The sequence below is a fragment of the Qipengyuania soli genome (genome assembly GCF_015529805.1).
GTDB classification, from domain to species: domain Bacteria; phylum Pseudomonadota; class Alphaproteobacteria; order Sphingomonadales; family Sphingomonadaceae; genus Qipengyuania; species Qipengyuania soli.
This window is the reverse complement of the sequence record NZ_CP064654.1, coordinates 2,755,468-2,870,810: the sequence shown is the minus strand read 5'-3', so window position 1 is coordinate 2,870,810 and position 115,343 is coordinate 2,755,468. Positions and strand designations below refer to the sequence as shown.

101 protein-coding genes and 2 tRNA genes (2 of these 103 only partly in view) are annotated in these 115,343 nt (G+C 64.2%); 62 read left to right on the top strand and 41 right to left on the bottom strand.

Translation table 11 applies throughout. The features are described from left to right. From IRL76_RS14300 to IRL76_RS14250, 11 genes are all read left to right on the top strand, one after another. A protein-coding gene (locus IRL76_RS14300) for a zinc-ribbon domain-containing protein (RefSeq protein ID WP_200981980.1) crosses the window boundary here: on the top strand, positions 1-62 show its 3' portion. It extends 805 nt beyond the left edge of the window; only the last 62 of its 867 coding nucleotides appear in the window; its start codon lies beyond the left edge, outside the window; its stop codon occupies positions 60-62. A 91-nt stretch (positions 63-153) separates the two neighbouring features. Then, positions 154-240 (top strand) — tRNA-Leu (locus tag IRL76_RS14295). Positions 241-348: 108 nt separating this feature from the next. Then, positions 349-1,518: an isovaleryl-CoA dehydrogenase gene (locus IRL76_RS14290; protein ID WP_200981979.1), complete on the top strand. Its 1,170-nt coding sequence runs from the start codon at positions 349-351 to the stop codon at positions 1,516-1,518. Next, a complete protein-coding gene (locus IRL76_RS14285) occupies positions 1,515-2,465 on the top strand; it encodes an NAD-dependent epimerase/dehydratase family protein (RefSeq protein ID WP_200981978.1) in 951 nt (316 codons plus the stop codon). Before IRL76_RS14290 ends, IRL76_RS14285 begins: the two co-directional genes overlap by 4 nt. Then, positions 2,462-4,069, top strand: a complete 1,608-nt coding sequence (locus IRL76_RS14280) for a carboxyl transferase domain-containing protein (RefSeq protein WP_200981977.1) — start codon at positions 2,462-2,464, stop codon at positions 4,067-4,069. Before IRL76_RS14285 ends, IRL76_RS14280 begins: the two co-directional genes overlap by 4 nt. Before the next feature lie 74 nt (positions 4,070-4,143). After that, the gene (locus IRL76_RS14275) at positions 4,144-4,719 is read left to right on the top strand and encodes a hypothetical protein (protein ID WP_200981976.1); all 576 of its coding nucleotides are present in this window, start codon (positions 4,144-4,146) and stop codon (positions 4,717-4,719) included. Between the two features lie 96 nt (positions 4,720-4,815). Continuing rightward, positions 4,816-5,436 carry a lysophospholipid acyltransferase family protein gene (locus IRL76_RS14270; protein ID WP_200981975.1) on the top strand — a complete coding sequence of 207 codons (621 nt, stop codon included), beginning with the start codon at positions 4,816-4,818 and terminating at the stop codon, positions 5,434-5,436. Beyond that, a complete protein-coding gene (locus tag IRL76_RS14265) occupies positions 5,433-6,230 on the top strand; it encodes a DUF1295 domain-containing protein (protein WP_200981974.1) in 798 nt (265 codons plus the stop codon). Before IRL76_RS14270 ends, IRL76_RS14265 begins: the two co-directional genes overlap by 4 nt. A gap of 80 nt (positions 6,231-6,310) precedes the next feature. Then, a complete protein-coding gene (locus IRL76_RS14260; protein ID WP_246449846.1) occupies positions 6,311-6,937 on the top strand; it encodes a hypothetical protein in 627 nt (208 codons plus the stop codon). A gap of 82 nt (positions 6,938-7,019) precedes the next feature. After that, the gene (locus IRL76_RS14255; protein WP_200981973.1) at positions 7,020-7,454 is read left to right on the top strand and encodes a hypothetical protein; all 435 of its coding nucleotides are present in this window, start codon (positions 7,020-7,022) and stop codon (positions 7,452-7,454) included. After that, a complete protein-coding gene (locus IRL76_RS14250) occupies positions 7,451-9,403 on the top strand; it encodes a hypothetical protein (RefSeq protein ID WP_200981972.1) in 1,953 nt (650 codons plus the stop codon). Before IRL76_RS14255 ends, IRL76_RS14250 begins: the two co-directional genes overlap by 4 nt. Here IRL76_RS14250 and IRL76_RS14245 read toward each other — a convergent pair. From IRL76_RS14245 to IRL76_RS14235, 3 genes are all read right to left on the bottom strand, one after another. Next, complete coding sequence (locus IRL76_RS14245) at positions 9,400-10,425, bottom strand: AI-2E family transporter (RefSeq protein WP_343072292.1); 1,026 nt, start codon at positions 10,423-10,425, stop codon at positions 9,400-9,402. The two genes, IRL76_RS14250 and IRL76_RS14245, sit on opposite strands and share 4 nt — an antisense overlap. A gap of 68 nt (positions 10,426-10,493) precedes the next feature. Further along, positions 10,494-13,019: a DNA topoisomerase (ATP-hydrolyzing) subunit B gene (gene gyrB, locus IRL76_RS14240; RefSeq protein ID WP_200981970.1), complete on the bottom strand. Its 2,526-nt coding sequence runs from the start codon at positions 13,017-13,019 to the stop codon at positions 10,494-10,496. A gap of 82 nt (positions 13,020-13,101) precedes the next feature. Next, the gene (locus tag IRL76_RS14235; RefSeq protein ID WP_200981969.1) at positions 13,102-13,899 is read right to left on the bottom strand and encodes a PIG-L family deacetylase; all 798 of its coding nucleotides are present in this window, start codon (positions 13,897-13,899) and stop codon (positions 13,102-13,104) included. 105 nt (positions 13,900-14,004) lie between these two features. Between IRL76_RS14235 and IRL76_RS14230 the strand changes: the two genes are divergently transcribed. From IRL76_RS14230 to IRL76_RS14200, 7 genes are all read left to right on the top strand, one after another. Beyond that, complete coding sequence (locus IRL76_RS14230) at positions 14,005-15,387, top strand: L-serine ammonia-lyase (protein ID WP_200981968.1); 1,383 nt, start codon at positions 14,005-14,007, stop codon at positions 15,385-15,387. Positions 15,388-15,409: 22 nt separating this feature from the next. Further along, a complete protein-coding gene (locus tag IRL76_RS14225) occupies positions 15,410-16,816 on the top strand; it encodes a M20/M25/M40 family metallo-hydrolase (protein WP_200981967.1) in 1,407 nt (468 codons plus the stop codon). Between the two features lie 63 nt (positions 16,817-16,879). Then, positions 16,880-17,311 (top strand): hypothetical protein, encoded by a 432-nt coding sequence (locus IRL76_RS14220; RefSeq protein ID WP_200981966.1) that lies wholly within the window; start codon positions 16,880-16,882, stop codon positions 17,309-17,311. Next, positions 17,308-18,234, top strand: a complete 927-nt coding sequence (locus tag IRL76_RS14215; RefSeq protein ID WP_246449843.1) for a cation diffusion facilitator family transporter — start codon at positions 17,308-17,310, stop codon at positions 18,232-18,234. Before IRL76_RS14220 ends, IRL76_RS14215 begins: the two co-directional genes overlap by 4 nt. 39 nt (positions 18,235-18,273) lie before the next feature. Further along, entirely contained in the window at positions 18,274-19,830 is a 1,557-nt protein-coding gene (locus tag IRL76_RS14210) for a class I adenylate-forming enzyme family protein (protein WP_200981965.1), read from the top strand. A gap of 101 nt (positions 19,831-19,931) precedes the next feature. Then, positions 19,932-21,968 carry a TIR domain-containing protein gene (locus IRL76_RS14205; RefSeq protein ID WP_281388120.1) on the top strand — a complete coding sequence of 679 codons (2,037 nt, stop codon included), beginning with the start codon at positions 19,932-19,934 and terminating at the stop codon, positions 21,966-21,968. A 29-nt stretch (positions 21,969-21,997) separates the two neighbouring features. Further along, positions 21,998-22,516: a hypothetical protein gene (locus IRL76_RS14200; protein ID WP_200981963.1), complete on the top strand. Its 519-nt coding sequence runs from the start codon at positions 21,998-22,000 to the stop codon at positions 22,514-22,516. Positions 22,517-22,812: 296 nt separating this feature from the next. Here IRL76_RS14200 and IRL76_RS14195 read toward each other — a convergent pair whose 3' ends face one another. Next, the gene (locus tag IRL76_RS14195; protein WP_200981962.1) at positions 22,813-24,033 is read right to left on the bottom strand and encodes a TCR/Tet family MFS transporter; all 1,221 of its coding nucleotides are present in this window, start codon (positions 24,031-24,033) and stop codon (positions 22,813-22,815) included. Between the two features lie 112 nt (positions 24,034-24,145). Between IRL76_RS14195 and guaA the strand changes: the two genes are divergently transcribed. The 3 genes from guaA to IRL76_RS14180 all read left to right on the top strand — a co-directional run bounded on the left by guaA (position 24,146) and on the right by IRL76_RS14180 (position 27,818). Beyond that, positions 24,146-25,720 carry a glutamine-hydrolyzing GMP synthase gene (gene guaA, locus IRL76_RS14190; RefSeq protein WP_200981961.1) on the top strand — a complete coding sequence of 525 codons (1,575 nt, stop codon included), beginning with the start codon at positions 24,146-24,148 and terminating at the stop codon, positions 25,718-25,720. Continuing rightward, positions 25,717-26,520 (top strand): kinase, encoded by an 804-nt coding sequence (locus IRL76_RS14185; protein ID WP_200981960.1) that lies wholly within the window; start codon positions 25,717-25,719, stop codon positions 26,518-26,520. Before guaA ends, IRL76_RS14185 begins: the two co-directional genes overlap by 4 nt. A 62-nt stretch (positions 26,521-26,582) precedes the next feature. Continuing rightward, positions 26,583-27,818: an MFS transporter gene (locus IRL76_RS14180; protein ID WP_200981959.1), complete on the top strand. Its 1,236-nt coding sequence runs from the start codon at positions 26,583-26,585 to the stop codon at positions 27,816-27,818. Positions 27,819-27,828: 10 nt separating this feature from the next. Here the strand turns inward: IRL76_RS14180 and IRL76_RS14175 are convergent, their stop codons facing one another. Continuing rightward, positions 27,829-29,079: a cytochrome P450 gene (locus tag IRL76_RS14175; protein WP_200981958.1), complete on the bottom strand. Its 1,251-nt coding sequence runs from the start codon at positions 29,077-29,079 to the stop codon at positions 27,829-27,831. A gap of 88 nt (positions 29,080-29,167) precedes the next feature. On the opposite strand from IRL76_RS14175, the gene IRL76_RS14170 reads away from it, so the two are divergent. Then, complete coding sequence (locus IRL76_RS14170) at positions 29,168-29,878, top strand: endonuclease III domain-containing protein (protein WP_200981957.1); 711 nt, start codon at positions 29,168-29,170, stop codon at positions 29,876-29,878. Here the strand turns inward: IRL76_RS14170 and IRL76_RS14165 are convergent. Then, the gene (locus IRL76_RS14165) at positions 29,862-30,830 is read right to left on the bottom strand and encodes an oxidoreductase (RefSeq protein WP_200981956.1); all 969 of its coding nucleotides are present in this window, start codon (positions 30,828-30,830) and stop codon (positions 29,862-29,864) included. The genes IRL76_RS14170 and IRL76_RS14165 overlap by 17 nt on opposite strands. Positions 30,831-30,970: 140 nt before the next feature. Between IRL76_RS14165 and IRL76_RS14160 the strand changes: the two genes are divergently transcribed. Then, positions 30,971-31,423: a CHRD domain-containing protein gene (locus IRL76_RS14160; protein WP_200981955.1), complete on the top strand. Its 453-nt coding sequence runs from the start codon at positions 30,971-30,973 to the stop codon at positions 31,421-31,423. Between the two features lie 73 nt (positions 31,424-31,496). Here IRL76_RS14160 and IRL76_RS14155 read toward each other — a convergent pair whose 3' ends face one another. The 3 genes from IRL76_RS14155 to IRL76_RS14145 form a co-directional block, all read right to left on the bottom strand. Continuing rightward, the gene (locus IRL76_RS14155) at positions 31,497-31,913 is read right to left on the bottom strand and encodes a hypothetical protein (RefSeq protein WP_200981954.1); all 417 of its coding nucleotides are present in this window, start codon (positions 31,911-31,913) and stop codon (positions 31,497-31,499) included. A 75-nt stretch (positions 31,914-31,988) separates the two neighbouring features. After that, a complete protein-coding gene (gene tldD / locus IRL76_RS14150; RefSeq protein ID WP_200981953.1) occupies positions 31,989-33,413 on the bottom strand; it encodes a metalloprotease TldD in 1,425 nt (474 codons plus the stop codon). Positions 33,414-33,464: 51 nt separating this feature from the next. Continuing rightward, positions 33,465-33,725: a zinc-finger domain-containing protein gene (locus IRL76_RS14145; protein WP_200981952.1), complete on the bottom strand. Its 261-nt coding sequence runs from the start codon at positions 33,723-33,725 to the stop codon at positions 33,465-33,467. Positions 33,726-33,780: 55 nt separating this feature from the next. Here IRL76_RS14145 and IRL76_RS14140 point away from each other — a divergent pair, with 55 nt between their 5' ends. After that, positions 33,781-34,719, top strand: coding sequence for an ABC transporter ATP-binding protein (locus IRL76_RS14140; protein ID WP_200981951.1), 939 nt, complete (start codon positions 33,781-33,783; stop codon positions 34,717-34,719). 15 nt (positions 34,720-34,734) lie between these two features. Here IRL76_RS14140 and IRL76_RS14135 read toward each other — a convergent pair whose 3' ends face one another. Then, the gene (locus IRL76_RS14135; RefSeq protein WP_200981950.1) at positions 34,735-34,920 is read right to left on the bottom strand and encodes a hypothetical protein; all 186 of its coding nucleotides are present in this window, start codon (positions 34,918-34,920) and stop codon (positions 34,735-34,737) included. A gap of 132 nt (positions 34,921-35,052) precedes the next feature. Between IRL76_RS14135 and nadB the strand changes: the two genes are divergently transcribed. Then, positions 35,053-36,639, top strand: coding sequence for an L-aspartate oxidase (nadB, locus tag IRL76_RS14130; RefSeq protein ID WP_200981949.1), 1,587 nt, complete (start codon positions 35,053-35,055; stop codon positions 36,637-36,639). Positions 36,640-36,642: 3 nt separating this feature from the next. Here nadB and IRL76_RS14125 read toward each other — a convergent pair whose 3' ends face one another. Both IRL76_RS14125 and IRL76_RS14120 read right to left on the bottom strand, forming a co-directional pair. Further along, positions 36,643-37,008: a PilZ domain-containing protein gene (locus tag IRL76_RS14125; RefSeq protein ID WP_200981948.1), complete on the bottom strand. Its 366-nt coding sequence runs from the start codon at positions 37,006-37,008 to the stop codon at positions 36,643-36,645. Between the two features lie 118 nt (positions 37,009-37,126). Beyond that, positions 37,127-37,459, bottom strand: coding sequence for a PilZ domain-containing protein (locus IRL76_RS14120; RefSeq protein ID WP_200981947.1), 333 nt, complete (start codon positions 37,457-37,459; stop codon positions 37,127-37,129). Positions 37,460-37,725: 266 nt separating this feature from the next. Here IRL76_RS14120 and IRL76_RS14115 point away from each other — a divergent pair, with 266 nt between their 5' ends. The 4 genes from IRL76_RS14115 (at position 37,726) to IRL76_RS14100 (ending at position 43,612) form a co-directional block, all read left to right on the top strand. Continuing rightward, entirely contained in the window at positions 37,726-38,616 is an 891-nt protein-coding gene (locus IRL76_RS14115; protein ID WP_246449840.1) for an alpha/beta fold hydrolase, read from the top strand. A 77-nt stretch (positions 38,617-38,693) separates the two neighbouring features. Further along, the gene (locus IRL76_RS14110) at positions 38,694-40,061 is read left to right on the top strand and encodes a peptide MFS transporter (RefSeq protein ID WP_200981945.1); all 1,368 of its coding nucleotides are present in this window, start codon (positions 38,694-38,696) and stop codon (positions 40,059-40,061) included. A gap of 396 nt (positions 40,062-40,457) precedes the next feature. After that, positions 40,458-40,955 (top strand): energy transducer TonB, encoded by a 498-nt coding sequence (locus IRL76_RS14105; protein ID WP_200981944.1) that lies wholly within the window; start codon positions 40,458-40,460, stop codon positions 40,953-40,955. A 602-nt stretch (positions 40,956-41,557) separates the two neighbouring features. Further along, positions 41,558-43,612 (top strand): ribonucleoside-diphosphate reductase subunit alpha, encoded by a 2,055-nt coding sequence (locus IRL76_RS14100; RefSeq protein ID WP_200981943.1) that lies wholly within the window; start codon positions 41,558-41,560, stop codon positions 43,610-43,612. Positions 43,613-43,690: 78 nt separating this feature from the next. Here IRL76_RS14100 and IRL76_RS14095 read toward each other — a convergent pair whose 3' ends face one another. Together IRL76_RS14095 and IRL76_RS14090 are read right to left on the bottom strand one after the other, a co-directional pair. Beyond that, complete coding sequence (locus tag IRL76_RS14095) at positions 43,691-43,966, bottom strand: DUF2171 domain-containing protein (RefSeq protein ID WP_200981942.1); 276 nt, start codon at positions 43,964-43,966, stop codon at positions 43,691-43,693. 91 nt (positions 43,967-44,057) lie between these two features. Continuing rightward, positions 44,058-45,281 (bottom strand): GGDEF domain-containing protein, encoded by a 1,224-nt coding sequence (locus IRL76_RS14090; RefSeq protein ID WP_200981941.1) that lies wholly within the window; start codon positions 45,279-45,281, stop codon positions 44,058-44,060. Between the two features lie 161 nt (positions 45,282-45,442). Here IRL76_RS14090 and IRL76_RS14085 point away from each other — a divergent pair, with 161 nt between their 5' ends. The 3 genes from IRL76_RS14085 to IRL76_RS14075 all read left to right on the top strand — a co-directional run bounded on the left by IRL76_RS14085 (position 45,443) and on the right by IRL76_RS14075 (position 47,920). Then, positions 45,443-45,832, top strand: coding sequence for a PepSY domain-containing protein (locus IRL76_RS14085; RefSeq protein ID WP_200981940.1), 390 nt, complete (start codon positions 45,443-45,445; stop codon positions 45,830-45,832). 288 nt (positions 45,833-46,120) lie between these two features. Next, entirely contained in the window at positions 46,121-47,182 is a 1,062-nt protein-coding gene (locus tag IRL76_RS14080) for a ribonucleotide-diphosphate reductase subunit beta (protein WP_200981939.1), read from the top strand. An 81-nt stretch (positions 47,183-47,263) separates the two neighbouring features. Next, positions 47,264-47,920, top strand: a complete 657-nt coding sequence (locus tag IRL76_RS14075) for an MT-A70 family methyltransferase (RefSeq protein WP_200981938.1) — start codon at positions 47,264-47,266, stop codon at positions 47,918-47,920. On the opposite strand, the gene IRL76_RS14070 is transcribed toward IRL76_RS14075, so the two are convergent. Further along, on the bottom strand, positions 47,921-48,514 hold the full coding sequence (locus IRL76_RS14070) for a BglII/BstYI family type II restriction endonuclease (protein WP_200981937.1): 594 nt from the start codon (positions 48,512-48,514) through the stop codon (positions 47,921-47,923). A 138-nt stretch (positions 48,515-48,652) separates the two neighbouring features. On the opposite strand from IRL76_RS14070, the gene IRL76_RS14065 reads away from it, so the two are divergent. Both IRL76_RS14065 and IRL76_RS14060 read left to right on the top strand, forming a co-directional pair. Continuing rightward, positions 48,653-48,907 (top strand): HP1242/YdcH family protein, encoded by a 255-nt coding sequence (locus IRL76_RS14065; RefSeq protein WP_200981936.1) that lies wholly within the window; start codon positions 48,653-48,655, stop codon positions 48,905-48,907. A 221-nt stretch (positions 48,908-49,128) separates the two neighbouring features. Next, the gene (locus IRL76_RS14060) at positions 49,129-49,407 is read left to right on the top strand and encodes a YjhX family toxin (RefSeq protein WP_200981935.1); all 279 of its coding nucleotides are present in this window, start codon (positions 49,129-49,131) and stop codon (positions 49,405-49,407) included. Between the two features lie 43 nt (positions 49,408-49,450). Here IRL76_RS14060 and IRL76_RS14055 read toward each other — a convergent pair whose 3' ends face one another. Beyond that, positions 49,451-49,819, bottom strand: a complete 369-nt coding sequence (locus tag IRL76_RS14055; protein WP_200981934.1) for a thermonuclease family protein — start codon at positions 49,817-49,819, stop codon at positions 49,451-49,453. A gap of 76 nt (positions 49,820-49,895) precedes the next feature. On the opposite strand from IRL76_RS14055, the gene IRL76_RS14050 reads away from it, so the two are divergent. Then, positions 49,896-50,234 carry a DUF1294 domain-containing protein gene (locus IRL76_RS14050; RefSeq protein ID WP_200981933.1) on the top strand — a complete coding sequence of 113 codons (339 nt, stop codon included), beginning with the start codon at positions 49,896-49,898 and terminating at the stop codon, positions 50,232-50,234. On the opposite strand, the gene IRL76_RS14045 is transcribed toward IRL76_RS14050, so the two are convergent. Then, positions 50,231-51,076, bottom strand: coding sequence for an SDR family NAD(P)-dependent oxidoreductase (locus tag IRL76_RS14045; RefSeq protein WP_200981932.1), 846 nt, complete (start codon positions 51,074-51,076; stop codon positions 50,231-50,233). The genes IRL76_RS14050 and IRL76_RS14045 overlap by 4 nt on opposite strands. A gap of 107 nt (positions 51,077-51,183) precedes the next feature. On the opposite strand from IRL76_RS14045, the gene IRL76_RS14040 reads away from it, so the two are divergent. The 7 genes from IRL76_RS14040 (at position 51,184) to IRL76_RS14010 (ending at position 55,855) form a co-directional block, all read left to right on the top strand. Continuing rightward, positions 51,184-51,360: a hypothetical protein gene (locus IRL76_RS14040; protein ID WP_200981931.1), complete on the top strand. Its 177-nt coding sequence runs from the start codon at positions 51,184-51,186 to the stop codon at positions 51,358-51,360. 71 nt (positions 51,361-51,431) lie between these two features. After that, positions 51,432-52,343 carry a sulfotransferase domain-containing protein gene (locus IRL76_RS14035; RefSeq protein WP_200981930.1) on the top strand — a complete coding sequence of 304 codons (912 nt, stop codon included), beginning with the start codon at positions 51,432-51,434 and terminating at the stop codon, positions 52,341-52,343. A gap of 52 nt (positions 52,344-52,395) precedes the next feature. Continuing rightward, a complete protein-coding gene (gene argB / locus IRL76_RS14030; RefSeq protein WP_200981929.1) occupies positions 52,396-53,295 on the top strand; it encodes an acetylglutamate kinase in 900 nt (299 codons plus the stop codon). Between the two features lie 82 nt (positions 53,296-53,377). Further along, complete coding sequence (locus IRL76_RS14025; protein ID WP_200981928.1) at positions 53,378-53,668, top strand: YggT family protein; 291 nt, start codon at positions 53,378-53,380, stop codon at positions 53,666-53,668. Beyond that, positions 53,668-54,564: a bifunctional methylenetetrahydrofolate dehydrogenase/methenyltetrahydrofolate cyclohydrolase FolD gene (gene folD, locus IRL76_RS14020; protein WP_200981927.1), complete on the top strand. Its 897-nt coding sequence runs from the start codon at positions 53,668-53,670 to the stop codon at positions 54,562-54,564. Before IRL76_RS14025 ends, folD begins: the two co-directional genes overlap by 1 nt. After that, positions 54,561-55,235 (top strand): Cif family virulence factor, encoded by a 675-nt coding sequence (locus tag IRL76_RS14015; RefSeq protein WP_200981926.1) that lies wholly within the window; start codon positions 54,561-54,563, stop codon positions 55,233-55,235. Before folD ends, IRL76_RS14015 begins: the two co-directional genes overlap by 4 nt. Further along, positions 55,232-55,855: a MarC family protein gene (locus IRL76_RS14010; RefSeq protein WP_200981925.1), complete on the top strand. Its 624-nt coding sequence runs from the start codon at positions 55,232-55,234 to the stop codon at positions 55,853-55,855. The genes IRL76_RS14015 and IRL76_RS14010 overlap by 4 nt, the downstream gene beginning before the upstream one ends. A gap of 3 nt (positions 55,856-55,858) precedes the next feature. Here IRL76_RS14010 and IRL76_RS14005 read toward each other — a convergent pair whose 3' ends face one another. After that, positions 55,859-56,470: an LON peptidase substrate-binding domain-containing protein gene (locus IRL76_RS14005; RefSeq protein WP_246449836.1), complete on the bottom strand. Its 612-nt coding sequence runs from the start codon at positions 56,468-56,470 to the stop codon at positions 55,859-55,861. 7 nt (positions 56,471-56,477) lie between these two features. Beyond that, positions 56,478-57,389 carry a tetratricopeptide repeat protein gene (locus IRL76_RS14000; RefSeq protein ID WP_200981923.1) on the bottom strand — a complete coding sequence of 304 codons (912 nt, stop codon included), beginning with the start codon at positions 57,387-57,389 and terminating at the stop codon, positions 56,478-56,480. A gap of 195 nt (positions 57,390-57,584) precedes the next feature. Between IRL76_RS14000 and IRL76_RS13995 the strand changes: the two genes are divergently transcribed. Further along, positions 57,585-57,659 (top strand) — tRNA-Gly (locus IRL76_RS13995). A gap of 93 nt (positions 57,660-57,752) precedes the next feature. Beyond that, positions 57,753-59,903, top strand: coding sequence for a TonB-dependent receptor (locus tag IRL76_RS13990; RefSeq protein WP_200981922.1), 2,151 nt, complete (start codon positions 57,753-57,755; stop codon positions 59,901-59,903). On the opposite strand, the gene IRL76_RS13985 is transcribed toward IRL76_RS13990, so the two are convergent. The 7 genes from IRL76_RS13985 to IRL76_RS13955 form a co-directional block, all read right to left on the bottom strand. After that, the gene (locus IRL76_RS13985) at positions 59,900-60,358 is read right to left on the bottom strand and encodes a DoxX family protein (protein ID WP_200981921.1); all 459 of its coding nucleotides are present in this window, start codon (positions 60,356-60,358) and stop codon (positions 59,900-59,902) included. The genes IRL76_RS13990 and IRL76_RS13985 overlap by 4 nt on opposite strands. Before the next feature lie 52 nt (positions 60,359-60,410). Next, positions 60,411-61,586, bottom strand: coding sequence for a saccharopine dehydrogenase family protein (locus tag IRL76_RS13980; protein ID WP_200981920.1), 1,176 nt, complete (start codon positions 61,584-61,586; stop codon positions 60,411-60,413). A gap of 339 nt (positions 61,587-61,925) precedes the next feature. Further along, positions 61,926-62,708, bottom strand: a complete 783-nt coding sequence (locus IRL76_RS13975; RefSeq protein ID WP_200981919.1) for a thioesterase family protein — start codon at positions 62,706-62,708, stop codon at positions 61,926-61,928. Next, on the bottom strand, positions 62,705-63,259 hold the full coding sequence (dcd, locus tag IRL76_RS13970) for a dCTP deaminase (protein WP_173212812.1): 555 nt from the start codon (positions 63,257-63,259) through the stop codon (positions 62,705-62,707). Before dcd ends, IRL76_RS13975 begins: the two co-directional genes overlap by 4 nt. Positions 63,260-63,623: 364 nt before the next feature. Then, positions 63,624-66,758, bottom strand: a complete 3,135-nt coding sequence (gene putA, locus IRL76_RS13965; protein ID WP_200981918.1) for a bifunctional proline dehydrogenase/L-glutamate gamma-semialdehyde dehydrogenase PutA — start codon at positions 66,756-66,758, stop codon at positions 63,624-63,626. A gap of 60 nt (positions 66,759-66,818) precedes the next feature. Beyond that, positions 66,819-68,327, bottom strand: a complete 1,509-nt coding sequence (gene glpD / locus IRL76_RS13960; RefSeq protein ID WP_200981917.1) for a glycerol-3-phosphate dehydrogenase — start codon at positions 68,325-68,327, stop codon at positions 66,819-66,821. After that, the gene (locus IRL76_RS13955; protein WP_200981916.1) at positions 68,324-69,196 is read right to left on the bottom strand and encodes a phosphorylase family protein; all 873 of its coding nucleotides are present in this window, start codon (positions 69,194-69,196) and stop codon (positions 68,324-68,326) included. Before IRL76_RS13955 ends, glpD begins: the two co-directional genes overlap by 4 nt. A gap of 228 nt (positions 69,197-69,424) precedes the next feature. Between IRL76_RS13955 and IRL76_RS13950 the strand changes: the two genes are divergently transcribed. Then, a complete protein-coding gene (locus IRL76_RS13950) occupies positions 69,425-72,205 on the top strand; it encodes a phosphoenolpyruvate carboxylase (RefSeq protein ID WP_200981915.1) in 2,781 nt (926 codons plus the stop codon). 52 nt (positions 72,206-72,257) lie between these two features. Continuing rightward, the gene (locus tag IRL76_RS13945) at positions 72,258-73,595 is read left to right on the top strand and encodes a patatin-like phospholipase family protein (protein ID WP_200981914.1); all 1,338 of its coding nucleotides are present in this window, start codon (positions 72,258-72,260) and stop codon (positions 73,593-73,595) included. Between the two features lie 9 nt (positions 73,596-73,604). Here IRL76_RS13945 and IRL76_RS13940 read toward each other — a convergent pair whose 3' ends face one another. The 6 genes from IRL76_RS13940 to IRL76_RS13915 all read right to left on the bottom strand — a co-directional run bounded on the left by IRL76_RS13940 (position 73,605) and on the right by IRL76_RS13915 (position 80,802). Next, positions 73,605-77,462 (bottom strand): SdrD B-like domain-containing protein, encoded by a 3,858-nt coding sequence (locus tag IRL76_RS13940; RefSeq protein WP_200981913.1) that lies wholly within the window; start codon positions 77,460-77,462, stop codon positions 73,605-73,607. Beyond that, positions 77,459-78,361, bottom strand: coding sequence for a fimbrial biogenesis chaperone (locus IRL76_RS13935; protein ID WP_246449833.1), 903 nt, complete (start codon positions 78,359-78,361; stop codon positions 77,459-77,461). The genes IRL76_RS13940 and IRL76_RS13935 overlap by 4 nt, the downstream gene beginning before the upstream one ends. 99 nt (positions 78,362-78,460) lie before the next feature. After that, entirely contained in the window at positions 78,461-78,982 is a 522-nt protein-coding gene (locus IRL76_RS13930; protein ID WP_200981911.1) for a DUF4402 domain-containing protein, read from the bottom strand. A gap of 70 nt (positions 78,983-79,052) precedes the next feature. After that, positions 79,053-79,535: a DUF4402 domain-containing protein gene (locus IRL76_RS13925; RefSeq protein WP_200981910.1), complete on the bottom strand. Its 483-nt coding sequence runs from the start codon at positions 79,533-79,535 to the stop codon at positions 79,053-79,055. A gap of 138 nt (positions 79,536-79,673) precedes the next feature. Next, complete coding sequence (locus IRL76_RS13920) at positions 79,674-80,225, bottom strand: DUF4402 domain-containing protein (RefSeq protein WP_200981909.1); 552 nt, start codon at positions 80,223-80,225, stop codon at positions 79,674-79,676. Position 80,226: 1 nt separating this feature from the next. Next, positions 80,227-80,802, bottom strand: coding sequence for a DUF4402 domain-containing protein (locus IRL76_RS13915; RefSeq protein WP_200981908.1), 576 nt, complete (start codon positions 80,800-80,802; stop codon positions 80,227-80,229). Positions 80,803-81,038: 236 nt separating this feature from the next. On the opposite strand from IRL76_RS13915, the gene IRL76_RS13910 reads away from it, so the two are divergent. The 4 genes from IRL76_RS13910 to IRL76_RS13895 are packed head-to-tail and all read left to right on the top strand — an operon-like array spanning position 81,039 to position 85,299. Next, positions 81,039-82,484: a sensor histidine kinase gene (locus IRL76_RS13910; RefSeq protein WP_246449830.1), complete on the top strand. Its 1,446-nt coding sequence runs from the start codon at positions 81,039-81,041 to the stop codon at positions 82,482-82,484. Between the two features lie 60 nt (positions 82,485-82,544). Beyond that, positions 82,545-83,003, top strand: coding sequence for a hypothetical protein (locus tag IRL76_RS13905; RefSeq protein ID WP_200981906.1), 459 nt, complete (start codon positions 82,545-82,547; stop codon positions 83,001-83,003). Continuing rightward, a complete protein-coding gene (locus IRL76_RS13900; protein WP_200981905.1) occupies positions 83,000-83,767 on the top strand; it encodes an ATP-binding cassette domain-containing protein in 768 nt (255 codons plus the stop codon). Before IRL76_RS13905 ends, IRL76_RS13900 begins: the two co-directional genes overlap by 4 nt. After that, on the top strand, positions 83,764-85,299 hold the full coding sequence (locus IRL76_RS13895) for an ABC transporter permease/substrate-binding protein (protein WP_200981904.1): 1,536 nt from the start codon (positions 83,764-83,766) through the stop codon (positions 85,297-85,299). The genes IRL76_RS13900 and IRL76_RS13895 overlap by 4 nt, the downstream gene beginning before the upstream one ends. Here IRL76_RS13895 and IRL76_RS13890 read toward each other — a convergent pair. From IRL76_RS13890 to lgt, 3 genes are read right to left on the bottom strand one after another with little or no spacing between them, the layout of a single operon-like run. After that, positions 85,296-85,706, bottom strand: a complete 411-nt coding sequence (locus tag IRL76_RS13890) for a DUF2147 domain-containing protein (protein ID WP_200981903.1) — start codon at positions 85,704-85,706, stop codon at positions 85,296-85,298. The two genes, IRL76_RS13895 and IRL76_RS13890, sit on opposite strands and share 4 nt — an antisense overlap. Further along, on the bottom strand, positions 85,703-86,788 hold the full coding sequence (locus tag IRL76_RS13885; protein ID WP_216629299.1) for a class I SAM-dependent methyltransferase: 1,086 nt from the start codon (positions 86,786-86,788) through the stop codon (positions 85,703-85,705). Before IRL76_RS13885 ends, IRL76_RS13890 begins: the two co-directional genes overlap by 4 nt. Beyond that, positions 86,785-87,660 (bottom strand): prolipoprotein diacylglyceryl transferase, encoded by an 876-nt coding sequence (lgt, locus tag IRL76_RS13880; protein WP_200981902.1) that lies wholly within the window; start codon positions 87,658-87,660, stop codon positions 86,785-86,787. Before lgt ends, IRL76_RS13885 begins: the two co-directional genes overlap by 4 nt. Before the next feature lie 165 nt (positions 87,661-87,825). Between lgt and IRL76_RS14635 the strand changes: the two genes are divergently transcribed. Both IRL76_RS14635 and IRL76_RS13870 read left to right on the top strand, forming a co-directional pair. Continuing rightward, positions 87,826-89,520 carry a class I adenylate-forming enzyme family protein gene (locus tag IRL76_RS14635; RefSeq protein ID WP_200981901.1) on the top strand — a complete coding sequence of 565 codons (1,695 nt, stop codon included), beginning with the start codon at positions 87,826-87,828 and terminating at the stop codon, positions 89,518-89,520. Beyond that, positions 89,517-92,276: a [protein-PII] uridylyltransferase gene (locus tag IRL76_RS13870; protein ID WP_200981900.1), complete on the top strand. Its 2,760-nt coding sequence runs from the start codon at positions 89,517-89,519 to the stop codon at positions 92,274-92,276. Before IRL76_RS14635 ends, IRL76_RS13870 begins: the two co-directional genes overlap by 4 nt. Positions 92,277-92,286: 10 nt before the next feature. On the opposite strand, the gene IRL76_RS13865 is transcribed toward IRL76_RS13870, so the two are convergent. Continuing rightward, positions 92,287-92,949 carry a YggS family pyridoxal phosphate-dependent enzyme gene (locus IRL76_RS13865; RefSeq protein ID WP_200981899.1) on the bottom strand — a complete coding sequence of 221 codons (663 nt, stop codon included), beginning with the start codon at positions 92,947-92,949 and terminating at the stop codon, positions 92,287-92,289. Between IRL76_RS13865 and IRL76_RS13860 the strand changes: the two genes are divergently transcribed. The 3 genes from IRL76_RS13860 to IRL76_RS13850 all read left to right on the top strand — a co-directional run bounded on the left by IRL76_RS13860 (position 92,948) and on the right by IRL76_RS13850 (position 97,468). After that, a complete protein-coding gene (locus IRL76_RS13860) occupies positions 92,948-93,484 on the top strand; it encodes a thiamine phosphate synthase (RefSeq protein WP_200981898.1) in 537 nt (178 codons plus the stop codon). The two genes, IRL76_RS13865 and IRL76_RS13860, sit on opposite strands and share 2 nt — an antisense overlap. 71 nt (positions 93,485-93,555) lie before the next feature. After that, on the top strand, positions 93,556-95,898 hold the full coding sequence (locus IRL76_RS13855; RefSeq protein WP_200981897.1) for a DNA translocase FtsK: 2,343 nt from the start codon (positions 93,556-93,558) through the stop codon (positions 95,896-95,898). A 34-nt stretch (positions 95,899-95,932) separates the two neighbouring features. Then, entirely contained in the window at positions 95,933-97,468 is a 1,536-nt protein-coding gene (locus IRL76_RS13850; RefSeq protein ID WP_200981896.1) for a TIGR00341 family protein, read from the top strand. A 70-nt stretch (positions 97,469-97,538) separates the two neighbouring features. On the opposite strand, the gene IRL76_RS14675 is transcribed toward IRL76_RS13850, so the two are convergent. The 3 genes from IRL76_RS14675 to IRL76_RS13835 all read right to left on the bottom strand — a co-directional run bounded on the left by IRL76_RS14675 (position 97,539) and on the right by IRL76_RS13835 (position 104,021). After that, complete coding sequence (locus IRL76_RS14675; RefSeq protein WP_200981895.1) at positions 97,539-100,418, bottom strand: TonB-dependent receptor domain-containing protein; 2,880 nt, start codon at positions 100,416-100,418, stop codon at positions 97,539-97,541. Between the two features lie 268 nt (positions 100,419-100,686). Beyond that, positions 100,687-103,377 (bottom strand): TonB-dependent receptor plug domain-containing protein, encoded by a 2,691-nt coding sequence (locus IRL76_RS13840; protein WP_200981894.1) that lies wholly within the window; start codon positions 103,375-103,377, stop codon positions 100,687-100,689. Between the two features lie 179 nt (positions 103,378-103,556). After that, positions 103,557-104,021, bottom strand: coding sequence for an Lrp/AsnC family transcriptional regulator (locus IRL76_RS13835; protein ID WP_200981893.1), 465 nt, complete (start codon positions 104,019-104,021; stop codon positions 103,557-103,559). Positions 104,022-104,146: 125 nt separating this feature from the next. Here IRL76_RS13835 and ald point away from each other — a divergent pair, with 125 nt between their 5' ends. The 3 genes from ald to IRL76_RS13820 all read left to right on the top strand — a co-directional run bounded on the left by ald (position 104,147) and on the right by IRL76_RS13820 (position 108,868). Then, positions 104,147-105,262, top strand: coding sequence for an alanine dehydrogenase (ald, locus tag IRL76_RS13830; protein WP_200981892.1), 1,116 nt, complete (start codon positions 104,147-104,149; stop codon positions 105,260-105,262). A 110-nt stretch (positions 105,263-105,372) separates the two neighbouring features. Next, entirely contained in the window at positions 105,373-107,091 is a 1,719-nt protein-coding gene (locus tag IRL76_RS13825; protein ID WP_200981891.1) for a sensor domain-containing diguanylate cyclase, read from the top strand. A 67-nt stretch (positions 107,092-107,158) separates the two neighbouring features. After that, a complete protein-coding gene (locus IRL76_RS13820; RefSeq protein WP_200981890.1) occupies positions 107,159-108,868 on the top strand; it encodes a sensor domain-containing diguanylate cyclase in 1,710 nt (569 codons plus the stop codon). Here IRL76_RS13820 and IRL76_RS13815 read toward each other — a convergent pair. Further along, complete coding sequence (locus tag IRL76_RS13815) at positions 108,865-109,260, bottom strand: acyl-CoA thioesterase (protein ID WP_200981889.1); 396 nt, start codon at positions 109,258-109,260, stop codon at positions 108,865-108,867. The two genes, IRL76_RS13820 and IRL76_RS13815, sit on opposite strands and share 4 nt — an antisense overlap. A 1-nt stretch (position 109,261) precedes the next feature. Then, a complete protein-coding gene (locus IRL76_RS13810; protein WP_200984341.1) occupies positions 109,262-111,358 on the bottom strand; it encodes a S9 family peptidase in 2,097 nt (698 codons plus the stop codon). Between the two features lie 136 nt (positions 111,359-111,494). Here IRL76_RS13810 and IRL76_RS13805 point away from each other — a divergent pair, with 136 nt between their 5' ends. The 4 genes from IRL76_RS13805 to IRL76_RS13790 all read left to right on the top strand — a co-directional run. Beyond that, positions 111,495-113,297: an aminopeptidase P family protein gene (locus tag IRL76_RS13805; RefSeq protein WP_200981888.1), complete on the top strand. Its 1,803-nt coding sequence runs from the start codon at positions 111,495-111,497 to the stop codon at positions 113,295-113,297. 60 nt (positions 113,298-113,357) lie between these two features. After that, entirely contained in the window at positions 113,358-113,750 is a 393-nt protein-coding gene (locus tag IRL76_RS13800; protein ID WP_200981887.1) for a VOC family protein, read from the top strand. A 199-nt stretch (positions 113,751-113,949) separates the two neighbouring features. After that, on the top strand, positions 113,950-114,660 hold the full coding sequence (locus IRL76_RS13795; protein ID WP_200981886.1) for an EF-hand domain-containing protein: 711 nt from the start codon (positions 113,950-113,952) through the stop codon (positions 114,658-114,660). Between the two features lie 49 nt (positions 114,661-114,709). After that, positions 114,710-115,343: the 5' portion of a response regulator gene (locus tag IRL76_RS13790; protein WP_200981885.1), read on the top strand. The gene runs 101 nt beyond the window's last position; 634 of the gene's 735 nt are visible here — the first part of the coding sequence; the start codon lies at positions 114,710-114,712; the stop codon falls past the right edge of the window.

The window sequence follows — 115,343 nt, the reverse complement described above, 5'->3', positions numbered from 1 at the left end:
TGACCGACGTGCCCAAATCGGCCGTCTATGCCGATATCGGCTGGGCCCCGCGCGGAATGTAAGAAAGGTCCTTGCGGGCCTCACGCCTCGCTGCTAGTGGCGCGCTCCTACCGACGGGAGCCCGCCTTCATGGCATCCCGAGCAGGACTGTGTGCGGTCGTGGCGGAATTGGTAGACGCGCAACGTTGAGGTCGTTGTGGGCGAAAGCCCGTGGAAGTTCGAGTCTTCTCGACCGCACCAGACAGTCCTGAATTCCTTCCTGTCTCACAGTCTTACGATTTGCCCCGCGCGACGCGCTCGGCTATCGGCGCGCGCAACGATATTACGCGAGCACGCCGAGGAGAGACCATGCGCGCGACCCCCGATTTCGACTTCCAGCTGGGCGATGCCGCGAACATGATTCGCGAAACCGTCGGCCGCTTCGCCGACGAACAGATCGCCCCCCTTGCCGAACGCGCCGACCGCGAGGACTGGTTTCCGCGCGAAGAGCTATGGACCGCCATGGGCGAGCTCGGCCTGCATGGCATGACCGTGGAGGATGAATGGGGTGGCCTCGGCCTCGGATACCTCGAACACGTCATCGCGGTCGAGGAAGTCAGCCGCGCATCGGCCAGCATCGGCCTTTCCTACGGCGCGCACTCCAACCTCTGCGTCAACCAGATCCGGCGCTGGGGCAATGACGAGCAGAAGGCGAAGTACCTGCCCAAGCTGATCAGCGGCGAACACGTCGGCTCGCTGGCCATGAGCGAGGCAAGTGCCGGTTCGGACGTGGTCTCGATGAAGCTCAAGGCAGAGGCGGTCCAGAGCGGCTATGTTCTCAACGGCACCAAGTTCTGGATCACCAATGCCCCCTACGCGGACACACTTGTCGTCTACGCCAAGACCGATGGCCATGCGGGCTCGCGCGGCATTACTGCCTTCCTGATCGAGAAGGACGACCCCGGTTTCTCGATCGGGCAGAAGATCGACAAGATGGGGATGCGCGGCAGCCCGACGGCCGAGCTGGTGTTCGACGACTGCTTCGTGCCCGAGGACCGCGTGATGGGGCCTTTGAACGGCGGCGTCGGCGTGCTGATGAGCGGATTGGATTACGAGCGCGTGGTGCTTGCCGGATTGCAGCTCGGCATCATGCAGGCCTGCCTCGACACGGTCATCCCTTACCTTCGCGAACGCAAGCAGTTCGGCAAGCCCATCGGCGCCTTCCAGCTGATGCAGGCCAAGGTCGCCGACATGTATGTCGCCCTCCAATCGGCGCGCGCCTACACCTATGCCGTCGCGAAGAGCTGCGACGCGGGACAGACCACCCGCTTTGACGCCGCGGGCGCGATCCTGCTCAGCAGCGAAAACGCCTTCCGCGTCGCGGGCGAGGCGGTCCAGGCACTGGGCGGCGCAGGCTACACCAAGGACTGGCCCGTCGAACGCTACCTTCGCGATGCCAAGCTGCTCGACATCGGCGCGGGTACCAACGAGATCAGGCGCATGCTAATCGGGCGAGAGTTGATCGGGGCGGCGGGATGAAGCTTCTCCTGACCGGCTCTTCTGGTTGGTTGGGCCGCTACCTTGCACCGCAACTCCGTGCGGCTGGTCATGAGGTGGTCGGCCTGGATGTAGCGCCGGGCGCCCACACGCAAATCGTTGGCTCGGTGGCTGACGCTGCGCTGGTGGAGAGCGTCGTTGCTGACGGGATCGAAGCCATCATCCACTCCGGCGCGCTGCACAAGCCCGATATTGTCCGCTATCCAAAGCAAGTCTTTATCGACACCAATGTCACCGGCACGCTCAACCTACTCGAAGCGGCAGTAGCGGCTGGGCATGATAGGTTCGTGTTCACCTCAACCACTTCGCACATGGTCTCGCAGCGCGTCCGCGACGGCGCGCAGGCGGAAGCTTTCTGGATGGACGAGCGCTTCTACGACGGCCCGCCGCGCAATATCTACGGCGTGACCAAGGCTGCGGCGGAAGGCCTGTGCCGGCTTTTCGCTGCCGAGCGCGGACTGGATGTAGCGATCCTTCGCACGGGGCGCTTCTTCCCCGAGGATGACGATACGCACCATGCCCTGTCGGGCGAGAACCTGAAGGCCAACGAATTTCTCAACCGTCGATTGAGCGCAAGCGACGCGGCAAGGGCCCATGTTGTTGCGCTGAGCGGGATCGCTGGCTTGGGATGCGAAACCTTTGTCCTCTCCGCCCCCATACCCTTCACCCGCGGGGAAGCGGGTGAAATGGTGCGCGACGCGCGTGCCGTGATCGCTCGCCACTTTCCCGATGCCGATGAACTGTATGCGGCGCGCGGCTGGAAGCTGCCGGAGGTCATCGATCGGGTCTATGATCCGTCCAAGGCCGAGCGTCTGCTGGGTTTTCGCTGCCGCACCGATTTTGCCAGCGTGCTCGACGCAATGCGCACGGGCCGACCTTTACCATTCGACCACGATCCAAGTTATCTGCCGCCCAAGGAGTTGGCATGACCGCCCCCACACTCACCACCAAACTTGACCGCGAGAGTGCCGAGGCCAAGGCGCGGTTTGCGCATAACAAGGGGCTCGCCGATGAGCTCCGCGCCAAGGTTGCCGAGGCGGCGCTGGGCGGGCCGGAGAAGCACCGCGAACGGCACGTCAGCCGCGGCAAGCTGCTGCCGCGCGAGCGGGTGGAGCGATTGCTCGATCCGGGCTCGCCCTTCCTCGAGATCGGCCAGCTCGCGGCGAACGGTATGTACGAGGGCGACGTGTCGGGCGCCTCGATGATCTGCGGCATCGGGCGCGTCTCCGGCCGGCAGGTGATGATCGTCGCCAACGATCCGACCGTGAAGGGCGGCAGCTATTACCCGATGACGGTCAAGAAGCATCTCCGCGCGCAGGAGATCGCGCAGGAGAACCGCCTGCCGTGTGTCTATCTCGTCGACAGCGGCGGGGCGAACCTGCCCTACCAGGCCGAGGTCTTCCCCGACCGCGAGCATTTCGGGCGCATCTTCTTCAACCAGGCGAACATGAGCGCGCTGGGCATCCCGCAGATCGCCTGCGTCATGGGCAGCTGCACTGCGGGCGGCGCCTATGTGCCCGCAATGTCGGACGAGACGGTCATCGTGCGCGAGCAGGGGACGATCTTCCTCGCCGGCCCGCCGCTTGTGAAGGCGGCGACGGGCGAGGAAATCAGCGCCGAGGACCTGGGTGGCGGCGACCTGCACGCGCGCAAGTCCGGCGTGGTCGACCACCTCGCCGAGAACGACGAGCACGCGCTGACCATCGTGCGCGACATCGTCAGCCATCTCGGCGCAAACCATGCCGCGGCGAAGGACGTGGCGCTGAAAGATCCGCGCCCGCCGAAATTCGATGCCGACGATCTCTACGCGCTGATCCCCGACGATGTCCGCGCGCCCTATGACGTCCACGAGGTGATCGCCCGGATCGTCGACGGCAGCGAGTTCCATGAGTTCAAACCGCTCTACGGCAGCACGCTCGTCTGCGGCTTCGCGCACATCTGGGGCATGCCGGTCGCGATCCTCGCCAACAACGGGGTGCTGTTTTCCGAAAGCGCGCAGAAGGGCGCGCATTTCATCGAGCTGGCCTGCCAGCGGCGCATTCCGCTGCTGTTCCTGCAGAACATCTCCGGCTTCATGGTCGGCGGGAAATACGAGGCCGAGGGCATCGCCAAGCACGGCGCGAAGCTCGTCACCGCGGTCGCGACGGCGACGGTGCCCAAGGTCACCGTGGTCATCGGCGGCAGCTTCGGCGCGGGCAATTACGGCATGTGCGGGCGCGCCTATTCCCCGCGTTTCCTGTTCACTTGGCCCAATGCGCGCATTTCGGTGATGGGCGGCGAACAGGCCGCATCGGTGCTTGCCACAGTCCACCGCGACGCCGACAGCTGGACCCCCGAACAGGCCGAGGAGTTCAAGGCCCCGATCCGCCAGAAGTACGAGGACGAGGGCAATCCCTACTACGCCACCGCTCGCCTGTGGGACGACGGCGTCATCGACCCGGTGCAGACGCGCGACGTGCTGGGCCTCGCTTTCTCCGCCGCGCTGGAGGCACCCATCGCCGAACGGCCGCAATTCGGCGTATTCCGCATGTAACCCTTGGAACGCGCGGCGGTCCCGCACGTATCGTTTTCATACGAGGGGCTTGGACGGGGTTCAGGAGAACTCCCATGGAAGGCCAAACCACTACAATTTTGGTCGTCGCACTTGTCGTGCTTGCCGGTCTCATCGCCGGCTGGCTTCTGATGCAGCGGCGGCGCACCGATCACCTGCGCAACCAGTTCGGCGAGGAATACGACCGCGTAGTCGAAACGCATGGCAATGCCCGCAAGGCAGAAGCCGACCTCGAGGCGCGCGAAAAGCGCGTCGCCGAATTCAACATCCGCCCGCTGACCCCTGCCGAACATGATCGCTTTGCCGGTCAGTGGCATGACGCCAAGGCGCTGTTCGTCAACGATCCGACGGCTGCGGTCGACAAGTCGGACGATCTCATCACCGAGGTGATGAAGACGCGCGGCTATCCCGTCACCGATTTCGAACACCGTCATGCCGACCTCACCGTCGAGCACGGCGATGTCGCCAAGCACTACCTCGCCGGTCATGAGCTGAGCGAACGCGCCGAAGCCGGCGAGGCTTCGACCGAGGACCTGCGCCTGGCGATGACGCATTTCGAGAACCTCTTCGACCGCCTCGTCGACGACGTTGCCGCCGAACATCTCGATGCGAAGGTCGTCGAGGACGCGTAATCGACGCTTCCCCCGATCGATTTCTACAGAAGGCGGGCCCCGGCGGGCTCGCCATTTGTTTTTTTGGTGCTAGGCATCCGGGCAGGGGAAGAGAGAATGCCGACCGATCCAAACCGCAAGCCTTCGCTGCTGAGCCGCATCGTGCGCCGGTTGCTCGTCGCGCTCTATCGCTGGAAGGGCTGGAAGCTGGAGGGCGGCAGGCCGGATTGCGACAAGTTCATCATCCTCGGCGCACCGCACACTTCGAACTGGGATTTCATCTTCTTCCTCGGCGCGACCAACGAGCTCGGCATCCGCCCCAGCTTCATGGGCAAGATGAGCCTGTTCAAATGGCCCGCGACCAATTTCATGCTCGACATGGGTGGCATCCCGGTCGACCGGTCGAAGCGCGCCAACTACGTCGAGCAGGTGGCGGACGCCTTTGCCCGCGCGAAAGATCTTGCCCTCGTCATCGCGCCCGAAGGTTCACGCACCTTCAAGGGCGACTGGAAGAGCGGCTTCTACCACATCGCCATGGCCGCGGGCGTACCGATCGTGCCGGCATGGGTGAACAACCAGACCATGCGCGGCGGCCTGGGCGATCCGATCATGCCGACGGGCGACTACCCGGCCGACTTGGCGAGGATCATCGCCTTCTATCGCGCGAAACGACCCGACTGCGATCGTTTCGCCATTATCGAGAACAAGCTGATTGCCGAACGGGGGAACGAGGCATGATTCTGGAAGCACTCATTGCGAACGCGGCCATCCTGCTCGGCGTGACTCTCATCTTGTGGGTGGTTGCAGTCCAGATCGACGACGTGTCATTCATCGACAGCTTCTGGGGTGGCGGGATGGCGCTGATGGCTTTTGCCAGCTGGATGCAGCTCGCCGAGCCGGGTCCACTGGCCACTTTGCTGATGGCGATGGCTGTCGCCTGGGGAGCGCGGCTGTGTATCTACCTCTTCTTCCGTTGGCGCCATGAAGGCGAGGACAAGCGCTACGAGAGAATGCTGCGCAAGGACCGCGAAAAGGGGAATTTTGCCGTGGCAGCCCTGACCCGGATATTTCTCGGTCAGGCCATACTGCTCTTCATGGTGTCGAGCCCGGCGCAATACGGCATTCTCGAAGCGGGATCCGCGGAACCGGTCAGCGGGCTCGCGCTCGTGGGACTCGCCGTCTGGGCCATCGGCATCTTCTTCGAGTGGGTCGGCGACTGGCAGCTGGCCCGATTCAAGGCCGATCCGGCGAACAAGGGCCAGGTCATGGACCGCGGCCTGTGGCGCTACACCCGCCACCCCAATTACTTCGGGGATGCCCTCGCCTGGTGGGGCATATGGATTGCCAGTGCTTCCGCCGGATGGTGGGTTGCCGCCGCGACCTTCATCGGCCCGCTCTTCCTGACCTTCACGCTGACAAGGTGGTCGGGGGCCCCGCTTCTGGAAGGTGGAATGAAGAAATCACGCCCCGGTTACGAGGAATACAAGCGCCGGACTTCGGACTTCTTCCCGCGCCCGCCGCGCAAGTTGTAAGAAAAAGCGTAATCAAGGGGCTTTAACCTCCCCGCCGAAACCCTAAATGGGTCAGCAGGCCGAGACGGGAGTGTTCTGCCTTGAGCGATGAGGATCTCGACGAACTGCGCCAGCGATTTGCGCGCGAAGCCATGGCGCTCATGGAGCGCCGAGGCGAGGAAGTGACGCGCGCCAAGCTCGCCGCCGAACTGGGCGTTACCCGCACGCGGGTGGAAAGCGTGTTTCCCGAAGAACGGGACCTGCTGGAGGCCGTGACCGGCGAATGGTTCGCGCCCAAACTCGCCGTGATGGACGAGGTCATGGCAACCGACCTGCCGCCACGCCGCAAGATGTACGAATTCTTCGTCCGCCGCTTCCAGTTGCTGCGCGAGAACTACAGGACCGACCCCGCCAGCTTCATGCTCTATGTCGAGATGGGCGAGCGCTATTTCGAATATGCGCAGGGCTATATCGACCTCGCCGACCACTACCTTTGCGAGTTGATCGTCGAAGCACAGGCTGAAGGGCATTTCGAGGGCCTGGAGATCAACATGGTTCTGTCGCTGATCAACCAGTCGATCGTGTCCTATATCCAGCCCTACCTCATCGCGATGATTGGCGAGCGGCTGACCGAGGACAAGCTGGCCTACCTCATCGACGCTCTGTTCGACGGGCTCAGCGCGACCGACCGCGGGGCAAAGGGCACCAAGGGCCTGCGCGCCGCCTGAACCCTTTTGGGGGAAATTCCGTTTTCCTACATGCTCGAGCGTGATTAACCGATTTGGCTCCTTTTGATTCGGGAGCCAACCAATGTCACCACACCGCGTCCCAATCGAAGCCCCCGGTGGCTTCGCACCCGTCATGGCAATCGGACAGGAAGACGGGGCGGGCAAGATCGCCCTCGTTTCGAATGCCGCGCCCCTACCGACCGTATCTCTCGCTCCCGCTGCACCCTCCCCGCTTGAAGGCTCGACAGGAATTTCGACAGTCGTCGGGCCCTTCGTCCCGGCCGCATTGGCTCCCGTCTATCTGACTCTCTCGGGCGATTGGCAGGGCTTGATCAGGGTCATGCGATCCACCGATGGCGGAACCACCCTCCACCCACTTACCATCGGCGGGGTCTCATGGGCCGCATACACTGGCAATGCATGCGAGCCAGTCTGGGCGGAAAGCGATAGTTCCGCCGCCCTCTACCTCGAACTCGCGCCGAGAAGCGGAACCATTATCTATCGGGTGTCGCAATGAGCGCGCTCGGCCTATCCGCGCTGGGACTTGCCAGCCGCACCGCACAGCTCCAACCGGCACTCTACGCCGAACTGGCTAACCGTAGCCCGGCATTCGACGTGCTCACTTTGGAGAGTGGCGGATACACCGAGGCTGGCAAGGGTGCAGCGCGCTATGTCGCCGATGCGCTTGCGGACGCGGCTCTGGTGGCTGCTCATCCGCGTTTCGCCTTCACCACTGCCAACAGCCGTCATTTCAGGCTGCTGCCGGATGCCGGCGCCTTGTCGGTCGAGCAAGGCGGAGCAACAGGCGGCGGGGCTGTCGACGATCGCGATGCCATACAGGCAGCGATCGATTACGCAGAATCCATCGAAGCTCGCGAAGTCCGCTTCGAGGCGGCTCGCTACCGGGTCGAATGCCCCTTGCGAAGTTCGCCTGCACTCGCGACCCGCGCAGAAGATGGGCACCCGCTCGTCGTCCGCAAATCGCTCTCCCTGCGCGGCTGCGCCGCCACACGGACCGTGCTCGACTTCCGTGCGCATGGTGGTGGCGATCCCGACACGGATTGGCAGGTTGTGGCGAAGTCCTCGACCGACGCTACGCCCGCCGTCTGGCGCGGCGGTGGTCTCTACATCCAAGGCGATTCTATACGACCTGAACCTGCCGCACGCCGGATCGCCCGGCTCGAGCTCGACAGGCTAGTGTTCAATGGCAACCGCAGCCGCACCGGGACCTACACCTACCCGGCCGATCCCGTCACTGGCGACGGGTGGGACATCACCGACAAGGGTTTCTGGCTACAGGACGTGTATGTCGGCGAAGTGATCTGCCGGGACACGGATTTCATCGGATGGCGCGGGGAAATCTTCTACGCCGTGGGTGCCGACGACGCGATCGAGCAGCTCACGCTGACCCGTTGCCGCATGCTGACGGGCAACGGCAACGGCCTCAATCTCGGATGCGACCCGGTTGTGACGGCAGAGGACTGCGAGTTTGGCGACTGCAAGATCGCACAGGAAGACACGGGCAAGCGCCGCGGGCACTTCCGCAATTGCCTTTGGCGGGATTGCGAATATGTCTGGATCGGAGGCGGTTCGACGAACGGGCGTCTCTATAGCTACAAGTACCCGACCCGCGACGAGCTCGCTCCTGTCCCTTCTACCCAGCTGCAGGATTGCCGGTTCGAGGATTGCGGCCTGGTCTGGGTCAATAGCTGGGTTTCAGGCCGGATCCGGACGGTCGACACCACCGTCGCGCTCAGCACGACCCATGGCCAGGCGCTGCGCGACGTGGACCTTGAGATCGATGCATGGCTCGACCGCGGGTCCGGCATCCACGCCTTCGCCCTTTATGGCCCCGCTTCGCTGACCGATCCGGTCGAGGGAGCACCGGCCGGGATCTATCGCCAGCCGCCCAAGAGCATCCGCGCCGAGGTGCGCCACTTCCGTTCTGCCCTGGCGCAGGAAGCGGGGCGCGAATGGCTGGGCATACTGTGGACCGGTTACCTCGATCGATCCTGCCGCATCCAGGCTGAAGGCGAGTTCGGCAATGCCCGGTCACCCAATGGCATGGACGATCCGCTGTCCTTCCCCTTTGTCCGGTTCGACGGCGGCAATGCGACCACGGCCTATACCGCGCATGGCTTCTACAAGGTGGCGACGCTCTCGGCGGCAGGCGTGCTCAAGCCGGCAGGTCCCGCCATGGCCGTGTCAGTCGCCAGCGAGGTCGATCTGCCAATGACGCTGCCCGGTAATCCGCGCGGAGGTGCAGCCTACGGCTATGCCGACGGGCAGGTGCTGCGCATCGTGAAGCAGTACGATACCGGCAGCGTGACCTTTACCAAAGGCGCAAGCGCCAACATGGCCATGCTTGCAACCCGGGTCCTCGACAGGGCGTTCGACTGGGTCGAATTCAGCTACAACCGCACTCTCGCGCGCTGGGAGGAATGCGGCTTCGGGGCCTACGGTTAGGCTCCTTCCATGCCCTCGACCGGGGATCCTTCGCGCTGTTCGCGCAGGATCCCCCAGGAAGCGAGGAACAGGCCTGCGACAAGCGGGCCCACGACAATCCCCGACAGGCCCAGCAGCGCAATCCCGCCCAGTGTGGTAACGAGAATGAGCCAGTCGGGGATTCCGGTATCGCGCCCGACCAGCATGGGGCGAAGGACATTGTCGGCCATGCCAATGACCGCGACGCCCGAAACGATGACCACGACGCCCTGCCAGATTGCTCCAGTGGCGAGGAGGTAGATCGCCGCGGGCACCCAGACGATCGCCGGTCCCACCGCCGGAAGAAGCGATGCGATCGCCATGATGACCCCGAGCAGGAAAATGGAAGGGATGCCGACGATCGAGAAGGTAATCGCACCCAGTGCGCCCTGCACCAGCCCGACGACGACCGAACCCTTGATGGTCGCGCGCACTATTCCGAGGAAGCGTTCTGCCAGCCGGTCCGCGATTGCCCGCTCGAACGGCAGGGCGCCGAGGACCGCCTCCGCAATACGGCGCCCATCGCGTAGCATGAAATAGCTGACGTAGAGCGCGATGCCGAAGGCGAGGACGTAACCGAAGACGCTGCCGCCGATCGCCAGCGCCTGTGCCGCGATGAGGCCGAGACTGGCCTGCACGAATTCCTGGGCACGCGCCTGCAGCGCCGCAAGGTCACCCCATCCGGAAGCATCCATCGACGCGCGAACGTTCGCCGGCAGGAGGCCCTGCACCTGTTCGAACCAGTCGGAAACGTTGATCCGTCCTTCCTGGAACGCGACCACAAGTCCCGCTGCCTCTTCGACCACGGCGCTGCCGATGATGAAGGCGGGGAGGACCACTGCGACCGCGATGACCAGCAGGGTCGCCAGAGCCGCCTGGTTTTCACGCGCCGGATTGCGGGCGAGGAACCAGCGGAACAGCGGCTGGAACATGATCGCCGCCAGGACTGCCCACAGCATCGGCTGCGCGAATGGCAGCACCACGACCAGAAGGGCCAGTGTCACCAAAGCGAGGAAAAGGAGAAACCCGCCTCGCTCGAGTGACCTGTCCTGCATGCCCCGCCCCTGCCGTATCAGACGTCGAGATTGGCGACGTTGAGCGCGTTCGACTGGATGAACTCGCGGCGCGGTTCGACCACATCGCCCATCAGGCGGGTGAAGATCTCGTCGGTGACGTCGGCATCCTCGACCTTGACCTGCAGAAGGGCGCGGTTGTCGGGATCGAGCGTGGTCTCCCAAAGCTGCTCGGCGTTCATTTCGCCAAGACCCTTGTAGCGCTGGATCTTCTGGCCCTTGCGTCCGGCGGCCATAACTGCCTCGAGCAACTGCGTCGGCAGGGTGATGGCCCCGTCGAGCTGGACCGGAGCCTCGACCTCGGCTTCGTCGCCGTCCTCGCTTTCCTCGATCGCGTCTTCCGGACCGCCGCGGGTCAGGCGGACGGGGCCGGAATAGACGTCAGCGAACTCGGCGGCGAGCTTGTGCAGCTTGCGCGCCTCGGCACTGTCGAGGAAGCCCGGCTCGATCTCGTGCACGTCGGTCACCCCGCGCCAGGCGCGGAAGAAACGGACGAGGCCATCGGCGCCGATCTCCGCGCTCCAGCGGGCTTCGGGATCGCCCATCTGGAGGTGCGCCGCCGCGCGCGACAGCGCTGCGGAGCGGTCGCCACCCGCCGGGTCGAGCGCGCCTGACAGCGCCATCGCCTCGATCAGCGAAGGCGCATACTTGCGCGGTGCGAAGCCGAGGAGGTTGCGCATGCGCAGGCCGTGGCGGACCAGCCCTTCAAGCTCGGTCCCGCTACGCGCACCGCCCTGCGTTTCGAGGATACGGCCCTGCAGCCCCGCCCCGATCAGGTACTCGTCATAGGCCGCCTGGTCCTTGAGATAGACCTCCGACTTGCCGCGGGCGACCTTGTAGAGCGGCGGCTGGGCGATGAAGAGGTGCCCGGCCTTGACGATCTCGGGCATCTGGCGGTGGAAGAAGGTCAGCAGCAGCGTGCGGATATGCGCGCCGTCGACGTCGGCGTCGGTCATGATGACGATCTTGTGGTAGCGCAGCTTTTCGAGGTTGAATTCGTCGCGCAGGCCCGTGCCCATTGCCTGGATCAGCGTGCCGACTTCCTTCGACGAAATGATCCGGTCGAAGCGCGCGCGCTCGACGTTGAGGATCTTGCCCTTGAGCGGCAGGATCGCCTGCGTCTTGCGGTCGCGACCCTGCTTGGCCGAACCACCTGCCGAATCACCCTCGACCAGGAAGAGTTCGCACTTGGTCGCGTCGCGTTCCTGACAGTCGGCGAGCTTGCCGGGGAGCGAAGCGATGCTCATAGCGCCCTTGCGGCTCATCTCGCGAGCGCGGCGGGCGGCTTCGCGCGCGGCGGCGGCGTCGATCACCTTCTGGATGATCGCCTTGGCCTCGTTCGGATTTTCCTCGAGCCATTCGCCCATCTTCTCGCCCATCAGGCTTTCGAGCGGTTGGCGGACTTCCGAGGAAACCAGCTTGTCCTTGGTCTGCGACGAGAACTTGGGGTCGGGCAGCTTGACCGAAACGATCGCGGTCAGGCCTTCGCGCATGTCTTCGCCCGAAAGCGAGACCTTCTCCTTCTTCATCATCCCCGACGCGGTGGCGTAATTGTTCAACGTGCGGGTCAGCGCGGCGCGGAAGGCGGCGAGATGGGTGCCGCCATCACGCTGCGGGATGTTGTTCGTGAAGCAGAGCACGTTCTCGTAGTAGGAATCGTTCCATTCGAGAGCGACGTCGATGCCGATGCCGTCCTTTTCGGCCGAAACCGCGATGGGGTGGGAGACCAGCGCCTGCTTGTTGCGGTCGAGCCACTTCACGAAGGCCGCGATACCGCCTTCGTAGAAGAGGTTGTGCTCGGCCACTTCCTCGTGCCGCCTGTCGCGCAGCAGGATGCGCACGCCGGAGTTGAGGAAGGCGAGTTCGCGATAGCGGTGCTCGAGCTTGTCGAAGTCGAACTCGATCACGTTCTTGAAGGTCTCTTCCGAGGCCTTGAAGGTGACCCGGGTGCCCTTCTTGAAGCCGTTGGGGTCGGAATTGCCCTCGACCTTGGGCGCATCGCCAACGACGCGCAGGCTCTCGACCGCATCGCCGTGCTCGAAGCGCATCCAGTGCTCCTTGCCGTCACGCCAGATGGTCAGTTCGAGCCATTCGGACAGCGCGTTGACGACCGAAACACCCACGCCGTGGAGGCCGCCCGACACCTTGTAGGCATTGTCGTCGCTGGTGTTCTCGAACTTACCGCCGGCGTGCAGCTGGGTCATGATGACTTCGGCCGCCGAGACGCCTTCTTCCTTGTGCATGTCGACCGGGATGCCGCGCCCGTTGTCTTCCACACTGACCGAGCCGTCGGGGTTCAGTTCGATGAGGACGAGGTCGCAATGCCCCGCCAGCGCCTCGTCGATCGCGTTGTCGGAAACCTCGAAAACCATGTGGTGGAGGCCGCTGCCGTCATCGGTGTCGCCGATATACATGCCGGGCCGCTTGCGAACCGCGTCGAGGCCCTTGAGGACCTTGATCGAATCTGCGCCATACTCGCCATTCTGGCGCTGTTTTTCAGGGGGATTTTGGGTGTTCTCGTCCATGCCGAGTATATAGGCTTCGAAGGCGTGAATCCCAAGCTTTCCCGCCCCTCAACCGGGCGTTTTCCACGACTGGCGGATGGCCTTATTCGCCAGTCGGAACGCTCTCCGCGCCTCCGCGGTCGAATGCCCGACGAGAATGCACCGAACCCTGCCACACGGTGGCATGGAACAGGTCGGGCATTTGCGCCCTTTCCTCGGCCGAAAACTGCGTTGCATGGCATTGCGTGGCGGCCCGGGCGCTGGCCAGGTCCTGCGCGTTGTAGGCATAGGATACCGGCAGGCGCGAAGGGTCTGTCACGGCCCAGTCCTGCATTTGCGGGATCGGCGGCAGGCTGCCAGCGGGTATGCCGGGATAGAAGAGCTCTGCACCGCTTGCGGGAGATGCCTGCATCAGCTGCGTGACGATGGCACTGACGATGCGATGGTCGCCATGGCCGTATCCGCCGTCGGGGCCCCAGGTCAGGATCACGTCATAGGGATGTTCGCGCAATATGGTGCCGAGATCATTGGCCAGCTTGCGCGCCGGACTTTCGAAATCCTGCGGTCGGTCGGTAAGGGTGCCGTCGCCATGATCGAGGAAGAGGACGGTCCGCACTCCGAGGGCCTCCGCCGAACAATTCGCCTCGGCCTTGCGCACTTCGGCCAGTGCCGCGCCCTTTTCCATGCCGGAGACGCCCGGCCCCTGGTCGCCGCTGGTAGCGTAGATGAATGTCACATTCGCGCCCTCGCGCGCGGCACGGGCGATGGCCGGCGCCATGACCAGCTCGTCGTCGGGATGGGCGAGGATGACGGCGACCTCGCGCGGCGCGCCACGCTCCTCTTCCGCGTTGGCGGAATGCGAAAGGGTCAGCGCAGCGAGCACGGCGATGCGATATTTCATTCGTCTCTCCCCAGCGTGAGGTATCGCGCAGTCAGGAGACGGGCGCAAACCGTTTCGCTTGTAACCGGTTGACGCATGAGGGCGGGCGGCGCATCGCGCTTGGCCATGCTGTCAGTGCTCGACATCTTCCGGATCGGGATCGGCCCCTCATCCTCGCATACCGTCGGGCCCATGCGCATTGGCGGGATGTTCGTGCGCTCGCTGACACGTGGCGGCAGACTGGATCGCGTGGCGCGGGTCACCGTGGAATTGCAGGGCTCGCTGGCACTGACGGGCGTCGGGCACGGCACTGTCGATGCGAGCGTGCTGGGCCTTGCCGGTTTCGTGCCGGAGGAAACCTGCCCGGACGATGCCGCTGCCGCCCTGCTCCGTATCCGCGATGCCGGGACCCTGGCGCTGGGCGGCGAGCATCCGATCGGCTTCGACATTGCCCAAGACATCGATCTTGCGGGCCACATCCTTCCCGAACTGCATCCCAACGGCATGAAGCTGGTTGCCAGCGATGCCGGTGGCGAGGTGTTGCTCAAGCGGACCTACTACTCCACCGGCGGCGGCTTCGTCGCCTCGGAAGCCCAGTTGAAGCGCAAGCCGGAAGGCGACCGGGTCGCCACCGGCACCAGCGTCCCGCACGATTTCGGCTCGGCGGAAGAACTCCTGGCGATCTGCGCTGGGACGGGCCTGTCCATCGCCGACATCGTCCTGGCGAACGAAGATGCCATGCGCCCGCGCGAAGCGACCCTTGCGGGCATCGACCGTATCGCAGAGGCGATGGACCAGTGCATCGATCGCGGCCTGCACCAGCGCGGCACCCTGCCCGGCGGCCTCAAGGTCGCCCGCCGCGCGCCCGACCTGTGGGACAAGCTCTCGGCCAATCCGCAGTCGAACGAGCGCGAGCAATTGTTCGACTGGCTCAACTGCTTTGCCATGGCGGTGAACGAGGAGAATGCCGCAGGCGGTCGCGTCGTCACCGCGCCGACCAATGGCGCTGCAGGCATCATCCCGGCCGTCATCCGCTTCTATTGCGAGGATGAGGGCGCACGCTGCACCGACAAGCGCCGCACCTTCCTCCTCACTGCCGGAGCCATCGGCCTGCTCTACAAGCAACGCGCCAGCATCTCGGGCGCCGAGATGGGCTGCCAGGGCGAAGTCGGCGTTGCCTGCTCGATGGCGGCTGGCGGGCTTGCGGCCCTGTGGGGGGCAAGCCCGGCGCAAGTTGCCTGCGCGGCGGAGATCGGCATGGAGCACAACCTCGGCCTGACCTGCGATCCCGTCGGCGGGCTGGTGCAGGTCCCCTGCATCGAGCGCAACGCCATCGGCGCGGTTAAGGCGGTCAACGCCGCCCGCCTCGCCCTCCACCGGACCGAGGCCGAAACCTGCGTCAGCCTCGACCAGGTGATCGAGACCATGCGCCAGACCGGACTCGACATGTCCTCCAAATACAAGGAAACCAGCCAGGGGGGACTCGCGGTCAACGTGATCGAATGCTGAGGCCCCGTTGGGGAGAAGGCAGATGATCGGACGTATCCTCGCATCGGTGGCAGCGCTGGCGCTTGCGGCACCGGGCACGGCTCAGGCTCAGGACCTGCGCCCGGACCAGCAGGCCTTCACGCAGATGATGAAGGGGCTGGTGGAGATCGACACCTCGCTTCCCAACGGCAGCTGCACCCGCGCCGCGGCCTACATGGCCGACCGGATGAAGGCGGCAGGCTTCACCGATGACGAACTGACCCTCTTCGCGACCGAGGCGAACCCCGAGGAAGGAGGCCTCGTCGCCGTGCTTCCCGGCTCCTCGAAGAAGGACAAGCCGATCCTCCTCATCGCGCACATCGACGTCGTCGCCGCCAAGCGCGCCGACTGGGAGCGCGATCCCTTCGTCATGGTCGAAGAGGACGGTTACTACTATGCCCGTGGTATCTCCGACACCAAGGCGCTGGCCGCGATCTGGGCGGATACGCTGATGAAGTATCGCGCGGCGGGCAATAAGCCGCGCCGCACCCTCAAGATGGCGCTGACCTGCGGCGAGGAAACCAATGGTGCCTTCAACGGGGCAGAGTGGCTGGCGGCCAACAAGCGCGATCTCATCGATGCCGAATATGCGCTCAATGAAGGCGGCGGCGGGGCAACCGACGGCAAGGGCAACGTCGTCGAGCAGGCGGTGCAGGTGGGCGAGAAGACCTTCGCTACCTTCCTCCTCGAAACGCGCAATCCGGGCGGACACAGCTCGGTCCCGCGGCCCGACAATGCGATCTACGACCTCGCCCATGCGCTGGTGAAGCTGTCGGCGCATGAATTCCCGCTGGAGTTCACCGACACCACGCGCGCCTATTTCCGCGATGCGGGTGCCGGGCGCGGTGACGACATGGGCAAGGCCATGGTCGCGCTCGCCAACGACCCGACCGACAAGGCGGCCGAGGCGATCGTGAACACCGATGCCTTCCTCCATTCGAACCTGCGCACGACCTGCGTCGCTACCATGCTCGAGGCGGGGCATGCGCGGAACGCGTTGGCCCAGCGTGCCGGAGCTTACGTCAACTGCCGCATCTTCCCCGGACACAGCATCGAATCCATTCGCGACGAACTTGCAGCGGTGGTCGACAACCCTGCGGTCAGTTTCACCATCCTTCCACCCAAGCGCCCCTCGCCCCCCAACCCGCCTCTCGACCCCAAGGTCATCGGGCCGATGAAGACGCTGGTGGCGAAGTACTGGCCCGGCGTGCCGCTGGTGATGCAGATGGCCAATGGCTACACCGATGCGACCTTCCTCGGCGCGGTCGGCATCCCGACCTATGGCGTCCCGGGAATGTGGGGCGATCCCGACGGCAACGGTGTTCACGGGCTCAACGAGCGCATGGAAGTACGCTCGGTCATGGTCGGGCGCGACTACCTCCAGGAACTGGTCGCCAAGCTGGCAAACTGAGAGGCCACCGGAACCTCCGGCCCTGTCGCGCGGTTAGCACGGCAGGTCGAAGAGGATGTTCCGATGCGCCTCAACAGTTTGCTGCTGCCCATAATTTCTTCGGTCGTGCTCTCGGGCTGTGCGGATATTCCGCGCGATCCGGGTGAAACGCTCGACCGGGTCCGTGAGCGCGGGACGATCAGGCTTGGCGAGATCGAAGGCGCGGAACCCGACCCCGATTCCGAGCGCACGCTCGACCGGCTGGCGCAGAATACGGGCGCAAGGATCGTCCGCATCAAGGGCCATGGCGAGGAATTGCTCGAAGGCCTCGAAGAGGACCGCGTCGACCTCGTCTACGGCAGGTTCGCCGATGATTCCCCCTGGGCCACCGCGGTCTATTTCGGGACGCCGCCAGGAGGGCCCGACAAGCCGCCGAAATCCATGCGCGTCGCGCGCTTCGCCTTCCGCCTCGGCGAGAACGGCTGGATCACGAAGGTCGAGGAGGCAGCGAAGTGAGCGGCATTCCCCAACCCATCCGGCACGATTTCGAACACGGCAAGAAACTCGAATGGTGGACTATTTTCTGGACCGGCACAGTCATCGTGGTGATGTATTTCACCATGGGCGCGAGCCAGGCGATGCAGAGCGCGCTGATCGAGGATTTTCTCAGCCTGATTCCCGCCATCACCTGGCTGGTCGCCGCGCGGTTCGAACCCCGCGCGCCGACGGAGAAGTATCCCTACGGCTTCGTCCGGGTGAACAGCCTCGCCTTCCTTGTCTCGGCGGTGGCGTTGGCCCTCGTAGGAACCTTCGTATTCTACGAGAGCGCCAGCACATTGCTGATGGGTGAGCACCCGACTGTCCCACCCGTCAGTATCCTTGGGCAAGATATCTGGCTCGGCTGGCTGATGATCGCCGCGCTGGTCTATTCGATCTTTCCCCCCGTCATCCTGGGCCACAAGAAACAGCCAGTCGCGCAGCGGCTGCGCGACAAGGTGCTGCATACCGACGCCTTGATGCAGAAGGCCGACTGGCAAACGGGGCTTGCAGGCATTCTCGGAATCGTCGGCATCGGGCTCGGCTACTGGTGGGCGGACAGCGCGGCGGCGCTGTTCATCGCCGTGTCGATCCTCAAGGACGGCATCGACAACGTTCGCATCGCGAGCGCGGAACTGCTCGACGGGGCGCCGCGACAGCTCGAAGGAAAGGACATTTCGGGCGAGGCGAAGCGGCTCGAGAAGCGGTTGCTGGACTTGTGGCCCGATTGCGAAGTGCGCATCCGGGAGTCGGGCCGATACCTCTTTGCCAGCGTCGAAGGCATGACAACGCCGGACCAACTCCCCCCGGCAAAGGAGCTGATGGGTGGCGATCCGGCATGGCGATTGGGAAGGCTAACCTTTTCACCCGACAAGAAGGATGAGCCGGCCAGTGCAAGCTGACCACTCGACAGGTCCGGATTCGCAGTTAGTCTGCTGCTCATGGGAGAGACACAGACCGCCGCCTTGCTTGCCGAGCCCTTCGGCAACTTCCCCGCAATCATCGCGCTGAACGCGTCCGCACTTGGCGACCAGATCGCCATGCGCGACGACGAGGGCCAACTTACCTGGGCCGAACTCGGCGAGAGGGTGGAGCGCATCGCGGCCCGCCTTCTCGAAGATGGCCTGCAGCGCGGGCAATCGGTCGCCATCCTTGGCTATTCCTCGATCCCCTATGCGCTCGTCTTCCTCGCCGCCGTGCGCGCCGGGGGCGTCGCCGCGCCGCTGACCACCAGCGCCAGTCCCGAACAGCTGGCCGGCATGGCGAAGGATTCGGGCGCCAGGCACATCTTTATCGACCGGGCGAAGCTGAATGAACTTGGCGACGACTGCTTCCCGCAGCTGACCCGCATCGTCCTCGATGAGGAGCTCGACGGCTGGATGGCACCCGCTGGAACCAAAGCGCCGGCTTTCGAGCCGCAACCGGGCGACCCGTTCAACATCATCTACTCCTCCGGCACGACGGGTATTCCCAAGGGCATCGTTCATTCGCACCAGATGCGTTGGCGCCAGTTTGCTGCGACCGCGTCGAGCTGGCTCGAGAGCGGGCTTCCGGTGCGCAGCCTTGCCTCGACCCCGCTTTATTCGAACACCACCATGGTGGCCTTCCTCCCGCCACTGCTCGCTGGCGGGACGGTGCGCGTGATGCGCAAGTTCGATGTGGGCCGTTGGCTCGAGTACGCGCAGGCCGACGCGACCACGGTGACCATGCTGGTCCCCGTGCAGTACCGCCGCCTGATGCAGGAACCTCGCTTCGACGAGTTCGACCTGTCTCCGCTGCAGGTGAAGTACTGTACCTCCGCCCCGTTTCCCGCGGACCTCAAGCGCGAAGTGCTCGACCGGATGCCGGGTACGCTGATCGAAATCTATTCGATGACCGAGGGCGGGGTCGTCTGCCTGCTCGAAGCGCACAAGTTCACCGACAAGCTTCACACCGTCGGTCGCCCCGCACCGGGCAGCGAGTTGAAAGTGCTCGATGACGAAGACCAGCCGGTCCCGCCGGGCACGCCGGGCAATCTCATCGGGCGCAGCCAGACCATGATGATGGGCTACAAGAACCAGCCCGATAAGACGCGCGAGGGATACTGGACCGATCCGGAAACTGGCGACGTGTGGCAGCGCATGGGCGACATTGGCCGGGTAGACGAGGAAGGTTTCGTCGAACTCGTCGGGCGCGCCAAGGACATGATCATCTCCGGCGGGTTCAACATCTTCCCCGTCGACCTCGAGGATGAACTTTCGAAGGAGGATGACGTGGTCGAAGCAGCGGTCATCGGCGTCCCGAGCGAGCGCTGGGGCGAAACCCCGGTCGGCTTCGTGACGCTGCGGGCCGGCGCGCGCGATTGCGAGGAAATACGTGCAGCGGTCAATGCGCGGCTGGGCAAGACCCAGCGCCTCGCCCTGCTCCATCCGATCGAGGAAATGCCGCGCAGCCATATCGGCAAGCTGCTCAAGACCGAATTGCGCGAAGAAGCCGCGCGGCGCGGATTGCCCGCCTGACGCGCCCCATTTGCAATTGCCTGACTTAACGCGAATAATCGCCGGAGGAGGCCAACAGGCCCGGCGAGTCGCGCTACATTGGCAGCAATGGAGGCGCAGCAGTGGGGGAGCGCCGTTACAGGGCATTCCTTAGTTACAGCCATCGGGACAGGCAGGTGGCGGAGTGGCTGCATAAGCGGCTCGAAAACTATCGCCTGCCGCCCGGACTCGTCGACCATTCGCGCAGCGCCTTGCGCCCGATCTTCAAGGATCGCGAGGAACTGCCTGCCTCGGACAATCTCGGCGAGGCTATCGAGGGTGCAATAGCGCGCAGCGAAGCGCTGATCGTGCTGTGCTCTCCCTCCGCCGCCGTCTCCCCCTGGATCGCCAAGGAAATCGACTGCTTCAAGCGCCTGCATGGCGACAGCCGGGTATTCCTGGCGCTGGTCGATGGCGAGCCGCCCTACAACATCCCGCCGCCGCTGCTGGTTCACTACAACGACGGCCAGCCGACCGAGGACCGGACCGAACCCATCGCGGCGGACCTGCGCCCCGAGGGTGATGGCAGGCGGCTGGGCGTCGAGAAGCTGGTAGCCGGCATTGCCGGGGTCGAACTCGACGATCTGGTCGATCGGCAGACGCGACAGCGCAACCGGCGAATGGCCGCCATTTCCGCTCTGTCGCTGGTCGGCATGGTCATCGCCATCGGCCTTGCGCTCTACGCCCAAAAGCAACGCGATGCCGCGCGCGAGGAACGGGCGCAGGCGAACGGGCTGGTCGAGTACATGCTCACCGACCTGCGCAAGCAGTTGGAGCCCGTCGGTCGGCTCGACCTGCTCGATGGCGTCGGCGCGAAGGCGATGGACTATTACGCGGCGCAGAATCTCGACAGCCTCAATGCCGACGAACTGGGACGGCGTGCCCGCGCGGTGCAGCTGGTCGCGGAGATCCACAATTTGCGCGGGGACAACGAAAAGGCCCTGCCCGCCTTCCGCGAGGCCGCCCGCACCACCAGCGAACTGCTGGCGCGCAATCCTGACGACCCCCAGCGCATGTATGACCACGGCCAGAGCATGTTCTGGGTAGGCTACATCGCCTGGCAACGCGGCCAGATGGACGAGGCGAAGCGCGCGATGGAAGGCTATGCCGACATCTCGAAACGGCTGGCCGCCAAGGATCGCAAGAACCTCGACTGGCAGATGGAGGAGGCATATTCCTACTCCAACCTTGGCACGCTGGAAAGCGATGCCGGACGCTTCTCCAAGGCCCTGCCGCTCTTCCAGCGCAGCGTGGCCATCATCAGCAAGGTCGCCAAGCAAGAGGGGCGACCGGCCGCACGGCTGATCGAACTGGGCGAGGGCCTCAGCTGGGTCGCGACCGAGCAGAACTACCTCGGGGACTTTGCCGCTTCGACTGCCACGCGGCGGCAGGAAATCGCACTCTACAACGAGGTGATGAAGGCCGAGCCGGACAATTACGACGCGATGCGCTCACGCGTTTTTGCGCGCAGCGAGATGGGCTGGCTGCTGGGCCAGATGGAGCGGCGCAGCGAGGCGCGGACCTTCCTTGAAGCGGCCGTCGCCGATGCAAGGGTGCTCCTCGAGCAGGACCCCGAAAACACAATGACGAAGGAGATGTCCAATGCTGCCTTCGAGAACCTCGCCCAGCTCGACTGGCGCGAAGGGAAGACTGCGGACGCCACGCGCAACTTCGACCGTGCGGGGGCCCTCATCGCCGACCTCAGGCGCCGCGATCCGGCCAACAAGGACTGGAACCTGCAACGCCCGGCTTCGCTCGAACTGACGCGCGCGCTGACCGATCGCAGCGGTGGGTCGCCCGAGGAACTGTCCGCCACCGCCGGCGGCTGGCTCAGGAAGCTCGACCGCAAGGACCCATCCCTGCAATGGCAGGTCATCGCCGCGCACGTGGTCGATGCCCTCGCTAAGACGCGCCGCGGCGACACGGCCGGGGCTGCCGCTGCCTATGCGCGCGCCATTGCGGTCGAGAGCGAAGGCGAAGGGCTGAACGTCAATGCCCTCGCCTTGAGGGCCGTTGCCGCCGAGAGGCTCGGCCAGGCAGACCTCGCTGCGCAGCTTCGCGCCACCTTGCGCGAGCGACGCGCCGATCCGGCGATCGACGACAGAATCCCGAGGAGCTGAAACACGAGTACCTGAAAGAGGAGAAGAAAATGACGCTTCAAGTCGTGGTCAATGTGATGGCGGACAACCTCCGCTGGAACCCGAGCAAGGGCTGGTACGCGGCCACCTTCATTTTCCAGCAGGTCGCTCCGCTCAGCCCCATCGTCGTCGACAAATTCGGCAACATCAATCTGCCCAAGGCGAAGGTTACCGAGCCCATCGAAGTGACCTACAACTGGTGTTCGACCGCGGTCGAAATCGACGGGGACCTTTACCCGGCGATAGTGGCTGATCCGCCGGGCGAAAGCTTCTGGGTATTGCCCGGCAATGCCAAGCCGAATTCCACCGACAAGGGCTCGCCCAATGGCGGCGACCTCAGCGTTCCGAACGGGACGGGCCCGGACAAGCTTATCCTGAACAACGCGAACCAACCCAACAAGGTCTACACCTATTGCTTCGCAGTGAAGGTCGGAATCGATGGCGGGCAGTGGCTGGTGGCCGATCCGAAGATCGTCAACACCGGCACCTCGCGGCTCTATTCCTATCAGAGCCCGAACCAGGCGAACTGAGGACGAGGCGGCGTTCGAGGCGCGGCGCCGACACTAGGGGGGAGGGGGAGAGGAGGTGTCGGCGGCCGCGTCTCTACTCGCTGCCATATCGCCTCGATCGGACGGCGGGCCATGAAGGCGGGCCGTGGGGCCGAGGAAGGCCAGTCGGGGCGGCGCTTGGGGTCGCGGGCCCGGCTGTTCTTTGTCCGGAGGCAGACTGGGAGATTGTCAGTGCCGCCGGATATGGGCTTGTAATAATATTCCGCAGTTGCGAACAAAAGTGAGAAAACGCGTAGATGTGTTGCGTTTCGCGCAACTCAGATTTCGACGCGCGATCCTCTCGATGCATAGAGGAACAGAGCGAGCACCAGGGTGGCAATGCCGGCAGAAGCGACCAAAGGCATTGCAGGGAAAGCAAGAATCGCATCGCTGCCGGTAAAACGCGCGAACAGGATCGTGTAGAAAGGCGGGCCGACTATCGCTGCAAGGCTGCCGACAGCCTGCGTCGCGCCCTGCAATTCGCCCTGACTTGTCGCATCGACCGCGCGCGAATTGAGTGCATTGATCGAAGGCATGACGAGCCCCTGGAGCCCTCCCGCCGCAATGGCGAGGAACACCACCCAGTCGGCCCACGCGATGGAATACATGAAGGCCGCAAGGCAGACCGAAGCCACGCCCAGCGCGACCGCGCCGCGTTCGCCCACCCGGGGCACGATCACGCGGATGCCGACGCCTTGGACTAGCGCGCTGGTGATGCCGACCATCATCAGCGAAAGGCCGATCTTCCATTCGGTCCAGCCATAGGCGGCGATGGCGAAATAGGCCCAGATCGAGGGGTAGACGAGGTGCGCGAGTTGCCAGAGCGCCAGGGCCGCGACCAGCCACAGGACGCGCGGGCTCTGGCCGGACAATGCCTTGAGTGCAGAAAATGCATTCGCGCGCGCCAGCCGGAACGGGCGACGCTTGTCCTCTGGCAGGCTCTCTTCGAGGAAGAAATAACCGAAGACCACATTGAGCAAGGCCAGCCCGCCGGCCGCGTAAAAGGGGATGCGCGTCCCGAATTCGCCGAGGAAACCGCCAATCGCCGGTCCCAGGATGAAGCCGAAGCCGAAGGCCATGCCGATCGTCCCGAAGCTTTGCGCACGCTTCTCGGGGGGAGTGATGTCGGCGAGATAGGCATAGGCGGCAGAAAAACTCGCCCCGGTGATCCCGGCGACGACGCGCCCCGCCACCAGCCACCACAGGTTCGGCGCGAGGCCCATGACGATGTAGTCGATGCCGAATGCCAGCAGGCAGGCAAGCAGCACCGGGCGTCGCCCGAAGCGGTCGGACAGATTGCCCATGATCGGGGCGAAGACGAACTGCATCGCGGCATAGCCCGCACCGAGCCAGCCGGCCCAGAGCGCCGCCTTGTCGACCGGCAGGTTGCCGAGATCCATGATCAGCGAGGGCAGGACCGGCATGACAATGCCGAAACCGATCATGTCGATCAGAACTACCGCAAAGAGGAAGGCAAGCGCGCTGCGGTGTTCCTTCATTCGCTTGAATACCCCAAACGCGTTTCCTTGGCGCAACGCCTATCCGCCCATCGCGGACAAGGCAAACGCCGATGCTGGACAGCCTATCGCCACAGCGCCTATCGGCCCCGTCATGGACGACGCGCACCTTCCCGATTCCATCCTCATCGTCGACTTCGGCAGCCAGGTCACTCAGCTTATCGCCCGCCGTGTGCGCGAAGCCGGGGTCTATTCCGAAATCGCGCCCTTCACCCAGGCCGAGGAAGCCTTCCGCCGGATGAAGCCGAAGGGCATCATCCTTTCGGGCTCCCCCGCAGGTGTGCCGGAGGAAGGATCTCCCCGTGCGCCGGAGATGCTGTTCGAGGCGGGCGTGCCCATCCTCGGCATCTGTTACGGCCAGCAGGTGATGAGCCACCAGCTTGGCGGCGAAGTCCGGCCCGGCCATGAAACGGGCGAAGGCGGCGAGTTCGGCCGCGCCTTCCTCACCGTGACCAAGGACTGCGCGCTGTTCGACGGGTTGTGGCAGGTCGGCGAACGCCACCAGGTGTGGATGAGCCACGGCGACAAGGTAACGAAATTCGCCCCCGGCTTCGAAATCGTCGCCATTTCCGACGGTGCGCCCTTCGCGGTTATCGCCGACGAGGAACGCAAGTTCTACGGCACCCAGTTCCATCCCGAGGTCGTCCACACGCCCGACGGCGGCAAGCTGATCGCCAACTTCGTGCGCCACGTCTGCGGGCTGGCCGGCGACTGGACCATGGCCGCCTATCGCGAAACCAAGGTGCGCGAGATCCGCGAGCAGGTCGGCAGCGGCAAGGTCATCTGCGGCCTCAGCGGCGGGGTCGACAGCTCGGTCGCCGCTATCCTCATCCACGAAGCGATCGGCGACCAGCTGACCTGCGTCTTCGTCGACCACGGCCTGCTGCGCCTGAACGAGCGTGAGCAGGTCGAAACGATGTTCCGCGACCACTACAACATCCCGCTGGTGGTGGTGGACGCCGAGCAACTGTTCATGAGCGGCCTCGAAGGCGTCACCGACCCCGAGGCGAAGCGCAAGTTCATCGGCAAGACCTTCATCGACGTGTTCGAGGCCGAGGCACAGAAGATCGGCGGCGCGGATTTCCTCGCACAGGGCACGCTCTATCCCGACGTCATCGAAAGCGTCAGCTTCACCGGCGGTCCCTCGGTCACGATCAAGAGCCACCACAATGTCGGCGGCCTGCCCGAGCGGATGAACATGAAGCTGGTCGAACCCTTGCGCGAACTGTTCAAGGACGAGGTCCGCGAACTGGGCCGCGAGCTCGGCCTGCCCGACATGTTCGTCGGCCGCCACCCCTTCCCCGGCCCCGGCCTTGCCATCCGCATTCCGGGCGAAGTGACCAAGGAACGCTGCGACATCCTGCGCAAGGCCGATGCGATCTACCTCGACGAGATCCGCAAGGCGGGACTTTACGATGCGATCTGGCAGGCCTTTGCCGTGCTGCTGCCGGTCAAGACCGTCGGCGTGATGGGCGACTATCGCACCTATGACAGCGTCTGCGGCTTGCGCGCAGTGACATCGACCGACGGCATGACGGCGGATGTCTATCCCTTCGATGCCGCCTTCCTCACCGGCTGCGCCACGCGCATCGTCAACGAGGTGCAGGGCATCAACCGGGTGGTCTACGACTACACCAGCAAGCCACCGGGCACGATCGAGTGGGAGTGACGCAGGAAGGCCGGTCCGGAGCATTTGCGGACTGGCTTTCCGCCGACGCAGCGCTTTGCGACGCCATCGCGGATCGGCGCCGGCGCGCGGGGAAAGCGATCCTCGTGGGGATCGCCGGTGCGCAAGGCTCGGGCAAGACGACGCTCGTCCTCCGGCTGGCCGAGCGGCTGGAGCATCGCGGGTTGAGGACAGCAGTTTTGTCGCTCGACGACTTCTACCTTCCGAGGGCCGAGCGTCTCGATCTTGCAAGGCGGGTCCATCCCCTGTGCGTTACCCGTGGGGTGCCGGGAACCCACGAAGTGAGCCTGTTGAACGCGGTGCTCGATGCGCTCCTCCATGGGACCGCGCCCGCCACGGTTCCCACCTTCGACAAGGCCGCCGACGATCGCGGCGAGCCGCGCAGGCTGACACCGCCCTTCGATCTCGTCCTGCTCGAAGGCTGGTGCATCGGCGCGGAGCCCCAGCCTCGCGAGGCGCTGGCCGACCCCGTCAATGATCTGGAACGCGAAGAGGACGCCGACGGTCACTGGCGGCGCTGGGTGAACGGCCAGCTGGCGGACGACTACGCGGCACTGTTCGCCCGGATCGACCTGCGCATCTTTCTCAAGGCACCCGATTTCGCCGTGGTCGAAGGCTGGCGCGCAGAGCAGGAAGCGAAGCTGGTCGGCAGCACCATGGACAGGGCCGATCTGCACCGCTTCGTCGCGCATTATCAGCGGATAACGCAGGCCATGCTCGCAAGTCCCCCGGCGGACCTGGTCGTCGAGCTGGATGCCGTGCGCAGGCCGACGCTGAATTAATCCGTGTCGCCAGCAATCTTCGCCGTGATATGCATGGCGGGGGACGATTGGGGAGACGGGGCATGACAATAGCAGCACAACCATCACGCATATCCGGCATCCGCCTGTTCTGGGTCGTGGCGTTGCTCGCCCTGTCAGTGCTGCTGAACTATGTCGACCGTGGCGCGATCGGGGTGGCGGCGCCGCTGATGATCGAGGAACTGAAGTTCAGCGCGACCGAGTTCGGGACCGCCGTTTCCGCCTTCTTCTGGGTCTATGCGCCGCTCTGCCTGTTCGTCGGCTGGCTGTGCGACCGCTTCTGTGTCTATCGCATGTTCGCCGCGGGCATTGCGCTTTGGGCGGTGGCCACGCTGCTGACCGGCTTCGTCAACGGGCTGGTCCTGCTGATCGTGCTGCGGCTCCTGCTCGGGCTTGGCGAGAGCATCGCCTTTCCCGGGAGCTCCAAGATCTTCGCCGCAGAGGTGCCCGCCCACCATCGCGGCAGTGCCAATGCGCTGATCGGTGCGGCCCTCGCCTTCGGCCCGGCTGTCGGCGTGCTGACTGGAGGCGCCATTCTTGAGGCGCTCGGCTGGCGGCCTATCTTCTGGATTTTCGGCCTCGTCACGCTCGTCTGGCTGATGCCTTGGCACCTTGCCTCTGCCCCCTTGCGCTCCGACAGCGTCACGACGCCGGTCGTCGATCCCGTGCCGATGCGCCGCCTGTTCGCCATCCCGACCCTGTGGCTGATGGGGATTGCGCACTTCATGTCGAACTATGGCTTCTACTTCCTCCTCGCCTGGCTGCCGCTCTACCTGACGAAGACGCTCGGTTATTCGATATCGCAGATGACCCTGCTGACGACGCTCAGCTTCACTTCGCAGGGGATCGCAGCGCTGGTCGCGGGGCGCGTGTCGGACATGGCGGTCACCCGGGGAGCGGACGAGGCTCGCGTGCGGCGCTGGTCGATGGTGATCGGCCAAGCCATGCTCGGCACGGCAGTGGCGGGAATCTGGTACGCGGGCGATGCCTGGGCGCTCGGGGCGTGGCTGGTTGTCGCAGGCATCGGCACCGGCATCGTCTCGGTCAACTTGTTCGCTGTTGCGCAGATCTTCGCCGGACCGCGCGCGGCAGGCGGCTGGGTCGGCATCCAGAACGCCATCGGAAATGCTTCGGGCATCGTCGGCCCGATCATCACCGGGGTGATCGTGGACCAGCTCGGCTCCTACGGCCTCGCCTTCGCGATCGCATCGGGCGTCGCGGTCTTCGGCGCAGCGTGGTGGTGGCTGGTCGTTCCTCCGATCCGCACGGTCGAGGTCTGACCGCGCAACCTCAGTAGTGTTCCAATTGCACCGGCAAGCTCTTGTAGCCGTGGACGAAGCACGCCGGCACGCGCACCGGATCGCCAACGACGTTTACGCGCAGCCTGCGCTTGCCCATCTCTTCCAGCAGGGTGTGGAGCTGGAGTTCGGCGACGCGCGCACCCACGCAGCGATGGATGCCATAGCCGAATGACAGGTGGCGGCGGGCGTTGTGGCGATCGACCTTGATCGCCTCGCCATCCTCGAAGATTTCCTCGTCGCGATTGGCCGACAGGTACCACAGCACCACCTTGTCGCCCGCCTTCATCTGCGGCCCGAACATGTCGGTGTCCTCCACCACCGTGCGCCGCATGTGCGACAGTGGCGTCTGCCAGCGAAGGATTTCCTGCACGGCATTGGGGATCAGCGAAGGGTCGGCTTCCAGCTTGGCGCGTTCCTCGGGGTACTGGCTCAGGCCATAGGCATAGGCCGACATCGAATTGCGCGTCGTGTCGTTGCCGCCGACGATCAGCAGAATGAGATTGCCGATGAATTCCTCGGGCGGCATGTTCTTCATCGCGTCCGATTGCATCATCACGCTGATGAGATCCTTGCCCGGATTGGCGATCCGCTGCTGCCACAGGGCGGCAAATGCCATGCCCATTTCCTGCATCTTGGCGAGACGCTTTTCGATCGTGACGTCGTCCTTGATCATCTCGACATCGCCGCCGTAATCCGACCACTCGGTCAGGTGATGGCGCTCTTCCCAGGGAAAGTCGAACAGCTTGGCGAGCATGCCGGTGGTCAGTTCGATCGACACCTTCTGGACCCAGTCGAAGGTCTCGCCAATCGGCAGGCTGTCGAGCACTTGGGCGGTGCGCGCCTGCACTTCGGCCTTCATCTCGGCGACTTCGGAGGGACCGAAGCTGGGCGCGACCGCGCGCCGCTGACCGGTGTGGAGCGGCGGGTCCATCGCGATGAACATCGGCTCCTTCATGTTCCACTTCTCGAGCAGCGCCGGGTCGCCCGAGATGGCGATTCCGCCCTTGTCCCACATCGACGAGAACAGCTTGGGCAGCGATTCAATGTGCTGGATCGGCTTGTACTTGGTGACCGACCAGTAGGCCCCGAAATCGCTGTCGGGCACGTACTGGATCGGAGCATGTTCGCGCAGTTGTCGGAAGGGTTCGCGCCAGGTGTCCTCGACGTAGAGTTCCTTGCGAGAGACATCGATAGGATCGATGCTCGATTCCTTCACCGTCAGGTCCGCCACAGTCGCCATTGCTCTCTCCTCCGTCTCCCGAGTCGCGAGTAGACCTCTTTCGCCGTACGCTGGCAAGCGCCCTCGATCGTGCCTATCTCGCGGCTCGATGCAGCTTCCCCTCGGCCCCGACCCGCGCACCGATGACCTGCGCCGCCTACAGGCGCTGCTCGTCCAGCGCTTCGGACGCATCGAGAGAGCAGCCGCCAAATGGCGCCAGCCGGAATGGGTGCTGGTCCAGGGGGTCATCGGCGCGCGGACCAAGTCCGAGGTCTCGAACGCCGCGACCGACCGGCTCCTGCGCCGCTACGGTTCGTGGGAAGCGGTCGCTGCCGCCCCGCTGGAGGAACTCCAGGCGGAACTGGCGACGCAGACCTATCCCAATATCGCTGCGGAGCGGTTGAAGAGCAGCCTCACCGCGCTGGTCGACCTGCGGGGCGCAGTGGACCTGTCCCACCTGGCGGCCATGGAGACAGGCACTGCCATGGACTGGCTCGAGCAATTGCCCGGCATCGGGCGCAAGATCGCCGCAGGGGTGATGAATGCATCGACGCTCGACCGACGCGCTCTGGTGCTCGACAGCCACCACCGCCGCATCCTCCAGCGCATGGGGCTGGTGCCTGCCAAGGCCGACACGGCGCGCACTTTCGCGGCAATCATGCCGGTGATGCCCGAGGAGTGGAGCGCGGCCGAATTCGACGAACATCACCTGTTGATGAAGAAGCTCGGCCAGACCTGGTGCCGGCCGAGCGCGCCCGATTGCGCGACCTGCCCGGCGCAGGCCCTGTGCGCGACGGGTCGCGTCAGCCCGGGAAGCTGACCCCGGTCATCTCTTCCGACTTGCGCCACAGCGCTTCGGACAAGCCCTCGTCGCGGACATGCGGCCAGACGCCGCCCGCACGCGGATTTTCGGGATCGGCCGGTTTCGCGATGTCGCAGTCCTCGCAATAGACGCCGCCCATGCCCTCAAGCAGCGGTGAGGTGGCGCACCACACAGAAGTCGATGCGCCTTCCTCTGTCGACTTGAAGGCCTCGTGGACGTTGCCCTCCTCGTCGTACCAGCCCATCGCTCGCTGCTCGTCCATGGTGAGATGGCGTTGCAGTGGGGTCGCGATGCCACCCGGATGGACGGCAAAGGCGCGCACGCCCTTGGGTTCGCCCAGCTTGTCGAGTTGCAAGGCAAACAGCGCGTTGGCCGATTTGGCCTGCCCGTAGGCGAGCCACTTGTCATAATCGCGCCGCTCGAAATTGGGATCGTCCAGGTCGAGGCCCTGCAGCCGGTGCCCGATGCTCGACAGCGTCACCACGCGCGCTCCCGGTGCAGCAGCGAGGATCAGCGGCCACAGGCGCGCGGTCAGCTGGAAATGGCCGAGGTGGTTGGTCGCGAACTGTGCCTCGTATCCGCGTGCATCGCGCGCCAGCGGGCTCGCCATGATGGCGGCATTGTTGATGAGGATGTCGATGTGATCGGTCTCGCCCGCCAAGGCTTGCGCAAAGCTGTCGATCGAGGCGGAATCGGAGAGGTCGAGCTCGAGAATTGTGATGTCGCCCTCGAAGCCGTCCAGAACCTCATGCGCCTGGCCGGTGCGCCGCGCGCCGACGATGACCCGCGCGCCCTCGCCCGCCAGCGCCCGCACGGTTTCGGTCCCGATGCCCGAATAGCCGCCGGTCACCACCACCGTCTTGCCGGCAACCTTGCCCGCAGCAGCAACCTCCCGCGCAGTCGAACGATAGCCGAAGGGTGATCCGATGGGGGCCTGGGTGCTGGTCATGTGCAATCTCCTCTGGGGCGAAGTCTATGCGCTACCTCCATGCCCCGCGCCAGTGCCAAGCGGAAACCCATGCGTCGTCAGGACGTTGGGAGAAGGTGGAGGAGCAGCCACCAGGGCAGGTGGCCGATAGGAGAGACGAAATGAACCGCACACAAATCAAGGCACTGGCCGCCGTCGTCGGCATCGCCGCGCTGGGTGCCTGCGCCACGCTGGAAGAAGGCCTCGGCGAGCTGGGAGCCAAGACCTATCACGCAGACCTGACTGGCGCGCAGGAAGTCGGCGGTGGTGATCCCGACGGTTCCGGCCAGGCCGAGATCACGGTGTCCGACGAACTCAACCAAGTTTGCTGGGACCTCAACAACATCCGCAACATCGGCACGATCACGGCAGCACATATCCATGTCGGCGCCGCAGGTAGCAACGGCCCGCCGGTCTTTACGCTAAACCCCGCCAACGAAGGTGGTTGGAAGGGCTGCAAAAGCGCCGTCGAATGGACTCAGAACCGCATCGAGGGCAATCCGCAAGCGTTCTATGTCAACGTCCATACGGCCGAATACCCGGGCGGGGCGATCCGCGGCCAATTGCGGGACTGAACTCGCAACTACCAATGAAAAGGCCCCCGCCGACTGGTTCGGCGGGGGCCTTTTCGATAGTCCGGCTGGATCGTCAGCCCTCTTCTTCGGGCAAGCGATAGGGAACGAAGTCGTCGAGGAAGATCACGCCCGTGAGCATTCCGGCATAGCGGTCGATCATGTCGATCTGATCGGTGCGGCACAGGCTGGTGCCTGAGAATCGCCTGATCAACATGACATCGGAATCATCGATGCTCCCCGGGTTACGCGTGCGGTTGACCCACAGCGTCCGACCATCGCGATAGACAAGCGCCGTATCGTCGATCTGCATCAGGTTGCGGCTGCCGATAGTGCGGATGCAACTCCGCGGCTCGCCCGCGACGCGGCCTTCCAGCATCTTCGCCAGCTTCACTTCGCCCTTGGTCATAGCCATGTCCCCATGCTCTTCGGCCAGGGCCGGAACAGCAAACAGGGTAAGGGCAGCACTCGCGGCAATCACGGACTTCAGCATGGTGAGTCTCCTGTGCGAACCATCGGCATATACACCAGAAATGCTGAACCTGCGATGAGTCGCGGTTCGGCGCGATCAGGCAGTCCCGCCGACGGTAATCCCGTTGATGAGCAAGGTCGGCTGGCCAACGCCCGCAGGCACGCTCTGCCCGCCCTTGCCGCACATGCCGACGCCTTCGTCCAGTGCCATGTCGTTGCCGATACCGATCACCCTGGTGAGGACGGTCGGCCCGTCGCCGATCAGCGTCGCGCCCTTGATCGGGGCGACGATCTTGCCTTTTTCGACCTTGTAGGCCTCGGTGCAGGCGAAGACGAACTTGCCGCTGACGATGTCGACCTGCCCACCGCCGAAGCTGGTCGCATAGATGCCGTCGTCGACACGGCTCAGCAATTCTGCCGGATCGTCGCTGCCGCCGCGCATGAAAGTGTTGGTCATGCGCGGCATGGGCGCATGCTCGTAACTTTCGCGGCGCCCGTTGCCGGTCGGCTCGACGCCCATCAGGCGAGCATTGAGACGGTCCTGCATGTAGCCCTTGAGGATGCCGTCCTCGATCAGCACGGTCTCCTTCGTCGGCGTGCCCTCGTCATCGATCGAGAGCGAGCCGCGGCGGTCGACGATGCTGCCGTCATCGACCACGGTGACGCCCTTGGCGGCAACGCGCTCGCCAATGCGGCCAGAGAAGGCGCTCGTGCCCTTGCGATTGAAATCGCCTTCGAGCCCGTGGCCGACCGCTTCGTGCAACAGCACGCCCGGCCAGCCGGGACCAAGCAGCACGGTGCGCTCACCCGCCGGGGCCTCGACACTTTCGAGATTGACCAGCGCCTGTCGCACCGCCTCGTCGACCGCGCGCAGCCACGCGCCTTCGTCGAACAGGCGATCATAGAGATAGCGCCCGCCGAAGCCGAAGCTCCCGGTTTCGCGCCGGCCGTTCTGTTCGGCGACGACCGAAACGTTGAGGCGCACCAGTGGACGCAGGTCGCGCGCGGTGAAGCCGTCCGCGCGGACGATCTCGATCGCGCTCCAGCTCGCCGCCAGGCTCGCGCTGACCTGCGCGACGCGCGGATCCTTGGCGCGGGCGACCGCGTCGATCTTTTCAAGCAGCGCGACCTTCTCGGCAAAGGGCACGAGGTCGAGCGGGCTGATGTCCGTGTAGAGGAGGCAGTTGGTGCGCTCCGGCGGAGCGGCATGCGCATGCTTCGTCGGATCGAGCAGCTGGAGCGTCTCGCCAGCCCGCGCGATCGCCGCAGCGGAAATCTCGTTGGCATGGGCAAAGCCGGTGGTCTCGCCCGAGACGCCGCGCAGGCCGAAACCGGAATCCCGGCTGTAGTCGGCTGTCTTCAGCCGCCCGTCATCGAAGGCGAAACTCTCCGACGCGGTGAACTGGAGATAGAGTTCGCCATCGTCGCAGGGCGCGAGCAGGCGCGAGGTCAGCGCCTTGGCTTCATCGGGGTTGAGCTTGCTGCCGTAGAGCAGGGCGAAAGGATCACTCGCTTGCGTCATGCGAACCTATGTAGGCACGCGAAGGCCGTGCGAACAGGGCCAAGTGCGAGGTCAGCGGTGGCCGGGATCGCCGCCTTCGGAAATGTCCTGCAGGCTCGCCTGGTCGACGCCGTCTGCCGGGCCGCCCTCAAGCACGAAGCGGCGGTCGCAATAGCCGCAGTCGACATAGCCATGCTCGTCGATCTGCAGGTACACCTTGGGATGGCCGAGCGCGGCGGGCTTGTAGTTTTCGCCCGTGCGGATGTCGGTTGCGCCGTCGCACCACACGCGGGCGGTGGTGACCTTGGTGACTTCGGGAGGAGGCAGGCTCATGGCCTGCGCCGATAATGGGTTTGACCGAGGCGCTCAAGAGCCTAGGTGAACGGCCATGACCACGCCGCCTGCCATCCGCATCGACAATCTCGTGAAGGAATATGCCCCGCCCGGCCCCGGCGAACCGCCCAAGCTGGCGCTCAAGGGCGTGAGCTTCGACGTGCCGCAGGGCGGGATCTTCGGCCTGCTCGGCCCCAATGGCGCGGGCAAGTCGACGCTGATCAACATCCTTGCAGGTTTGGTACGCAAGACGTCCGGCAGCGCGGAGATCTGGGGTTTCGACATCACCGAGAACCCGCGCAACGCCAAGCGCTCGATCGGTATCGTGCCGCAGGAAATCGTCTTCGATCCCTTCTTCACCCCGTTCGAGGTGCTGGAGAACCAGGCCGGCTTCTACGGCATTCCCAAGGCCGAACGGCGCAGCGAGGAACTGCTCAAGGCTGTTCATCTGGCGGACAAGCGCGACGCCTATGCGCGCACGCTTTCGGGCGGCATGAAGCGCCGCCTGCTGATCGCCAAGGCCATGGTGCATTCGCCGCCGATCCTGGTGCTCGACGAGCCCACTGCCGGTGTCGACGTCGAGCTGCGCCGCCAGCTGTGGGAACTTGTCACCGAGCTCAACCGCGAGGGCGTGACCGTGGTACTGACGACGCACTATCTCGAGGAAGCGGAACAGCTTTGCGATCGCATCGCGATCATCAACCATGGCGAACTGATCGCGGAAAAGCCGACCCGCGAGCTGGTGGGGATGGCGCGCGAGAAGGTCGTCGCGGTCACGGTCGACAAGGATCTGTCCGGACCGATCATGGAAGACGGCTTCGTGCGCGCTGACGTGGTCGAGCCGCGCAAGCTCGAGATCACTTACGACCGCGACAAGGCGAGCGCCGGGCAGGTGCTCGCCATCGTGCAGTCGCACGGTTATGCTATCGAGGACGTGACCACGCGCGAGGCCGACCTCGAAGACGTTTTCGTACAGCTGACCGGGGCGGGCTGAGCCGCCCCGCAGCGCTCAACGCATGCGGTGCGTCAGCCCCGCGTCGCGGACGCGCTGGACCACCCAGAGGTGCGGCTCCACCTCCTCCATCGGAGTCCGGCAGCAGCGGCAACGCCCGACGTGTCCGCCATGCACGCGCTTGGTGTCCCCACGATCGATACGATGATGACCGAGCGCGCAGGCAATCATGCCCAATTTCATAAAACCACGACCCTTCCCGTCTTTTTATCCCCTGCGATTCGCCGGTTAACCGTGTTTTCGCGCTTGTGAAGCCGGCTTTCGGCGAGTCGTTCTTTCCTTGCCGCGCGCCGATGCCAGAGGCATGACGCAAGCATGACCGAAACTACTCATGACGTCCTCGTCATCGGGTCCGGTGCCGCCGGGCTTACCGCCGCGCTGGCACTCGCCGAAACTCGCAAGGTCCTGGTCCTTGCCAAGGGTCAGCTGACCAGCGGATCGACCGCTTGGGCCCAGGGCGGCATCGCCGCGGTGCTCGATGCCGGCGACACATTCGAAAACCATATCCGCGACACCATGGTCGCAGGCGCGGGCCTCAACGACATCGAGACGGTAGAGTTCGTCATCGAGCGCGCGCCCGCCGCGATCGAGCGGCTGATCGAGCTTGGCGTGCCGTTCAACCGCGACAGCGGCGACCTCCACCTGACCCGCGAAGGCGGGCACTCGCACCGCCGGATCGTGCATGTGAACGATGCGACCGGGTGGGCGGTTCAGGCCGCTCTGCTCAAGGCGGCGGAGGAAAACCCCAACATCACCCTGTTGCCCAACCAGAGCTGCATCGACCTCATCACCGGGCGCAACCAGGTCGAATATTCCGGATCGGGCCGCATCTGGGGGGCCTATGCCCTCGACGAACAGACCGGCGAGGTGACAGCCCATGTCGCCCGCGCCACGGTGCTGGCGGCCGGCGGCGCGGGCCGCGTCTATCTCTTCTCGACCGCGCCGCGCGGGGCGACGGGCGACGGTATCGCGATGGCATGGCGGGCCGGAGCGCGCGTTTCCAACATGGAGATGATGCAGTTCCACCCGACCTGCCTCTACAATCTCGAGGTCAAGAACTTCCTCATCACCGAGGCCGTACGCGGTGAAGGCGGGCGGCTCTATAACCCCGTGACGGGCGAGCGCTACATGGAGAAGTACGATCCCGAGCGCCTGGAGCTGGCCCCACGCGACATCGTGGCGCGCGCGAACGACGACCAGATCAAGCGCTACGGCCTCGACTACGTCCACCTCGACATCAGCCACCAGCCGCCCGAGTTCGTGATGGAGCACTTCCCCACGATTCACGAGAAGCTGCTCGGCCTCGGCATCGACATGACCAAGGGGCCGATTCCCGTGGTCCCGGCGCAGCACTACACCTGCGGCGGAGTGAAGATTTCGCTCGATGCGCGCACCGACCTGCCGGGCCTGTGGGCCGCGGGGGAATGCACCGAAAGCGGGTTGCACGGCGCGAACCGTCTCGCTTCCAATTCGCTCCTCGAATGCTTCGTTTTCGGCGAAGCGGCGGCGAAGGATATTCTCGACTGCTGGGACGAAATGGACGACCCGCCGGCAATCCTGCCCTGGGACGCCAGCCGCGTGACCGATTCGGACGAGGAAGTGGTCGTGAAGCAGAACTGGACCGAGATCCGTCGTTTCATGTGGAACTATGTCGGGATCGTGCGGACGACAAAGCGACTGGAACGCGCCGCGCACCGCATCCGCCTGCTGCGCGAGGAGGTCGAGGATTACTACGGCCATTTCCGGGTGACGACCGACCTGATCGAACTGCGAAACCTGCTCGAGTGCGCGGATTTGATTGTGCAAAGCGCGCTCCGTCGGCACGAAAGCCGCGGGCTGCACTATATTCTCGACTATCCGGAGACCGATCCGGTCGCCCGGGACACGGTGCTCGCTCCCTGAGTGTCAGTGCGGCGTATCGGCTTGGCCCATGGGAGGCAGGTGGCGACCGAAGCCGTCCTTGGGCGCTTCGTCCCTGATCGAACCTGCCGGCGACAGGCCGAAGAAGCGGACGATCGCTTCAATGATAGGTTGCTCGAACTGCACGCCGACAGTGCCGGACTCTTCCCAGACCACCCGACCTGACACGCTCACGCCGTCGATGAAGGTGATCTCGATTGCGTCACCCGCGTCGGGAAGCGGCCCGGACAGTTCGAGCCTGCAGCCCTCGCGCGACATGTTCACGAGGTGAGCCGGGCGTGTCAGCCCGGCGAAAGTATAATCGATCCGGCCGGCGCAAGTGTCGCGCTCGATCCTGCGATGTTCGTTCACCTTGCTCTCTCCATAATTCCCATGTGAGAGCGACCGTATTTTTCTTGATTCAACTTGTAGCGATACATTTATTAAAAAATATTGTGCGCCATATTTTATTGTCGTTTTCGTCTTATATTTATTTCTCTGATGCGTCGCGAAGCGGCCGGGTTGTCACAGGGGCTACGTGCCAATCCTCCACCGTGTATTCCTCGACAACCGCATCCGATATGGCCGAATGGAAACTCACTCCGAAGCATTCGCCCAACTGCCAGGCGACCTCGCCCTCCGCCACGACACCGGGCACCAGCACGATTTCCAAGGGCGTACCGACCTCGACCAGCATCAGCGAGGTCTCGATCATGCAGCCCGACCGCGACAAATTGCGCATGCGGCAGCGCAGGGTGCGGCGGCCGATGTTTACGCGCACGCTCTCCTGCGTGGTGCTGCGAGTTTCCCTTCTACGGTCCATCACGTCATCCCGGAGCGGCGACCCATTCCGGCTTGATGCCGCCTTTGCGGGTCGCTGGATTGTATGAAGGCGACTTTCCTATCTGCGTGTTAGGTTCTGATTAACCACGATTTTCCGGACCGAAACAGGTTTCCGTAGCGAGACAAGGGATTACCGGAGATGCCTCCCCTCACGCCCCCTGCGGTGCGAGAAGATTTTGTTCATGGACAAGTCTCGCCGATTGCGGTGAACTCGCCCGGAAAAGACAGATGCAGGGAGAAAGCCAGGTGCCCAAGGTCACGGCCAACGGAATCGAAATCCACTACGAAGAGCATGGCGATCCCGCCGCACCGCCGATGTTGCTGATCATGGGTTTCGGTGCTCAGTTGACCCTTTGGCCCGACGAGCTGGTCGAGGAACTGGCCGGGCATGGCTTCCGGGTCATCCGCTACGACAACCGCGACATCGGGCTCAGCCACAAGTTCGACGGGGTCAAGGCACCAGGGATCGTCAAGATGACCCTGCTGTCCAAGATCGGGATGAAACCCAAGGTCCCTTATACCCTCGCCGACATGGCTGATGACGGAGCGGGCCTCCTCGATACGCTGGGTATCGAGAAGGCGCATATCGTCGGCGCGAGCATGGGCGGCATGATCGCCCAGCACTTTGCCGCGCGCCATGCCGACAAATGCCTGTCACTGACCTCGATTTTCTCGACCACCGGCAATCCCAAGCTACCGCCCGCTAAGCCCGAGGCAATGAAGGTGCTCATCACCCGCCCCGCCAGCACCGACGAGGATGTGCTGGTCGACCACGGGGTCAAGCTTGCCCGCACGATCGGCTCGCCCGGTTTTCCTGCCGACGAGGAGCGGCTGCGCGAGCGCACGCGCATGTCGGTGCGCCGCAGCTTCTATCCCGAGGGCCCGACGCGGCACCTGTCCGCCATCGTGGCCGATGGCGACCGCCGTGCGATGCTCAAGGGTGTCTCCGTCCCGACGCTCGTCCTGCATGGCGAGGATGATCCGCTGGTACCGGTCGAGGGCGGCCGCGACACGGCGGCGAGCATTCCGGGCGCAAAGATAAAGACCATTCCCGGCTGGGGCCACGACCTGCCGCTGGAACTGGTCGACGAGGTCGCCGACGCGATTGCCGAGCACGCAAAGGCGAGCGTCGCCTGACCCCGGGCCACCTGCCGCAAGATTGACAAGCACTGCCGGTAGCTTACCCCAGCCTCTGGTTTGGGGGAGGCAATCGAATGGAAGCAGCTGTTGCGCGAAGCGAGGAGCGCCTCTGGGGGCATCCCAAGGGTCTCTATTTCCTCGCCATGACCGAGGCGTGGGAGCGCTTCAGCTTCTACGGCATGCGCACGCTGCTGGTGCTCTACATGGTGCAGGAACTGCTCCTGCCCGGCCGCATCGAGAATGTCGCTGGCATGGATGGCTATCGCCGCGTGATCGAGGCGATCTTTGGCGAACTCTCGACCCAGGCTTTCGCCAGCCAGACCTTCGGGCTCTACGCCGGCTTCGTCTATTTCACCCCGCTGTTCGGCGGGTTGCTCGCCGACCGCTGGCTCGGAGCGAAGCGGGTCGTGATGATCGGCATCGCGCTGATGACGCTGGGCCACTTTGCCATGGCCTTCGATTGGTCGTTCCTGCTCGCGCTCCTGCTGCTGGTGCTCGGCTCGGGCTGCCTGAAGGGCAATATCGCCGCGCAGGTCGGCCACCTCTACGAGAAGCACGAGGAGACGCTGCGCTCCAAGGGCTATGCGATCTTCTCGACCGGCATCAATGTCGGCGCGACCATCGGACCGCTGATCTGCGGCCTGCTGGCACAGGTCTATGGCTGGCATATCGGCTTCGGCGCAGCGGGCCTGTTCATGCTGATCGCTGCAATCGTATACTTCGCCGGGCTCAAGTATTTCGCCGAAGATCGTGCGGTTGCGCCGGAGGGCGAGATCCTGCCGCCGCTGACGACCAACGAGTGGAAGATGATCGGCCTGGTCGTGCTCGTGCTCCTGATCACGATGTGCCAGAGCTTCGCCTACGAGCAGCTGTGGAACGTCGGCATGCTGTGGGTGAACGAGCGGGTCGACCTGACCTTTGGTGGCTTCACCGTACCCACTCCCTGGCTGGCATCGGAAGACAGCCTTGCCTCAGTCATTGCCTTGCCCCTGCTGCTGGCGATCTGGGCGTGGCAGGGCAGGCGCGGCGGAGAACCGGGCGACCTGACGAAAATCGCTACCGGCGCGCTCATCATGGCGACATCGTCGCTCTTCCTCGCACTTGGCAGCCTCAGCGCGCCCGACGGCAAGGTCTCGATCCTGTTCCCGCTGGTGACCTTCTTCCTCTCGGGCATCGCGTTCATGTATCAATGGCCGACTGCTCTTGCGCTGGTTTCGCGCCGTGCGCCGAAAAAGATCAACGCGCTGATGATGGCCGGGGCCTACCTTACCTTGTTCGTGGTCGGGGTCGGGACCGGTTACATCGCGCGCTTCTACGAGCCTATGGGCGACACGGCCTTCTGGTTCCTCCAGGCGGGGATTTCAGCCACCGGTGCGGTTCTGGTGCTGCTTTTCGGAGGGACGATCCGTCGCCGCATGGACGCGCTCGAGGCCCCTGGCTGACTCTCGCCCGGGCGCAGCGCTCGACCAACGCCATGCGTCTCTCGACGGACTGCGGCGGCGGTCGAACGTCGATCGCCTGAAGCTTGCCCCGCCGGATGCGAGTCGGTTTCAACGCCGCCTCACATTCACTTTCCCGTGTCATTCTTTCGCGAAGGGCGATGGTGCGATCGAACGGGTCGGCGCAATCATGTTTCGAATTTGGAATGACGCGACACAGATTTTGGCGCTTTTTGACAACAACCGGAAAGGGCGTAGATTGGCGCGGCCCGGCAGGGACCGCAGACACCGTCGGGCGCGGATCGACCATAGACCGTCATCGCCTGATCATAATCATCAGTCGCACACTGCGTGATACTCTCTGCGGCCGATCATCTCTTTCGTTGAAAGGATGATCCCATGAACAAGATTGCCGTTTTCGCCATTTCCCTTGCCGTCACCGCTTCGGTGCTTGCCGTACCGATCGCCTCGCAGGAGATCGTCGTCTCCCCGCGATCGGACACGACCTTCGTGGAGGAGGTTTCGCAGGATCTCGAGGCGCGCCTTGCCGCGACCCGCATCGATCCGAGGTGGGATGCCAAGGGCATCGTCCAGGTGCGCTTCCAGGCGGGCGACGATGGGCGTCCGACGAATATCGCGATGTACCGGTCCTCGGGCAATTCGCAGCTCGACCGCGCGGCCCGTCGCGCGGTGTCCGGGCTGACGAGCCTCGACCCGATGCCGGTCGGCAGCAGCGACGACCAGGTCATCCAGGCCAACATCCTCGTCGCGTCGAGCGATGCGCAAATGGCCCGTCTCACCAGGAAGCTCGCCCGTGACGAAGCGGCGCGGATCGCCAGGTCCCCCCGGGAGCGGGCAGTGCTCGCTCTGACCCTGGCGCCTCGCCCGGTCTCCTGAGCCCGACGGGGGCCAGGAGCCGTCTCGGCGTCGGGGCGGGGTCTTTCTGCGGGGATGCCGCCCCGCGCCGGGATAGCTTGCAGACATCCATGGGCCCCGCCGTCAGGCGGGGCTCTTTTCGTGCATTCCGGATTCGAAAATTGCGCTCCGGGATTCGAAGGATTCACAAGCCGACAGCATCATTTTTGCCCGCATAATTTTTTTCACGGATTCATTTTCGGGCTTGCGCGTCCGCAAAGTCCAGCTTTGTCCACGCGTCGCGGCGTTGCAGCATTGCACGACACCTCCATTTCAGGCCCGTCCGAACGATTAAAACTTCATCAACCCTCTTGCGTGGGAGTCCCGGCTGATTCAGTATCTAGTGGTCGGGATACCGGGGGTACCCACAAGACCTAGCGGATGAGCCAATCCTCCCCATATGGGGAGCAGGCTCCTTGCGCGCTGGCCTGTGGGCAGACGGGGGATAAGTTTTCGCCCCGGACCAGACAGAAAATGCTAGGCGAGAATCTTGGCTCGCCGACTCGAACACAAGCGGAACATTGACCCGGCAAGAGGGCAGGTTTCGCGGGGCAAACGACCGGACTGACAGGGGCGGGCACACGATGGATTTCAAGACTGGGGACGATATGGCGATGGCACTGGATCTGGATACCGACACCGCCGCCGATACGAACGAAACCACCAGCAAACAGAAGGCGCCCGAACAGGCCCCGGAAATGGCAGTAACGATGGACAAGGGCGACAAGGGTAGTGACGATCTGGTCACCGCAGCCGCCGGCGAGGCGCTGGCCGGTGCGATGGCGGCTGTTGCCAAGGCCGAGGTCAAGGACGACAGCAAGAAGATTCTCGACCGCCGATTCAACGTCGTCACCGACACCGCGCGTGACGAGAACCTGACCGATTTCGGCAAGGAAACGCTGATCGACCGTTACCTGTTGCCGGGTGAGAATTTCCAAGACCTGTTCGCCCGCGTCGCCGACGCCTTTGCCGACGACCAGGATCACGCCCAGCGCCTTTACGACTACATCTCGAACCTGTGGTTCATGCCCGCGACACCCGTCCTGTCGAACGGCGGCACGACGCGCGGCCTGCCGATCAGCTGCTACCTCAATTCGGTCAGCGACAGCCTCGACGGCATCGTCAACACTTGGAACGAGAATGTCTGGCTCGCTTCCAAGGGCGGCGGCATCGGCACCTATTGGGGTAATGTCCGCGGGATCGGCGAGCCGGTCGGCCTCAACGGCAAGACCAGCGGCATCATCCCCTTCGTCCGCGTGATGGACAGCCTGACCCTGGCAATCTCGCAGGGCTCGCTGCGCCGCGGTTCGGCCGCCTGCTACATCGACGTCTCGCACCCGGAGATCGAGGAGTTCCTCGAAATCCGCAAACCTTCGGGCGACTTCAACCGCAAGGCACTCAACCTGCACCACGGCGTGCTCGTCACCGACGCATTCATGGAAGCGGTGCGTGCGGGTGAGGAATTCGATCTCGTGAGCCCCAAGGATGGCTCGGTCCGCAAGACGGTCGATGCTCGTTCGTTGTTCCAGAAGCTGGTCGAAACCCGCCTTGCCACGGGTGAGCCCTACATCGTCTTCTCCGACACGGTGAACCGGATGATGCCCAAGCATCACCGCGAACTCGGCCTCAAGGTCTCGACCTCGAACCTGTGCGCCGAAATCACTCTGCCGACCGGTATCGACCACCTCGGCAACGACCGTACGGCGGTGTGCTGCCTGTCCTCGCTCAACCTCGAAAAGTGGGACGAGTGGAAGGACGACAAGCGCTTCATCGAGGACGTCATGCGCTTCCTCGACAACGTGCTGCAGAACTACATCGACAACGCTCCCGAAGAGATGGCCCGCGCCCGTTATTCGGCGATGCGCGAGCGCAGCGTCGGCATGGGCGTGATGGGCTTCCACTCCTTCCTCCAGCAGAAGGGCATCGGTTTCGAAAGCCCGATGGCAAAGGTCTGGAATCTCAAGATGTTCAAGCACATCAGCGGCAAGGCGGAAGAAGCCAGCCTCGTGCTTGCGCAGGAACGCGGCGCTTGTCCGGACGCGGAAGAAACCGGTGCGATGGAACGCTTCAGCTGCAAGATGGCGATCGCGCCGACCGCGTCGATCTCGATCATCTGCGGCGGCACCAGCGCCTGCATCGAACCGATCCCGGCGAACATCTACACCCACAAGACACTGTCGGGCAGCTTCATCGTGAAGAACCCGTATCTCGAAAAGATCCTCGACAAGAAGTCGAAGAATTCGACCGCGGTGTGGAACTCGATCCTCGAGAAGGGCGGCAGCGTCCAGCACCTCGATTTCCTGACGCCGGAAGAAAAGGCCGCGTTCAAGACCAGCTTCGAGATCGACCAGCGCTGGCTGCTCGAATTCGCCGCCGACCGCGCGCCCTATATCGACCAGGCCCAGTCGCTGAACCTGTTCATCCCGGCCGACGTCGACAAGTGGGACCTGATGATGCTGCACTTCCAGGCATGGGAGAAGGGCATCAAGTCGCTCTACTACCTGCGCTCAAAGAGCGTGCAGCGCGCCGGTTTCGCGGGCGGCGTGGAAGCGGATAACACCGCCGACGCGGCCAAGATCGAGCTGTCGGCCAGCGCCGGCGAGCAGACCGATTACGAGGAATGCCTCGCCTGCCAATAGGACCGGCAGACGGTCGCGCACAGAAAACCCCGGCGCCGCTGAATGCGGGCCGGGGTTTTTCTTTGACCGGAAGGCCGCTCAGCCCTGCTGGCCGCCCTCTTCTTCTTCGAAGTTCACCGCGTTGGCACCGGTCGCGCTGAGACGGACCTTGTCACCTTCGATGCCCGCTACGAGCCCGGTCGAAATGTAGTGGTGGTGGCCTTCGTGGCTGCCCTCGGCCTGTTCGATCTGGGCACCCGAATCCTTCTTGGTCAGCTTGATTCGGTCACCTTCGACGCCGTCGACGGTGCCGACGTGGACGCCGTCAGCGCCGATGACTTCCATGTGTTCCTTGATCTGCGAAATATCGGTCATGCAAAATCTCCTTCTGCCAAATCAATGACTGGAGCCGAGGAGCGTTTCGCAGGGGGGCGCAGGATGAGAACGTCTCGTCCCGAACGTCCAATCAGGCCGCCATCTCGCACCGGTTCCTGCCGCCTGCCTTCGCCGCATAAAGCGCCGCGTCGGCGGCCCCGAGTAGCGGGGAGAGCTCGGGCTTTCCGGTTCCGTTGTGCATGGCGACGCCGATACTTGTCGTCAGTGTCGCCGTGCCATTGGTTTCCTCGTGCGGAATCTCGATACGCTCGACCGCGGTGCGCAGGTCGTCCGCCAGCTTGAAAGCATGGGCAGCGCTGTCTGCCCTCAGGATAAGCACGAATTCCTCGCCACCGAAGCGCGCGGCGAGACCGCCATTGCGTGCCGCGCTGTGGCGCAGCTCTTCTGCCACCGATTGCAGGCACTCGTCGCCGAGCTGGTGGCCCCAGCGGTCGTTGAAGGCCTTGAAGTGGTCAATGTCGACCATCATCACGGCCACCCGCGCTTCGCCCGTGGCGGGTGCCGCGTCATAGTGGCGGTTGAATACCTCGGTCGCATGGCGGCGATTGGCGAGGCCCGTGAGCGGGTCCTTGCGCGACAGGTCTTCGAGCGCGCGATTGGTTTCCTCGAGGTCTGCCAGTCGCTTTTCGGATTGCCGGGCGATCAGGAAGTTGCGCGCCTCTGCCGCCCAGATCCGGTGCGGCAGGAGGAGCGAAACGGTGAGGGTGGCGATCAGGATGCCGAGGAAGACCGGGTCCCGCACTGCGGGCGCATCGACCATTACGATGGCAAACCCGGTGACGATGCCGAACGCCAGGACGAGCGCGCCGATCTCCTTCGGCGAATAGGGCAGCACCTGGGCTGCAACGCCGATCAGGACGACCGGACCGATCGCCATGTACGCTGCCGAAAGGGGGGGCGCCCACTGGACCCCGATCAGGAGAATCGCGGCGAAGCTCACGATCGAGCAGCCCATGAGCATTTTCTGCATGCCGAGGAACCTGGCCGGCATGAGCAGGGCGGCGATTTGCAGCGGGAAGACGAACACCAGCCTGAGGGCGAGCATCAGGGGGGCATGTTCGGGAATGACGAGGAAGTCGATTAAGATCGAAGCGATCGCGACAGCCAGCCCGGTCCATAGCAGCAGGCGTCCCTGCGTGAACTGGCGCTGCTCCAGAGATCCTTCATAGGCGGCGGCAAGTTCGGCAGGCCAGCGGGACGGATCGACTTCGCCGGCAAGGGCTGCTTCGGCAGCCGCGACAACATTTTCATGCCTCCGGTGGTCCGGAGCGCTTTCGTCTCGCGACCTTATCATGGGCGGAGAATAGTCCCTTCCCGCAGTCTGGCAAGCAATTCGGACCATAATGAACCCGATCGCGGTTCTGGCTCCGCGACACATCGCGACAATATGCCGCTTGCATCCCTTGGGCCGCACTGTATCTGCAATTGCAAATCACTCGCAAAAAGGACTTTCGGATGCGCAAGTGGCATCGCTGGCTTTCTGTTTTCTTCGCCGTCTTCCTGCTCTTTATCGCCGCTACCGGCCTGCTGAGTCACGGCGCATCGCTGTGGCCGGTGGCCGAGCCGAGCGCGGCCGAGCTCGCCGCGCAGCAACCGCCCGCCGGCTTCACCTGCCCCGAAGGCTGGCGCTGCTCGCCGCCGCGGCCCGAGACCGGTCCGCGCGCCTGGGTCGGCTTCTTCCACCATCTCCATTCGGGCGAGGAATTCGGCCCCGCCGGCACGGCAATCTCGATCCTGTCGGGCTTCGCGCTGCTGTTCTTCGCCTTCTCGGGCCTGTGGCTCTACATCCGCATGTGGCGCGAGCGCGCCCGCCGCGGTGCGCAGCACCGCTGGTTCTGGAAATAGTTCGCTTCCGCGACTGCCCGAAAGATTGACACCCCACCCCTCTTGCGAGGGGCGGGGCGCCGGGGTTCGCAGGCAGAGCCCGCAAAAGGGGAAACCGGACCAGGCCCGCTGTTCCCCGGAAACTTGTTCCGTGGAAGTGAACGCAGGCCCTCCTGCGGTGTTCCGACGGCTCGTCGCAAAGGCGTGAAATTATCCCGGCTTATCCCCGCCGAATCATAACCTCTTGCCTTCGAATCCGGCCCGTGATTCCCTATATGAGTCGTTCGGCCGAATACGTGGAGATACAAGATGTCGTTGCTGGAAGCCCGCAAGACCTACAAGCCCTTCGAATACCCCTGGGCCTACGAGTTCTGGAAGCGCCAGCAGCAGATCCACTGGATGCCGGAAGAAGTTCCGCTGGGCGAAGACTGCCGCGACTGGGCGCAGAAGATCACCGAGCACGAGCGTAACCTGCTCACCCAGATCTTCCGCTTCTTCACCCAGGCCGACGTCGAGGTGCAGGATTGCTACCACGACAAGTACGGCCGCGTGTTCAAGCCGACCGAGGTGAAGATGATGCTCACCGCCTTCTCCAACATGGAGACGGTGCACATTGCGGCCTATTCGCACCTCCTCGACACGATCGGCATGCCGGAAAGCGAATATTCGGCCTTCCTCGAATACGAGGAAATGAAGGACAAGCACGATTACCTGCAGGTCTTCGGCGTCGACACGGACGAGGATATCGCCCGCACGCTGGCGGCTTTCGGCGGCTTCACCGAAGGCATGCAGCTGTTCGCCAGCTTCGCCATGCTGATGAACTTCCCGCGCTTCAACAAGATGAAGGGCATGGGCCAGATCGTCAGCTGGTCGGTTCGCGACGAGAGCCTCCACTGCGAAGGCATCGTGCGCCTGTTCCACGAATTCGTGCGCGAGCGCGACTGCTACACCAAGGCGGTCAAGGAAGACATCATCGACATCTGCCAGAAGTCGGTGCGGCTGGAAGACAACTTCATCGACCTCGCCTTCGAAATGGGCCCGGTCAGCGGCATGACCGCGAAGGAAATCAAGAAGTACATCCGCTACATCGCCGACTGGCGCCTGGGCCAGCTGGGCCTCTCGCCGATCTACATGGTCGACGATCACCCGCTGCCCTGGCTCGCCCCGCTGCTGAACGGCGTGGAGCACGCCAACTTCTTCGAAACCCGAGCGACCGAATATTCGAAGGGCGCGACCCGCGGCAACTGGAACGACGTCTGGGCCAGCTTCGACAAGCGCAACAAGGCCAAGGCTGCGAACGAGGAAGACGGCGCGGGCGACGAGGGGCCGGGCCTGTTCGGGGACGAAGCCGGAGCGCAGGCGGCGGAGTGATCCGTCGGGATCGGACCTATTGGGTTGACTTAGGGACTGTGGTGATTCAGATCTCCTTTTGTTCCGCAACAGGAGGCGTAGATGCTGGACCCGGAAGGTAGCAAAAGTCCCGGAGCCGACCTGCTGCGAGCCGCCGATGGCCGAGAGTTTGCTACGATACTGGCGGACCCGCCTTGGCAGTTCCAGAATAGGACCGGAAAGGTTGCGCCCGAGCACAAACGGCTAAATCGTTATGGAACGATGGAGTTAGCCGATATTTGTGCTTTACCAGTTCAAGATATCTCGGCGGACCGCGCGCATCTCTATCTATGGGTGCCTAACGCGTTACTTCCGGAAGGTTTGCAAGTGATGGAGGCTTGGGGCTTCCGCTACGTATCAAACATCATCTGGGAGAAGGTTCGGAAGGACGGAGGTCCAGATGGGCGCGGTGTCGGATTTTATTTCCGCAACGTGACGGAGATCCTTCTTTTCGGAGTTCGTGGCAAGAATGTTCGGACCCTTCAGCCCGGTCGAAGCCAAGTAAATGTGATCCGGAGCCGCAAGCGCGAGCATTCGCGCAAGCCTGATGAGCAGTACCCTATTATTGAGGGTTGTAGTTGGGGGCCGCGAATTGAGCTGTTTAGTCGCGGAAAGCGTAAGGGCTGGACGGTTTGGGGCAATCAGGCTGATGAGTCCTACAAGCCAGATTGGGAAACCTACAACTACAACAGTTCCAGCAATTCCATTCCAGCCGAGTAGCTAGCTGTCATCGACGTACAGCTCTGGCGAGATCGCGAATGTCAGGATTGGGCATCCACCGCCTCCGCCACCTTCCAAGCGCGGAATGAGCTTGCTGTGGTGTGTGGTTGATGATCCGTAACTGGAGCCCTTGCCCAATTCTTTGAAGATAGCTTGTAGTTCGCTTGCTCGGGTGATTATGACCCCTACATCGATAACCCTTAGATCGAATAACAACCTAAAATTGTTGAGATCCCGATCGTAAAACGGATCTTTGTTGTTCCATTCAACTTCCACCCCAACGCGGCCCTTAAAGCAGTCAACACTGTGCGTGGGGCTTTCGTATTCGCGACCATCAACCTCGATCTTTGTATCGAAATTCTTCTCTTCCCAACCGAGGTCGTAGAAGCGCCCATCAATCTTCTCGGCAATCGGCGATTTTCGTCCGCCAGCAGTTAGGATGTCGCTTCGAGTAAGCTCAAACGCGCGCAGAACTGTGAGAATGTCCGACCACTCGTCCCCGCACGCAGTGGTGAGAACGCCTGTAGCGTTGCGCCACTCATGAACGACATACTTTGACCGGATGTCATCGGGTACGAGATGCAGGGTAGACATAAAGCTTTGTTATAGCTGCTAGAGTAAAGCGCAAGTCTCAACACTACTATCCCAAATTGATCCACCTCAACGACGCGCCGCGCCAGCTCGCTAGCATCGGTCCTGCAAAATCACTCCAGGACAAGGATGCACGCCCAGATGTCGCAGCACACACCCAACGAACTGACCCAGATCTTCGCCCGCGATCGCGAGTTGGTCACGCGGCTGAAGACCGAGGATGCGCATTTCGCGCGGCTCGCCGACGAATATCACGAGGTGAACCGCCAGGTGCACCGCATCGAGGCCGAAACCGAGGCGGCAAGCGACGAACGCTTCGAGACACTCAAGAAGCAGCGCCTCGCCCTGCTCGACGAAATCACCGCCATCATCACCAAGGCACGTGCGGAGGCCTAGGTCTCCACGCTCGCGATTGACCGCGCCGCCCCACCGGCGTTATTCTCCGCCGCAGGAGTACTATGACAGAGCTTGCCTTCCGCTGATCGCCGTGCCCTGCCCCCTGATGGGTGGGTGAGCGCATGGCCTTCGCCGGCGGTGCCCCGTCAGACCGGGCGGCCGCCGACCCCGCGCGCGTTCCTTCGCGTCGCGCGCGTCCAAGGACAGCGGACAAGCATCCCATGAATATTTCGAAAGCGGAGCAGCGCACGCTCCACGCGCTCGCCCAAGGCGGGCAGATCCTCGTGCGTCGTGACGGCGAGGTTTCCGGCAACAAGGGCCGCCCGCCGATCAGCGCGGTCGAATGCTACAATCGCGACGGCTACGTGCTGGTCGACTGCAAGATGGCGACCTTCGCGCGGCTGAAGAAGCGCGGCTTCATCGCCAGCCACGGCGGCGGCCCCTACCGCGTCACCCGCGCCGGCCTCCTCGCCGTGCGGGCGCAGCTGGACAACCGCTAGGGGACACTGGTGCGAGGGGCGGGAGACCGCCCCTCGCATCGCTTCATGCGCACCAGTCGATCCGCTGCGTCGTCCAGCCGCCGCCTTCGGCGAGGCCGAGGCCGATCATGTGGTCGGCAAGCTCGTCCTTGCCCCGCCGCGCCGCGCGCAACTCGCGGCCGTATTTGTCGCGCGGGGGATCGGCGCCGCCGTTCCATTCGAACGGCCCCCCGGCGAGCCAGGCGTGAAGCGCGCGCTTGGCCTCCTGCGCCCTGGTCCGCTCGGCAGCGCAGGCGCCGTCCATCTCGGGCGCATCGAAGCCGGTCAGTCGGATGCGCCGCCACTGCGAGCGCCGCGCCCGCGCCTTCTGCCAGCGCGCGTCAAAGCGGGCCGGTTGCGGTTTCCTTCGCGATACGAATCGTCTGCGGGCCATTGTCGATGTTCCGTAGCGCGATCCGTTAAGCCTTGCGCGCTAGACCGATGGCAGAGCCGATGAGTCGCATGCCCCGATGACCGAATATTTCGCCTACTTCCTGATCGCGATGAACTTCGCGGCCTTCGCCATGTTCGGCATCGACAAGGCCCGGTCCGAAGCCGGCGAATGGCGCATCCGCGAAAGCACGCTGCTGACGCTGGCGCTTTTCGGCGGTCTGCCCGGCGCGCTGGCGGGCCGTTCGCTGTTCCGCCACAAGACGCGCAAGAAGAGTTTCAACGAGGCGCTGCGGCTCGTCATGCTGCTCTACCTGCTTGCCATGCTCTACATCCTCTACATCAGCCTGCTCAGCGACAGCCCGATGCGCGACGAATTGCTGCCGAATGCCCTGACGAAGGTGTTCGAGCGCAGCTAGCGCTGAGGCACCCGGTCACGGATGCGGTCGAAGCCTGCAGTGATATTGGCGAAGCGTTCGTTGATGAGCGGTTCGAACTGGAGGTCGGTGAAGATGTAGGGCCAGTCGCCCTCGATCCCTTCGCGGACCAGTTCCCCGACATAGCGCGGGTCGATCCCGTTCTCGATCGCCTCGCGCGCCAGCTGGACGAACTCGGCGGCGCCATCGCCCTCGTTCTGCTGCTCGAGCTCGCCGAAACGGGTAGGAACGTTGCGACGCGAATCCATGATCTGCGTCCTGATGAAGCCCGGGCACAGCACCGACACACCAATCCCGCGCGAGGCAAGGTCGACCCGCAGCCCTTCACTCAGGGCGACCACGCCGTACTTGGTGACATTGTAGGACGGACCTGTTGCGGCGATGAGCCCGGCAATCGAAGCCGTGGAAACTATCTGGCCGCCCTCGCCGTGGCTCTCGATGAGCGGGCCGAAGACCTCGATGCCCCAGACGACGCTCATCAAATTGACCCCGATGGTCCAGTTCCAGCTGGCATCGGTCCACTTGCCGTATTCTGCGCCGCCCCCGACGCCAGCGTTGTTGACGAGGATATGGACCTTGCCGAAGCGCGCGATGGTCTCGTCCGCAGCCTTCTGGAGCTCTTCCTTGAGGCTGACGTCGGCGCGAACACCGGCGACGTCGGCGTTGGTCGCGGCAAGTCCCTCCACCGCGCGATCGAGCGCGGCCTGCTCGATATCGCAGAGCATGACCTTGACTCCCGCAGCGGCGAGAGCCTGAGCAATGCCTAGCCCGATACCTGAGCCTGCGCCGGTCACGAATGCGACCTTGCCTTCCAGATGCTGCATCGTCCTCTCCTCCTCTTTTCTCCGTGCGCGAGCATGGACCTGCGCAATCCGCGCCGCAATGGCGAATGGGAGGCGCTCGTTAACTCTCGCGAGTTAGGATGACGGCCATGTTCGGCCCACGACTCGGAACCGTCTTTGCCAGCCGATGGCGCGCGCTGTGGTTCGGCGCCAGCGTGCTGCTGCTCGCCTATTGCAGCGTGCCCTCCCCAAAAGAAACGGCAAAGCAGCAGGCGGAAATCGCCGCCAAGAAGCATGCAGCCAATCCCTGGGCGCTCGAAAAGTAGCTCTGCCTTCCCTCGTCGCGGTCGCGATGGCATAGTTCCCGCGGGGACGCGCCTTGCAGGGGGAGACAGGGATGACGGTCGGACTGGGGCGTCTTGCGCGCTCGATCGAAGAAGTGGGAACGAACCTCGGCGCGATGCAGGCGATCGAGAGGCCTGACTATCGCACCTATGAACCGCATGACGGGGATGTCTTCATCACCTCCTGGGCCAAGAGCGGTACCACCATGACCCAGCAGATGTTCCACCAGCTGCGAATGCTCGCTGCAACCGGCGAGGCGGACATGGATTTCGACGACATCAGCCGCATGACGCCGTGGGAAGACACTGCGCAACAGAACAATTTCGACATGAATGTGCCGCAGAAGGCGTCACCGCGAGGCTTCAAGTCACACCGCGAATACGAGCGCCTGGAGCCGGGCATGCGTTACATCGTGACGCTGCGCGACCCGCATGAAACCTACCACTCGTTCCACCGCTTCTTCTCGGGCTACCTGTTCGAGCCGGGTACCATCCCGATGGAAGAATTCTTTCCGCTCTGGATGATGGGCGGGCCGGGCGGCTGCGACTACTACACGCACTTGCTGAGCTGGTACGCGCGCCGCAACGAGCCAGATACGCTGCTCGTCACCTACCGCTGGATGGTGAAGAACAAGGAGGCGATGATCCGGAAGATGGCCGGCTTCCTAGGTATCGACGCCGACGACGCGATGATCGACCGGGTCGATGCGCTGACGACGCGCGAGTTCATGTACGAACACAAGGACAAGTTCGACGACGCGATGATCAAGCAGGGCATGGCGGAAATGCTGGGCCTGCATGATCTTGAATCGAGCAAGGTGAAGGCCGAGGGAAGCGATGCAAAGCAGGTCCCGCCTGCGATTGCAGCACAGATCGACGCGCTGTGGGCAGAGCGGGTTGCGCCGGTCACGGGACACAAGGACTTCGCCAGTCTCGCGGCGGAAGTCGATGCCCTGCAGGGATAGGAGCGGGTAAAACCGCTTTCCTCCCCTTTCCCGCCCCGCTAGTTCGGCCCGCATGACCGACACCGACCTCTCGACGATCCACGCCAAGGCGGAAACGCTGATCGAAGCGCTGCCCTATTTCCAGCGCTACGCGGGCAAGAGCTTCGTGGTGAAATACGGCGGCAACGCCATGGGCGACGAGCAGGCCGCGCGCGAATTTGCCGAGGACGTGGTCCTGTTGAAGGCGGTGGGCATCAACCCTGTCGTCGTCCACGGCGGGGGGCCGCAGATCGGTGCCATGCTCGAAAAGCTGGGTGTCGAAACCCGGTTTGTCGATGGTTTGCGTGTCACCGACAAGCAGACCGCGGACGTAGCTGAAATGGTCCTGTCCGGCGCGATCAACAAGGCGATCGTCGGCTCGATCGCGCGTGCCGGCGGCAAGGCGATCGGCATTTCGGGCAAGGACGGCGGCCTCGTCACCGCGACCAAGCTGCAGCGCACGCAAAAAGACCCGGACAGCAATATCGAGAAGGCGCTCGACCTCGGTTTCGTGGGCGAGCCGAGTGCAGTCGACACCACAGTGCTCGAAACCGCGACTGCTGCCGGTATGATCCCGGTCGTCGCGCCGATTGGCGTTGGCGAGGACGGACATACCTACAACATCAATGCCGATACGATGGCGGGCGCGCTGGCCGCGGCCCTGGGCGCTGCGCGCCTGCTGCTGCTGACAGACGTGACCGGCGTGCTCGACAAGCAGGGCAATCTGTTGACCGACCTCAGGCCGGCCGACATCGCGCGCCTGCGCGAAGACGGCACGATCAGCGGCGGCATGATTCCCAAGCTCGAAACCTGCGTGAAGGCGGTCGAGGCCGGGTGCGAGGCGGCGGTCGTCCTCGACGGGCGCGTGCCTCACGCGATGCTGCTCGAATTCTTCACCGCGCGCGGTGCGGGTACGCTCGTCAGCGCCGGGTGACACTGCCGCTTCGGGGGTGGCGCGCTCCGTGCCACTCTTGTAGGACACCGACAAAGTTTCAACCGACGGGAACGCGACTGAAATGACAGGCCTCGTGGCACTCTACCAGATCGTCGACATGATCACCTCGATCGTGATCATGCTAATCATCATCCAGTTCATCATCGGGCTGCTGTTCGCATTCAACGTGGTGGGACGGTCGAACGAATTCCTCGCCGCCTTCTACGATGCCATCAATCGGCTGTTCGAACCGGTGCTGCGACCGATCCGCAACTTGTTGCCGAACACGGGCGCGATCGATTTCTCGCCAATCGTGCTGATCATCCTCCTCAACATCGTCCTGATCGTTCTCGGCTCGGTGGCCTTCGGCTGATGAGCGCGGAAATTATCGACGGGAAGGCCTTCGCGGCGAAGCTCCGCGCACGCGTGGGCGAGCACGCGGCGAATTTCGAGCAGGCGACGGGTCGCAAGGCGGGCCTTGCCGTGGTCCTCGTCGGCGAGGATCCGGCCAGCGAAGTCTACGTCCGCAGCAAGGGCAAGGCGACCGTTGCCGTGGGCATGGAGAGCTTCGAGTACCGCCTGCCCGCCGACACCCCGCAGGACGAACTCGTATCACTGGTCCGCAAGCTCAATGCTGATCGCAGTGTCGATGGCATCCTCGTCCAGCTGCCGCTGCCCAATCACCTCGACGAAAAAGCGGTGATCGCGGAAATCGACCCCGACAAGGACGTGGACGGCATCACCCCGGCCAATGCGGGACGCCTGGTCCTGGGGATGGATGCGCTGGTGTCCTGCACCCCGCTCGGCTGCACCATGATCCTCAAGGACATGCTTGGCGACCTTTCCGGCATGGACGCCGTCGTGGTCGGTCGCTCGATCCTGTTCGGCAAGCCCATGGCGCAGCTCCTGCTCGCAGAGAACTGCACGGTGACGATGGCGCACAGCCGCACGCGCAACCTGCCCGAAGTGCTCCGCCGCGCAGATATCGTCGTCGCCGCAGTCGGCGTGCCCCATCTCATCAAGGGTGACTGGCTGAAGCCGGGCGCGATCGTGCTTGATGGCGGGATCAACCGCCTCGCACCCGAAGCTGGTGAGGAGAAGGGTCGCATCGTCGGTGACGTCGCCTACGACGAGGCACTCGACCATGTCCGCGCCATTACGCCTGTCCCGGGCGGTGTGGGGGCGACCACAATTGCCGTTCTCCTGAGAAACGCGATTGTCGCAGCCTACCGCAATGAGGGCCTCGACTTGCCCGAGGACGCCTTGTGAGAATCGTCGCGCTTTCGCTGGCGGTTTTGCTTGCCGCCTGTTCGGCATCGCCGCAGCGACCGCGCGACTATTATGCCCGGCTCCTCACGCCGACCGCCAAGCCGAGCGAAGTGGTGGCCACAGAACTCGCCTTCGCCAGGCGCGCACAGGAAAAGGGTCAGTGGACCGCCTTTCGTGAATATGCGACCGGCGATGCCACCATGTTCGTGCCCGAACCGGTCAATGCGCAGGATTGGCTGAAGAAGCGGACCGATCCTGCCGAGGCAGTGAAGTGGCAGCCGCACGAAGTCTGGTCGAGCTGCGACGGCTCGTTGGCGGTCACCCGCGGTGCTTGGCAGCGGCCGAACGGCACGCATGGCTATTTTACGACCGTCTGGGAGCGCCAGAAGAACGGCGATTACAAGTGGGTCATGGACCAGGGCGACGTTCTGGCGGAGCCGCTCATAGCACCCGAGTTCATTCGTACTGTCGTCGCGGAATGCCAGCGTTCCAATATGTTTGTCCAGGCAGACGGAGCAAAGCGCCAGTTCTTCGGCGAGTCTGCCGACGGCACCCTGTCCTGGCACTTGAATGTCCGCGATGACAACGCGCGCGACCTAACCGTCTACGTGAACTCGCCCGCTGGCATGGACAAGATGCTCGAGGTCGCTGTAGCGGCGCCGACACAATGACCCAGCTCTTCATCTCCGCCTTCATCACTCTCTTCGTCGTGATCGACCCGCCAGGTTGCGCGCCGATCTATGCGGGACTGACGAAGGGCGCGTCGCAGGCCCAGCGCCGCAACATGGCGATCCGCGCGACGATCATCGCTTCGGCCATCCTGCTGGTGTTTGCCCTGTTCGGCGAGGACCTCCTTGGCGCGCTGCATATCGAGCTCGACAGCTTCCGCATCGCCGGCGGCCTGATGCTGTTCTGGATCGCCTTCGAGATGGTCTTCGAGAAACGCACCCAGCGCCGCGAAGAGCGGGCAGAGAAAGTGGCCGCCACGCCCGAGATCGAGGACGTATCGGTCTTCCCCATGGCCATGCCGATGCTGGCCGGCCCCGGCGCAATAGCCTCGATCATGCTGCTGATGAGCAATGCCAAGGGTCTCGAAGGGACCTTGATCGTCCTGGCCGCGCTCGCTGCGGTCCTGCTCCTGACGATGCTGGCACTGATCGCTGCCGGCCCGCTGATGAAGATTTTCGGCGACCGCGTCGAAGCGGTCATCACCCGCCTGCTCGGCGTGCTGTTGGCAGCCCTCGCCGCACAATATGTGATCGACGGCTTGAAGAACTCTTTCGGGCTCTAGGCCCTACTGCAGGGTGACGATCTCGTCGCCGTCGTCGCGCAGGGCGAAGAACTGCATCAGCTGGATCATCAGCTCGCACCGGTTGGCGAGGTCGGGCGCCTCGAGCAATGCCTGCTTCGACGCCGCGTCGAAGGGGATGATCTGCGCGACACCATTGATCAGCGTTTCGTCATCGAGCCGCGACACTGAGTCCCAGTCCACCGAATATCCCTGCGCATCGGCGAAGCGGCGCGCCTCGAATTCGAAGCCGGCCCGCTCGACGCTGGAGAGGTACTGGTTTTCCGGATCCTCGATGATCTCCGCCTCGACCTGGCGGAAGGGCGTCTTGACCTCGAGTTCGCGGATCACGCGGAAGCGCGCCTCGCCGTCGAGGACGATATTGTACCGCCCGTCTTCCAGCGCCTCAACATCACCGATGCGGCCGACGCAGCCGATCTCGTAGAGCGGGGCGCCTTCGCGCGAACGCTGCGGCTGGATCATGCCGATGAGGCGGTCCTTGGCCAGGGCATGGCCGACAAGCTCGCGATAGCGCGGCTCGAAGATGTGCAGCGGCAATTGCAGTCCCGGGAACAGGATCGCGCCGGGCAGGGGGAAAATGGAAAGCTTCGTGCTCACGCGCGCCCTAACCGAACAGCAGCCGCGAGAGGCGGCGGCGTGTCGCGACAACCCAGGCATCTTCCAGCCCGACGGCTTCGAAGATCTGCAGCAGCTTGGACTTGGCCGCGCCTTCGTTCCACTCGCGATCGGCCTCGAACATTGCCAGCAGCTCGTCGGCCGCACCGTCGCGGTCGCCGGCAGCAAATGCCGCCTCGGCATAGGCATAGCGCGCATCCATGTCGCCACCCGCAGCCTTGGATTTTAGCTCGGCCAGTTCGCTGTCGTCGACGCGATTGCCTGCAAGCTCCAGTGCAGTCTTTGCCTGTGCCAAAGCAGGGTCTGCGGCGACAGCCGGGTTTGCTTCAGCCGAGGTCATGGCCGCCTGCGCCGCTTCGACATGACCTGCCTGGACGAGAGCGCGGACCAGGCCGGAATGCGCGGCAGCATTGTCGGGTGCCATTTCCGCAACCTGGCCGAAGATTCCCGCAGCACGCTCCGCATCACCTTCCGCCAGCACCTGTTCGGCCATCTCGACGAATTGCGACACGTCCTTTTGCGGCGCCCCGCCATCAACCTCGCCGCCTTCGATCGGCAATTGGGCAAGGATCTGGTCGAGCGTTTGCTTCAGCTGCGATTCGCTGCGCGCATTGGTCAGGTCGGCGACGGGCTGGCCCTGGAACATGGCGTAGACTGTCGGTATCGACTGGACTTGGAACTGGGCGGCGATGAATTGCTCCTTGTCGACATCGATCTTGCGCAACTCGACGCCCTTGTCGGCGTACTCGCCTGCGACCTTCTCGAGCACCGGCGCAAGCGCTTTGCACGGTCCGCACCAGTCGGCGTAGAAGTCGAGAATGACGAGCTTGCTCATCGACGGCTCGACCACCTCACTGCGGAAGCGGTCCACGGCCTTCTGTTCGTCGATGCTGAGACCCATGCTCGCCACTTTGATCCGCCTTTCTGCGTGAAATTCCAGCGCCCCATGTGGGACTTGTCGCGCCAATGTGAAGGGGCGCACGGGCCGTGGCAAGGCCGCTTCCAAGAAAGCGCTTTTTGGGCTTGCGGGACTCAAAACCCGCTGCTAGTTGGCCGCCTCCCCACCGGGACCACTTGGTTCCGGTAGCGTCAGTGAGCGGGCGTAGCTCAGGGGTAGAGCATCACCTTGCCAAGGTGAGGGTCGGGCGTTCGAATCGCCTCGCCCGCTCCATTTTTCACTGCATCACGCATTTCGTCCGGCAATTTCGCCGTTCCGGCGACTAATCGCTTGCGTAGTTAGCGCTTGCCACTATCTGGCGCGGTGATGTTGTATCATGCACGCGGCAAGGCCGCTCTTCTCACCTCGCTCTCTTTCGTAGCGCTGACCTTCCCGCAGCCCGTCCTGGCGCAGGACGCCGTCCCTGCAGGCGAGCCAACGGCGCAGGAAGCGGCCAGCGATCCGGCGGATGCCGGTGACGACCTCCATGACAGGCGGATCGATTATAAGGGCGAGATTGTCGTCACCGGTCACGGGCTGAAGAAGCTCGATCTGCTTGCCGGCACCTCTGTGATGGACGTCCGCGCCATCCAGGAAAACACCGCCGGCCAGATTGGCGAAGTGCTTGCCGGCCTCCCTGGTGTCTCTGCGACCAGTTTCTCCCCGGGTGCGTCCCGCCCCGTGTTGCGCGGCTTCTCCGGCGAGCGTGTCCGCGTCCTTGTCGACGGGATCGGCTCGATCGACATTTCGAACACTTCCGCCGACCATGCAGTTACCATCGACCCGCTGACAGCAGAAAGGGTGGAGGTCCTGCGCGGCCCGGCCGTCATGATGTACGGCAGCTCGGCCATAGGAGGAGCGATCAACGTCATCGACAAACGCATTCCCCGCAGGGTCCCCGATGAATCCTACCATGTGGACGCATTGGTAGGAGCAGATACGGCAAGCGACATGCGCGAAGCCGGTGGCTCGCTCGACGTCCCGCTGGGCGGTGGATTTGTCGGCCATGTGGACGGCAGCTGGCGCCAGTCGGACGACCTTTCGATCGCCGGATACCAGATCGCGCCGGCCCTGCGCGAAGTACTGCTCGGCCAGGCCGATGCTCTCGAACTTGGCGGCGATACAGATGCCGCTGACGAACTTCGCACGGCCGCTCTCAATCGCGGGACACTACCGAACAGCGGCACCGAGACCTGGACAGCCAATGCGGGCGTCGCCTTCTTCGCTGGCGAGAGCAACATTGGCGCCGCGATCGGCGTTTACGACACGGCCTATGGCGTTCCCACGCGCCCGGGCGGCGGGGAGGCGGAGGAAGTTTCGATCGGCCTGCGTCAGTATCGTGGCGACCTCAGAGCCGAAGCCGTGACCGGCGACGGATTTCTTGATCGCATCCGCCTGCGCGCCGCCTACAGCGATTACACCCACACCGAATTCGAAGGCGGAGATCCGGGAACGACATTCGACGTTCAGGGGATCGAGGGTCGCCTAGAGTTCATCCAGGCCGATCGCGGAAACTGGCGCGGATCTTTTGGCGGGCAGTACTATTTCCGTGACTTCCTGGCCGTCGGCGACGAGGCCTATATTTCGCCCAACCGCACCCAGCAGCTGGCCGGCTTCGCGCTGCAGGAGTTCGACATCGGCCCTCTCGAACTCGAGCTTGCCGGCCGTTTCGAGCACTCATCCGTCGATTCCACCCAGATCGGGTTCGCACGCAGTTTCAATGCCGTGTCGGGTGCTGCAGGCCTTGCCTACGAGACCGATGGCGGACTGCGCTTTGGCGTCAACGCGTCGCGAGTCTCGCGCGCGCCGAGTGCTGAGGAATTGCTGGCCAATGGTCCCCATATAGCCACCCAGTCGTTCGAAGTTGGCGATTTGGGATTGAAGGTCGAACGGGCATGGGGCGGAGAAATCTATGCCCGCGGGTCCAAAGGCCCGATCCAGTTCAATCTCGCGTTCTTCAAGAGCTGGTTCGACAATTACATCTACCAGGCCGCGACAGGCGATGTGGAGGACGGCCTCCCTGTCTACGAATACCGGCAGGGCGATGCGACCTATGCCGGGGTCGAAGGCGAGGCGAGCTGGGCCTTTATCGACAACGGGCCGGTATCGGTGCTCCTCGACCTCAAGGGCGACTACATCGATGCCAAGCTTGCCGACGGCACGCCACTGCCGCGCATCCCGCCGCTCAGCCTGACGGCCGGGCTCGAGGCGCAGAGCGATCCATGGGACGCGCGGGTCGAGGTCGAATGGGCCGATGACATGACGCGGACCGCACCGCTGGAAACACAGACCGAGGGCTTCACCCTGCTCAACGCGAGCTTCACGTGGCGGCCCATTCGTGGCGACAGGAATATCGCGATCGTGTTCAAGGCCGACAACATCCTCGACGTGACGGCCCGGCGCCACGCCAGCTTCACCAAGGATTACGTGCCGATGGCAGGGCGCAATTTCAGCGCCAACCTGCGCGCCAGCTTCTAGTCGGCGCGCGTTTCGGTTAGCCCTTCGGCCTTGCCTTCGGCATGGGCCGCCTTGACCTCGGCGTCATGCGCCCGGTCGCGTTCGCGCCAGGTGCCGACCTGGCCGCGCACCTGGCCATAGGCGAAGACCATCATCAGCCCGCCGATCACCGCGAGGTTCTTGAGCGCCATTGCCGCCTGCAGCTGGTCGGTGACCTTCTCGTGGAAGAACAGCGTCGCAAGCGCGGTGAAGCCGATCAACAGCACGCTGGCCAGCCGCGTCATGAAGCCGCTCGCGAGCACAAGCCCGGCGACGATCTCGAACACGCCCACGGCCAGTGCAAGGCTGCCCGGGATCGGTGACTCGGCTTCCATGTAGGCTGCGGTCCCGGCAGGATCCATAACCTTGCCGAAGCCTGCGAAGATGAACAGCGCACCCAGCAGGATGCGACCCAGTATGGCGGCGATCGTAGCCATTTCTTCTCTCCCCTTGTTGCTTCCCGAAACGGCCCTCTCCCGCCGTCGTTCCTCAATCCTCCACGGCGAAGGTCAGTTCGGCATGATCGCGCAGGCGTTCGACCAACGCTTCGCCGAGGAACGAGCCGGGCGTGCCTACACCCCCTTCGGCATCGCTGGCGAGCAATGCCATGCCCGTCTCCGCCAGCATCCGGCTGGTCGAACCATAGCCCGGATCGTACCGCCCCTTGACCCCGTAATGGATGCGCTTCCCATCCGGCCATTCGCCGACGAAGAGCACATCGTAGTAACCGTTCTCGCGCTCTTCCTTGCTCGGCCCTTCCCCCGGCGCGGGCGGCTTGGCGCCGAAGGGGTTCTTGAGCATTTCCATAACCGCATTGGCCGCCGCCTTCCCCGCTTCGCCAGGGCTGGTGAGCATCATCTCGTCGTAGCGGAAGTCCTTCCCGTAGGGGAAGTCGCGCAGGAAATTGGTGCGGTGGACGTTCTTGGTGTTGATCGTCGCCATGATGAAGGGCGCGGCCCACTTGCCGAGCTCGTCCTCGTAGCGCGGGATCATGCCGCTGGGCTGGTCGGGCCCCTCGAATCCGGGCGTCAGGCCGAATGGGCTGTTGAGCACCTTGATGATCGAGGGGTTCTTGGCTGCCGCCTTCACCGTCGCGGTCAGGCTGGCCGCCGTGCCGCCCGAGAACGTGCCCTGCATCCCGCGAACGCGGCCCTTCACGCGCGGTGCGGGCGAGCCGTGGCGCTTCACCGCTTCCTGCTGCAGCATGAAGACACCGAGGTCGAAGGGGATGGAATCGAATCCGGAAGAGAAGGCGATCCGCGCGCCGCTCTTCTTCGCTGCCTCGTGGTGGAGGTCGATCTGCTCACGCATCCATGCGGGCTCGCCGCAAAGGTCGGCATAGTCGGTCCCGGTCTTCACGCAGGCGGCAACCAGCGCATCGCCGTAAAGCTGGTAGGGCCCCACGGTGGTCAGCACGACCTTCGTCCGGTTGCACATGGTTTCGAGACTCAGTGGATCGTCGGCATCGGCGACCACCAGCGGGGTCGAGGACGGCGCGCCGATCTCGCCGCGCACTTCCTCCAGCTTGGCCATGCTGCGACCCGCCATCGCCCATTTCGGACCGTCGGCCTTGTTGCCGTATTCGCGCACGAAGTGTTCGGCGACGAGGCGGCCGGTGTAGCCGGTGGCACCATAGACGATGATGTCGAATTCGCGGTCAGCCATGGATTCTCTCTCCTTTGCCCGCCTGAATGCGCGCCACATGGGCCGGAGTCAAAGACGTAGCGTCAGTGCCAATCCAACAGGATGGAACACATGGAACACGGTCCAGGGAATTAATGCCGCCCCTGTCACTCTGCGCGGCCGGAAGTGTCACCATTGGGCGCAAAGCGTCATTCGCACCAAGGCTGATGACACCCCATGCCGGCGATGTGTCACCGAGCCGCGCGCAAATGTGTCGCCTTGGCCCACGCCAATTGTCATCGTGGAAGGACTGGTTCGTTGGATCGCGCATGGGGAGGCAAGCAAACCCGATTTCGCGGGAGTAGGAAAGCGCGCCTTCGGCTATGCCCCGCGCGGGATGCGCGGCAGCACGCCGGTCTGGCTCGATATCGCCAGCAACCGTCCGTCCTCGGCAAAGTGCCGCGCCGACCCATGGACCACGCCGCGGTCGAAGGCGGCGAATTCGATCACCGAAAGCACCCAGCCCGGATCGGTCCCCTGGACGAAGCGGAACATGGCATCGAGGCTCGACCCGCCGCGCGAGGCCGAATGCGCGCCGAGGAAGAGGTCGGAGATGATCGCCAGCCATCCCGCATCGACGGCGAAATCCGCGCGGCTGCGGGTCCATATCGCCTGCATTCCGCGCGCCTCGTCATACAAGGCCACGCGATATTCGAACTGGTCGGGCAGTCCGCCGGGGGAGGAATGGCTGATCTCGACGGGTGTCGCGGCATCGGGACCGGGCAGGTCGGGCATCTGCGCGAAAAGCGTCTGTTCGTAAGGCTCGCGATAGCCGAGCGCGCCGCTTGCACGGTGGGTCGGGCGCCCGTTGACGCTGGCGGAGCCCGCATATTGTGCCACCGCCTGCCCGCCGCCGCATTGCTCGACCGCGACCACCAGCTCCTCGGCATGCTGCGTCGGGCCGAGGAATTGCACCTGTGCCCAGAGCAGCGGCAACTCGCTGTCGAGTCCCATCGCATCGACGATCGCCGCCAGCGCGACACCGCCCATGATATGCGGCGCGCCATCGGGTCCGGCGGTCGCCGGGGGCATGACGGGGAGGATGTATTCGCCGCTTCGCTGGCCGGGAACTACCCGCCAGAACGGAAAGCGGCCGACGCTCATAGCCTCGGCAAAGTCACCCCGCGCTGGCCCATGTATTTGCCTGCGCGGTCGGCATAGGTGACTTCGGGCCGCTCGTTGCCCTGCAGGAACAGGAACTGGCACGCGCCCTCGTTGGCGTAGATCTTCGCGGGCAGCGGCGTGGTGTTGGAAAACTCCAGCGTCACATGGCCTTCCCAGCCGGGTTCCAGCGGGGTGACGTTCACGATGATTCCGCAGCGCGCATAGGTGCTCTTGCCGAGGCAGATGACCAGCACGTCCTCCGGAATGCGGAAATATTCGACCGTGCGGGCGAGCGCGAAGCTGTTGGGCGGGATCACACAGACATCGGTATCGCGATCGACGAAGCTGTTGCTGGCGAAATCCTTGGGATCGACCACCGCGCTGTCGACATTGGTGAAGATCTTGAACTCGGGCGCGACCCGCGCGTCATAGCCGAAGCTCGACAGGCCGTAAGAGATGCACCCCTCGCGCCGCTGCGCCTCGACGAAGGGCTCGATCATCCCTTCGTTCATCGCCTTGTCGCGGATCCACTTGTCCGAAAGAATCGCCATGCGAGAGGGATTCCCGATTGGGGGGGCGGGGGCAAGCTTGGGGCAGGGAATATCCCCTCTCCTGACCATCTTTGCCTAGTCACTGGAAACGAACAATTAGGACGGTCCTCTTATCTTTGACGTCGAAGGAGACGACGATGTCATTCACAGAGAAAGAAAAACGCGACTGGCATGCAAATCGGAAAGCTGGCCGCAGAGATTCTTGCAGCGCACCGAAGGTCAGTTGCGGACACTGCGGGGCACCAGTGGGCCCTGATCAATCCAATTCGCAATTCCCGCTATGCGCGGCGTGCGAATAAGCTCCGAGTCGGAATCGAACTTGAGAGCTGATGAGGCTATTCGTCCTAGTAAGTAGTCGAGCTAACTAGCTCGCCAGCAGCGTCGCATTACCCCCTGCCGCAGTCGTGTCGATGCACACCACCCGCTCCGTGGCAAAGCGCAGGACGTAGTGCGGGCCGCCGGCTTTGGGACCGGTGCCTGATAGGCCCTCACCGCCGAAGGGCTGGCTTTCGACCACCGCGCCGATCTGGTTGCGGTTGACGTAGAAATTGCCGACCCGCGCGTGGCGCTCGACATATTCGCGGGTCTCTTCGAGCCGCGAATGGAGGCCCAGTGTCAGGCCGTATCCGGTGGCGTTGATGTCGCGCACGACCTGCGGCAGGTCGGCGGCCTTGAAGCGGACCACGTGGAGGACAGGGCCGAAGTTCTCGCGCTTCAGGTCGAGGATCGAATCCATCTCGATGATCGTCGGTGCGACGAAGCAGCCCTTGGCAGTCTCGGGCGCGAGGTCGCGTCGCCAGATCGTCCTGCCCGACTGTTCGCGGCGGGCGACATGGCGTTCGAGCGCGGCCTGCGCATCGGGATCGATCACCGGGCCGACATCGGTCGCGAGGTCGTCGGGATCGCCCACGCTCAGCGCCTCGAAGGCACCGCGGATCATCTCGATCATGCCGTCGGCGACGTCCTCCTGGACGTAGAGCACGCGCAGGGCCGAGCAGCGCTGACCCGCGCTCTGGAAGGCGCTGGCGACGACGTCGCGCGTGACCTGCTCGGGCAAGGCGGTCGAATCGACGATCATCGCGTTCTGCCCGCCGGTCTCGGCGATGAAGGTGGCGATCGGCGCATCGCGCGCGGCGAGACTGCGGTTGATCGCCTGCGCGGTCTGCGTCGAGCCGGTAAAGGCAACGCCCGCGATGCGTGGGTCGGAGGTTATCATCGCGCCGACATCGCCCGCGCCGGTGATCAGCTGGAACACGTCCTCGGGAATGCCCGCCTGGTGGCACAGCTTCACCGCCAGCGCGGCTATCAGCGGGGTCTGCTCGGCGGGCTTGGCGACCACCGTATTGCCCGCGGCGAGCGCCGCGGCGGCGGGGCCGATGAAGATGGCGAGCGGGAAGTTCCAGGGCGAGATCGTGGCAAAGACGCCGCGCCCGGCGAGCGTCAGGCGGTTCTCCTCGCCGGTCGGGCCGGGCAGCGGGATCGGCGCATTGAACAGCCGCCGCGCCTCGCCCGCGTAATAGCGCAGGAAGTCGACCGCCTCGCGCAGTTCGAGCACCGCATCGACCAGCGTCTTGCCCGCTTCGCGCTGGCACAGGCTGAGGATTTCATCGGTATGCGCTTCGAACAGGTCGGCCGCTTCCTCGAGCAGCAGTGCGCGCTTCTCGCCGCCGAGCGCGTCCCAGCCGGGCTGGATCGCTTCGGCCCGGGCGATGGCCTCGGCCACTTCCTCGGGCAAGGCATCGCGGCGGGTGCCGACGGTCTGGGTGAGGTCGTGCGGCTTAGTGATCGGGGCGGTCTCGCCCTCGGCGCCCGAGACGAAGGTCGGCTCGGCGTGCCACTGGCGGCTTTCGAGCGCGGCGAGGCGCTCCAGTAGCGGCTCGCGCACGGTCGGATCGGCGAGGTCGACGCCCGCCGAATTGATACGGTTGGGCAGGATGTCGCGCGGCAGCGGGATCGCCGGATTGCGATAGGGTTCGAGCGCGGCGAGGTCCGCCACCGGGTCGGTTACCAGCTCGCTCACCGGCACATTGGCATCGGCCATGCGGTTGACGAAGCTCGAATTCGCCCCGTTCTCGAGCAGTCGGCGCACGAGGTAGGCGAGCAGGTCCTTGTGCGTGCCGACAGGTGCATAGATGCGCACGTTGGTGCGGGCATTGCCCTCGGCCTGCGCAAGCGCGTCGTAAACGTCCTCGCCCATTCCGTGGAGACGCTGGAACTCGAAAGTCTTGCCTGCCGCGAGCGCCTTGATCGCGCCGATGGTGTAGGCGTTGTGCGTGGCGAATGCCGGGTAGATGGCATCGTCGGCGGCCAGCATCCGCTCGGCACAGGCGAGGTAGCTGACGTCGGTCGCAAGCTTGCGGGTGAACACCGGGAAGTCCTTGTAGCCGCCGACCTGGCTGAGCTTGATCTCGGTGTCCCAGTACGCGCCCTTGACCAGGCGGACGAAGAACTTGCGGTCATGCTTGCGGGCAAGCCGCGCGACCCAGTCGACCATCGGAAGCCCACGCTTCTGGTACGCCTGAACCGCCAGCCCGAAGCCGGTCCACTGCGAGCCGTCGGCCCGGGTGAAGAGCGCATCGTCCGCCGCCAGCGCCTCGATGATGTCCATCGACAGTTCGAGGCGCTCGGCCTCTTCGGCATCGATGGTGAAATGGATGTTCGAATCGCGCGCCAACACGGCGAGGTCGCGGATCATCGGGACGAGGTCCGCCACCGCCTGCGCGGCGTGAAGGAAGGTGTACTTGGGGTGCAGCGCCGAGAGCTTCACCGAGATGCCGGGCGAGGTTTCGACCTTGCCCGTGGCCTCCTTCGCCAGCCTCACGATCGCGCGCTCGTAGCTCTGCCGGTAACGCTCGGCATCGGCAAAGGTCATCGCCCCTTCGCCAAGCATGTCGAAGCTGTGCGTCAGGCCCTTGGCCCGTTCCGGCGCGGCGCGCTTCAGCGCCTCGTCCATCGTCCGTCCGAAGACGAACTGCCCGCCGAGGATGCGCATCGCCTGCAGCGTCGCCTTGCGGATCACCGGCTCGCCGAGGCGATTGACCGTTCGCTTCAGCGTCTTGCCGAGGCCCTTCTGGATATCCTCGGGGCGGTCGAGCACTTCGCCCGTCAGCATCAGCGAAAAGGTCGCCGCATTGACAAAGGTCGAAGAGCTTTCGCCGAGGTGCTCGGCCCAGTCGATATCGCCGATCTTGTCGCGGATAAGCGCGTCCGCAGTCGCGGCGTCGGGAACGCGCAGCAGCGCCTCGGCGAGGCACATCAGCGCAATGCCTTCCTCGGTCGCCAGGCCGTACTGCTGGAGGAAGGCATCGAGCCCGCTGGCCTTGCGTGAACGCGCGCCCTCGATCAGCCGGCCTGCAAGTTTCGCCGCCTCCGCGTTCTTCTCCGACGCGCGCTGCGCCTGCGCCATGCGCTCTGCGACCAGCGCGTTTTCTTCCGCGCGATATGCCTCGCGCAATGCCTGGCGGGAGATGGACTTGGGGAGGGAATTTTCGGCGGCCATACGACTCAATTCTTGCGTGAAAGATTGTTGCGCGGCCCTTGGACCCGCAACCTCGCGCAATCAAGCGAAGTCGACGCGTGCCGTAGCGTTCTCAGCCATCCAGCGGATCACCCGCTCCTTAGCGTCTGCGGGCAGGTGGAGACCCAGCTTGCTGCGCCGCCACAGCGAGTCCTCACCAGTGCGGGCGTATTCGTGCTCGACGAGGTAACGCAATTCGGCCTCGTAGAGGTTGCCCCCCATGTGTTCGCCCAGGTCGTCGAGGCTGGTGGCATCACCGAGCACTTCGGCCAGCCGCGTCCCGTAGGCGCGCGCCAGCCGGAGAAGCATTTCGGGCGGCACCCATTCGCGCCCCTCGCTGGCGCGCCACAGGAAGCGCGCGAAGTTGCCGTCCTCGAATTCGCCGCCGGGAAGAGTTGCCTCTGCCGTCCACGCCTCTCCGGGCAGGTCCATCGCCTTGCCCAGCTTGGCCAGCGCATGTTCGGCGAGCTTGCGATAGGTAGTAATCTTGCCGCCATAGACCGACAGGATCGGCGCGCCGTCCGCCGTGTCCAGTTCGAAGACATAGTCGCGCGTTACGGTCGAATTCTTCGCCGCATTGTCCTCGTAAAGCGGCCGCACGCCGGCATAGGTCGCGGCAATTTCGTCGGGCGTCACGCTGCTGGCGAAATAGCGCGAAGCGGCCTCGCACAGGTAAGTTACCTCCGCAGGCGAGATCTCCACTGCGTCGAGGTCGCCGTCGAACAGCTGGTCGGTCGTGCCGATGAGGGTGAAGTCCCGCTCGTAGGGAATGGCGAAGACGATCCGCCCGTCGGGCTGCTGGAAGATATAGGCGTGCTCTCCCGGGAAACGGCGCGAGACGATGATATGGCTGCCTTTGACGAGGCGCAGGTGTGCGGGCGTGCCCTGGCCCAGCGCGACCCTGGCCACGCGGTCGACGAAGGGACCCGCGGCGTTGACAACGGCCCTCGCACAAACCTCGCGCGTGCCGGCCTCGTCCCGCAGCATCGCCTGCCACGCCTCAGGCCCCCGCTCCAGCCCGGTACATTCGGTCCGCGTCAGCACCTCGGCGCCCCGCGCCTCGGCGTCCATTGCCGTGAGCACGACCAGCCGCGAATCCTCGACCCAGCAATCGGAGTATTCGAAGCCGGACGTCAGTCGATCCTGCAGGACCCCGCGGTGTGGCGCCTTGCGCAGGTCGACCGAACGGCTCTTGGGCAGGCTCATCCGCCCACCGATATTGTCATAGAGCAGCAGCCCGGCCCGCAGCATCCACTTGGGTCGCATGGAGGGTTCGTGCGGCATCACGAAGCGCAGTGGCCAGATGATATGCGGCGCAGCATGCAGTAGCACTTCGCGCTCGCGCAGCGATTCCGCGACCAGTCGGAACTCGTAATTCTCGAGGTAGCGCAGGCCGCCATGGACCAGCTTGGTGCTGGCAGAGGACGTATGAGAGGCGAGGTCGTCCTTCTCGACCAGCAGGACCTTCATCCCCCGTCCCGCCGCGTCGCGCGCGATCCCCGCGCCGTTTATCCCGCCGCCGATGACGAGGAGGTCGTAGTACTCCTTCATGAGTGGCGGAACAGGCGTCCTGCCACGGCGTCGAGCTTGGAAAGCAATTCCTTGTCGTGCTTGTCCGGTGCCGTGATGACCGCATCGGACAGCGCATGGTCTATGGGCGAAGGATTGCGCTTCTTCGGCAGACCCTTGCAGAATGCCTCGACCGCCTTGCGGGCGACGGCAGAATTCTTGCCCATCTGCGCGACCACTTCGGCGACATCGACGCTGGCCTCGTTGTCGCGCCAGCTGTCCCAGTCGGTCACCATGGCCAGCAGCGCATAGGGAAGCTCCGCCTCGCGTGCGAGCTTGGCCTCGGGCATGCCGGTCATGCCGATGACTTCGGCGCCCCAGTGGCGGTAGAGCTTGCTCTCGGCGCGACTGGAAAACTGCGGCCCTTCCATCGCGAGATAGGTCGCGCCCTCGCTGCAATCCCCGCCGACCTTGGCAACCGCCTTCGCCGCGTGCTTCGACAGGCGCGGGCACACCGGATCGGCCATGGAGACATGCGCGACGAGTCCGTCTCCGAAGAAGGAGGAGGGACGACCCTTGGTATTGTCGATGAACTGGTCGACCGTCACGAAGCGGCCCGGGGGCAGTTCTTCGGACAGCGAGCCGACCGCGCTGATCGCGAGGATGTCGGTGCAGCCCGCCCGCTTCAGCGCATCAATATTGGCGCGTGAATTCAGTGTGGACGGCGAGATCCGGTGACCGCGTCCATGGCGCGGAAGGAAGCGCACGCGCACATGGCCGATAGTGCCGCAGAGGATTTCGTCCGATGCCTCGCCCCACGGCGAGTTGATCCGGATCCACTGCGCATCCTCCAGCGCATCCATCGCGTAAAGGCCCGATCCGCCGATGATTCCGATGGTCCAGTCGCTCATGATCTTCCTTGGTCCCTTTTCAAAAGGCACTGCCCGCCCGCACGTGACCGCACGGTTCCGGCTTAGGGTTAACGCGCAGAAGGGGGTGACCTCTCCCCGACGCCGTGTCCAGCCCCGGCAGGCATTTGCGCGCCGCAACCGTATTCATGCAAGGCGAAGGATAGCCTTGCTTGACGGGAGGGCGCCTCCGCGCCGAACAGTGTCGCCTCTGAAAGCGAGGACAGTGCGATGACCCCGAAGCCGCTCCAGCCGACCCTAGCCGCGCTCAGCGAGCGGCTGCGCGAGCTGCACCGGACCACTGCGCAGACACCGCTGTTCAACCCGGTATTCCAGCTTTCGCTCGACCTGTCGCGCCAGCTCGAAAGCGGGATGACCTCGATTGCCGACCTTGCCGGGCTGGTCGACGAGCTCGAAGCCAAGTCGCTCGAATCGCGCGCCTCGCGCCTGCGCTGCCTGGTCGAGCCTTCCGCATCCTCGCGCCGTCTTGCGGAACTGGCCGATGCATCAGGCAATTTCGACGCCTTTCGCAGGTTCTGGGAGCGCCCGCATCTCCACGCGGTCTTCACCGCGCATCCGACCTTCCTCCTCACGCCCGGCCAGTCGCAAGCGGTCGCACAAAGCGCCGTGACCGGCGATCCCATCGCGCCGGGCACCGGAAGCGAGCGACCCGACATAACTCTCGCTTACGAACACGAATGTGCCATGGCAGCCATCGGCCGCGCGCAGGACGCCCGCGACCGGATCGTCGCCGAAGTGTTCCGGCAGGCGAGCGAGGCATGGCCCGAACGCTGGCAGGAACTGGCCCCGCTGCCTTTCCGCTTCGCCAGCTGGGTCGGCTACGACATGGACGGCCGCACCGATATCAAGTGGTACACCTCGATCGCCTTCCGCCTGTCGGAAAAGGCTGAACGCCTGTCGCGCTACGCCGCCTCGCTCGAAGCCATCGACGGTGCGCACCCGCTGATCCCGACCTTGCGCACGGCAGGCGATCTCGCCGCTGCCAGCGCCGCGGAGTTCGGCGGCGACCTTTCCGATCCGGCAGACCTTTCCGCTGCCGCCGACCGGCTCACCGAAGGGGGTGAGGCGCGACTGCTCTCGCTCACCCCGCTGGTGGCGCAGCTGGAAGAGGGGGCCCGCACCGCCCAAACCGGCAAGGCGATCGCCCTGCGCACTCTCGCCGCGGCGATGCGCGCAGACGGCCTCGGCATGGGCTGGATCCACTTCCGCGTGAATGCCAAGCAGCTGCACAATGCGATCCGCCAGCGGCTCGGGGATGCGCACGACATCGATCTCGGCAGCCGCGGTGCGGTGGCGGCGCTGCGCGACCTCGTCGATGCCGCTGAGCCGATCAGCGCCAATTTCGCCAGCCTCGCGGTCGAAAGCTCGACAGCGGTGCGCCAGTTCCTCGCCATGGCGCAGATCCTCAAGCATGTGGACGCAGATGCGCCGATCCGCATGCTGGTGGCCGAATGCGAGCAGCCCTCGACCGTGCTTGCCGCGCTGTTCTTCGCCAAGCGCTTCGGGATCGACGGCAAGGTCGACGTCTCGCCCCTGTTCGAGACCGAGACAGCGCTGGAGCACGGCGGGCGCTTCCTCGACCAGTTGCTCGCCGAGGAAGCCTACCGCAGCTACGCCCGAAAGCGCGGCCGCGTCGCGATCCAGACAGGCTTCTCCGATGCCGGGCGCTTCGTCGGCCAGATCCCCGCAAGCCTTGCCATCGAGCGCCTGCAGGGCCGCCTCGCCGAGGCGATGGCCAACAACGGCATGACCGATGTCGCGGCGCTGGTGTTCGACACGCATGGCGAAGGCATGGGCCGCGGCGCCCATCCCTCGAGCTTCGAGGACCGCCTCGAATGGCCACTGAGCCCCTGGGCGCAGCGCCGTTTCGCCCGTGCGGGCATTGCGCTGGAGCCGGAAGCGAGCTTCCAGGGTGGCGACGGATACCTGTTCTTCGGCACACCCGAGCTGGCACTGGCGACCCTGACTCGCATCGTCCAGTTCAGTCCCGCGCACACCGACACCGATGCTCCGGTCGATCCTTTCTACCGCCGCACCGACCTCAGCCTCGACTTCTACCGCGCGATCAAGGAGCACCAGCGCGACCACCTGGAAAGCCGGACCTACAGCCGCGCAATTACCGCCTTCGGCCTCGGCCTGCTCAACGAAACCGGCAGCCGCAAGTCGCGCCGCCAGTCTGACATCGCCGCCGACCGCGACATGAGCCTGCGGCAGATCCGCGCCATCCCGCACAACGCCATCCTCCAGCAGCTCGGCTACCCGGTGAACATCATCGCCGGTGTCGGCAGTGCAGCGGAAGGCAATATGGAGGACATCGCCGCGCTGATCGGCGAGAGCGCGCGCGGGCAGCAGATCATGCGGCTGGTTCGCGCATCGAACGCGCTCGCCAGCATCAAGACGGTCGCCGCCTATGGCGAGCTGTTCAATTCGGCATACTGGGCCAGCCGCCCCTATCGCGGGACCGAGGACCACCTCGGCGAGGCTTGCGAGGCCTTGGCCGAGTACCTGATTTCGGACGATCGCAACGGAGTCTTCCGCCGCCTCGCCTCGCGCCTGCGCGTCGATGCGCTCAAGCTCCACCGGCTGTTCGACCTGGTACCGGACGAGGACCCGCATCCCGAACGCGAAGGGGTGCGCCGCATGATCGGCGTGCTCCAGGCTGTTCGCCTCGCCCTGCTCCAGCACATCTTCCTCAAGGCCGTGTCGGTCCCGGCCTTCAGTCGGGCCAACGACATCAGCCGTCACGACGTGCTCGAGATGGTCTTCTCGCTCCGCATCGAGGATGCTCTGGCACAGCTGCGCCGCGCCTATCCGACCAGCTTCCCGCGCAAGGGGGATTTCGCCATGGCCGAGCCGGGCGATTACCCGCCGGGCCAGGACGAGGGTTATGCCGCCATCCGCCAGCAATTCATCGACCCGATCGACGATGCCTATGCCCTTTGCCTGCGCATCTCGACCTCGATCGCCAACGAGTTCGGCGCCCACGGCTGATTGAAATTTCGCGCTTTTCGCTTCACACCCGCAGGACAGGGGGAGAAGCGAATTGGGCAATTTCTTTCTTGGCGTGCTGGTCACGCTGGTGGCACTGGTCTCGATCGGGCTCACGGTCTTCAAGGTCTTCCGCCGCGGCGCGCTGACCTTCGAGGTCGAGGGCTTCTACTCGCATGTCATGGACGGCGATTCCGGGCCATTGTTTCGCGATATCCAGCGTGACGCCCAGACGGCCGAGCTGTGCCGGGTCGACGATCCGCTGGCCTGCTCCGTACGCGATGCAGTGCTGTGCCATTCACAGGAGGGGCCCGAAGAATGCAATGTCCTGCTGCTTTCAGGCGGCGGCCAGTGGGGTGCCTTCGGCGCGGGCCTGTTCGACACGCTGAGCAGGAAGAGTGGTGCCCCGGAATTGGCCCTGCCCGGGATCGGCGTGATTACCGGCATTTCGACCGGATCGCTGCAGACGATGATGCTGATGGTCGCTCTCGACGAGAAGCAGACACCCGAAATGCGGCGCTTCGCCATCGACCGCATGCTCTGGGGCTACTCACCGGAGAAGGAGAGCGATGTGGTCGATCACAACGGGCTCCTGACGGTCCCGCTGTACGGTTCGGCCGCCGGAACCGCGCCCTTGAGGAAGCGCATTATCGAGGCGCTGGCACCGGGCGGTGATTATCGCCTTGTCGATGCCATTGGCGCGTCGAGCGTTGCGGGATACGCGGGCTTCGTTGAAGCGGAGCGTGGCATCTTCCGCTATGCCGATTTGCGCGAATTGGTGAACAAGGCGGCGAGCAAGGCTGCCGCGACCGAGGCATTGGCGGCAGCCACGATGGCTTCATCCGCCATGCCGATCTTCCATCAGCAACTGCGCGTCGCGGGGAGCGGCGGCAAGGCATTGTCGCTCTACGATGGCGGCGTCAGGCGCTCGGTATTCTTCGATCGCGCGATGGCCCTCGTCGACAAGGAGGTGCGCGAGGCCATGGCGAGCCATGGCATGACCAAGACCGCCGCCGTCACCCAGGAAGCCTTTTCCGAAGAATACCGGCGCAAGGCCCCGAAAGTCTTCGTGGTCCGCAACGGCCCGACGGTGCGCAAGTTCGACCAGACCCTCAACCACAAGTCGGGTCCGCTCGAGAACGGCCAGCGCGGCTACGACCTGCTGGTCAACGAAAGCGAAATCGGCGCCATCGCTTCGCTCCGCCTGAGCAATCCCTATGGCGAGATCCTCGTCACAACGGCCGACCAGTACGACACCTTCCCGAGCGAGGTGGGCGAGAACTTCAAGAAGGACGAGATGTTCAAGCCCGCCTTCATGGCGCGGCTTCGCGATCTGGGGCGCTACAAGGCAGAACGGGCAGGCGGGGCCTTCTGGCCGCTCAGCACGCTCTAGCCGGGATAGCTATTCGCTGGCACGGGCAATGGCCGGGGCGCAGGTGCCGATCGACAGGTTGCGCGAAATTACATCGGACACATTGCCGACGAACACCGCCTCGCCATTGAGCGGGCAGAGCTGCAACCGCTCCAGCTGATCGGGGTCGATGCGCAGGCGATACGTGCCCGGAACCACGCGTTCGAAGAAATAATACCCGTCGACCTCGGTCTTGGCATAGGCGACGACATCGCCCTTCTCGTTGACCAGTTGGAGCCGCACGCCGGAAACGCCGCGCTCGCCGGCGACATCGGCGAAGCGCGCCATGCCCTCGATCTCGCTCAGGGAAACGACCGGATAATCGATCGCGTGGATGCGGCCCGCCCGCGGCACGACTTCGAGGCCGGGCTTTGCCGGAGCCATGTCGATATCGGGCAGAGTGGTCGTGTCCATCTGGATGCTGACCGCACGCCCCATGCCGAGCCCGGTGAGCCTTGCCACGCCCTTGTCATCGGTTTTCGCGGTCTGGTTGTAGGCGACGAAATCGACATCCCCGATGGCTTCGTCGCCCGCGCCGAAGGTCCCGTCGCCATCGAGATCACGGAACGCGCGGACGGTCGCCCCGCCGGAGCTTGCCAGACCTGGCCTTGCCATGAACATGCGTCCGCGCAGCGGGTCGCGTCCGAGGCTGAAGCCGAGCCGCAGCCCGACGTAATAGCTCTTGTCGACGAAGGAATAATTGGAATCGAGCGCAAGGCTGAAGCGGTCGAAATCGCGTACGCCGGAAATGCCGAAGCGCGCGCCCTTGGCATTGAAGTCATAGCCGGCGATGCCACGGATCGAGGTCTTCGGATCAATAGCGTGATCGATCTCGAGCGTGGCATTCGTGAGATCGGTCGACGGCATCAGCTGGTAGCCCAGCGAAACGCGGGCTCGCGTCGAGCCGCGCGAAATCGTCGCGAGATCGAAATTGCCGTAGAGCTGTTCGTTCTTCTCGATGTCCGGCCCGGTAACCCGCGAATAGTCGATCGTGTTCGAAACCAGCAGGCCGGCCAGGCGGGTCGATGCCCGCAGCCCTCCCACCAGCGTATTGCGCCCATCGACATCGAGGTAATTGCGGAAGCGGGCGCTGAGCGGGAGCGTGAAATTGTCGTTGTTGAGCGACAGGCTGGTGTTGATGTCGACTTCCGTCGCGCGGCGCAGGAACTGCTGGCCGATGAGCTTGGTCTCGTCGGGGAATTCCCCGCCGTATTCGGTGTGGCTGACCGTGATCGCCGAGCGACCGAAACGTCCGCCGATGCCGAGGCCGAAAGCCGTCGCGCCGCCGTCCGCGTAACCCGCATCAGCCTTGACCGCGAGGCCGGCGATGCTCGTCCTCAGGCCCGCATTGGCGAGCCAGCGGTCTTGGTCGAGCGTCTGCAGCCACGCCCCGCCGAAGATACCGGTCAGGCCCGAGGTCAGGCCATAGGCCAGCTGTGTCGATGCACGCCACGATCCGAAGTCTCGCGACGGGACGAAGCGTGGCTGGCGGACCTCGAACAGGTTCTCGTCCTTTTGCGCCAGGTCCATGCTGTAGACCAGCTTTCCCTTCGGCACGCGGCCATCGCCGACGCTGATCCGCTGCACCGTCTCGCTGCGCTGGCCCTGCGGCCCGAAGAAGACGAGGCGGAAGACGTTGAGGCCGAAATCGACCGGGATACGCAGGAATTCATATTGCCCGTTGACCGCATCGCGCGTGGATCCGACCAGCACGTCGTTGCGGTAGAGCTCGACCTCGTAGCCGTCGGGCAGGATGCCGCGGATATCGACCTTGTCGAATACCGAAGATACTTGTGAGGGCGCATTCGTCAGGGTCAGGCCGCGCCCCGAAACGCTGCGCAGGCCCAGCGCCATGGTGGTCGAATGGATGTCGCCCAAGGAAAAGGCAGTGGCCTTCAGCGGTCCCAGCAAGTCGGCATCGGGGTCCATCCGCCCGACCTTGAACAGCGAAGCGACGAGTCCGTTCTTGGTATCCCCGCTGAGGTAGGCATCCGCCGACAGGTAGCCAAGGTCACCTGCCAGCAGGATGTCGCCTTCCATCCGGGTGCCGTAGATGCGGTCCGAAACTGCGCGCAGCTCAACGTCGGCCGAAGGTAGCGAGAAGGCCTGGTAGGGTTGCTCGACACGGTCGAATTTCGGGCCGCTGTCGGTCGAAGCCTCGCGCGCCGCCAGCTTCTCGCGGTCGGCCTCGCGCTTCCTGCGGGCCTCGAAGGGAAAGGTTTCGAGCGTCTTGAGGAGGACGGTCTGCGATCGCAGGTCGGCCGTGACCTCGACGGGGAAAAGGACCGCGAACTGGTCCATCCGCAGGTAGAGCTCGCCATCGAAATCGGTGGCAAGAGTGTTGTCGATCCGGATCGTCTTGCCCGGCAGCTCGATTTCGTCGCCGCGCAGGTCGATGGTGATCGTGCGGTCCTCGCTGAGCACCCAGCCATGAGCGTAGCGGCCCTCGTCGGTAACCGTGACCGCAAGGTCGAGTATTCGCGCGATCGCTCCGAGCGGCAAGTAGAGCCCGCCGCGCGTGCCATAGGCGATGATCGTGTCGGTCTCGGGCGCGCCATTGACCTTCAGCTCGAGGATGAGCTCGTCCTGGTAGCTCAGCAGCGGGGTTCCCGCAGTGGTCGAGAAGGGCGCGTTCGACGCCATGCCGAGCTGGACCGGATCGTCGGCAATCGAGGCCGGCTGGCCGGAAACCTGCTCGCCGGTCCCGGGAATGCCCAGGATCGAGGACTGGCGCGGGAGCGGTACGAGTTCGGCGACCGGCTCGACGGGAGCCACCGATGCCGTCGAAGCAGTGCCGGCTGGCGATGTCGCCTGAGCCGGGGCTATCGGCGCGAGTGGTGCCCTGACCTCCGGAGAAACCGTCGTCGCAACAGTGACTTGGCCTTGGTGGGCGTCCGTTTTTTCTGTCGCAGGGCTTGCCGGAGCAGGCACCGTTCCCGCATCGGCAACCCCGGCGAACGGGGCTGGCGATGCGGGAACCGACGCAGCAGCGGGAATGGAAGCAGGAGCAGGGGCGGGGGCTGCGGCAAGTGCCGGAACCGGGTCCACAGCGACAGTGACTTCAGGCGGGTTGTCAGGCAGCGCGGTCACCGGCGCAGGCTCTGGGTCCGGCACTGTCGCGGCAGGCGGAATTTCGCCGGGCTCAGCTTGCGCGAAAGGCGCCTCGACGGGCGCCTCGGTGATCGGCTCTGCCATTTGCTCAGACGGCGGAGGAGCGGAGTCCATCGCAACTGGAGGAGGGAGCGGCGGTGGTTCGAGAACGGGCTCGGCCACCACCTCCTCCGACCGGACTGCAGGGGCTGCAGATGGCGCAGCGGCAGGGACGACTTCGGTGGCTTCGCCCGGCACAGCCGCCTCTGCGGGGCCGGAGGGAGCGCCGAAGACATCCGCGAAGCTCGGAACCGCGCCCGAGGTTGCGGCAGGCAATGCGGCGGGGGCTGCGATGGCTACCGGCTGGTCCGGTGCTGCCGCGGACGCTGCTGGCGGACTTGCCGGAGCTGGCCCTGCGTCAGCCTCGCCCGCAGGAGCGACCGGCAGGACGAACGACGGGCGTGCCGGATCGACCGCGACCGGAACCCTGCTGGCAGAGGTGAGCAGGCCGCTACGACGTGCCTTAAGGCTGGTCGAGGTGCCGTTGGTCGTCGGCAGGCGTGTTGCGGAAGCCCCGAAGCTGGGCTCGGGCAGCGGCGCCCGCAAAAAGGGCTTTTGCGGAGCACCTTCGTCTCCGTCGTCGCCATCGCCCGGGAGTTGCGGCAGGTAGTCGTTGTCGTCCGTTGCCAGCGAGTAGCCGACAAGGGCCGCGGCGAGGCATGCGACGCCTGCACCACGGACGAAAACACGGTTACTCACGGGACCTGGAATGCGCTTTCGGCAAGCTTGTTACCGGGCGAGAAGTCATCGTCGACAAAGTCGATCGTCAGGCGAGTTCCCTTGGCCAGCAGACGCGGGTCGGTCGTAGGATCGATCGGGACGATGACCTGGCGCGAATCCACTTCGGGGTAGACGCCGATACCCTTGGAGATCGCGATCGGCTTGGAAGAGCCCTGTGCCCGAACGAAGACATCGCCGAATGCTGAGCGGGTGCCCGAACGCGTGAGCGTGAACGACACCGCGCGCGAACCGTCAGGTTCGGTGATGATCCTGGGTGCGGTAATGTCGACGTCGAGGGTGGTCGTGCCGACCCGCACGAACACCGGGATGGCGATGCCGAAGCGCGGACGGATGGTCACACCGATGCCGTCCGGCTGCTGGGCACCGGCTGCCTGCTCGATGCTGAATCCGGCATCCTCGGGGACCGAAGTGACGACGAAGTGCGAGCGATATTCGCCATCGGGCACTTCCGCGCCCGCGCGCGCCATGATGCGGACGAGCTGGGATTCGCTACCCCGCAGAATGACCCTGCGCGGCGAATAGCGCAGCATCTCGCTGGCAGTGCGGACCTTGGCCTTGGTCGCCTCGTCGAGACCGTTGTCGAAGCGGACGAGCTGCCCCTGCGGGGTCATCGCCATGTCGACGATCGCGATCTCGTATTCGCCGTCGTCGAGAGTCTTGTTGTAGAGACCGACGGTCGCAATTTCGCGTCGTCCGTTGATGACCACGCGCTTGGGGAAGAGGTTGACGTCACCCATGCCCCCGACAGAGCCCGCAGGTGGAACGGGCACGGCCGCGCCGAGATCGCCGGCTTGCTGCGCCGAAGAGGAGGTGATGCCCATCGCCATGAGGCACGCGATGGCAGTGCCGGCGGCCACGCGGCTGCGGAGTTTTTTGGTCGGACCCGACGTCATGTTAGGATTGCCCGTTCCCTAGAGGTTGCTTCGAACCTGAGGGATAACCCTAATATGGTTAATTTATTGGTAAACTACGGTGACGTCGAATGTCCCCGAGTATTGTCCAACTGCCTGGTTTGCCCCGACGTTCAGGCGTCCGCCCACATACAGGTTGTAGCGGCCGTTGGCGTCGAAACGGGTCGAACCGTTGACGGCATTCATGCGGAACCGGTCGACGCGCATGGTCGCAGTCCCATTGGTGATGTCGATGCGACTGGGCAGGAAGACTAGGAACCTGCGATTGTTGTCGCCAACCAGCAGGAAGCGCGAAGGGCCACGATTGCCCGGGTAGGCGCTGATATCAATGTTGGCTGTGATCGTTCCGGAGGGATCGATCTCTACCATACCGGCGCCGGCGGGACGAACGATGACGCCGAAGCGCAGGTCGTCGACCTTCTGGATTTGGGCCGGCTGGGCAATGGTAACATTGGCGGTTCCGGAAACAGTCTTGGTGTTCCCGGGCGCCGCTTGCGCCGAAACTGCCACCAACCCCAGCGTGCCGGCCATCAGGCCTTTGGCTATCTTGTGGAGGGCGGTGCGCATGATGCGTGTCCGGCACGAGGGAGCCGTCGGGTCAGGATGACCCGCCCGACGGCCCTTCTCGAAACGCTACTTAGTTGTAGGTGACGGTTGCGTTGTAGGTGGTGGTGTAAACACCGGCAGCCTGGCTGGCCGGAATGTTCAGCACACCGCCGACCGAGAACTGCGTCGAGCCACCGGCGCCGATGGTGCCCGAAGCAGGAGCAGTCGTGGTGAACGACATGCCGCCCATGGTGTTGCCACCGGTCACGATGGCGAAGCTGCGACCCGCATCACCCGTAACGGTGAACGAGTCCGACCCGCCCGTGCCGAGCTGGACTGCATCGCCCGAAGTGACGGTCGCGTTGGCGCCGACGACGGTAACCTGGCTGGCAGCCGAAGGCGATACGAGAACGCCGAAGTTCAGCGAGGCAGCGTCGTGCGAAATCGAGATCGGTGCAACGATGGTTGCAGTGGCCGAGCCCGTGGTGGTTGCGGTGTCGCCCGGCGCCGCAGCGGCCGGGACAGCGATGGTTGCGGCGGTAGCGACGACTGCCGCCAGAACGATCTTCTTCATTTAGGTGTCCCCTGGTATCTTTCTATGGCGCCCAGCAGCAGCCGGTGCGAGCTAAGGGATACCGCGTAGCTTTTAAGAAAGGCTTACTGGGAAAATAACCCGCAATTACGTGGTTTTACGCACAAGCTTAGGAGCGCCTTAATCATAGGAAACAACCACTGCGAGCTCTGCCTGGTAAATTCCCGGCTGAGTGCCTGCAGGAACAGACAGCGTTCCACCGACTCGAAAACTGTCATTGCCGCTCGCGTCCAGCAGTCCCCTTGGATCCTGCGCCGAACCGGACCCGACCCAAATCCTTATCGCGCTGATCGGCAAGGTGGCATAGCCGCCTTCCTGCCGCACCGCGCTGGCCACCTGGGGCGCATCGATCCGGTAACGACGCCCTGCTTCACCTGTCACTCCAAACTGCGCCGGGCGCGCAAAACAGCTGGCATTGTGCGGGCATGCCGGAGCGAGGCTGCCCGAAAACGTGCTGGCCCCGGTCTGCGGGTCGACCGTGATCGATCCGCTTCCAGAACGCGCCGCCGCAATCACGCCGAATTGGAGCGGGTCGATCGAACGCAGGGCGATCGGCTCGACGATCGTTGCACTTGCAATCCCGCTTGCCCCGGCACTTCCGCCGGCAATCGCGGGGACTCCATGGCTGCCTGCCGCAAGACCCGCCAGGACGAGGAGCCAGCGTGCCTGCATCTCAGCGCTCGGACACCAGTACGGCATCGACCGGAATCGGAATGGCGACATTGCCCCCGCCAAAGCTCCGGTCCACATCGAGCCTTCCACCCAGGTTGAAGGACATCGAACAGACCCGCTGGAGGCAGTTGTCCAGCTGGACGCGAACGATCTGCCCCGGCGCGATCGAGGGATAGCCGGGGATGTCCGACTGGTAGCGACTGAGCCGCGCCGTGAGCCCGCCCTGCGCAAACGCAGAAGGGGTCGAGAAGACGAGATCAATGGTCACATCGACCCGGCGCTTGGAATTGTTGCCCCGGTCGTACTGCAACGTGAAGCGGGCAGGTCCCGTTCCTGCGCTGCTAAGGGCAAAGATCCCTGCGCTGCTGACCGCCCCGCTCGCCGAAACCTCGCGGAAACCTGAACTGGGCACCGCAAAAGTGCCAAAGCGCAACATCAGCGGATTGGTCACCGAAATGGTCGAAGGCGCCCCGAAAGCGGGGGCTGGTCCCGTCGCCAGCAGCAGGGTCGCCATGACGCCGATCTGGCCCATGCGCAGTCGTCCACGCTTCTTCAGGTCTGTCCCACGCATCTCCATGACCCGGCAATATAGAGGATCGTCGCAAGTGTTAAAAGCTTGGTAACCATGAGTGGAGTTGCGTAGGTCGACCTTAAGTCCTTGGCGAGCGACGTGCGGTCGGGCGCATTTTCTTTGTCAAACTGTGCGGGAACGGCTAATCTATCGCGTCCGGGCCGATGTATCACAAAGCGAGCGACTTATGGCCGCGCGGCGAAAAGCCAGCGCAGGCGTATTGTGGAGAAGACCAGCGCCTTATGGTGCTGGCTGCTCATGGCACGGGTGCGCTTGTCGATGACGCAGAGCTGAAGGGAATTGCAGCCCTGGCCGCGGAGATTTGCCAGACCCCCATGGCCATGGTGACCATGGTGAAGAGCGAGCGGCAAGTCTTCCTCGCTCGGCTTGGCGTGGCAGATGAGGAAACCCCGCGCCCGACCAGCTTCTGTGCCCATGCCATGCTGGGCGATTCCGCCATGGTTGTTACCGATGCGACGCGTGACCCGCGCTTCTCCGAAAATCCGCTGGTGACCGGAGAACTCGGTATCCGCTTCTACGCAGGTCAGCCCCTGATTTCTGCCGAGGGTGCGCCACTGGGTGCGCTGTGCGTGATCGACACCGTGCCCCGTCCCGAGGGACTGTCCGACCTACAGCGCCAGACGCTGGAAACTCTCGGGCTGGCTGTCATGCGGCGCCTCGCCTCGCAACGACAGTCTGAAGAGCGCTCCATCGAGCAGGAAGCTGCCCAGCAGCGCATCCAGCAGGTGCTCGATTCCTTCCCCGGCATCGCCTGGTCGGCTGATGAGGGGCTGAATTTCGACTATTTCAACGCCCGCTGGATGGAACTCACCGGTGCACCGGCTCCGAAGACCGTGGCCGAGTGGAGCGCGAGTATCCACCCGGAAGACTTCGCCCGCAGCGCCCCCGCCTTCCAGGATTCGGCATCGCGTGGCGAGCCGTTCGAAGACGAGGTCAGGCTCAAGCAGGCTAATGGCGAATGGCGCTGGTCGCTGTCACGCGTCGTTCCCATCGAGACCCCGCAGGGTGAACGGCGATGGGTCGGGACACTCATCGACATCGACCGCGAACACCGCCAGCGCGAGGCAAACGACCTGCTCGCCAACGAGCTGTCGCACCGCATCAAGAACATCTTCGCGGTCATTTCGGGGCTTATAGCGATCAGGTCGCGCGGACGTCATGAAGTCGCCGAATTCGCCAGCGAGCTGAGTGCGGCGGTCCGCTCGCTCGGTACGGCACACGATTATGTCCGCCCGCTCGAAGGCCGTAGCAGTGATTGCCTCAAGGGCCTGCTGGGCGACCTGCTCGCGCCCTATCACGACGGCAGCGACCGCGTGGAAATCGCCGGTGACGATGTCGCAATCGGCGCAAGGGCAGCGACACCTCTGGCGCTCATCTTCCATGAGCTTGCGACCAATTCGGCAAAGTACGGCGCGCTGTCGAATGGCAAGGGTCGCGTGCAGGTGACGATTGCCTCCTCCACAGAGGAGGGGGGTCGCATCCATGTCATATGGTCCGAAACCGGTAGCCCGGTCGAAGTAGACCAGGTTCAGGACCGCGAGGGCTTCGGCTCGCGCCTTCTGCGCATGGCGATCGAAAGCCAGCTGCAAGGACATTTCGAACGCCGGTTCACCGATGACGGAATGCTTGTCGAAATCGATTTCCCTGCCGTCTCGATAACCGGCTGAGCCACATCGGGGTCGCCAGCGGGCTCCCCCCTGCTATGGTGGCATCATGGGAGAGCGTAAATGAAGGCGATGATCTGGGCAGCGGCGCATGTCGGGTTGGCGATGCTGGTAGCGGGTTGTGCTCCCGAAGCCGACACTGCCGATGCGACCGGCATGAGCGAGAACGCCAGCACCGATGCCTCCCCGACAGGATCGCCTGTACCAGAGGTTTTTGCCGCAACCGCCTGGCGCGCGACGTCTGACGACGGGGCGCGCTTCACCACCTACCTCGACAGCGACGGAAGCTATCGCGACGTCCGGAACGGCGATCCCTGGCAGTCCGGAACGTGGCGCTTCGACGCCAGCGGCGGCGGGCTGTTGTGCTTCAATCCCGAAGACGAGAATGGCGCCGAGACCTGCTGGAAGCCCGACCGGATGCATGGAGACACCATGGACGCGAGCGACGAGAAGGGTCGCCAGATCGAACTGGAGCGGGTTGATTATGTCGCGCCGGATAGCGGGGACGACAAGGCAGCGTGACGCCAACTGCGAAACCCGCGCTCGAATTTTGTGACGTCCGCAAGCGCTTCAGCCACGTCGATGCCGTCGATGGCGTCACGCTCTCGATCCGTGCGGGCGAGTTCGTGGCGCTGGTTGGCGCCTCCGGTTCCGGCAAGTCGACATTGCTCAAGACGGTCAACCGCCTGATCGAACCCGATGCGGGGAACGTTCTGTTCGAAGGCGAAGATGTAGCCGAACTGCCCCTCCCGGCACTGCGTCGCAGGGTCGGTTACGTGTTCCAGTCGATCGGCCTCTTCCCGCACATGACCGTGGCGGAAAACATCGCCATCGGCCCGAGACTCGCGGGCGAGAAAATCTCGCCAGAGCGCATCGGACACTTGCTCGAACTGGTAGAGCTGGAAGGGGCAATGGCAACGCGCATGCCCGACGAGCTATCGGGCGGGCAACGCCAGCGTGTGGGCGTGGCGCGGGCGCTCGCGGGCGAACCGCACCTGTTGTTGATGGACGAACCTTTCGGTGCGCTCGACCCGATCACCCGCGACGCTTTGGGCGAGGCGGTGCGCAAGCTGCACAGCGAACTCGGCCTCACCACGGTGATGGTCACCCATGACATGGCCGAGGCGCTACTGCTGGCAGACCGGGTCCTGGTGATGGACGGAGGACGAATTGTCGCCGACGAGACGCCCAAGGCCCTGCTTGCAGGTGCGGGTGGAGCGATAGCCCAAGGCTTGGTCGCTGTTCCGCGCGCGCAGGCGGACCGTCTGGCGGAGCTCGCCCGGTGAACGAAATCTGGACTGACCTCCTGGACCTCGGCGACAAGCTGGCGGCGCATGTCCTGCTTTCGGCTGCGGCGCTGGCGCTGGGCATTCTCGTGGCGCTGCCGCTGGCGATCTGGGCGAGCCGGTCGCAGACCGTTGCACGTGCGACACTGGGTTTTGCCAGCCTCGTCCAGACCATTCCCGCGCTAGCGCTACTCGCCCTGTTCTTCCCCATCCTGCTGAGCCTGCGCGCGGTCTTCGGCGAAGGACTGCCCACGCTCGGCTTCCTCCCCGCCCTGCTCGCGCTCGCGCTCTATGCGGTCCTGCCGATCTTGCGCAATGCGGTTACTGCGCAGGCAAATCTCGATCCGGGCGTTGTCGAAGCAGCGCATGGCGTCGGCATGAGCGCGTGGCAGCGGCTGCGGCTCGTCGAGGCTCCGTTGGCCGCACCCTATGTCATGGCGGGAATCCGCACGGCCGCGGTCTGGACCATCGGCGCGGCAACCCTTGCCACCACCATCGGGCAGAAGAGCCTTGGCGACCCGATATTTGCCGGGCTGCAGACGCAGAACTGGGCGCTGGTGTTGGCCGGCTGCATTGCCAGCGCTGGCCTGGCCATGGTCGCGGACGCACTGCTGGGGACCATCGAGACAGGCCTGAAAACGCGGCGACGCGCACTCACCTGGGGCGGCATTGCCGCTGTCGCACTCGGCGTCGCTGCCGCACTGGCGGCGCAATTCGGGGGCGGTGAAGAGCGGCGCGTGGTGATCGGCGCAAAGGGCTTTTCAGAGCAATACATCCTCGCACGCCTCATCGGCCAGCGGCTTGAAGCGGAAGGTTATGCGGTGGACTATCGCGACGGCCTGGGTTCGGCGGTGGCGCACAAGGCCGTCACGACCGGAGCCATCGATATCCTCGTCGACTATACGGGGACCATCTGGACCAACCAGATGGAGAGGACGGACAATCCCGATCGGGATGCGATGATTTCGGAAATCACCGATTGGGAAACCCGTACAAGCGGCGCGGTGGTGCTCGGGCGACTGGGTTTCGAGAACGCCTACGGGCTTGCGGTCACTGAGGCCCGCGCGCAGTCATCTGTAATCGAGACCATCGAAGATCTGGCGCGAGTGGCGCCGCAACTGACCGTCGGCGGCGATCCCGAATTCTTCGAACGGCCCGAATGGCGCGCGGTCCGCGATGCCTACGGTCTGCGCTTCAAGGAACAGCGCAATTTCTCGCCCACCTTCATGTACAATGCGCTCAAGTCTGGCGAGGCGGATGTGATCGGCGCCTATACCAGCGACGGGCGGATTGCGGCGGACAGGCTCGTCACCCTCGCCGACCCGAAGCGCGCCTTTCCGAACTACGATGCCATCATCCTGTTGAGCCCGGAGACCGGCGCGAACGCAGGGCTGGTTGCAGCGCTTCGCCCGCTGGTCGGCTCCATTTCAGTGGAGGCCATGCGCGAGGCGAATTTCTCGGTCGATCGCGAAGAGAACAAGCTTACCTTCGACGAAGCAGCACGGCGCCTGGCAAAGCGCGCCGGACTCTAGCTCGACCGGCGCCACACCTGCGTCTGGCAGAAGGGTCCGATGCAGCCCTTCACCTCGAGCACGTTAGCACCCTTGCGCTTGATGACCGAGCGATAGGTCTTGCCGCTCTTGGGATCGTAGATCTGCCCGCGCCACTGGTCGCCATCTTCGGAGAAGCCGGTGAGGATCGCCATGCCGAGCAGCTTGCGGCTCCGCTTCGCCTCTTCACGATTGTTTACGTCGCGCTGATCGAGGCCCTGCGGTGGCGGCACGAGGAACTTGGCGATGGTCCCGCAAAGCTGCTTGCCGCAAGGTCCGATCGAAATCACGGCATCTTTCTCGGCTGTGACCCAGCGTCCGGAGACGGGTTCGGCGGCGAGCAGCGGCTGGGCAGCGATGAGGGCGGCGAGCGCGAGCAGGCGTTTCATTCGGGCGGCTTCCTCCTTGGGCCTTCGTCGAAACCGGCCCCGCGCGGCCAGTCGCGGGCAGTCATCGCCATGACCTTGAACAATTCACCCATGGCCGCGGCTCCGACCAATCTGTCGTGAGCTTCCTGAATATCCTTCGAACGCTCGGGGCTGCGGGTTGCCAATGCCTGCGCGCGGATGCCGATGCCCATTGCGGCGAGCCACGCTCCCTGTTCCGCCGTAGCGGTGGCGACGCCGCTGCGGCGGGCCAATTCGGCCAGCGTGGCGAAATCCACGAGGGCAGTCAGGTCCATGTCTCCGGGGGCATCGAAGACGCCAACCTTCTCGTGCGCACGGATGGCCTGCAGGCTCGATCCATTCTGCGGGGCGAGATAGCCGTAGTCGAAGAATATCGCCGCGCCGCCCTGCCGCTCGATCCGCTCGCATAGTGCCCCCACGAGAGCAGCAGCGCCCGGGCAGGTCTCTATCACCGTGCCCGGTTCGGCGGCGCGCCTGTCCTGAGGAACGGCATCGTCCATCGGGCCTGGTCCGGCAGCAAACACGAAACCTTCGGCGTCATCCAGCGTCACCATCCGCTCGCGCCAGCCTTTTTCGGTCATCACCAGCTGCCGCACGGGCAGGGCGTCGAGAAACTCATTGGCTGCCAGCAGGATCGGGCGGTCGTCGGGCAAGGTGTCGAGCGAGTCATGGAATATCGCCCCTCCGAGCGCGCCCGACTGGATCTGGCGCAAGGCGGGCGAGCCTTCGACGAGGTGCACCTCGGGACGCAGGCCCTGGCTCGCCATGGCTCTCAGCGCATCCTTCGCCAGCGTTCCCCTTCCGGGCCCGAGTTCGACATAGATCGCATCGGCAGGGCGCCCCGCCCGCACCCAAATATCCGCGAGCCAGAGCCCGACCATCTCGCCGAACATCTGGCTGATTTCGGGCGCGGTGGTGAAGTCGCCGGCGGCGCCCAGGGGGTCCCGCCCGGCGTAGTAGCGTGCATTGCTCTCGCCCATGTAGCGCGCCACGGGCATCGGCCCGTGGCTGCGGATCAGGCGGCGGAAGCTCACGCCGAGGTCGGCGGGGGCATCCTCGCTCATGCGGACTGCGGCTTCGCTCCGTTGGCGCTACCGATTGCCGGTCGCATCATCGAATAGGCCATCACGATAATGCCGACGGCGACCATGGGCAGGCTGAGCCACTGGCCGCGCGAGAGGCCGGTCTGGACCACGACATAGGCAAGGTATGCGTCGGGCTCGCGGAAATACTCGACGAGGAAACGTCCAAGACCCATGCCGATGGTGAACACGCCGACGAGAAAACCCGGGCGATAGCGCGACCGGGTCTTCCAGAACAGCGCGAGCATCAGGATGCCCAGCATCAAGCCCTCGAAACCGGCCTGGTACAGCTGGCTCGGATGCCGCGGCAGCTGCTGCGGATCGGTCGGGAAGATCATCGCCAGCGGGAAATCGCCTTCGACCGGGCGGCCGTAAAGTTCGCCATTGATGAAGTTCGCGATGCGCCCGAGCATGTAGGCGAGCGGCACGTTGACCGAGATGTAATCGCAGATGCGCAGCCAGTTGAGGCCGCCGCGCCATGCGACCCAGGTGATCGCCACAAGCACGCCGATTACGCCGCCGTGGAAGCTCATCCCGCCTTCCCACAGCTTGAACAGGTCGGTGCTGGCGAAGAGCTCGGGCTTGTAGAACGCCGCATAACCAAGCCGCCCGCCAAGAATGACGCCGAGCGTGCAGTAGAAGAACAGGTCGTCGGCGTGACGCTGCGCCATCGGGCTGCCGGGCGCCTTGATCATCTTCGACAGGTGCCAATAGGCGAACAGGATGCCGAACAGGTAGGCGAGCGAATAGTAGCGTAGCTGGAAGCCGCCGATCTGGAAGAGATAGGGCCTGAGGCCGAGATCCTGCCAGTAGATCGGATCCGAAGCGCCGCTCGCGGCGAGTAGTGACAGCAAGTGCGTATCCTTTTAGAGACTGATTCACAGCCGCGCCCGGCGACCCATCGGAGGCGGCTTTTGGCATAGCAGGGCATTTGGGGAAAGCCTGCGTCGAGCCGCAGTACAAACGCGGGCTTCGAAACGAAGCCGCGCGCCGGATTTGGAGAGGAACCGAGAGGACCGATGCCGACACAACTCGACAAGGACATCCATCGTTTTACCGCCAACGTGACCGCACCCGGACAGATGTTCGAACTGGTCGACGTGGAACGCCGCGGCGTGATGATGCCGGGGTTCAAGAACGCCCCGCCGAGCCTGGCGCATTACTTCGCGCACTTCTGCAACGAACATAAGGACACGGTCTTCCTTGTCGACGGTGACATGCGGATGACCTTCGGCGAAGTCTATGCCGCCGCGCGGCACGTCGCGCACGGACTGGCGACGATCCACGGCCTCAAGAAGGGCGACCGGGTCGGTATCGCCGCACGCAATTCGGTCAACTGGATCCTTGCCTACATGGGCACGCTGATGGCCGGCGGTTGCGCCACGTTGCTCAATGGCTGGTGGACCGGTGAGGAACTCGCATACGGTATCGACCTGTGCGAATGCTCGCTGGTGCTCGCAGACCCGCAGCGCGCCGCGCGCCTCGACGGTATCTCTCACAGTGCCAAGGTCGTCATCTTCGACCACGGGGATCCGGCCACGGGCCTTGCGCCGATCTGGGCCGAGGGCGACACCGCCACGCAGATGCTCGGCGAGCTCGGACCAGGCGATCTGGCCACCATTCTCTACACCTCGGGTTCGACCGGGCACCCGAAGGGCGCCTATTCGGACCATCTCGGCGTCGTGTCGGGCGTGATGAACTATGTCTGCCAGACCGCGATGATCCTCGGCCTGATGACCGAGCGCGGCGAAGCGCCCACCGTGCAGCCGAGTGCACTGGTCACCGTTCCGCTGTTCCACGTAACCGGTGAGGTCCCGGTCTTCCTCCAGTCGCTCGCCATGGGTCGCAAGCTGGTGCTGATGCCCAAGTGGGATGCGGGCGAGGCGCTGCGCCTGCTCGACGAGGAAAAGGTCACTTACTTCGTCGGCGTTCCGCTGATGAGCTACGAACTTGCAACCCATCCCGACCGCGACAAGTACGATCTGTCGCAGTGCAAGAGCTTCGCCGCCGGTGGCGCACCGCGTCCTGTCGAGCATGTCGAGCGCATCCGCGAGGCCTTCCCCGAAGGCTTCCCGCTGCTCGGCTATGGCCTCACCGAAACCAATGGCGTGGGTTGTGGCAATTTGAACGAGAACTACCTCGCCAAGCCCGGTTCGACCGGGATGCCTTCGAAGCCGCTGGTCGACCTTGCCATCCTCGACGACGACGGCAAACCCTTGCCGCGCGGACAGGTGGGCGAGGTATCGATGCGTTCGCTGTGCAATTTCCTCGGCTACTGGAAGAACGAGGAAGCGACCGCCGCGGCCTACACCGACGACGGTTATTTCCGCACCGGTGACCTCGGCTATCTCGACGAGGACGAATATCTCTTCATCGTCGACCGCAAGAAGGACATCATCATCCGCGGCGGCGAGAACATCGCCTGCATCGAGGTCGAGGAAGCGATCTACGCCCATCCCGACGTCGCCGAATGCAGCGTCTTCGGCGTGCCCGACGAACGGTTCGGCGAAGTGCCCGCGGCGGTCTATTACGTCCATCCGGGCACGACCCTGTCGATAGAGGACCTGCAGGCATTCCTGCGCGAACACATCGCACCGTTCAAGATCCCGGCGCTGATGTGGCAGAGCGAGGAACAGCTTCCCCGCCTCGGCACACAGAAGGTCGACAAGCGCACGGTCAAGGCGACCTTCGCCAAGGAGCACCTCGCCGCTTGAACCGCGTGCGCATCCCCGCCCAGCGCGCGATCATCGACCGGCGCGATATCGCCGACCGTCTCGCCGCGCTGGTCGGGGAGCACGGCGACAAGGCCCGCCCGAAGATCGTCGCCCTGCTCAAGCAGGCGCTCGAGGACGGGCGCGCCGAACTTGCCCGCCGGCTCGAGGAAAAGCCCAGCGCGGGACATGAATGCGCGGGCGGGCATGCCTTCCTGATCGACCAGCTGGTGCGGATCATCCACGATCACGCGATCACCCACCTATACGCCACAGCAAACCGCTCGCAGGCGGAACGGCTCGCGATCATGGCGGTGGGTGGTTACGGGCGTGCGGAAATGGCACCGCAGTCGGATGTCGACATCGCGTTCCTCGTCGGCGGCAAGCGCACGCCGTGGTGCGAGCAGGTGGTCGAGGCGATGCTCTACATGATGTGGGACCTCGGGCTGAAAGTCGGGCATTCGACCCGCACGGTGGACGAAGCGCTGCGGATGTCGAAGGAAGACCTAACGATCCGCACCGCCATGCTCGAAAGCCGCTATGTCTGGGGCGACCAGGAATTGTTCGATGACGGCTCGCGCCGGTTCGATGCCGAAGTCGTGCGCGGGAACGAGCGCAATTTCGTCACCGACAAGCTGGCCGAGCGCAATGCCCGCCACAAGCGCATGGGTGACAGCCGCTATGTCGTCGAACCCAATGTGAAGGACGGCAAGGGCGGCCTTCGCGACCTTCACACGCTCTACTGGATCGGCAAGTTCATCCACCGGGTCCGCTCGGCCTCGGAGCTGGTCGATGTCGGTCTTTTCACCCCTGCCGAGTATCGCAGCTTTCGCCGGGCGGAAAACTTCCTGCTCGCGGTTCGGTGCCACCTGCATGTGCTGACCGGGCGGGCCGAGGACCGCCTGACATTCGACATGCAACGTCGCATCGCCGAGCGGATGAAATTCGCCGACCGGCCAGGCAAGAGCTCGGTCGAGCGCTTCATGCAGCTCTATTTCCTCCACGCCCGGCGCGTGGGTTCGCTCACTGGCGTCTTCCTGGCGCATATCGACGAACAATTCGCGGCCAAGAGCGCGCGGTCGGGTTTCTTCGCCGGCTGGAAACAGAAGGCCCGCACGCTGAAGGGCTATCGCATTTTCGGCGGCAAGATTGCCGCCCCGTCGGATGACTGGTTCCGCAAGGACCCGGTGCGCCTCATCGAAGTTTTCCAGCTAGCCGAGGCGGAGGAGCTCGAGGTCCATCCCGAAACCATGCGCCAGGCAACTCGCGACAGCGGTCTCATTGACAACGCGGTGCGCAAGGACGCACGCGCCAATGCCCTGTTCCTCGACCTGCTGACCGGCCGCAACGACCCCGAAATGGTCCTGCGCTGGATGAACGAGACCGGCGTCTTCGGGAAGTTCGTGCCCGATTTCGGCAAGGTCAACGCGCAGATGCAGTTCGACATGTACCACCACTACACGGTGGACGAGCACACCATCCGCGCGATCGGCCTGCTCAACAAGATCGAGAAGGGCGAGCTAACCGCCGACCATCCGCGCGCCAGCCGGCTGATCCACAAGGTCAATTCGCGCCGTGTCGCCTATGTCGCGGCGCTGCTCCACGATATCGCTAAGGGCCGTAACGGCGACCATTCGATCCTCGGGGCGGAAGTCGCCAAGGAGCTGTGCCCGCGTTTCGGCCTCACCGAGAGCGAGACGGACATCGTCTCGTGGCTGGTGCTCAACCACCTGCTGATGAGCCATACCGCGCAGAAGCGCGACCTGACCGACCCCAAGACGATCGAGGATTTCGTCGCGCAGGTGCAGAGTGCCGAGCGCTTGCGCCACCTCGCGATCCTGACCGCGGTCGATATCCGCGCGGTCGGTCCGGGCACGTGGAACAGCTGGAAAGGGCAGTTGCTCGGCGAGCTTTACGACGTCTCGCAGGAGCGCCTGCGCCTCGGCCATATGCGCCATGGCCGCGAACAGCGGGTGACCGCGAAGCAGCAGCAGGTCGCCGAGCTTCTCGGTGACAAGGCCGGTCTGGTCGACAAGCTCGCCAGGACGCTTGGCGATGCCTACTGGATTGCCGAGCCGGTCGACATCATCGCCTTGAACCTCGTCCATTATGCCGAGGCGCGCGCGGCCAAGCACGACCTGTCAGTCCATTGCGAGTTCTACGAGGCGCGCGGCGCCACGCTAGTAACGGTCATTGCGGCCGACCATCCCGGCCTGTTCTATCGCATCGCGGGCGGCATCCACCTCGCCGGCGGGAACATCATCGACGCGCGCATCCACACGACGCGCCAGGGCTGGGCGCTGGACAACTTCCTCGTCCAGGATCCGCACGGCAATCCGTTTGCCGAGAAGGCCCAACTCGACCGGCTGGAAAAGAGCATTGCCGATGCGCTGGCCAACCGGGTCGACCTCGCCCCCCGGCTTGCGCAGCGGCCCCTGCCGCACAGCCGGTCAAAGGCCTTCGACGTGTCGCCGCAGGTGCTGTTCGACAACAAGGCATCCAACCGTTTCACGGTCATCGAAGTCAATGCGCGCGATCGCCCGGCCCTGCTGAACCGGCTCGCCCGCGCACTGTTCGAGAGTCGGCTTGTGGTCCATTCGGCGCACATCACCAACTACGGCGAGCGGGCAGCAGACACGTTCTACGTCACCGACCTGACCGGCGGAAAGCTCGACGCGGGCGAACGGATGAACCGGATCGAGGCGCGGCTGATCGAAGTTGCGAGCGACGAGATGCAGGAAAAGCTCGAAAACGCCTAGCGTTGCACGCTCAGCCCCGGGCTCCGAAAAGCGCTGTGCCTACGCGAACATGCGTCGCGCCAAGTTTGATGGCGGTTTCGTAATCCCCGCTCATGCCCATGCTGCGGCCTCCCAGCCCGTGGTCGCGTGCCAGCTTGTCGAGAAAGGCAAAGAAGGGCGCGGGCTCGATATCGAAGGGCGGGATGCACATGAGGCCAGCGACCGGAATACCGGCATCACGCGCCTGATCGAGCAGGGCCGGCAAATCCTTCACCGGGCAGCCGCCCTTCTGCGGCTCCTCGCCGACATCGACCTGGATGAAGCAGGGGACCTGCTTCGCGTGCTTGTCGAAGGCCTTGGCCAGCGCGGTCACGAGGCTCGGGCGGTCGAGCGAATGGATGCAGTCGAACAGCTGGACGGCATCTTCCGCCTTGTTCGACTGGAGCTGGCCAATCAGGTGGAGTTGCGCGCCCGGGAAGCGCTCCTCCAAACCGGGCCACTTGGCCTGCGCTTCCTGAACACGGTTCTCGCCAAAGTGGCGCTGTCCTTCCTCCAGCAGCGGAACGATCGCTTCGGCCGGGTGCGTCTTGCTTACCGCGATAAGCGTCACCTCGCCCGGATCGCGCCGGGCGATCTTGCAGGCAGCAGCGATGTTGGCGCGGACTGTCGCGAGAGGAGTATCTGCAATTTCCATGGCGCCGCGCTATAGCGTGTCGATGCCCGCGCGCCAGTCCCTCCCCTTGCTTTGGTTGCTGTCCGATGCGCGCAACGATGCGGGACTGGAAGAGGCGTTGCGCAGGCTGCCTACAGGCTCCGGCTTCGTCTTTCGCCACTACCATCTCGACAAAGAGGCGCGGCGGGCGAGGTTCGACGAACTGGCCACGATCGCCCGGCAGGGTCACCACGTCGTCGTCTTCGCAGGAAATGAAGACTGGGGTGCGGACGGCAGCTATGGCCCCCCGGGTCATCGCGGGACCGGCTTGCGGCTAATCACTGCGCACGATGGCGAAGATCTCCAGGCTGCCGTCGAAGACAAGGCTGACGGCATCTTCCTTTCGCCGGTGTTCCCGACCGCCTCGCATCCGGGCGCGCACACGCTAGGGGTGCACGGCTTCCACGTCCTCGCACAGCAGTCGCCCGTACCGGTTATCGCCCTTGGCGGGATGACCCACGAAAGGGCGCGCGAACTCGACTGGCCGCGTTGGGGAGCGATCGACGGACTCGGTTGATCGATCATTCCTTGACCTCGGACTCGCCGAGGATTCATAATGGCCGTTCTCGACGGATCAGGGGAAATTTCATGGCTTCGCGCGCAGGCGCAGGACCCGATTGGCGGGCGGCATTCCGCCGCAGCTTTCGCCGTGCCACTCACATGGCTGGCGCGGGGCTGCTATTCGCCCTGCTGCTTTTCCTCACGCTGGCAATGGCAAGCTATACGCAGACCGACCCCAGCCCTTCCACTGCGGCTGCCGGTACCGACATCCGCAACTGGATGGGTGCGAGTGGCGCCTGGGGCGCAGAGCGCGTCCTCAACTACTTCGGCCTGCCCGCCATACTATTGCTGCCGCTGCTGTACATTTCCGCCCGCCGCCTGTGGACCGGCGTAGAGCACGAGGACGAGGAAGAAACGCCGGGCCGCTGGTGGGGGCCTTTCGCCATGCTCCTTGCGGCCATGGTCCTGCTCGGCACGATCCTCGCTCTCGTCTTCGATGCGGCGACCGGCAGCCTGCCTGCGGGTCTCGGCGGACTGTTCGGGCAATTGGGTGCGCTTGGCATCGAGGCGGTCGGGGACCGCTTCGGCGAAGCGGCCTCTGGCTGGGTCGTCCTTGCGCTTGCTCTCGTCGCGTTGGGAGGGGGAATTGCCCTCGTTACCCGCGTCTTCGCCATCGACTGGGTGCAGTTCCTGACCCTGCCCGACTTCGTCAAGCAGCGGCCGCATATCTCCGACATCGACCTGCCGCTGGTCCCGAAGAAGGCGAAGCGGGCCAAGCCTGCGCTGCTTTCGGATGACGAGGAGGATAACGAAGACGCCCCCGTCACGGCCCGCCGCGCCCCCGAAATTGCCGACCCGGCCCCCGCGCCCGCCAGCCCCCGTCCGGCCAAGGCCAAGCAGCGCGACATGTTCGCCAATTTCCAGCTGCCCAGCCTCGACCTGCTCGACGACATGCCGGAAAATTCCGCGCCCAAGCTCGACAAGATGGCGCTGGAGCGCAACGCGCGCCTGCTGGAGAACGTGCTCGACGACTTCAACGTCAAAGGCGAGATCACTGCTGTCCGCGCCGGCCCGGTGGTCACCATGTACGAGCTGGAGCCTGCCCCCGGCATCAAGGCCAGTCGCGTGGTCGGTCTTGCCGAGGATATCGCCCGCAACATGAGTGCGATCTCGGCCCGCGTCTCGCCGATTCCGGGCAAGACCGTGATCGGCATCGAACTGCCCAATGCCGACCGCCAGATGGTCAGTTACAAGCAACTCGCGGCCAGCGCCGCCTTCGTCGACAGCAAGGGCAGCCTGCCGATGATCCTGGGCAAGGACATCGCCGGCGAGCCGATCGTCGCCGACCTTGCCGCCATGCCCCACCTTCTCGTCGCCGGTACGACCGGGTCGGGCAAGTCGGTCGGCTTGAACACAATCCTGCTCTCGCTGCTCTATCGCTTCACGCCCGAAGAGTGCCGCCTGATCCTGATCGATCCCAAGGTGCTCGAACTGAAGACCTACGACGATATTCCCCACCTGCTCAGCCCGGTGGTGACCGAACCCGCGAAGTCGGTGCGCGCCTTGAAGTGGGCAGTCGAGGAGATGGAGCGCCGCTATCGCATGATGAGCAGCGTCAATTCGCGCAACATCGCCGGCTTCAACGAGAAGATCAAAACCGCCATCGCCAAGGGCAAGCCGCTGGGCCGCCGCGTCCAGACCGGCTTCGACCCCGAGACGGGCGAGGAGATCTACGAGGAAGAGCAGCTCGATTACGAACCGCTGCCGCTGATCGTGCTGATCGTCGACGAGCTTGCCGACCTCATGGTCACCGTCGGCAAGGAAATCGAAGTTTTGATCCAGCGCCTGTCACAGAAGTCGCGTGCTGCGGGGATCCACCTGATCATGGCAACGCAGCGTCCCTCGGTCGACGTTATTACCGGCGTCATCAAGGCGAACCTGCCGACCCGCATCAGCTTCAAGGTGACGAGCCGTATCGACAGCCGCACCATCCTTGGCGAACAGGGCGCCGAACAGCTGTTGGGCAAGGGGGACATGCTCTACAAGCCCAACACCGGCGCCATGATCCGCGTCCACGGGCCCTTCGTTTCCGATGAAGAGGTCGAGAAGGTCGCCGACCATTGGCGCGCGCAGGGCAAGCCCGATTATGTCGATGCGGTCACCGAGGAGCCGGAAGAAGGCTTCGGCTTCAGCTTCGAGGACGAGTTCACCGCCTCCGACAATCCGGAAGAACGCAAATACCGCCAGGCCTGCCAGATCGTGTTCGAAAACCAGAAGGCCTCTGGCTCATGGCTCCAGCGCCAGATGGGGGTAGGCTACAACACGGCGGCCAAGTGGATCGAGCGGATGGAGGGCGACGGCCTTGTCGGGCCCGCCAACCACGTCGGGCGACGCGAGATATTCCGCGACCGCGACGGCAATCCGATCTAGCAACCGGCCAGACCTAGAAAATGAGGGGGTGGGCATGACCGACGTTGCAGCGGCGGCTGGAAACGACAGTCCGAAACGCGGGCCGATCAGCAAGTACACGATCCTCCGCGCCTTCGCGGAAATGCGCGCCTGGTGGCAAGAGGAAGTGGTGGGCCAGACCAACCACGCCGAAACCATCGCCCGCGTCAGGGACGAATCCCTGCTGACGACACGCTATGTCTTCATGATCGCGATGTCGGCAGGCATCGCCATCCTCGGCCTGCTGCTTTCCTCACCGGCGGTGGTCATCGGCGCCATGCTCTTGTCGCCGCTGATGAATCCAATTATCGGCACGGGCTTCGCCCTCGCTACCGGCGACGCCCAGTGGTTGCGCCGCTGCGCCAGGGCTCTGGCTGTCGGTTGTGGACTTGCCGTCCTGTTCTGCGCGCTCATCGTCGTATCTTCGCCCCTGCAGACGGTGACGAGCGAGATTGCCGCACGTACGCGACCCAATCTCTTCGACCTGCTGGTGGCGCTCTTTTCGGCCCTGGCTGGCGGCTATGCCGTCATTCGCGGGCGCGAGGGTACGATCGTCGGCGTGGCGATTGCTACCGCATTGATGCCGCCGCTGGCTGTGGTCGGCTTCGGCCTTGCGACCATGAACTGGACGGTGTTCTTCGGGGCACTCGGATTGTTCGTGACCAACTTCGTCACCATCGCCCTGACGGCGGCCGTCATGGCGCGATTCTATGGCTATCGTTCGGGCCTTTCGGAACGCCAGAGCCGCGTGCAGTCGCTGGCCATCGTGGCCGTGTTCATCGCGCTCGCAATACCGCTCGGTTTTTCTCTGCGGACAATCGCCTGGGAGGCCAACGGCCAGCGCGTGGTCAACCAGGAGGTAAAGGCAGCGTTCGGCGCGAAAGCGCGGGTGGACCAGCCTGTCGTGAGCTGGGACACCGACCCGGTCAACGTGACCGCCAGCGTCTTCACTCCCGAATTCCGCACCAATGCGAATACCGAGATCGCCAAGCGTTTGGAAGAACGGCTCGGCACCCCGGTCGCGGTGAATATCGACCAGTACCGTGTCGGCACCGACCCGGGCGCTGCGGAGCAGGCCGCCTTGGCGCAGGCCCGGGCGAAAGAGCAGGCAGAGGCCAACGAGCGGCAGATTAGCGGCCTCGGCGATCGCATGGCACTCGTCGCTGGCATCGGTCGGGATGAAGTGATGATCGACCGCGAGAACCGGCGGGTCATGGCTACGGCAAGGCAATTGCCCGGCCTGACGCTTGGAGGATATCGCGAACTGGAGCGACGGGTGTCGTCCGACGTGCCGGGATGGACGGTGTTGCTGCGGCCACCGTCGCTTACGCTTCCCAGCATCACATTTGAGGACGGCACTCCAGACGAGGATGGCGCAAAGGCCCTGGCCCTGATCGCTTGGGCAGCCCGGCGGACGGGAAACACCGTGGTACTCTCGGGCGCTGATCGTGACGCGAACCCGATTGGCGAGCAACTTGCAAAGTCTGGTGTGAGCGTCAGAGTGGAAACGGGGCGCGGGCCAGAGGTCAGAGCAAGCTGGGCAATCCAGTAGCCGGCCCTCATTCACACAGGGCGCAGGCAACAAAAGAGGGGCAAGCGCACCGCCTGCCCCTCCATTTGCATCACATCTTGTAGTTCAGCTGGACGTATCCGAAGCGACCCGGGATGTCGTAGGTCGTCGGGTCGTAATTCGGACCCGTGCAGCTGAAGCAAGCCGGCGGATCCTTGTCGAACAGGTTCAGGATGCCGACCGTGAAGCGGAAGGAATCGTTCATGAAGCTGGGCGTGAAGGCCAACTGCATGTCGGTGTAGAACCGCGAGTTCATTTCCTTGCCGTCTGCTTCGGTCACCTTGGATATGTACCGGCCGGTGAACGCCGCATCGAAGCCGCCAAGCGACCAGGAAAGGACGCTCGTCGCCTTGAACTTCGGATACGACTGGTCGGGGAAGCCGCGGGTCGTACCGCGATAGTCCACCGTCGCCGATCCGCCTGCGGTCGGGAGCGTTTCCTTGTACTTGGTCAGCAGATTGGCATTGACCGAGAGGCCGAAGCTTCCGGCACCGCCTTCGCTGGTTCGGGCATTGAAGGTGGCATCGTACCCGCTTGTCTCGATCTTGCCGATGTTCTGCAGCAGACCTTGGATGCTGGCGATGCGACCGCTGGCGGTACGCGTCACATTGTCGCAGGCCAGTGCGTCGCCGAGCGATGCGCAACGTGCCAGCGTGACCTGCGGATTGATCGCGGCGATCGCCCCGTCGACGGTGATGTCGTAATAGTTCACCTCGAGGCTCAGGTCCTGCAACGCTCCGCCGCGCGCCCAGTCGGGGCTGTATACTGCACCGACCAGCCAGGTCTCGGAGGTTTCGGGATTCAACGCCGAGTTGCCACCGGTCAGCGTGGGGAGCTGGCCACCATTGGGCTCGTTATAGCTGCCATCCGAGGGTACCCCGTTGGCGATACAGTTCTGGCGCACAGTGGTGTCGGTCTGCCAAGGCGATCCGGCCACGTTGGTGCAGGGATCGTCGATCGGCGCGTCGGCACGCGACTGCGCACCGAAGAGTTCGCCGAGCGCCGGGGCCCTGAAGCCTTCGGCATAGGATCCGCGCAACAGGATGTCGGGCACCGGCTTCCACAGCAGCGTGCCGGTGAAGCTGGTGTTGCTGAACCCGGTCGAATAGTCCGCGTACCGGACCGCACCGTCAAGTTCGAGCAGTTCGAAGAACGGCGTCTCCTTGAGCAGCGGCACCCGCAACTCGCCGTAGAACTCGTTGGTGTTGTAGCTGCCCGACGCAGCCTGCGCCGGGATGTCGGCACCAAGCCCGGCCTGGATGATCGGATCGGGGGTGAACGAACCGCTCTGGTGGCGATGCTCGTAGCCGACCGCAATTCCGACCATGCCGCCTGGCAGTTCGAAGAGGTCACCCGAGAGGTTCGCCGTGTAGTCCTGGAGGCGCTGGTCGCTCTTCGACCTCTCGTCGAACGAGATGAAGTTGAGCATGTCCTGCGTGATCGACCCGGCACCGCCGAAGATGTTCAGCGGCACGCAGTCGCCGGTGCAGTTGGCGACCGGGCCGAGCGCCTGCGCCACCTTGGCGGCGTTGACGTTACCCGTGAACAGCTGGTGCGCATCGTTCCAGCCCAGGACAGCATTCACGTCCCAGTAGAAGTTTGCGCCGAGGCGTCCGTCGAGCGTCGCCGCCACAGTCCAAGTGTCGACCTTCTGGGTGTAGGTGCGCTGGCCATTTTCAACCAGTCGGCGGCCAATAAAGCTGTAGGTCGCCGGGTTTCCGTCGGTACCCGAATTGAGCGTGATGCCGAAGGGGTTGTACGGGTTGGTCACGTCGATCGACACGGTGTCGAGGAGGTTGCCGTTACCCGCATCGGGCCCGAGGAACAGCGGCAGGAATGCTGCCTGGTTCTTCGAGTTGCGGCGGTTGTAGACCATCCTCGTGCGCAGGTTGATCGTGTCGGTCAGCTCCGCCTTGGCGCTCAGCCACGCGCCGTAACGCTCCGAAGGCGTCAGCAGCAGGTTGAAGGGCGCGAAGTTGAAGCGATCGGCGCTTGTGAAGGCCTTGAAGTCGCCGCCGACAAGCGTCGGGTCGTAGACGCCGCGCGTGGTCAGCGGGAAACTGCGCACGGTGACGCTGCCACCTGCGGGAAGCGACGGGTTGCCCGGGTTGAACGCAATGCGCCCGCCGAGCGTGCCAGACGAACAGCCGCCGATCGGATCGGTGCAACTGGTCTGGCCCGGGTTAGGGAACTGGGTCAGTTCGCGATTGGCGGTGCGGACCTGCTTCTGGTCGACGTAATCGATGCCGGCTGCGACCGAAACACGCTCGCCGCTGGCACCGTAGCTCAGTGACAGGTCAAGCGTCTCGCCATCGTTGTACTTGAGGTACTGGCCATACTTGGCCGAGGCCTGCAGGCCATCCTGTTGCTGCTTGGTGATGATGTTGACGACCCCGGCGATGGCGTCAGAGCCGTAAAGCGGGGACTGGCCCGACTGCAGCACTTCGATCCGCTGGATCATGCTCTGCGGAATCGAGTTCAAGTCGATCGTCGAGGGAATGCCGCTGGCTGCAGTGGCGGGCACGTAGCGCATGCCGTCGACGAGGACCAGGGTACGCTTGGCCAGCAGGTAGCGCAGGTCGATTTCAGCCGTACCTGCACCGACGCCGCCACCATCCTGCGGGTTGCCGATGTTACCCGAGTTGTTGACCTTGGTGTTCAGGCCGCCGGCAGCGCTGGGGAGGCGCTGGAGGATGTCCGCAACCGATGAAAGACCGGTCTGCTCCAGCGCTGCATCGTCGAGGGAAATGACGGGTGAGGGGTTGTCGAGCGGGTCGCGGCGAATGCGCGAACCAGTGACGATGATCGGTGCTCCCGGAGTGGCTTCCGCCGCTTCCGCGCCTCCGGACGTTACTTCCTGGGCCCAAGCGGGCGTGGTTGCGCTGACTGCGAGGGCAAAGCCGCTCGAAGCAAGAAGGAAAGAACGACGCATAAGAACTGTGTCCTTGTCATGTTGCAAGGATCAAATGATCGCTCCAAATCGGATTTCGGCAAAAGGTTATTTTACGGGCATAGCGTAATGTTGCGCCCCTGTTACAATTGCACCACATGGCGGGTGTGGAGAGAATTGGAAGTATTTAGCCCAGCTATTGGCGATCAAGCTCGCACGCTGCATGTATAAGCCAAAATTCTATCAGTATAATGCAAGACGGGGAGACTCTCGTCCCCCCGTCCGCATCGCTTAGCAATGTATCGCGCGATCAGTATTTCACGCGGATACGAGCGTACCAGTACCCGCCGTTGAGGCCGAAAGGCCCGCCCGGACGCGGATAGATAGATCCGTTCGAGATGCTGCCCGTCAGATCGTAGATCGGATTGTTCACCGTGGCTGCGATCTTGTCGGGATAAGTATCGAACAGATTGTTCGCACCCACCGTCAGCGTGTACTTGTCCGCGAAGGTGTAGCTCACGTCGAGATCGGTGATGAACTTGGCACCGAAGTGCTGGCCATCGATGATCGCTCCGGTCGAGAGATTGCCTTCACGAATGGGATAGTCGTTGGAATCGCGCCATTCGCCGTAATAGCTCTCACGGAAATTGATCGCGAAATCGCCGATTTCCCAGTTGGCCGAGAAGGTCGCCCGGTGGTTTGGCGCAAGGTATTTGATGTCGATCAGCTGCGTCGGTCCGATCACACCCGGGTCGAAGTTCGTCACCTTGCTCTTGTTGTAGTTGTACGCGAGCGTGAGGTTGAGCGAGCCGTCGCCAAGGCCGGTACGATAGGTACCCACGACGTCGATACCGCGGGTGAGCGTATCGAAGCCGTTGGTGAAGTACTGGACCGATCCGCCTTCACCCACACCGGCAAGCGAAGGCAGGGCGACGATGTCGGCTGCGCTCACCGTGAAGGTCTGCGAGATACCGATACGGTCGCGCACCTTGATCGAATAACCATCTGCCGTGAGCGTGAAGTTGTTCGACGGCTTGATGACGATACCGGCACCGAAGTTGGTCGATTCTTCCGGTCCGAGGGTAGTTGCCCCGTAGAACTGGGCAATGTCGCTCGTCACCGGATAGGTACCCACCTGCACCTGGTTGCCCTGGATAAAGGTAGTGGTCAGGACCTGGACGTTGTTCTGGCCGGGCGAGGGAGCGTGGAAGCCCGTGCCCGCCGTCGCGCGCAGCGAAACGGCATCGGTCACTTCGAGCAGGGCGTTGATCTTGCCGACCGTAGCGCTGCCGAAGTTCTCGTAGTCCTCGTAACGACCGGCAATACCCATCGACAGGCGATCGGTAAGGTCGGCTTCTGCACCCACGTAGACGCCCCAGCTCTTTTCGCTGCTGGTGCCGGCAAAGGTCGGGCTGGTGCCGCCGTAGCCGCTGGCCGCAGGAGGCATGGTTACGGTGGAGTCATAGGCATAGACGCCCGGCGAGGTCTGAACATAGAGGTCCTGCACAGCGTATGGGCCGGCACCGTAGGACTGCGGATCACCCTCGGTCGCCTCGTATTCCTCGCGCCGGAATTCAGCACCCCACGACAACGTGACCGGGCTCGCAAGGCCCATGTCGAGCGGATAGGTCATGTCGAGGTTGAGGTTGAGTTCGCGCTGGATCAGCTTGCCGAACTGGAACTCGGTCTGCGTCGCCGGACCGTATGAAGGTGCCAGCGAGTTGTACATCGACAGGTTCAGCGACTGGCGGGCCAGCGACCCCGAAAGGTCGTAGGTGAAACCCGAATCCAGTGAGCCCTTGATGCCCGCAACGCCGATCGCCTGATCGGTTTCGCCAACGAAGCGTGGGGTGAAACCGGCCGGATAGAGCTCGGTGAAGTTGAACACATTGGCGTCGCGCACGAACCCGCCACTCGGGCAGGTTGCGTTGCCCGCCGGACATGCCGTCAGGTAGATCGGATGACGGAATGCCGAGTTTGCGGAAAGCGTACCCGTGGACGACGATGTCCCGTTGAAGCGGGTGGCCGTGGTGGTCACCGCCTCGCGGTAGTTGAAGCTCTGGTCAGCCTTCGAATTGGCGAAGTTGCCGAACAGGTAGAAGGTGGCTTGCGGCGAAACTTCGAATTCGCTGTTCACCACGACCTTCCAGCCGTGCGAAGGCGAGGAACCCCAGATCTGTACCGGGCCCGGATAGTTGGGTAGCTGGTCGGCCAGGTTGGGGAACTGGTTGGCAAAGTTCACTGCCGAAGGGCGCTGGACACCGCGGCTGGTGCCTTCACTGTCGTAATATTCGCCGGCAACCGAGATGAAACCGTTGTCACCCAGGCCGATCCCGCCGTAGCCGGAAATCTGCCAGGTTTCGCCATCGCCTTCATAGTGCTGCCCGTAGAGTGCCTGCGCCTCGAAACCGGTATCGTCGCGCAGACCGTAGTTGAGCACGCCGCCGATGGCATCCGAACCGTATTGCGCGGTCGCGCCGTCACGCAGGACCTGAAGGTTGCCCACGGCAATCGCCGGGATCGAGGAGATGTCCGCGCCCTGCGATCCGAACGACAGCGCCGTGTCGCCGCCGGTGTAGACCTGGACCAGCGCCGAGCGGTTGAAACGCTTGCCGTTGAGCATGACGAGAATGTTGTCGGCCGGAAGGCCGCGCAGCGACGGCGCGCGCACGAAGGTCGATGCGTCCGAAATCGTGTTCTGCGGCACGAAGAACGACGGCACGACGTTCTTCACGACGTCGAGCATGTTCGCGGCCGGCTGCGACTGGATCTCGCTCGCCGAAATGACATCGACCGGCGATGCCGAATTCACCGCGCTGCGGTCAGTACGGCGGGTACCAATGACGACGATGGCCGGAGCGTCGGAATCCTCTTCGGCTGCAGCGGTATCATCGCTACCGGCATCCTGCGCCATCGCGACGTCGGCGCTGGCAAGCGCCCAAACCGCCGTGGCAGCAACGAGCAGCGCCCGCGCCGAAGGCTGTTTCCCTCTAAAATTCATAAGGTTTTCTCCCCAGGAACGTTTAGTCCATGCGGAAATATCGGCCTGACGCCGCCCCTCCCGCATTCGACCCGAGGGACAGGGTTAACCGGCACCTTTCAGAAAACAACCCTTTGCCTGAATTTTTCGTAACATAATTGCAATGCGGGTGATTTCGGCATCACTGAAGCGATGCCGCCTCAAAGGTCTCGCGCTACGGGATAGCCAGTCCAGCGCTTGATACTGCGAATCTGGAAACTGGAGCGCATCGAGGAAACGCCCGGAAGCCGCGACAGGCATTCGCGGTGAATTCGATCGAACTGCTCCAGATCGCGCGCAGCGACCCGCAGAAGGTAATCGCCAGCGCCCGACATCAGGTGGCAATCGAGGATATCGTCGAAGTCCTGCACCGCCGCCTCGAACGCAGCCATTGCCTCACTGCTTTGGCTGATCAGGGTGATCTCGACCGACACCACCAGGCTGAGGCCGAGGCGGGCCGGATCGAGCCTCGCTCCATAGCCCGAAATAATCCCTGCCTGCTCGAGCGCCTTGACCCGCCTGTGACAGGCCGACGGCGACAGCGCGGCGAGGTCTGCAAGCTCGGCCAGCGAACGCGTCGAATCTTCCTGCAGAGCGGTAAGCAATTTCCTGTCAGCGCGGTCCATGCAATATTTTCCCACATATGTGGTCTCATACAGTAATATTTTCCAATCATCGGTCAATCGGGAGATTATTGAGGCAAAACATTCCCCGGCTTTGGCGCTATGTCGGACCGATAAGGAGAGACATCATGCGCATCGGCTGCCCTAAGGAAATCAAGAACCACGAATACCGCGTCGGCCTCACGCCCGAGAGCGCGCGCGAACTCGTGAACAACGGTCACGAGGTCTGGATCGAGACCCAGGCCGGTTCGGGCATCGGTGCGACCGACGCCCAGTATGTCGCTGCGGGTGCCAAGGTGGTTGACGGACCCGATCCGATCTTCGCGGAATGCGAAATGGTGGTGAAGGTCAAGGAACCGCAGGCGGTGGAGCGCGCCAAGCTGCGTGCCGACCAGATCCTCTACACCTACCTCCACCTCGCTCCCGATCCGGAGCAGACCAGGGAACTCGTCGCCAGCGGCGTCACCGGCATCGCCTACGAAACCGTGACCGGCCCGGGCGGCCAGCTGCCTCTGCTTAAGCCGATGAGCCAGGTTGCCGGGCGCATGAGCGTGCAGGCAGGCGCCACCGCGCTCGAGAAGGCCCATGGCGGACGCGGTGTGCTGCTCGGCGGCGTTCCGGGCGTGATGCCGGGCAAGGTTACCGTCATCGGCGGAGGGGTGGTCGGATTTAACGCGGCGCAGATGGCCGCTGGCCTCGGTGCCGACGTGACGATCCTCGACCGCAGCCCCGAAGTACTGGAGCGCGTCGGCACCCATTTCGAGAGCCGCGCCAAGACGCGCTTTTCCAACGCCGCCAATCTCTACGAGGCGGTATGCGAAGCCGATCTCGTCATCGGCGCAGTCCTGATCCCGGGCGCGGCCGCGCCCAAGTTGGTCAGCCGCGAAATGCTCAAGGACATGCAGAAGGGCGCGGTCCTCGTCGACGTCGCGATCGACCAGGGTGGCTGCTTCGAAACCAGCCGCGCGACCACGCATGCCGAGCCGACATACGTGGTCGACGACATCGTCCACTACTGCGTTGCCAACATGCCGGGCGCAGTTGCGCGCACCAGCACATACGCGCTCAACAACGTTACCCTGCCGCATGCCCTGCGCATCGCCAATCTCGGCTGGAAGGAAGCGCTGCGCAGCGACCCGCACCTGGCAGAGGGGCTCAACGTCCACGCTGGCCAGGTAACCTACGAAGCCGTGGCCAAGGAACTGGGATACGACTACCGCCCGGTGGCCGAGGTTATCGGCTAAGGTAAATAATCTACTCCCGCACCCGTAACGCCGCTTTAAGCCCTCGTGCTTAAAACGGCGGGATGGGACGGGGTCTCTCCTCGACGATTTCGCGCGCCGTCCGGTGTGTGATGCTCGCGTTCATCGCGGGCTTTTTCGTCGTGGCCGGGCCTGCAGCGGCGGAAGGCGGTTTCGCCCCCGCCTCGGTCTGTCACATTTCCGGCAGCCGCGACCTTCAGTTTGCCGATGCCCTGCAGAAGCCGGACAGCTGGACATGCAATTCCGACAAGTACGAGTTCAAGCAGCAGCGCCATATCGTCCGGCTCGATCTCGCGCACCGTACAGTCGCCGACGGCAATCCTCATTATGCCGAGTTCGAACGTTACGAGTTCGACCGGCTGACAGTGACCCTCGTCAACGAGGAAGGGCGCGCGGTGAGCCGCAGCTACGGCTTCACCGACACATGGCTCGGCGCGTCCAGCCTGCAATCCATGGTCGAACTGCCGGAAATCAGGGGGCGGGCGACTGCCCTGGTGTTCACCCTCGACGGTGGGAAATGGCCTGAGGCTCTGGCCGCCGCAGAGCTCGTCGACCGGCCGTCGGTCCCGCCGATCGCTGGTTTGATACACCTCTATGCAGCGTTGATTTGCGGCCTGTTGCTAACCCCTATCCTCTTCGACCTGGGGTACTTCAGGGCGCTGCGCGAACCCTTCCCGCTGTGGCACGCACTGTTCTGTGCAATGGCCTTCGTCCAGACCGCTTCCGTTTCGGGCCTGATCCCGCTGATGAGTTCGATCGACTTCAAGACCGAGCTCTACATCACCTACATGAGCGTCGATGTGATGATCGCCGCAACGATGCTTTTCGCCAGCAATTTCATCGAGCCTGCGGCCTTGGGGCGGAGGGGTCGTCTGGCCCTGCTCGCCATCGCTCCGCTAGCCCTGGCCAACGGGATTTCGACGACCTTCTTCCCGGAGCTTTTCGGCAAGTGGATCGACCACGCCTATTTCGGTGCCTACATCTTGATGCTGGGAACCTATTTCGTTGTCCTTGGGCGGGCGTGGAAGCGCGGTAGCCTGATGGCACCATACCTTATCCTAGGTTTTGCTCCCTTCACTTCGATCATCGTAGCGCAATTCGCCAGCATCCTGTGGTTCCCGACCAGCTATACCTTCGACGAGACATGGCCGCAGAATATTGCCCTGCTGTTCGAAGTCGTCGCCACCGCGCTGGCGGTTGCCGACCGCTTCATCGCGATCAAGCGCGAACGCGACCAGGCGGTAGACGAGGCCCGCACGCTCGAAGCGCTGAGCGAGCATGACCAGCTCACTGGCCTGCTCAATCGCCGGGCCCTTGAGGCACGCTATGAAACGCTTGTCGAAGAGGGCTTCTCCGCAATGGCGGTACTCGACATCGACCACTTCAAGTCGATCAACGACCAGCACGGGCACCCGATCGGCGATGCCGTGTTGCGGTGCACCGGCGAAGCGTTGCAAGGCGGGGCCGCACGCGATCTGGTGGCATTCCGGATCGGCGGCGAGGAATTCCTCCTGCTGCTCCGCGGCATCGACGCGCGCGAGCGCGCCGAAGCATTGCGCCGCGCAGTGACCGTGCGGACCCTGGCACATATCGGCGGGCTCGATCGACCGGTCACTGCCAGCATGGGCTTCCTCGACTTTTCGCAGGTCAGGAATGAGGCGGGCGTCGATTTCGATGCGCTCTACACGCGCGTCGACCAGCTGCTCTATGATGCCAAGTGCGCGGGCCGCAACCGCATGGCTGCCGACAAGCTCGAGCTGTTCGAACCCGAGTTCGATGAAGATGGTGGAAGCACCGCCGCCGTAGCCTGATATCCCTCTCGGATTTACCCGACTGGAACTTTTGTCCGTTACCACGGCCCGACAAAGGGATTGGGTCGTGTACAGGATCATCGGGATACTGCTGGCAAGTTTGCTCGCGCTTTGCGGCGTGGAGGCGATGGCTGCGCCAACTTCGTCACAGGAGCGCTGCTCGCTTACTCTCGACAGTGCGCCAGCAGCATCTGCCCTGGCTTCGCTCGCGGGTTGGCACTGCCCGGCAGAATTCTCGGTCGAGCCCGAACGATTCCAGGTTCTGCGCATCGACCTATCGTCGACTCCTGATCGCGGATCGCTCAAGCACGCCATCTCGCGCAAGGCCGATTTCTCCTCGCTCACCTTCGTGACCGTCGATCAGGCCGGTGCCATCCGCATGACGCGCAGCGTCTTCGCCGATGGACAGCAGGCGTTTCTCGATCGCCAGTTCAGCCTCCCCGTCCCCGTCATCACCGACCAGACCCAGACATTCTACGCGATCATGGAGGGCGGCACCGAGACCATGCCGCTCGACTACCTTCGCCTTGAGCATCGCCTGCCCGGTTCGAGCGCGGAGGATCGCAATGTCCTGCTGGTGTTTGCACTGGTCATCGGCGTGCTGCTGATGCCGATGCTGATCGACGCCGGTGTCTACCATGTTTTGCGTGAGCGCTTCAGCCTGTTCCATATTGCCATGATCGGCAGCACGCTGGTGCACCTTGTCACCGTGTCGGGCCTCAACATCCCGCTCTTCGCGCTCGACCTGCCGACCTCGCGCATGCTTGGCGTTGCGAGCTTCGGCGGGATCCTGATCGCCGCCAACCTCTTTACCGGGGCCTTCCTCGAGCACGAATACCTGCCGCGAAACGCAGCCAAGATCTTCAGGTTGCAAGCCGCTCTCGTGGCCTTGGCAACCTTGCTCCACTCGCCCCACCTTCCGGCTCTCGGCAGCCTGCCTGCAACGGTATTCTATGTCGCCTGTTTCGCCACCAGCCCGTACTTCGTGTGGGCAACCTGGCAGGCCTGGCGCAAGGGCAGCCGGTCGGCCCGCTTCCTCGCCATCGGCTTTGCCCCGCTCGTCATCGTAGGCCTGATCCGGACGGTCAGCCACCTCGTCCCTGGCATGCCGACCTACGACGCAGGAGCACTCTTTCTCCTCGGCGTGGTGCTGGAAGTAGTGGCGACGACTTTCGGTGTTGCTGACCGCTTCCTCGTCCTGCGCCACGAACGCGACAAGGTGAAGGCCGAGGCCGAAGGGTTGGCGCAGCAGGCGCGGCACGATCCGCTGACCGGCGTGCTAAACCGCCGCGCCATGACCGACGACTTCGCCGGGCTGGTAGCCAAGGGCTACACCTCGGTCGCGCTGCTCGACCTCGACCGCTTCAAGTCGATCAACGACGAATTCGGCCATGCCATGGGTGACGAGGTGCTGAAGGCCTCCGCGCAGGCACTGTCCGGCGATGCAGAGGCACGCGTGGTGCGCATGGGCGGCGAGGAATTCCTGCTCCTCCTGCGCGGACCGGACGCCCGCCAGCGTGCCGAAGCGCGCCGCCGGGCAATCACCGCGCGTATCCTGGCAGAGATCGATGGGCTCGACAGGCCGGTTACCGCCAGCATGGGCTTCCTCGATTTTTCTGCCGTGATCGGCGAGAGCGAGATCGATTTCGCGACCATCTATTCGCGCGCCGACCAACTACTCTACAGTGCCAAGTGCGACGGAAGGAATCGCATGGTCCACGAACGGCTGGAACTGTTCCAGCCGCAGGTCGATCAGCGCGGAGCCGCCGCGGCCTAGTCTTCGGAGAAGGGTGCCAGGACCTCGGGCCGGACGCGGACCAGGCGGTTACTCGCCCGGTCGAGCATCGCCCAGGTGGTCGCAGCGGAGACGATCACCTTGCCCGCATCGTTGCGGAAATCGACCCGGCGGAGCGAGGTCGCACCGCGTGCGGGGCCTTCGATCCAGGTCTCGCCGGTGACGGTCTGCCCCTCGTCGACATTGCCGCGATAATCGATCTCGTGACGGCTCACGACCCAGAAGAACGCCTCGCGATCTTCCGGTCGCGCGACGGCATCCCAGTGTGCGGTGGCCATGTCCTGGATCCATCGGACCCAGACGGTATTGTTGACATGGCCAAGCTCGTCGATGTGCCCGGGAGCGGCCACGAAGGTCCGAGTGAAGCGTTTCATGTCACCGTTCACCCCGATGTTCGGTCACCCCGAGTTGCCACAGCACGAAGGCGACCTCCTCGGCTGTCTCGCGAATGCTCTCGAAGCGGCCCGACTTGCCGCCATGGCCGGCGCCCATGTTGGTCTTCAGCAGCAATTCGTTGCCGTCGGTCTTGAGCTCGCGCAGCTTGGCGACCCACTTTGCCGGCTCCCAATAGGTGACCCGCGGGTCGTTTAGCCCGGCGGTCACCAGCATCGGCGGGTAATCCTGCGCCACCACCTGGTCATAGGGGCTGTAGGCAAGGATCTGCGCAAAGGCCTGCTTCGAGACAATCGGATTGCCCCACTCCGGCCACTCGCCGGGGGTCAGGGGCAAGTCTCCATCGAGCATGGTCGAAAGCACGTCGACGAAGGGCACATGCGCCACCACCGCGCCCCACAGGTCGGGGTCGGTATTGGCGACGACGCCCATCAGTTCGCCCCCGGCCGAGCCACCCGAAATGCTGATGCGCCCCTTTTGCGTGTAGCCCTTTGCGACCAGTCCCTTGGCCACGTCGACGAAATCGTTGAAGGTGTTGGTCCGCTCGGCAAGCTTGCCCGCAAGGTACCACTTGCGCCCGAGATCGTCGCCGCCACGGATATGCGCGATGGCATAGGCGAAACCGCGATCGACGAGGCTGAGGCGCGTGGTCGAAAAACCCGGCGGCACGGCATAGCCGTAGGCGCCATAGGCGTAGAGGTGCAGCGGACCGCCCGGCTCGCGGTCCTTGCGCATGACCACGCTGACCGGGACCATGGTCCCGTCCCGCGCCTCGATTTCCAGCCGCTCGGTCACGTAAAGCGAGGCGTCGTATCCGCTCGGGATTTCCTGCTGCTTGAGCAGTTCGAGTTCGCCGGTCGCGACGTGGTAGTCATAGACCGAGTCCGGCGTGACCATGCTCTGGTACGACAGCCGCAGCTTGTCCTGGTGGTATTCGGGGTTGTTGGTCAGCCCGGTGGTGAAACTCGCTTCGGCAAATGCGATGGGCTTCACGAGATTAGGGTCGGCGTAGGAACGCAGCTGGATCTGGTCGAGTCCCTTGATCCGCCCCTCGGTGACGTAGAAATCACGGTAGAGTTCGAAGCCGTCGAGATAGAACTCGTCCGATCCTTCGATCAGCGTCGTCCATTCGCCGGGTCGTTCGAGAGGAGCCGTGGCGAGGCGAAAATTGACGTGTTCGTCGTTCGTGTGGATCCACAAGGTGCCGTCGCGTAGATCGACATCGTATTCGACGCCTTTCTTGCGCGGCTTGACGAGTATCGGCGCCGCGGTCGGGTCGTTCGCCGGGACCAGCCGCACTTCGGACGTTTCGTTGTCGCCCGTCGCGATGACCAGCCAGTCTTCCTGCGCCGACAGGCCCGCGCCGACGCGAAAGCCTTCGTCCTCGGTCTCACGGTAAAGTTCGACGTCCTCACTCAGCGGTGTGCCGAGCACGTGGAGCGTCGCGTCGTGCACGCGCCAGTTCTCGTCGGCGAGGCCATAGACAACTGCGGTATCAGCCTTGACCCAGACCAGATCCGATAACGTGCCCGGAATCTCGTCGGGCAGGTGTTCGCCGCTTTCGATGATCTTGAAGCGCGCGGTGAATCGTTCCGACCCGTTGGTATCGACCGAATAGGCCAGCAGCTTGCCGTTGTCGGACACCGAGAAGGTGCCGAGGCGGAAATATTCGTGGCCCGCCGCAAGCTCGTTCTCGTCGAGGATCAGCTGTGCCTCGCCATCGCCCTCGGCGGGCTTGCGGTAGTATTTGCGATATTCCGCGCCCTCTTCGAATTCCGACCAGTAAAGCCAGTTGCCGCGGCGCTGGGGGACGGTGGAATCGTCTTCCTTGATGCGCGCCTTCATCTCCTTGAACAGCGTCTCGACGAGTTCCTTGTGGGGCTCCATGCGCGCCTCGAACCAGGCGTTCTCCGCCTCGAGATGTGCAAGGACATCCTTGTCCTTGACCTCGGGGTATCCAGGGTCGCGCAGCCAGGCATAGGGATCAGCGATGGTGATCCCGTGATGGGTGTAGGAATGCTCGCGTTTTTCTGCCTTCGGGGGGTTTAGTTCCTGGGGTGCGGGGCGGCTCGTCGAAATGGGACAACTCCTGAGCTTGGCAACGGGTGGAAAAGGATGCCGGAGGGGCCTAAGTGGGGCGCATGACTATGCGTGCCAAGAGCACGCGGCAAGCGTCACGACGCAGCCCAACTGAAACACAAGAGGATACCCGCCCATGCTCATGCAAACCCACGAAGCCCGCCTCGACGCCCTGCGCAAGGAATTGGGCAGGCGCGGGCTCGACGGCTTCGTCATTCCCATCTCGGACGAGCACATGAGCGAATACGTCGGCTCCTATGCCCAGCGCCTCAAATGGCTGACCGGCTTCGGCGGCAGCGCGGGCAGCGCCGTGGTGCTGAAGGACAAGGCCGCCATGTTCACCGACGGCCGCTACACGGTGCAGGTGCGAGACCAGGTCGACGGCAAGCTCTACGATTACGAGGATGTGCCCGCGACCAGCCCGGCGAAGTGGATTGCCGACAACGCAGCCAATGGCAGCCGCATCGGCTACGACGCATGGCTCCACGGGATCGGCTGGGCCGAAGCGGCGGAAAAACTGTTCGCGAAGAAGGGCATCGAGCTGGTCCCGGTCGACGGCAATCCGATCGACGCGATCTGGGACGACCGCCCGCAGCCTTCGCTGAACCACGCGACGCCGCATGACGAGAGGCTTGCCGGCCGTTCGAGCGCCGACAAGCGCGCCGAAGTCGCCGACTGGCTGAAGAAGGAAGGCTATGACGCGACGGTCATCACCGCGCTGGATTCGGTCGCCTGGCTGCTCAATTTGCGCGGCACCGATGTCGACAGCACGCCGGTGGCGCTGTCCTATGTCCTCGCCCATGCCGACGGCACGGCGGAACTGTTCATCGCGCCGGAGAAGGTCACGCCGGAGCTGACCCAGCACCTCGGCAATGCCGTTTCGGTGCGTCCGCGCGACGAGTTCGAACCTGCGCTGGCAACGCTATCGGGCAAGACCGTCGCGGTCGATCCGCAGCATGCCGTGGCCGGCATCTTCCATGCGCTGGCAGCAAGCGGCGCCAGGGTCGTGCGCGAAGGCGATCCCACCGTCCTGCCCAAGGCGATCAAGAATCCCACCGAACAGCAGGGCCACCGCGACGCGCAGGCGCGCGACGGCGCGGCCGTGACCCGCTTCCTCCGCTGGCTCGAAATCGAGGCGCCGAGCGGCAAGATCGACGAACTGACCGCCGCCGCCAAGCTGCGCGAATTCCGCGCGGAGGGCGGGAACCTGCGCGATCTGAGCTTCGACACCATCAGCGCCGCAGGACCGCACGCCGCCCTGCCGCACTACAAGGTCGATGAAGACAGCAATATCCCGATCCCGCCTTCCTCCATCTACCTCGTGGATTCGGGCGGCCAGTATGCCGACGGCACAACCGACATTACCCGCACCGTCTGGGTCGGCCCGGGAGAACCAAGCGCGGAAATGGTCGAGCGCAACACCCGCGTCCTCAAGGGCCATATCCAGCTCGCCATGCAGACTTTCCCGCAAGGGACCACGGGCGGCGCGCTCGACGCGCTGGCGCGCATGCACCTGTGGGCCGGCGGGGTCGACTTCAACCACGGCACCGGCCACGGGGTCGGAAGCTATCTCTCGGTCCACGAAGGCCCGCAGCGGATCGCCAAGCCGAATGGCCCCTATCCCGGCAGTATGACCGAACTGCGCGCGGGCATGATCCTCTCGAACGAGCCCGGTTACTACAAGGCCGGGCACTACGGCATCCGCATCGAGAACCTGGTGCTGGTGGTTCCGGCGCAGATCGCAAGCGAGGGCGATTACCTCGGCTTCGAAACGCTGACCTTCGTCCCGCTGGATCGCAAGCTGGTCGACAGGTCGATGCTGAGCGAGGCGGAGATCGGCTGGTGGAACCGCTATCACGAGCAGGTCCGCGCGATCCTCGCGCCGCAGCTCGATGGCGAGGATCTGGCATGGCTCGAACGGGAATGCGCACCCTTGTAGGACCGCGCATGTTCACGTAATGTTCCTACTGTCGCGAGTCGCAACAGCAGGAGCATTGTCATGATCGGATACGTTACCCTCGGCACCAACGACCTCGCACGCGGAGCAGTCTTCTATGATGCTATCGCGGCCGAACTCGGCATTGGCCGCATGATGGAATTCGAGACATTCATCGCATGGGGCGAATTCGGCGGCGCGCCGGGCATCGGCCTCACCAAGCCGTTCGACGGGAATGCAGCGACGGTCGGTAATGGCGTGATGGTGGCGCTGGAGGCGAAGGACCGCGACCAGGTCCAGCGCATCTACGACATCGCGCTGGCCAATGGCGGCAGCTGCGAAGGCGAACCCGGACCACGTGGCGAACCCGACGAGAACGGCATGGTCTTCTACGCCGCCTATTTCCGCGATCCGGACGGCAACAAGCTCAACGCATTCCTGATGGACAAGGCCTGATCACTTCGCCGGATTGCGGACTGATGAACCGCGTCGCCTCTTCGCGACAAAGCGATACAAATCGGCCCGCATCCAGCATATTCCTGCGACATTGACCTCCTAGACAGGGGACACGAGCTGCAGCGGGATGTCGGTTTTCTCCCTCCCCCTCCCCCCGCCCGCTGCGGCTCACCCCATTTCGCAATACCGGAGTGACACAATGCGCAAGACCATCCTTTCCCTTTCCGCCGCTGCCGTGGCCCTGACCGGTGCGGGCATCGCCTATGCCCAACGCGGTGACCGCCCGAACCCCGATGCCAATGGCGATGGCGTCGTCACGCTCACCGAGATGAAGGCGCACGGCAACGAGCTCTTCGCCAAGATGGATGCCAATGGTGACGGCACTATCAATGCCGACGATCGCCAGGCTCATCACGAGGAAATGTTCGCAAAGGCCGATGCCAACAATGATGGCGAACTGTCGCAAGACGAAATGAAAGCCATGCACGAAGCCCGCAAGGAGCGCCGCGAAGAGCGTCGCGCCGCCAAGGCCGGAAACCGCGAAGAGCGGATGGCCGAACATTTCGCCAAGATGGACACCGACAACAGCGGCGGCCTGTCGCAGGACGAGCTGCGCGCAATGCACGAGGCTCGCGGCGAGCACCGCGGCGGTGAAGGCATGCGTGAAGGCAAGCGCGGAATGCGCGGCAAGCACGGCATGGGCGGCGGCCCGCAGATGATGCTCAAGATGGCCGACACCAATGGCGACAAGGCCGTGACCCGCGCCGAGTTCGACACCGCGCTTGCCGCGCACTTCGCCAAGGTCGACACCAATCGCGACGGCAAGATCAGCACCGAGGAGCGCGATGCCGCGCACAAGGCCATGCGTGCCGAATGGAAGACCAAGCGCGAAGCGCGCCAGGCGCAGTAAGGCGCTTGATCGCAGCTCCTGCCCCAAGGTAGGCGCGACAAGGACAAACATGACCGACGCCGCGCCCACCACCCTGCTCCTCGTCGACGACGAGCGATCCCTGCGCGAACCCCTGGCAGAGTATCTCACTCGCCAGGGGTTCGTCGTGCATGAGGCCGAGAGCGCCGCCGCCGCACGCACGCGACTGACGCAGGACCCGCCCGACCTCGTCCTGCTCGACATCATGATGCCGGGCGAGGACGGTCTGTCGCTCTGCCGCCACCTGGTCGAAAGCCGGCACCTGCCCGTCATCCTCCTGACCGCGCGCGGCGAGGCGATGGACCGCATCGTTGGGCTGGAAATCGGTGCCGACGATTACGTGACCAAACCATTCGAGCCGCGCGAACTGGTCGCCCGCATCCGCTCGGTCCTGCGCCGCGCCGAACGTCCGACCCAACCACAGGACGTTGAACTGGCCTATCGCTTCGAAGGGTGGACGCTCGATCCGCTCAAGCGCCGCCTGACCGATCCTGAAGGTGCCCTCATACCCATCTCGACGGCAGAGTTCCGCATGCTGCGCGCCTTCTGCGATCACCCGCGCCAGGTGCTCGACCGCGATCGCCTGCTCGACATGGTCCAGGGGCGCGAGGCGCAACTGTTCGATCGCGCAGTCGACAACCAGGTCAGCCGGTTGCGTCGCAAGC

Coding starts and splice junctions, on each gene's coding strand:
- tldD (WP_200981953.1), bottom strand. CDS start 33,413: ATGACGCAAGCGAGTGATCCTTTCGCCCTGCTCTACGGCAGCAAGCTC.
- IRL76_RS14195 (WP_200981962.1), bottom strand. CDS start 24,033: ATGAAGGAACACCGCAGCGCGCTTGCCTTCCTCTTTGCGGTAGTTCTG.
- IRL76_RS13825 (WP_200981891.1), top strand. CDS start 105,373: ATGCTCGCGTTCATCGCGGGCTTTTTCGTCGTGGCCGGGCCTGCAGCG.
- IRL76_RS13890 (WP_200981903.1), bottom strand. CDS start 85,706: ATGAAACGCCTGCTCGCGCTCGCCGCCCTCATCGCTGCCCAGCCGCTG.
- IRL76_RS13885 (WP_216629299.1), bottom strand. CDS start 86,788: ATGAGCGAGGATGCCCCCGCCGACCTCGGCGTGAGCTTCCGCCGCCTG.
- IRL76_RS14070 (WP_200981937.1), bottom strand. CDS start 48,514: ATGTCTACCCTGCATCTCGTACCCGATGACATCCGGTCAAAGTATGTC.
- IRL76_RS14285 (WP_200981978.1), top strand. CDS start 1,515: ATGAAGCTTCTCCTGACCGGCTCTTCTGGTTGGTTGGGCCGCTACCTT.
- IRL76_RS13835 (WP_200981893.1), bottom strand. CDS start 104,021: ATGGACCGCGCTGACAGGAAATTGCTTACCGCTCTGCAGGAAGATTCG.
- IRL76_RS14230 (WP_200981968.1), top strand. CDS start 14,005: ATGCTGTCAGTGCTCGACATCTTCCGGATCGGGATCGGCCCCTCATCC.
- IRL76_RS13980 (WP_200981920.1), bottom strand. CDS start 61,586: ATGGCTGACCGCGAATTCGACATCATCGTCTATGGTGCCACCGGCTAC.
- IRL76_RS14010 (WP_200981925.1), top strand. CDS start 55,232: ATGACCCAGCTCTTCATCTCCGCCTTCATCACTCTCTTCGTCGTGATC.
- IRL76_RS13865 (WP_200981899.1), bottom strand. CDS start 92,949: ATGGAAATTGCAGATACTCCTCTCGCGACAGTCCGCGCCAACATCGCT.
- IRL76_RS14000 (WP_200981923.1), bottom strand. CDS start 57,389: ATGGGTCTCAGCATCGACGAACAGAAGGCCGTGGACCGCTTCCGCAGT.
- IRL76_RS14165 (WP_200981956.1), bottom strand. CDS start 30,830: ATGACCAGCACCCAGGCCCCCATCGGATCACCCTTCGGCTATCGTTCG.
- IRL76_RS14050 (WP_200981933.1), top strand. CDS start 49,896: ATGACCGAATATTTCGCCTACTTCCTGATCGCGATGAACTTCGCGGCC.
- IRL76_RS14110 (WP_200981945.1), top strand. CDS start 38,694: ATGGAAGCAGCTGTTGCGCGAAGCGAGGAGCGCCTCTGGGGGCATCCC.
- nadB (WP_200981949.1), top strand. CDS start 35,053: ATGACCGAAACTACTCATGACGTCCTCGTCATCGGGTCCGGTGCCGCC.
- IRL76_RS14135 (WP_200981950.1), bottom strand. CDS start 34,920: ATGAAATTGGGCATGATTGCCTGCGCGCTCGGTCATCATCGTATCGAT.
- IRL76_RS13910 (WP_246449830.1), top strand. CDS start 81,039: ATGGTGCTGGCTGCTCATGGCACGGGTGCGCTTGTCGATGACGCAGAG.
- folD (WP_200981927.1), top strand. CDS start 53,668: ATGAGCGCGGAAATTATCGACGGGAAGGCCTTCGCGGCGAAGCTCCGC.
- IRL76_RS13930 (WP_200981911.1), bottom strand. CDS start 78,982: ATGCGCACCGCCCTCCACAAGATAGCCAAAGGCCTGATGGCCGGCACG.
- IRL76_RS14120 (WP_200981947.1), bottom strand. CDS start 37,459: ATGGACCGTAGAAGGGAAACTCGCAGCACCACGCAGGAGAGCGTGCGC.
- IRL76_RS14200 (WP_200981963.1), top strand. CDS start 21,998: ATGACGCTTCAAGTCGTGGTCAATGTGATGGCGGACAACCTCCGCTGG.
- dcd (WP_173212812.1), bottom strand. CDS start 63,259: ATGGCGATTCTTTCGGACAAGTGGATCCGCGACAAGGCGATGAACGAA.
- IRL76_RS14255 (WP_200981973.1), top strand. CDS start 7,020: ATGTCACCACACCGCGTCCCAATCGAAGCCCCCGGTGGCTTCGCACCC.
- IRL76_RS13990 (WP_200981922.1), top strand. CDS start 57,753: ATGTTGTATCATGCACGCGGCAAGGCCGCTCTTCTCACCTCGCTCTCT.
- IRL76_RS13950 (WP_200981915.1), top strand. CDS start 69,425: ATGACCCCGAAGCCGCTCCAGCCGACCCTAGCCGCGCTCAGCGAGCGG.
- IRL76_RS13905 (WP_200981906.1), top strand. CDS start 82,545: ATGAAGGCGATGATCTGGGCAGCGGCGCATGTCGGGTTGGCGATGCTG.
- IRL76_RS13850 (WP_200981896.1), top strand. CDS start 95,933: ATGACCGACGTTGCAGCGGCGGCTGGAAACGACAGTCCGAAACGCGGG.
- IRL76_RS13800 (WP_200981887.1), top strand. CDS start 113,358: ATGATCGGATACGTTACCCTCGGCACCAACGACCTCGCACGCGGAGCA.
- IRL76_RS14040 (WP_200981931.1), top strand. CDS start 51,184: ATGTTCGGCCCACGACTCGGAACCGTCTTTGCCAGCCGATGGCGCGCG.
- argB (WP_200981929.1), top strand. CDS start 52,396: ATGACCGACACCGACCTCTCGACGATCCACGCCAAGGCGGAAACGCTG.
- IRL76_RS14080 (WP_200981939.1), top strand. CDS start 46,121: ATGTCGTTGCTGGAAGCCCGCAAGACCTACAAGCCCTTCGAATACCCC.
- IRL76_RS14180 (WP_200981959.1), top strand. CDS start 26,583: ATGACAATAGCAGCACAACCATCACGCATATCCGGCATCCGCCTGTTC.
- IRL76_RS13985 (WP_200981921.1), bottom strand. CDS start 60,358: ATGGCTACGATCGCCGCCATACTGGGTCGCATCCTGCTGGGTGCGCTG.
- putA (WP_200981918.1), bottom strand. CDS start 66,758: ATGGCCGCCGAAAATTCCCTCCCCAAGTCCATCTCCCGCCAGGCATTG.
- IRL76_RS13805 (WP_200981888.1), top strand. CDS start 111,495: ATGCTCATGCAAACCCACGAAGCCCGCCTCGACGCCCTGCGCAAGGAA.
- IRL76_RS14675 (WP_200981895.1), bottom strand. CDS start 100,418: ATGCGTCGTTCTTTCCTTCTTGCTTCGAGCGGCTTTGCCCTCGCAGTC.
- IRL76_RS14175 (WP_200981958.1), bottom strand. CDS start 29,079: ATGGCGACTGTGGCGGACCTGACGGTGAAGGAATCGAGCATCGATCCT.
- IRL76_RS14635 (WP_200981901.1), top strand. CDS start 87,826: ATGCCGACACAACTCGACAAGGACATCCATCGTTTTACCGCCAACGTG.
- glpD (WP_200981917.1), bottom strand. CDS start 68,327: ATGAAGGAGTACTACGACCTCCTCGTCATCGGCGGCGGGATAAACGGC.
- IRL76_RS14140 (WP_200981951.1), top strand. CDS start 33,781: ATGACCACGCCGCCTGCCATCCGCATCGACAATCTCGTGAAGGAATAT.
- IRL76_RS13840 (WP_200981894.1), bottom strand. CDS start 103,377: ATGAATTTTAGAGGGAAACAGCCTTCGGCGCGGGCGCTGCTCGTTGCT.
- IRL76_RS14085 (WP_200981940.1), top strand. CDS start 45,443: ATGCGCAAGTGGCATCGCTGGCTTTCTGTTTTCTTCGCCGTCTTCCTG.
- IRL76_RS14280 (WP_200981977.1), top strand. CDS start 2,462: ATGACCGCCCCCACACTCACCACCAAACTTGACCGCGAGAGTGCCGAG.
- IRL76_RS14155 (WP_200981954.1), bottom strand. CDS start 31,913: ATGCTGAAGTCCGTGATTGCCGCGAGTGCTGCCCTTACCCTGTTTGCT.
- IRL76_RS14220 (WP_200981966.1), top strand. CDS start 16,880: ATGCGCCTCAACAGTTTGCTGCTGCCCATAATTTCTTCGGTCGTGCTC.
- IRL76_RS14045 (WP_200981932.1), bottom strand. CDS start 51,076: ATGCAGCATCTGGAAGGCAAGGTCGCATTCGTGACCGGCGCAGGCTCA.
- IRL76_RS14065 (WP_200981936.1), top strand. CDS start 48,653: ATGTCGCAGCACACACCCAACGAACTGACCCAGATCTTCGCCCGCGAT.
- IRL76_RS13915 (WP_200981908.1), bottom strand. CDS start 80,802: ATGGAGATGCGTGGGACAGACCTGAAGAAGCGTGGACGACTGCGCATG.
- IRL76_RS13855 (WP_200981897.1), top strand. CDS start 93,556: ATGGCTTCGCGCGCAGGCGCAGGACCCGATTGGCGGGCGGCATTCCGC.
- IRL76_RS14105 (WP_200981944.1), top strand. CDS start 40,458: ATGAACAAGATTGCCGTTTTCGCCATTTCCCTTGCCGTCACCGCTTCG.
- IRL76_RS14160 (WP_200981955.1), top strand. CDS start 30,971: ATGAACCGCACACAAATCAAGGCACTGGCCGCCGTCGTCGGCATCGCC.
- ald (WP_200981892.1), top strand. CDS start 104,147: ATGCGCATCGGCTGCCCTAAGGAAATCAAGAACCACGAATACCGCGTC.
- IRL76_RS14075 (WP_200981938.1), top strand. CDS start 47,264: ATGCTGGACCCGGAAGGTAGCAAAAGTCCCGGAGCCGACCTGCTGCGA.
- IRL76_RS13975 (WP_200981919.1), bottom strand. CDS start 62,708: ATGAGCGTCGGCCGCTTTCCGTTCTGGCGGGTAGTTCCCGGCCAGCGA.
- IRL76_RS14250 (WP_200981972.1), top strand. CDS start 7,451: ATGAGCGCGCTCGGCCTATCCGCGCTGGGACTTGCCAGCCGCACCGCA.
- IRL76_RS13795 (WP_200981886.1), top strand. CDS start 113,950: ATGCGCAAGACCATCCTTTCCCTTTCCGCCGCTGCCGTGGCCCTGACC.
- IRL76_RS14090 (WP_200981941.1), bottom strand. CDS start 45,281: ATGATAAGGTCGCGAGACGAAAGCGCTCCGGACCACCGGAGGCATGAA.
- IRL76_RS14265 (WP_200981974.1), top strand. CDS start 5,433: ATGATTCTGGAAGCACTCATTGCGAACGCGGCCATCCTGCTCGGCGTG.
- IRL76_RS14270 (WP_200981975.1), top strand. CDS start 4,816: ATGCCGACCGATCCAAACCGCAAGCCTTCGCTGCTGAGCCGCATCGTG.
- IRL76_RS13955 (WP_200981916.1), bottom strand. CDS start 69,196: ATGAGCGACTGGACCATCGGAATCATCGGCGGATCGGGCCTTTACGCG.
- IRL76_RS14145 (WP_200981952.1), bottom strand. CDS start 33,725: ATGAGCCTGCCTCCTCCCGAAGTCACCAAGGTCACCACCGCCCGCGTG.
- IRL76_RS14290 (WP_200981979.1), top strand. CDS start 349: ATGCGCGCGACCCCCGATTTCGACTTCCAGCTGGGCGATGCCGCGAAC.
- IRL76_RS14235 (WP_200981969.1), bottom strand. CDS start 13,899: ATGAAATATCGCATCGCCGTGCTCGCTGCGCTGACCCTTTCGCATTCC.
- gyrB (WP_200981970.1), bottom strand. CDS start 13,019: ATGGACGAGAACACCCAAAATCCCCCTGAAAAACAGCGCCAGAATGGC.
- IRL76_RS13925 (WP_200981910.1), bottom strand. CDS start 79,535: ATGAAGAAGATCGTTCTGGCGGCAGTCGTCGCTACCGCCGCAACCATC.
- IRL76_RS13815 (WP_200981889.1), bottom strand. CDS start 109,260: ATGAAACGCTTCACTCGGACCTTCGTGGCCGCTCCCGGGCACATCGAC.
- IRL76_RS14100 (WP_200981943.1), top strand. CDS start 41,558: ATGGATTTCAAGACTGGGGACGATATGGCGATGGCACTGGATCTGGAT.
- guaA (WP_200981961.1), top strand. CDS start 24,146: ATGGACGACGCGCACCTTCCCGATTCCATCCTCATCGTCGACTTCGGC.
- IRL76_RS14275 (WP_200981976.1), top strand. CDS start 4,144: ATGGAAGGCCAAACCACTACAATTTTGGTCGTCGCACTTGTCGTGCTT.
- IRL76_RS14060 (WP_200981935.1), top strand. CDS start 49,129: ATGAATATTTCGAAAGCGGAGCAGCGCACGCTCCACGCGCTCGCCCAA.
- IRL76_RS14225 (WP_200981967.1), top strand. CDS start 15,410: ATGATCGGACGTATCCTCGCATCGGTGGCAGCGCTGGCGCTTGCGGCA.
- IRL76_RS13860 (WP_200981898.1), top strand. CDS start 92,948: ATGGCGCCGCGCTATAGCGTGTCGATGCCCGCGCGCCAGTCCCTCCCC.
- IRL76_RS14025 (WP_200981928.1), top strand. CDS start 53,378: ATGACAGGCCTCGTGGCACTCTACCAGATCGTCGACATGATCACCTCG.
- IRL76_RS14210 (WP_200981965.1), top strand. CDS start 18,274: ATGGGAGAGACACAGACCGCCGCCTTGCTTGCCGAGCCCTTCGGCAAC.
- IRL76_RS14170 (WP_200981957.1), top strand. CDS start 29,168: ATGCAGCTTCCCCTCGGCCCCGACCCGCGCACCGATGACCTGCGCCGC.
- IRL76_RS14035 (WP_200981930.1), top strand. CDS start 51,432: ATGACGGTCGGACTGGGGCGTCTTGCGCGCTCGATCGAAGAAGTGGGA.
- IRL76_RS13920 (WP_200981909.1), bottom strand. CDS start 80,225: ATGCAGGCACGCTGGCTCCTCGTCCTGGCGGGTCTTGCGGCAGGCAGC.
- IRL76_RS14095 (WP_200981942.1), bottom strand. CDS start 43,966: ATGACCGATATTTCGCAGATCAAGGAACACATGGAAGTCATCGGCGCT.
- IRL76_RS14055 (WP_200981934.1), bottom strand. CDS start 49,819: ATGGCCCGCAGACGATTCGTATCGCGAAGGAAACCGCAACCGGCCCGC.